Below are 113,861 nucleotides of genomic sequence, written 5' to 3'. Positions count from 1 at the left end.
GCGTGTTCCTGCAGCCCCCATTTCGCGAGCAGCTTCCGGTACGAGCCGTCCGCGATCAGCTGGTCGAGCGCCGCCGTCAGCGCGCTGCTCAGCGCCGTGTTGCTCTTCGCGACGCCAATGCCCGTGTATTGCGACAGGAACGGCTTGCCGACCGGCGCATACGCGTTCCGCTCGAGGCTGTTCTGGTACGGCAGCGTCTCGCCGCCCTGCACCGCCGCGTCGATGCGGTTCTGGCGCAGCTGCATCCGCGCATCCGACGAGCCGTCGGTGCCCACCACCACGATCGGCGGCTTGCCGGCCTTCACGCAGTTCTCCGCGCTCCATGCGGTCGTATTGTCCGGGAACGACGTGCGCCGGCTCGACCCCACGCGCTTGCCGCACAGCGCGCTCATCTGCGCGAACTCGCCGGCGCGTGCCTTCAGCACGTAGAACTGCGGGCCCGTCTCGATGTAGTCGACGAACGTCACCGCATCGCGGCGCGTCGGCAGGTCGGTCATCCCGGACAGGATCATGTCGACGCGTTGCGTCGCGACCGCGCTCATCATCTGGTCGAAGCTCGTCTCGACCCAGTTGAGTTTCGCGCCCATCTTCGCGGCCAGCGCCTCGCCGAGATCGACGTCGAAGCCCGCGAGCTTGTCGGTCGCCGTATCCTTGTATTCGAACGGCGGATAGTTCGGCACGATCGCGACGTTCAGCGTGCGTTTCGCGGCCGCGGGGGCGGATTGCGCGACCGAGAACGTCGCATGAAGCGCGAGCGCGCCGAATGCGGCGGCGGCCAGCGTGCGGGTCAGGACGGATGCTTTCATGGGGGTGTCGCCTTGTCGTTGTGGGCTTGTATCGTTGACGGAGGAATCGTTCGGGCGCTTCTGCACGGGGCGCCCGACCCGCTCAAGCAATCACCGCCGAAATGAAGTCGCGCGTGCGCGCATGGGTCGGCGCGGACAGCACCTGGTCCGGCGGCCCGCTTTCGACGATCCGGCCGCCGTCCATGAACACGACGCGGTCGGCCACCTCGCGCGCGAAGCCGAGCTCGTGCGTGACGACGATCATCGTCATCCCGCTCTTCGCGAGATCGCGCATCACGGCCAGCACTTCGCCGACGAGTTCGGGATCGAGCGCCGACGTCGGTTCGTCGAACAGGATCAGTTGCGGATGCATCGCAAGCGCCCGCGCGATTGCGACGCGCTGCTGCTGGCCGCCCGACAGCTCGACCGGAAACGCGTCGCATTTGTGGGCGAGCCCGACGCGGGCGAGCAGCGCGCGCGCCTCCTCCTCCGCTTGCGCACGGCGGCGCTTGAGCACCTGCACGGGGCCCTCGATCACGTTCTCGAGCGCCGTCTTGTGCGGAAACAGGTTGAAGCGCTGGAACACCATGCTCGTCGCCAGCCGCTGGCGCGCGACCTGGCGCTCGGACAGCGCGTGGAGCCGGTTGCCCGTGCGCCGGTAACCGGCCAGTTCGCCGTTGACCCACAGCGCGCCCGCGCTGATCGTCTCGAGTTGATTGATGCAGCGCAGGAACGTGCTCTTGCCCGAGCCCGACGGGCCGATGATGCACAGCACTTCGCCCTGTTCGACGTCGAGCGTGATGCCGTGCAGCGCCTGGAAATCGCCGTACGACTTGCGCACGTCGACCGCGCGAACGACTGCATTCGTCATGACGTTCTCCCGATAGTTGTGGATCGTGTCGTTCATTTTCGGCCCGCCGCGCGCCCCGCACCGCGTGCGAAGCGCCGTTCGACGCGGGCCTGCGCGAGCGACAGCACGGTGACGACCGCGAGATACCAGATGCCGGCGACGATCAGCAGTTCGATCACGCGGGCATTCGCGTAGTAGATGTTCTGCGCGTTGTGCAGCATCTCCGCGTACTGCACGACGCTCGCGAGCGACGTCAGCTTGACCATGCCGATCAGCTCGTTGCCGATCGGCGGCACGATCACGCGCATCGCCTGCGGCAGGATGATCCGGCGCAGCGCCTGCAGGCGCGGCATGCCGATCGATTTCGCGGCCTCGTACTGGCCTGTATCGACCGATAGCAGCCCGGCCCGCACGACTTCCGACGTATACGCGCCCTGGTTGATGCCGAGTCCGAGCACGGCCGCGAGGAACGGCGTCATCACGTCGACGGTCCGGTATTCGGCGATGCCCGGGATGCCGAGCGTCGGAAACACCAGCGCCAGGTTGAACCACAGCAGCAACTGCAGAATCACCGGCGTGCCGCGGAACAGCCAGATATAGCCCTGCGCGATCGCCCCGAGCACCGGGTTCGACGACAGCCGCATCACCGCGGTGACGACCCCGAGCACGACACCGACCGTCATCGCGAGGACGGTCATCACGATCGTGTTGGCGAGCCCCGTCAGGATCGAGCGCGCGGTCAGGAACTGGCCGACGACACGCCATTCGATCTGTCCGCGCGCGAACGCGGCGGCGATATAGGCAAGCGCGGCAACGATCGCGACAGATGCGACGTAGCGGCCCCAGTAGCGCCGGCGCACGCGCACGAGGGCGGCCGTGTCGTCCGCGACCGCATCGGCCGCCGCCGGTGCGCCGTCGAGACGGCGGGAATCGGATGCGCTCAGCATGACGGCCCCCGGTAATCGGCCGCCCACGCGGCCTGGCGCTCGATTGCCTCGCTCAGGCGGTCGATCTGTTCGCGCACGCGTGCGGGCGACGTGCCGCCCGCCCCGCCGCGTGCGGCGACGGCCGCGTCGAGCGTCAGATGCGCGCGCACCGCCGGTGCGAGGCGCGTGTCGACGGCCTGCAACTGTTCGGCGCTCGCGTCGGCCAGCTCGATGCCGTCCCGCTCGCACGCGCGCACGAGCGTGCCGGTGATCTCGTGCGCCTCGCTGAACGGCACGCCCGTCAGCGCGAGCCAGTCGGCGACCTCGGTGGCGAGCGTGAAGCCGAGCGGCGCCTGGCGACGCATCTCGTCGACGTTCACGCGCATCGTGCGGATCATCCCCGCCATCGCCGGCAGCACGAGTTCGAGCGTGTCGATCGAATCGAACGCGGCGATCTTGTCTTCCGCGAGATCGCGGTTGTACGCGAGCGGCAGCGACTTCAGCGTCGCGAGCAGCCCCGTCAGGTTGCCGATCAGGCGCCCCGCCTTCCCGCGCGTGAGCTCCGCGATGTCCGGGTTCTTCTTCTGCGGCATGATCGAGCTGCCGGTCGCGTAGCCGTCGTCGAGTTCCACCCAGCGGAATTGTCGCGACGTCCACAGGATCACTTCTTCCGACAGGCGAGACAGGTTCACGGCGAGCATGCTGGTGACGAACACGAATTCGGCGACGTGGTCGCGCGCGGCCACCGCGTCGATCGAGTTCTCGCACGGCGCGTCGTAACCCAGCTCCCGCGCCGACAGCTCGGGCCGCACGCAGATCGCCGAGCCCGCGAGCGCGGCCGCGCCGAGCGGCGAACGCGCGGTGCGACGGTCCCAGTCGACCAGGCGATCGGCGTCGCGATACAGCGACTGCGCGTGGGCGAGCAATTGATGGCCGAACACGATCGGCTGCGCGGGCTGCAGGTGGGTGAATCCGGCCGTCACCGTGTCGACATGCCGGCTCGCCTGGCCGATCAGCGCATCCTGCAGGTCGAGCACGCCGCGCACGAGCCGGCGCGCCTTGTCGCGCAGATACAGGCGCAGGTCGTTCGCCGCCTGGTCGTTGCGCGAGCGCCCGGCGCGCAGCTTGCCGCCGAGCGCCGGCAGCCGCTGCGTGAGCACGCGCTCGAGGAACGTGTGCACGTCCTCGTCGGCGAGCGATGGCGCGATCGCGCCGGCGGCATAGTCGCGCGCGATGCCGTCCATCGCGTCCAGCAGTTGCGCGAGGTCGTCGTCGTTCAGGATACCCGCGCGGTTCAGTTCGCGCGCATGGGCCCGGGAGCCCGCCAGATCGTACGGCACGAGACGGAAGAAACTCGGATCGGAGCGGGACAGGTTCTGCAGCGCGTCGGACGGCGCCGACTGGAAGCGGCCGCCCCACAGGCGTTCGATCGGTTCGGTAAGGCTCATTGCGGTCGACCTCGACTCGGTTGGATTGCTCCCACTGTAGGCATTCAATTTTTTTTGTTGTAGCGAGAAATTGAATCCGTTTTAATGAAATTTTTCTCAGTATCGTCGCCCGCGACGTGCCCCGCCGATGCGCAACCGCCTGCCTCCGCTGAACCCGCTTCGCGCATTCGAAGCCGCCGCCCGGTGCGGCAGCGTGTCGGCCGCCGCCGATGAACTGCACGTGACCGCCAGCGCGGTCAGCCACCAGATCCGCATTCTCGAGAACACGCTCGGCATCGCGCTATTCGTCCGATCAAAGGCCCGCGTGAAGCTCACGCCCGAAGGTGAGGCGCTGCTCGAACCGGTCGGTACCGCGTTCGACATGATCGCGAACGCCACCGTCAGGCTCGATTCGCCGGCCGCCGCCGGCGATCTCGTCGTGTCGACGCCGCTGTCGCTGACGTCGCGCTGGCTCGCCCGGCACATCGGCGATTTTCTGGAGCGTTATCCGGGTATCCATCTGAAAGTGATTCCGTCGAACGACGATCGCGAAACCTATTCGGCGGACGTCGACGTCTGCATTCGCTACGGGGAAGGCAACTGGCGCAACCGGCGCGTCGAGCTGCTCGCGCATCCGGCGCTGTTCCCGGTCGTGAGCCCGGCGTTGATGAACGGGCCCGATGCGATCCGCAAGGTGCAGGATCTCGCGGGGCGGACGCTGTTCTGCGAGCATGCGGGCTCGTGGACGCGGTGGCTCGCGCAAGCGAACGCCGACAAGCTGCCGGGCATCCGCATTCTCGAAATCGGCAACGCGCACATCGGCGTCGAAGCCGCGGTGCACGGCCAGGGCGTCGCACTCGGCGACAGCCTGTCGGTGCGCGACGACCTGATCGACGGCACGCTCGTGCGGCCGTTCAGCGCCACGGTGCCGTCACGCCACGCGTACTATCTCGTCACGCGTCATGAACTGGCCGAGTCGCCGCTCGTGGCCGCGTTCACGTCGTGGCTGCGGGCACGCCTCGCGTGATACGCGTCGCCGCGCGCGGTGTGCTCACGCACCAAGGCTCGCGAGGTCGTCCCACACCATCACGATGTTGCGCGATCGCCAGACCGGCCCCGGATCGATGTATTCGCCGGCAGGCCGGCCATGCAGCGCCGCATAAAACGCGATCGCCGCGTCGTTGCCGTCGACGACGCTCAACGCCGCGCCCGGATACCGCAACCGGCCCAAATGCGTCGCGAGCCGCGCGAGCAGCTGGCGGCCGATGCCGCGACGCTGGAATCGGGGATCGACATACAGAAACTTGATCTCGCCACGGCCGTTGAATACCGGATCGGACGGCGCGCCGGCGGCCCCGATGCCGACGATGCTGCCGTCGATCTCCGCCACCAGCACGAGCGGGTTCCCGTCGTTCGACGACAGCTTTTCATTCCATTGTCTGCGGCGATAGTGTTCGTCGAGAACGGCGTGCGCGTCGGCCGGCGCGAGATCCCGATAGGTGTGCCGCCAGACCTTGACATGAAAATCGGCGATCGCCTGCGCATCGCCGATCGTGGCGGACCGGATGGATAGGCCAGTCATTGAGGACGCTCCCGGAGGCATCGCGCCGACGGGCGCGATGTGCACGACGGATTGTGGACGATCCGTGCAACGCTGTCGAACGACCTTCGTCGCCGCGCGATCGAGCGGGCCGACCCATCGCGCCGCCCTCACCCCCGCCCGCGGCGCATCCTGAGCGTCGCCGACGGCGATTCGCCGAACGCCCGCTTGTACTCGATCGCGAACCGCCCGAGGTGCGCGAAGCCCCATTTCAGCGCGACGTCGGTGACGGACGCGAGCCCCGGCGTGTCGTCGGCCAGCAGTTCGTCGCGCACATGTTGCAGCCGCAACTGCCGCACGAAGCCCATCGGCGTGATCCCGTGGCGATTGCGGAAGCCGGCGAACAGCGTGCTCGGGCTGACGCCGGCGAGTTCGGCGAGCCGTTCGATCGTCAGCGGCTCGTCGAGATGCGCGCGGATGTATTCCTCGACGCGCCGCACGTAGAACGGCGCGAGCGGCGCCGGCGCGGAACGGGTGCCGTTGCGCGCGGTGTTCGGGTGGCCGTACAGCAGCAGGTTCAGCAGCGTCGATTCGAGCTGCTCGAACGCGAGCGGATGACGCAGCGGATGCGCGTCCGTCGCGATCGCGCCGGCGAGCACCGGCAGCACCTGCGCGAGACAGACGCCCTGCGGCGACGACAGGTCGAACGCCGGTTCGAATTCGACGCTCGCGCGCCGGTCGTCGCCGAAATGCCGCTGCGCGTGGCGCTCCATCACGTCGCGCTCGATACGCAGGATGACTTGCGGACACGCTTCGCCCCATCGCATCCGGAGCGGCAGCGTGGGCGACAGCAGCGACGCCGTGTCGGGCGACGACACGAAGCGCGTCGCGCCGCATTCGATCTGGGCGTCGCCGCGCAGCGGAATCTGCAACAGATAGAAATGCTCGAGCGGCCCCGGTTCGATCGACACCTCGCCGCCGTAATCGAGCAGGTTCAGCGACAGGTTGCCCCAGCGCGCATGGTGCATGCAGCTGTGCAGCACGCGCGATTCGCCGGTCGGCGTGAGTCGATGCGGCTTGAAGACGTCCGCCACGCGCGCACGCACCTCGTCGACGTCGTTCGACTCCAGCAGCAGCGTGCCGTGATTGAAACAGGCGGCTTCACCCAGCCAGCCGGTTTCGGAAAATTGCGCCATCGAAGTTCTCCCGTCGTGCTCGATCGCACTCGCGCCGTGCATGCATTCCCGATCTCGGGGAATGCGTCGCACGATCCGGACAGCGCCCGGAGCATCCGGACAATCCGTCCCACGAAACACGCAAGTCCCGCGCAAGCCACGCAAGAAGCGGACCGTTCGCGCATCGTAGAAAACTGTGCGGGCTGTCCGCATCCGCACATACCCGCAGTCGCCCGCGGCCCGCCGGCTCGCGGCGGCCGCTGCCGCAGGTTTCCGGAATTCGCGGATACCGGCCGAAGAAAGCGGATAGAAACGCCCATTTCGGCCGCCAATACTGGGCCCATCACCGAAACCAACAGCACGGAGGGACAGATGAACGGACGTCACATCGAGATTCCATCGCCGGACGGCGGCGCGTTTCGCGCGTACCTGAGCACGCCGGCCGGCGGCACGGGGCCGGGCATCGTGCTCTGTCACGAGATCTTCGGCGCGAACGCGACGATGCGGGACGTGGCCGACTACTACGCCGAGGAAGGCTACACGGTGCTCGTGCCGGACCTGTTCTGGCGCCAGTCGCCCGGCATCGAGCTCGGGTATGCGGCGGCCGATGTCGAGCGCGCAATGGCCCTTTATCGCGAATTCGACGAAAACAACGGTGTCGACGACGTCGGCGCCGCGCTGGACGCGCTCCGCCAGCGGCCGGAATGCACGGGCGAGGCCGGCGTGCTCGGCTACTGCCTCGGCGGCAAGCTCGCGTATCTCGCCGCATGCCGGCTGCCGGGCGTGGCGGCGGCGGTCAGCTACTACGGCGTGGGCATCGAGCATGCGCTGGACGAAGCGGCGCACCTGCACGGGCGGCTCGTGCTGCAGATCGCCGCGCAGGACCGTTTCTGCCCGCCCGACGCGCAGCAGCGCATCGCGGCTGCGCTGGCCGGCCGCGACGGCGTCGAAGTCTACGTCTACCCCGGCGTCGACCACGCGTTCGCCCGCGCCGGCGGCGATCATTACGACCAGGCCGCCGCGGTCATGGCCCACCAGCGCGCGATCGCCGCGTTCCGCGCCGCGCTCGGCCCGCGCTACGACCTGTCCGCGCTGTGGGAAACGCATCTGCAGCACGAGTTCGACACGCGCAACGTCGACGCGACGATGGCCACGATGGTCGCCGAGCCGTACGTCAACCATGTTCCGACGCTGACCGGCGGCGTCGGCCATGACGAGCTCAAGCGCTTCTACACGCATCACTTCGTGCATGCGAACCCGCCCGACACGACGATCACGCCGATCTCGCGCACGATCGGCGCGAGCCAGATCGTCGACGAGCTGCTGTTCTGCTTCACGCACACCACCGAGATCGACTGGATGCTGCCGGGCGTCGCGCCGACCGGCAAGCGCGTCGAGATTCCGCTCGTCGCAATCGTCAAGTTTCGCGGCGACAAGCTCTATCACGAGCACATCTACTGGGATCAGGCGAGCGTGCTCGTGCAGATCGGCCTGCTCGACCCGTCAGGCCTGCCGGTCGCGGGCGTCGACACGGCCCGCAAGCTGCTCGACGTCACCGTGCCGTCGAACGGCCTGATGCGCCGCTGGCGCGACAGTGCGCCGTCCACCGGTGCGCACTGACGCGGCCCCACCCTCACCCCCGTGATTCCCGGAGACACCCCATGAATGCCCTTGCTGGCAAAGTCGCGCTCGTCACCGGCGGCGCCACGCTGATCGGCGCCGCGGTTGCACAGGACCTGAGCCGCGCCGGTGCGTGCGTCGCAATCCTCGATCTCGATGCGGACAACGGCGCACGCGTGGCCGCATCGCTCGGCGAACGGGCGCTGTTCATCGCGCTCGACATCACGGACGACCGTGCGATCGAGCGCGCGATCGCGACGATCGTCGAACGATTCGGCGCGATCGACGTGCTCGTCAACCTCGCGTGCAGCTATGTCGACAACGGCATCCACGCGACCCGCAACGACTGGCTCGCGGCGATGGACGTCAACGTCGTGTCGGCGGCGATGCTCGCGAAGGCCGTGCATCCGCACATGGCGCGGCGCGGCGGCGGCGCGATCGTGAATTTCAGCTCGATCTCCGCGCAGTGCGCGCAAACCGGCCGCTGGCTGTATCCGACCTCCAAGGCCGCCATCCGCCAGCTCACGCGCAGCATGGCGATGGATCTCGCGCCCGACCGGATTCGCGTCAACTCGGTGTCGCCCGGGTGGACCTGGTCGCGCGTGATGGACGAGCTCACGCACGGCGACCGTGCGAAGACCGATCGCGTCGCCGCGCCGTTCCACCTGCTCGGCCGCGTCGGCGATCCGTCGGAAGTCGCGCAGGTCGTCACGTTCCTGTGCAGCGACGCGGCGAGCTTCGTGACGGGCGCCGACTACGCGGTGGACGGCGGCTATGCCGCGATGGGCCCCGAACAGGCGGTGCCGGCGATTCCGCGGCTCGCGGAGTGACCGCGCGTCGCCGCTGCTTCCCTCGATCACTACGGCCGCTACACGACCAACCAAGGAATTTCCCATGAGACGCATCGCTATCGTCGGCGCCGGCCAGTCCGGCCTGCAACTCGCCTTCGCCCTGCTCGACCAGGGCTACCACGTCACGCTCGCGACCAACCGCGACGCGGAGCAGATCCGCTCCGGCAAGGTCATGTCGAGCCAGTGCATGTTTCACACGTCGTTGCAGATCGAGCGCGATCTCGGCCTGAATACGTGGGAGGAAGCATGCCCGTCCGTCGAAGGCATCGGCATCGCGGTGCCGCACCCGGACGGCCACGGCCGCAAGGCGATCGACTGGTCGTCGCGGCTGACCCGCTACGCGCAGTCGGTCGACCAGCGCGTGAAGATGGCCGACTGGCTCGACGGCGTCCGCCGCCGCGGCGCGGACGTGCGCATCGCCGACATCGGCGTGCCCGAACTCGAGGAACTGGCCCGCAGCCACGATCTCGTGCTGCTCGCGGCCGGCAAGGGCGACATCGTCGGCCTGCTCGGACGCGACGATGCGCGCAGCCCGTTCGATCGTCCGCAGCGCGCGCTGGCGCTGACCTACGTGAAAGGGATGACGCCGAGCGAGCCGTATTCGCGCGTGCGCTTCAACCTGCTGCCGGGCATCGGCGAGTACTTCGTGTTTCCCGCGCTGACCACCACCGGCCCGTGCGAAATCATGGTGTTCGAAGGCATCCCGGGCGGCCCGCTCGACTGCTGGGCCGACGTGAGGACGCCCGAGCAGCATCTGGACCGCAGCCTGTCGTTCCTGCAGCAGTACGTACCGTGGGAATACGAGCGCTGCCGCGACGTCGCGCTCACCGATCCGAACGGCACGCTGGCCGGGCGCTTCGCGCCGACCGTGCGCAAGCCGTTCTTCCGGCTGCCGTCGGGCCGCACCGTGTTCGGGATGGCCGATGCGGTGGTGGTCAACGATCCGATCACCGGCCAGGGCTCGAACAACGCCGCGAAATGCGCGAACGCGTATTTCGACGCGATCGTCGCGCGCGGTGCCGCACCGTTCGGCGAAGACTGGATGCACCAGACGTTCGAAGGCTACTGGGCGTATGCGCGGCACGTCGTGCGCTGGACCAACTCGCTGCTCACCCCGCCGCCGCCGCACATCCTCGAACTGCTCGGCGCGGCCGGCCAGTTGCCGTCGCTCGCGAAAACGATTGTCGACGGTTTCGACGATCCGCGCCGGTTCGCGCCGTGGTGGTTCGAACCGTCGGCGTGCGCGGCGCTGATCCGCGAACACAGCGTGCGTGCGGAGTGAGCGCCATGGACACGACCGTTACCGACCGTCCGGCCCTCGACCCGATGCAGTTGCGCGCCGCGTTCGGGCAGTTCCCGACCGGCGTCACCGTGATCACCACGTGCGCTGCCGACGGGCGCAAGGTCGGCCTCACCGCGAATTCGTTCTCGTCGCTGTCGCTCGATCCGCCGCTCGTGTTGTGGAGCCTGCGCAAGCTCGCGCCGAGCCGCCCGGATTTCGTCGCGGCGACCCACTTCGCGATCAACATCCTCGCGCACGACCAGATCGACCTGTCGCGCCGCTTCGCGACGCCCAGCGCCGACAAGTTCGACGGCGTGCCGCACGCGGATTCGGAGAACGGCGGCGTGCCGTGCCTCGACGGCGCGAGCGCGCGCTTCGTGTGCCGCAACGTCGGCCACTACGAAGGCGGCGACCACCTGCTGTTCATCGGCGAGATCGAGCAGTTCGACGCCTTCGGCAAGGCGCCGCTCGTGTTCCATGCGGGCCAGTATCGCGCGATCGCCGATCATCCCGATCTTTCACGCTCCATTTAATTAGTACATACAATCAAATAGCCAAGAGGTGGTGAACATGAAAATCGGCTCTCGCCTGCTCGTCGCCGCAGGCTTCGCACTCGCCGGCCTCGGCGGCCTCGCCGGTCATACGCCGGCCCATGCGGCCGACCTGCCGGCGGTCAACCTCGGCATGACCAGTTTCCTCGACGGCATGCCGCCGGCCGGCGCCGGCTGGTACGGCACGCAGTACCTGCAGTACTACACGGCCGGCCGCGTCAACGACAATGCAGGCAACAAGGTCGGGCTGCCGAAGCAGGACATCGACCTGTTCGCGGGCTTGAGTCAGCTCGTCTATCAGTCCCCGCTGACGTTTGCCGGCATGCATCCGGGCCTCGACGTGATCCTGCCGTGGATCGCGTCCGCGCGGACCGACGACGGCATCGGCAACGTCGCGCTGAATGCGCGCGCCGGCTTCGGCGATCTGCTGATCGGCCCGTTCGTCCAGTTCGACCCGGTGATGGGCGCGCAGGGCCCACGCTTCGCGCAGCGCGTCGAATTCCAGTTCGTCGTGCCGACCGGCGCGTACGATCCGGCGCGCGCGATCAATCCGGGCAGCCATTTCTGGTCGTTCGATCCGTACTGGGCCGCGACGCTGTGGCTCACGCCGAAATGGACCGTATCGTGGCGGCTGCACTATCTGTGGAACGCGACCAACCATCAACCGGCGACGGCACTCGGCCCGGACGTGACGTCGACGCAAGCGGGCCAGGCGATCCACGTGAACTTCGCGACCGAGTACGAAGTGCGGCCCGGCCTGCGGCTGGGGCTCAACGGCTACTGGCTACGTCAGACCACCGACATGAAGGCCAACGGGCAGGACGTGCCGGGCACGCGGGAAGCCGTGTTCGCGATCGGGCCGGGCGCCATGTATAGCTTCTCGCCGCACGATCACCTGCTGTTCAACGCGTACTTCGAGACCTATGCGCGCAACCGGCCGCAGGGGACGCGGATGGTGCTGCGCTACGTGCATCACTTTCAGTGATACACCGGGCGTCGGCCGTCCCGATACGCAGCACGCCGGCTCGGCGGTTAGCCGCAGGGGGCAGCCGTGAAGGCGGTGGACTACGGCTCGTTCCATGATCGACCATGGGTCCAGGATGCATCGACGCCGCTATGGTCGACCTGTCTCGCGGCGCCGCCTGGGGAGGGAGCCTCCATGAAGCCTGTTGCCGCGCCGGCCGCCGAATCGCCCCGGGGCCGGCACGTCGAGCCTGGATCGATGCGCGTGAAGCCGCATCCGCGCGCCGCTTACGGCGCGACGCCGACGAACGTGGGCAGCAGCACGCGATAGACGTGGATCATCGCCGGCCCGAGCAGCACCATCATCAGCGCGGGGAAGATGCAGAAGATCAGCGGAAACAGCAGCTTCAGCGCGATCTTCGCCGCGCGTTCCTCCGCGCGCATCCGGCGCCGCGTACGCAGCATGTCCGACAGCACGCGCAGCGATTCGCCGATGCTCGTGCCGAACCGGTCCGCCTGGATCAGCATCGCGCAGAACGATTCGATGTCCTCGACGCCGGTGCGCAGCGCGAGATTGCGCAGCGCCGTCTCCTTCGTGAAGCCGGAGCGCATCTCGAGCAGCAGCAGATCGAGTTCGCTCGCGACCACCTCGCTGCGAAACCGCAGCTCCTCGCTCACCTTCATCAGCGCCGCGTCGAGCCCGAGCCCCGCCTCGACGCACACCGTCAGCAGGTCGAGCGCGTCCGGGAAATCCTCGAAGATCTTCTGCTGGCGCACCTTGACCCGCTGCGACAGTACGATGTTCGGGATGTAGTAGCCGATGCCGGCGAGCGCCACGAGAATCAGCGACAGCACCGCGCGCTCGTCGCCGAGCGACGTCGTGATCAGCGCCAGCAGCGCCGCGCACGGCAGGCCGAGCGCGAGTATCGTCTTCGCGGTGAAATACAGCGCGGCCGCGCTCTGGTTGCGCCAGCCGGCATTCATCAGCCGGATGCGCAGCGGCGAATTCTCCCAGCCCTCCTTCGGCACCGACAGCTTCGAGATCGGCGTGGACAGCTCGACCAGCTTCGCGACCCAGCGCGACGCCATGTCGTCGCCGTCGCCCGGGCCGGCGACGCCGCCCGCCCCGGTTCCGCCGGCCTGCTGGAGCCGGCGCTGGATGCCGCGCGGCGCGAACAGCAGCATCGCGACGAGCACGCCGCCGGCCACGAAGATGAACAAGCCGCCCAGCATCACGGCCTGGACCACGCTCAGGTTTTGCATGACAACCTCGCAACGGTTCGTTATTCGGCTCGCGCGTCAGACGCGAATGCGCACGATTCGGCGGATCCAGAACAGGCCGAACAGCATCGACACCAGCATCGTGCCGACCATCCGGATCCCGGCCGGATCCTCCCAGAGCACCGACAGGAATTCGCGGTTCAGCAGCGCCATCACCGCCGCGGTGCCGAACGGCAAGAGCCCGAGAATCCACGCCGACAGCCGCCCTTCCGCCGACAGCACGCGCACCTTGTCGAACAGCTTGAAGCGCTCGCGGATCAGCGCGGCGATGCTGTCGAGCAACTCGGCCAGGTTGCCGCCCGTCTCGCGCTGGATCAGCACCGCGATCACGAAGTAGCGCAGGTCCTGCACCGGCACGCGCGTCGCGAGGTTCATCAGCGCGTCGTGCAGCGACACGCCGTAGTTGACCTCGTCGAACGTGACGCGGAATTCGCCGCCCATCGGCTCGGAAAACTCGTCACCGACCATCCCGAGCGTGCTCGTGAACGAATGACCGGAGCGCAGCGCGCGCGCGATCATGTCGCAGATCTCCGGCAACTGCCGTTCGAGCTTGCGCATCCGCCGGGCGCGGCGGCGCAACACGTACATCATCGGCCACCACCCGGCGAACAGCGCGAGCGGCACCGCGGCGAGCTGCGGCGCTCGCGCGAAACTCGCCGCGAACCACGTGAGCGCCGCGAACGTCGCGCTGAGCGTGATCAGCTTCGGCAGCGTCCAGTCGAGGCCCGACTGCTGGATCACGAGATCGAGCGCGTGCACGCGCGGCAGGCGCAGCAGCAGCCGGTCGAACGGCTTCGACTCGTCGAGCATGCGCTTTTTCAGGATCGACAGCCGCTCCTGCTGCACGTTGCCGCCGGCCGACATCGCGCGAATGCGCGATTCGATCCGGCGCGCGGCGGCGCCGTGTCGCGCGTTCCACCATTGATAGATGCCTTCGATCGACAGCACGACCGCGACGAAGGTAAGAATCACAAAACCGTAAAAGATCGCATTCATGAGCCTCTCCCCGGCAGCACAGGACGCCCTGGCGTCAGTCCGCCTCGTACCGCATGGACGGGTCGTACAGCGAATCCGGCAGGTTGATGCCGAACGCCTGCAGCCGCTCGACGAACTTCGGCCGCACGCCGGTCGCGCAGAAGTGGCCGCGCACCGCGCCGTCGCGGTCCACGCCCGTGCGCTTGAACGTGAAGATCTCCTGCATGTTGATGATGTCGCCTTCCATCCCGGTCAGTTCCTGGATGCTGATGATCTTGCGCTTGCCGTCCGTGAGCCGCGCCGCCTGCACGACCACCGAGATCGCCGACGCGATCTGCTGGCGCATCGTCTTCGGCGGCAGCGTCAGGCCGGACACGCTGACCATGTTCTCGAGCCGCGTCAGCGCGTCGCGCGGCGTGTTCGCGTGGATCGTCGCGAGCGAGCCTTCGTGGCCGGTGTTCATCGCGTTGAGCATGTCGAGCGCTTCGGCGCCGCGCACTTCGCCGAGGATGATCCGGTCCGGGCGCATCCGCAGCGCATTGCGCACCAGCGTGCGCTGCGTGATCTCGCCCTTGCCCTCGATGTTCGGCGGGCGCGTTTCGAGCCGCAGCACGTGCGGCTGCTGCAGTTGCAGTTCGGCCGCGTCCTCGATCGTCACGATCCGCTCGTTGCGCGGAATGAAGCCGGACAGAATGTTGAGCAGCGTCGTCTTGCCGCTGCCGGTGCCGCCCGACACCAGCACGTTCACCTTCGCGCGCGACAGCGCGTCGAGCAGCTCGGCCATCGGCGGCGTCAGGCTGTGGTAGCGCACGAGGTCGTCCATCTTCAGCGGGTTGACCGCGAAACGCCGGATCGACATCAGCGGCCCGTCGATCGCGGACGGCGGGATGATCGCGTTCACGCGCGAACCGTCCGGCAGCCGCGCGTCGACCATCGGGCTCGATTCGTCGATGCGGCGCCCGACGCGCGACACGATCTTCTCGATCACCTTCATCAGGTGCGCATCGTCGTAGAACGTCACGTCGGTCAGTTCGAGCTGCCCGCAGCGCTCGACGTAGACCTGCCGGTACGTGTTCACGAGGATGTCGGAAATGCCGGGGTCGCGCAGCAGCGCTTCGAGCGGGCCGAAGCCGAACATCTCGTCGTACACGTCGATCGCGAGCTGGCGCCGCTCGATGTCGTTCGCCGGCATCCTTTCCTCGTCGAGGATGCGTGCGATCAGCGAGCCGATCTCCATGCGGACTTGGTCCTGATGCAGTCGCGACAGGCGCTCGAGCTCGACGCGCTCGAGCACGGCCAGGTGAATTTCGCGGCGCAGCTTCTGGTATGCGTCGCGCACCGACGAATGCGCCGGGCCGACCGGTTCGCCGCCCGCCGCCGCCGGCTGGGCCCGATGCAAGGACATCTGTTCGCGCAATGACATGATGGTTCCCCGTAAGAATTACATCGACTTGAGCTTCGGCGTGGCCTTGCGGCCGAACAGCCGGGACATCAACGGCTCGCTGTGCGTCGCGCTGCGTCCCGCGCGCACCTCGCCGTCGACGAGTTGTTTCGCATGGCCCTGCAACGCCCGTGCGACCGCCGAGCCGCGCGCGAGCCGCGACACCGGATGGCCCTGGTTGATCGCTTCGAGCACGGTGTCGGCGTCGTCGGGAATCGTGCAGGCCGCCTGCAGCCCGAGCACTTCCTCGAGCGCGGTGCGGGTCCGCTCGCTCGCGCGCGTCGCGCGGTTCACGATCAGCCGCAACTGGTCGGTCGAGTAGCCGAGCGACACGAGGATCTCCAGCAGCCGGCGGCCGGCGCGCACGTGCGGCATCGCGGGCTGCAGCACGAGCTGGATCTGGTCGCTGCGATCGAGCGCGACCATCGACAGCGGGTTGATGCCGACGCCGACGTCGAAGATCACGAAGTCGTAGCGCGGCGCGGCGACGCCGAGAATCCATTCGAGCGCGTCCTCGCGCATCTCGGCGGCCTTGACCGGGTCGCCGGCGCCGGCCAGCACGTGGAAGTTTTCCGTCACGTGCGCGACGCTCGCGTCGAGAAACGCGCTGTCGAGCCGTTCGATCTGCGCGCATAGCTGCGGCAGCGTCGACGGCGGGGTTTCGTCGCTGACGAGGAACGCCGCGTCGGCGAACTGCTGGTTCAGGTCGATCAGCAGCACGCGACGCTTGAAGCCCTCGGCGATCTCGAACGCGACGTTGCTGGCCGCGAAGCTCGTGCCGGCGCCGCCCTTGCACGACATGAACGACACGATGCGCGTGTCGTCGGTATCGCGCCGCGTGCTCTGCGCGGCGGCCCGCCCGAGCGCGTGGCCGAGCGCCTGCGGATCGAGCGGCCACTGCAGCACGTCGCGGGCGCCCGCACGCATCGCATCGAGCAGCACGTGCGGCGATGCGTCGGCCGTCACGAGGATGCAGGTCAGGCCCGCATGCGCGCGGCAGATGCGCTCGATCGCCGACAGCTCGAACGGCTCGAGCGACGCGCCGTCGACCAGCAGGATGTCGAACGCGTCGAGCCCGTCGGTGCGATGTTCGATCTGCGACGGGCGGCCGGTGGCGCGCGTCGTGCGATAGCGTCCGCAGTCGGCCACGAGACGCGCGATCTGCGAAAGCCGCGCGGTATCGTCGGAAGCTACGAGGATATTGATCATGTCGTGTGCCTCGTCTTGTCGATTAGTTGCAGGCGGAGCCGCCCGTCGCGGAATTCAGGCTTTCGCGCGGCAGCGTCGTCGTGAACGGCGGCATTTTCAGCGTGACGTTCATGAACGGGATCATGGTCTTGACGGTGACGTTCGTGACGCTCACCGTCACGAACGAGCACGTGTTGACGTCGCAACTCGACGGCGTGTAGTTGACCGACACGTTCGCGCTCGACAGCAGCGGCATCAGCGATCGCACGCGCTTCACGACGCCCGCGGCGTTCACGTCGCAGACCACCGCCGTGCGTGCGCCGAGGCGCACGGCCTCGCTCGCCGTGTTCCAGTAGAACAGCACGCGGCCGAACTCGAAGATGCCGATCAGCAGCATGATCAGCACCGTCGCGATCAGCGCGAATTCGACGATCGCCGCGCCGCGCTGCGCGCGCCGGCGGGACAGCGGAAAATGGCGCGCGTTCATGACACTTGCCTCATCACGGTGACGATGTTGCCGAAGGTGATCGACGGCAGCCCCGGGTACGCGGGAATCGGCTGGTACTTGTAGCCGCTGATCTTCACTTCGACGACGTTGATCGCGCCCGTGGCCGTGCCGCTTGCCGCGTTGTTGTTCGAATCGTAGGTCGGCAGGTTCGCGAACTGCGACGGATCGGACGCATCGCTGCAGCCGGTCGTGTGCTGCGCGTCGCAGATCGTGACCATCGACGTCGTGAGCCCGGGCACCAGCTCGGTGCCCGACGTGCCGCACGTCGTGCTGCCGTAGACGACCAGGCACTGCGCCTGCGCCACCGGATACGCGCTGTCGGTCGGCAACCAGACCGACAGGTAGCGCGCCGCGTCGCGGGTCGCCTTGGTCAGCGTCTCGTACTGGTAGATCGCCCGGCCGAACTCGGCCACGCCGGTCGCCAGCATGATCATCGGCATCAGCACGAGCGCGAACTCGACGGCGACGGCGCCGCGGGTGCGCGAACGACGAATCGACGGCTTCTTCATGATCGTCTCTCCGCTATTGAACGAGCATCGGAACCTGGGTTCCGGACGCGCTGCCGCTGCCGGGCAAGCCGTGCGTCGCGCACGGGTTGTTGCCGGACACCGACGAGCCGAGGTATTCCAGATGCGCGACGATGGCGCCGCTGCCGGCGCTGAACGGGAGCGGATCGAGCATCAGCACGCAATCCCACTGCGTGACGTGCACCTTGCCGCTGGTGCCCTTCAGCGTCGAACAGTCGCCCTCCGGCGCGAGCGCGAGGCGCCGGTCGCTGCCGTAGGTCGCGTAGTTGCTCGCCGTCGCCGTGCCTTTGGTGGCGATGCCGCTGCCCGACGGCGGTGCGCCGTCGCCCTGGTAAGGCTTGAAGCTCGCGCGGTCGGCCACGAACTGCGTGTACGCGTCGCCCTTGATGCCCGGCGTTCCCGGCGGCCCGTAGTTCGGGCCGACATACGCGTAGCCGGTGAAGTCGGGCTGGCCGCTCGAACCATTCGCGCCGTTCGTATAGATGCCGAAGCGCGTGTTCCAGGCCCGCAGCGACGCCGACTTCAGGCCCGTGGTGGCCAGGTCCGGCGGGCTCGTGATGTTGCAGGTATTGCCCGACAGCTCGCTCGCGAGCGTCGTCTCGTTCGTCGAGCCGTCGAGCGCCGCCCAGCCGAAGTTGCCGGGCCCGTAGGTCGACGACGATCCGGACGGCGACGTGATCCAGTCGCCGACCTTGTAGGCCGGATCGGACGGACCACGGCACACGAACACCGGAATCGCGCAGGTCGTCTGCCCGCCGCCGACGGTCGCGATCGCGCTCGCCGACACTTCCGCCGCATTCGCGAGCTTCGTGCCCGGCAGCACGTTCAGCACCTCGATGAACCAGTGCGCGATGTTGCTCAGCGTCGCGGTGCACTGCACGTACTTGACGCTCGCCGGGTTCGTGACCGCGTTCTTCGCCAGGAATGGGTTGGTCAGCGAATCGCTGAACGTGACGTTCGCGTTCGTCGACATCTGCACCGACGTCTTCTGGAAAAACACGAAATTCAGGTGACCGGCGGCGATGCCGTCGGCCTCGGCCACCGACAGGCTGATGGCCGAGGTCAGGTCGCGCGCGGCCGACAGCGCGCAGGCATCGGCGCTGTTCTGCAGTTCGCTGCGCGTGACGTACAGCTTGCCAAGATCCAGCGCGAGCCCGACGAACCCGATCATCACCGCCAGCGAGAGGCCGACGATGATCGCGACGGCACCGCGCTGGCGATGCAGGCTGCGACGCGTGACTTTCGGATAGCGGGCTGCGCGGTTCATGGCGTTCTCCCTGAGCATGCCGTCGTTATTGGGTAGCCTTGCCGATGCCGATCACGAACGCATTGGCAGGCGGCACGGTCTGCTTGAACGACTTGTCGTAATTGTCGAGCGCGGCCGCGGCGGCGCTGCCGTCGACCCCCGGCGCCGACGCCGGATGTTCGCCGGCATGCGGGTCGATGATCTGGGCGTGCATCACGGTGCGGACCGAGTCGCCGAAGCGGCTGTCCCACACCGGGGTCGACGACATGCAGCCGGCAAGCGCGAACGCGAGCGGGACGGCGAGCGCCGCGCGGCGCACGAATACGAGGTAGGCGGATTTCATGAGCTTCCCCTTGGATGGCTTCAACGATCGGTGGACTGAGGTTCCGCACCCGTACGCGCGATCTGCGCGTTGGGCGCCGCCGCGGTCCGGTGCTTGGTGCGCGCCGACGGCTGGTCCGACGGTTCGGCGCCGGCGGCCGCAAGACGCGCGGCGGCGGCTTCGATGCGTGCGACGCGCGCCGCGGTGGCCGCATCGGGCTGCGGCGCGGCGGCCGCGACCGGCGCGGGCGCCTTCGGCGGCTCGGCCGGCACCGGTTGCTGCACGTCGGCTTGCGGCGCGCGCGGCGCGGGCAGCGCGGCCGGCACGACCGGTGCTTCCGATTTCGGCGCCGGAGCGGGTGCCGGCGCCTGGGCCGGTGTCTGCGGCGCGGCGGCCGCACCGTTCGCGGGCTGCATCGGCTGGGCGCCTGCCTTGCGCACGCCGCGGCGGCCTTCCATGTTGCCGGTCGCATACACGTCGATTTCGCTCGGCTTCGAGAAGCTGTCGGTCGGCAGCGCGACGTCCGCCGTCTGCAGCGGCTTCACCAGGTGCGGCGTGATCAGGAAGATCAGCTCGGTGCGGTCCTGCTGGAACGACGTGCTGCGGAACAGCGCGCCGAGCACCGGCACTTCGCCGACACCGGGGATCGCCTTCAGCGCACCGCTTGCGTTGTCCTTGATCAGCCCGCCGATCGCGAACGATTCGCCGTCGCTCATCTGCACCGTCGTCGATGCGCGCCGCGTGGTGATCAGCGGCAGGATCGACGTGCCGCCGATGTTTGACGCGCTCAGCGTGACGCCCGTCTGCGACAGTTCCGACACTTCCGGCGCGACCTTCAGGCTGATCCGGCCGTTGGCCAGCACCGTCGGCGTGAACTTCAGCGCGACGCCGAACTCCTCTTCCTGCAGCGTGATCGACGAGACGCCGTTGCTGCCGCTCTGCGGGATCGGGATGAAGATCTTGCCGCCCGCGAGGAACGTCGCTTCCTGGCCGCTGATCGTCACGAGGTTCGGCTCCGCGAGGATCTTCACGAGGTTGTCGGTGTTCTGCGCGTCGGCCGCGATGCTGAACGGCTTGTTGTTCGCCTTGTTGAAGATGGCGCCGCTCGCGACACCGGCAAGCAGGTTGCTGACCAGCGCGCCGCTCCACGAACCGAAGCCGCCCTGGATGTTGAACGCGCTGCCCATCTGGTTGATCAGCGTCTTCGACACCTCGGCCACCTTCACCTCGAGCATCACCTGCTGCGGCGACGTGACGTTCAGCATGTTGAGCACGCCGCCGCCCTGCTTGCCGCCGCCCGCGCCTTCGCCCGCGCTGTCGCCGTACGCATGGGCGATCTGCACGGCCTGCTGCGCGGCCTGCGAGCTCGACACGGTGCCGGCCAGCACGATCGTGCCGGCCGCGGTCGACACATGGATGTCGCGCTCGTTCGGCATCAGTTGCAGCAGCGACGCCTGCAGCCCGCCGGCGTCCGCGCCGACCGCGACGTCGATCACGCGGCATGCGCCGCTCCTGCCCTGCACGATCATGTTGGTCGTGCCGACCGCGAGCCCGAGGATGTATAGCGTCTGCGGCGACACCATCGTCGCCTGCGCGACGGCCGGATTGCCGATCGTCCGGTTGCGGACCGGCTCCGGCATCGGCACCAGCAGCGACTTGCCGAGCGGCACCGCGACGCTGGTCGATTCGCGCACGGCGCCGACGCAGTTCGGCCCGCGCAGCGGCCCCGCCGACGCGGCGGGCGCGGCGGCCGGCGCCGGCGTCATGCTGATCGTCATCTGCATCGGCCCCTTGCCGGCCGCGGCGGGCGCGCTGGCGCCGCCCTTGGTCAGCACCGCCGATTCGATGCCTTCCTGGGCGAGTGCGCCATATACGGTCAGCCATCCCGAACAGAGGATCGCGGCCATCATCGTGCCCCGTGCGACGCGTGTGCGCAGTGGGCCGGTACCTGTGCGTTGCGGTTTGATCTTCATTTCGTCTGATCCCCCGAGAGACCGGCGCCGTGCCGGTTATCGACTTCCAAGGCCGCCGCGCGTTGCCGGCGGCCGGTTTGTTTATCTGGCTGGTTGGTTTGGCTTCAGAAACACTCGACGCTGCCCTTCACGCCCGTCAGCACGCCGACGCAGTCGCGCCGCACTTCCGGCGCCGCATGCGACGCGACGTGCACACGGACCGGCCGCACCTGGACGGGCGCCGGCGCCGCTGCCGGTGCGGGCTCCTTGCCGAGCAGCGTCAGCTTGGTCGCGCCGCCGGTGGTCAGCGTCTTCTGGTCGACCTGGTTGCGCAGCACGAGCGACAGCGTGCCGACGCTGCGCGCGAGGTCGAGCCGTTCGGCCTGGTCGGGCGTGACTTCGAGCGTCACCGCGTTGACCACCTTCGGCGCCGTGTCGTCGCGGCTGACCTGCTGCGCGACGGCGAGCACGAGGATGTGCTCGAGCACGATCTTCGAGATGCTCTGCCCGTCGGTCTTGCCCTGCTGTTCCTGCGTGTTGACGATCACGTCGACGTAGTTGCCCGGCAGCGCGAAGCCCGCGACGCCGACCACGTCGTTCACGCGCACCGTGATCGCGCGGCTGCCGTCGGCGATCACCGCGGACAGCCCGCCCTTCGTGCCGACCGGCGCGAGCTTCGACTCGATCACCGGCTCGCCGCGCGCGAGGCTGGTGCGCACGACGCGCCCTTCGAGCGCTTTCGTATCGGTGAAGGCGCCGGTCGGCACGCTGCCGGCCGGCCAGCTGACCATGTGGATCTGGTTCGGCCCGAGCGGTTCGCCCAGGTTCAGGTCGGTGGTGGCCACCGCGACGGACGTGACCGAGCTCGTGGACGTCTGTACCAGCCAGCGGGACGCGAACACGACCGCGGCGAGACCCGCGATCATCGCGACGACCAGCATCATGAGCGCTCGACTGTTTTTCATGGCAATGCTCCTCGACGAATCGTGAAAGAAACGGCTCAACCGGTGATGAACGTGCGGCCTCCGCGCTCGACGGGCGGCGGACGACCGTCGTCACGTTCGGGCGCCGAGCCGAAATAGCTCGCCCACGCGTCGTAAAGCGCGTCGTGCGTCACTTCGGGCGGATCGCCGCGATACCGCGCACCGGCGGCCACCAGGCGCAGCAGATCCACGGGGAAACAGGCAAGAAACGCCTTGCCGGTCGGAAAATGCAGCCGGTGCAGCAGGAAGTCGAAAGCATCGCTCGCCGATACGAGCCCGAGCGACGTGCAGGCCGCGTCGTACACGGCGCGGTAGTGATCGATCGACATCGCGCCGACGTGCAGCTTCGAGCCGAGGCGGCGCATGAACGCGTCGTCGCAGAACTGCTCCGGCGCCAGGTTGCTCGAGAACACCGGCCATACGTCGAACGGCATCACGAAGCGGTTGCCGGATTCGAGCGTCATGAAATCGACGCCGCGATCGAGCGGACGTAGCCAGCGGTTGAGCAGGTCGCGCGGCTCGACGCGCTGGCGGCCGAGATCGTCGACGACGTACATGCCCATGTTCGCCTTCATGTGCGGCGGCGCCTGATAGAAGCCGGCCGCTTCGTCGCGGCGAAGATCGAGCTCGCCGAGCGTCAGTTCGCCGCCGGACATCACGACCGGCCGTTCGCACAGGCGCCAGCGACGGTCGACCGACTGGCCGCGGGCCTGCGACGCTGCGTCGACATGCAGGAGCGGGTCGTAGACCTGGATCACTTCGCCGGCCGCGCAGATCGCGTACGGGATCGGTACGCGACCATGCATCAGCGTGCCGAGCCGTTCGGCGAGGAAGGTCTTGCCGCTGCCGGCCGGGCCGTAGATCAGCAGCGGCCGGCCGGCGTTCAGCGCGGCAGCGGCGGAGTCGAGGATCGACGTGTCGATCACGACGCCTTCGAACGCCGCCCACACGTCGCTCTGGCCGATGTGCAGCTTGCGCACCGAATGCGCGGCCACGTTCGCGAGATACGCGTCGAGCGTGACCGGCGCGGGACCGCTGTAGCCGCTGCGTTCCCGTTCCTCGAGCGCGAGCACGCGGCCCGCGTCGGTCAGGCGAAACGTGACGTCGAGATCGGTCGCGCCGCGATGGGTCAGCTCGACGAGATGCTCGCGCACCAGGAACGCAAAGACGTCGTCGAGCACCGCGAGCGGCAGGCAGTGCCGCTCGACCAGGTCGCCGTACGACGGGCGGCCGAGCATCAGCGTCGACTTCAGCACGAGGCCGGCGACGAACGTCGTGCTCAGGCCGGTTTCCGCGAGCGTGCGCGGCGCCGCGGGCAGCTGCGCGCCCAGCTTCGTATGGATCTCCCGCGACGGCGGCGGATCGGGCAGGCGTGCCACCTGCGCGTCGCGTCTCGGTTCGGTGTGGTTCGTGTTCATGGTCGCTCCGTCCTCGTTGCGTCCTCGTTGCGGATCCGCCGCGCTATGCGCACGACGCGAACAGCATGCCCAGCGTGCCGACCGCGATCGCCACGCCGTACGGCAGCGTGCCGACCGACGCGATCTCGACGGGGCCGTCGTCGGCCTCGGCGCGCGCCGCTCGCGAGCGCCGCACGATCAGCGTGCGCACGTTCGCCCACATCTGGCGCATCCGCCCGCGCAGCAGCGCGTAGGCGATGGCGCCGACCCCGCCGGCCACGAACGTGGCCAGCACGATGTAAAACGTCATTTCCGCGCCGACCCATGCGCCGATCGCGAGCATCAGCTTCACGTCGCCCGCCGCCATCCCGCGCAACAGGTAGAACGGCAGCAGCAGGCCGAAGCCGGTCGCGGCTCCGGCGAGCCATCCGAGCGCGCCGGCCAGCACGCCGTGCAGCAGGCACTGCGCAACCAGCGCGCCGGCCAGGCCGAGCAACACGAGGCGGTTCGGAATGCGACGGCTGGCGATGTCCGTACTGGCCGCGGCGATCGCGAGCAGCGTCACGCACAACGGAACCGGGTAAGGCGGCGCAACGGGAAACATGGCGAACCTCGCGTATCGAATCGGTGGATCAGGAAACCATGGACAATGCGGTGGTCAAGGCGGCGCTCACGGCCGCGGCGATCATCTCGTACGTATCGACGAGCGAGCCCTTCAGCGTGACGACGCTGCCCAGTACCGCGACGGCGAACATCGACGCGAGCAATGCATATTCGATCGACGTCACACCCCGTTCGTCGGCGATCCAGCGACGGGCGACACGCGCGAAGGCTTGCATGATGGTCTCCGGTTTCCGGTTGATCGGGATGGCCGGGGACGGCTCGAATGCTGCACCAGCCGAGCCGCCCGCGGCGCGGTGCATCAGATGCCTGCAACCGCCGAATCGAGGTCGGCCGCGATCGTGCTGAACACGGTCTTGAGGTCCTTCCCGATGGTCGACAGCGCGGCGATGATGCCGATGGCGATCAGCGCGGCGATCAGGCCGTATTCGATGGCGGTCACGCCGTCTTCGTCGCGAATGAAACGGCCGGCTTGTTGAATGAACTTGGACATGGTGTTCTCCTTGCGTGGTGACTTTCAAAACCCTCGCGCACCGGCTGGTCGGACGACCGTGCATCGATACGTCGAGGAATATCGTTGATGCCGTGTGGCGCCGACGAACGATTCGAACGATCGGACAAACCGTTCGTCGTACCGTCCATCAGAGGCCTGCTACCGCCGAGTCCAGATCCGCGGCGATCGTGCTGAACACGGTCTTCAGATCCGTACCGACCGTCGCCAGCGCGGCGACGATGCCGATTGCGATCAGCGCGGCGATCAGGCCGTATTCAATGGCCGTCACGCCGTCCTGATCCTGGACGAACCACGCGATCTTTTCGATGATTCTTGACATGAGCACTCTCCTTTCGGACTGCTATGAAATACCCTTCGTCGGTCAAGACGTCGGGGGTGGGCACCACCGGCACTACGCTAGAAATCGGAAGCCGACAATCAGTCGCGGAAACGGGGCGGACTACCGCGGTTCGTACGAACGGGTATCGGCGAGACGGAGCATGAGAGACGCGTGTACGGTCCGACCGGCCGGATGAATCGGGCAGGTCGAGCGACCGGAACGGCACGACGGCCATTCGACGCATGGAATCCGGTTGAACGGGAGAGGAACTCCCGGCAAAGCTGCAATGTGTCTTTAACGCGGCTTGCGATCCGCGATGTGCTGTGGTCGTTCATTTTTATTCCCCATGTACTGCCATGCCGATTTCTTATTGCCCGGAAGCTGCCAGGTCTGGTGGGTCGTTCGACGACGGTTCCCGCGGTTGATGGATCTGGAGCCGCTGTTCCCCGACGCGCTCCGGACCATCCTTGCCGCAGGCGATTCGCGAGCCGGTTCCGCTGCCTGTTGCCTGAACCGCCCGCTCGCCACGTCGTCGACTGCCGTGCCAACGCTTACGCAAAGAGCGGACCATCCTGGGCGGAATCGAGGCGTACCAAGGGTTTCGGCGATCCGCACGCCAGCCCGTCAAACGCTCGGCTGCCGAAATGTTTCAACTTTGATATATGCGGGTCGGGCGCATGCAGCCCGCATGAAACCCCGTCATCGCGCTGCACAAAGGGCCTAAAAAATTTTCTCGGGATTTTCCCGAACGCCGCGCGTTGCCCGAGCGTCGCGGGTTCGGCGGCATGCCCGGTCGGTAAAAATCACGGAATGTTTCAGGCCAGAAACACAAATTCCGGAGGCGGCGTTTTCTCATACCAGAAATGGCGGTTTTCGCCCGAATCGCTGAACACATTCAATGCCGTCCGGCCGTGCCTGGTTTGCATCACGCGTTTTTTTCTTCAACAATGAATTCACGGACAACGCCATTTCAGAGCGATCGATCCGCAGGCACGACAACATCGAACGGCCGCGACAGACCACGCGGCCACACCACAGACGGGGCATCATGTACACAGCCAATCGTGGAACGCGCGATCGCGCAATACGCTGTGCTCAATGGCTGACGGCCGACCGGATCATTCCGTACAGCTGCATCATGCTGGCGCTCTTCGTTGCGCTGCTGATCGTCTGGGGTGTCGTGACCGACGGCTTCACGTCGAACGCCACCGCCCGCCCCGGCACCGACTTCTCGGTCTTCTGGACCGCATCGCATCTCGTGTTGCAAGGCCACGCCGCGGCGGCCTACGACACGTCGTCATTCCTGCAGGCCGAGTTCGCGCACTTCGGTGCGTATCTGCAAAACCGGCCGCTTCCCTGGCTCTATCCGCCGACGATGCTGCTGTTCATCGCTCCGGTTGCCCTCGTGCCTTTCCTGCCCGCTTACTTCCTCTTTTTCGCGGGCAGTCTTTTATGCTACGCGTTCGCCGTCTCGCGGTTGTCGGGGCTGCGCGCGCATCTTCCCGTGCCGCGCGCCGCGGCGCTCGTCGTCGTCGCGTATTCGGCCGTGTGCATGTCCGCGCTGTTCGGCCAGAACAGCATCCTGACCGCCGGCCTCGCCGCGCTCGCGCTGCATCTGCTCGGCAAGCGTCCGGTCGTGGCGGGCGTGCTGATCGGGCTGCTCGCGATCAAGCCGCAACTCGCGGTCGTGTTCCCGTTCGTGCTGATCGCGACGCGCGCATGGCGCACCTTCGCGGCGGCCGGGCTCAGCGCGACGCTGTTCGCGGCCGCCGGCGTCGCACTGGCCGGCCCCGCCGCGCTGCACGGGTTGAGTCATGCGATGTCGACGGTGCGCGAGCAGCACTTCATGCTCGCGTCGTACTGGCTCGCGTCGCCGACGCCGTTCGCCGCGCTGCGGCTGGCGGGCGCGCCGGTGGCGGCCGCGCTGGCCGCGCAGGCGGCGGTCGCGCTCGTCGCACTCGCCGCGGCCGTCGACGTATGGCGCCGCACGCGCGACATGCGACTGCGCGGCGCGGTGCTGGCGGTCGCCACGCTGCTGACGACGCCGTACCTGTGGAACTACGAACTGACGTGGCTCGGCATCGCGGTCTTCTGCCTGATCGCGCACGGTCTCGACGAAGGCTGGCTGCCCGGCGACCAGGGCATCCTCGTGCTGGCGTGGCTGCTGCCCATCTTCGAAATGCTGAACCGGCTGATGAAGCTGCCGCAGATCGGGCCGGTCGTGCTGCTCGCGGTGCTGTTCGTGGTGGTGCGCCGCACGGCGCTTGCCTCGCGGAGCGCACGATGAAAACGCCATCGTTCGCCCGCCACGCGCACTCGGCCGCCGACCTGCATCCGGAACTCCCGATCGCCGGCCCGCGCCGCCATCCGCACTGGCTCAACCGCGATCGCGTACGGCTCTATGCCGCCGGCGTGCTGTTGACGGAGCTGCTGTTCATCGGCATTTACCTGATCCGCATGCACCTGTCGCACGACGGCGCGCTGGAGCCGCTGTCGCAGGATTTCTCGCCGGTCTGGAGCGCCGCATGGCTCGCCGCGCACGGACGTGGCGCCGACGCGTGGCATTACTCCACGCTGTTCGCGGTGCAACAACTCGCCATCCCGACGATGACCCTCGCGGACGGCACGCTGCCGTGGCTCTATCCGCCGACGATGCTGCTGCTCGTGCTGCCGCTTGGCTGGCTGCCGTACACGCTGGCGCTCGTGCTGTGGCTCGCGATCACGTATGCGCTGTTCGCCGCGGCGATGCGCGCGACCGTGCAGCGCGACGCCGCGTGGCTGTGCGCGCTTGCGTTCCCCGGCGCGTTCCTCACGGTGATCGTCGGGCAGACGAGCCTCTTCACCGCGACGCTCGCCGCGTTCGGCCTGCTCGCGCTGAACCGCCGCCCCGTCTGCGCCGGCATCTGTTTCGGGTTGCTGACGATGAAGCCGCAGCTCGCGGTGCTGTTCCCGCTCGCGCTGCTGTGTGCCGGCCAATGGCGCGCGCTGGGCGCATGGGCCGCGACGATCGCCGTCGGCGCGCTGCTCGCGACGCTCGCGTTCGGCGTCGGCCCATGGATCGCGTTCATCCAGTTGATCGCCCACGTCTATACGATCGTCGGCACCGGCCACGCGAAGCTCGCGCGCATGCCGACCATGTTCGCGCTGGCGACGATGGCCGGCTGGCCCGCGCTCGTCGCGCGCGGCCTTCAACTGCTGTCGGCGGCGGGCGCGGCGATTGCGGTCGTCTATGCGTGGCGCGGCGCGTGTTCGTACGCGCTGCGCGCCGCGACCCTCGCATGCGCATGCCTGCTCGTCAGCCCCTATCTGTACGACTACGACCTGACGTGGTACGGCATCGTGATCGCGTGGTACGCACGCTATGCGTGGACGCACGGCTGGCGGCGCTTCGATCGCGAATGGCTGATGCTGCTGTGGCCGATGCCGCTCGCGAGCCTCGCGATCGTCCCGCATCTGTCGTTCCAGTTCATGCCGCTCGTGACGCTCGCGTCGCTCGCGCTGCTCGTCAGCCGGATCGCCCAGGAAAGACGCGACGTGCCGTCGATGCCCGACGCGCGCGACATCTCGACCGAGACCGAATTCGCGCACCCGGTCCGACCGCACCACCGCCCGGCGCACGGCATGCGCCGCACCGGCCGCCTGACGCTCGGCGCCCACCGGTAAAACGACATCACAAGGGGAATCATCATGCGGGAATCCATCTACACGCCGCTCGTCTCGCTGGTCGTGCCGTTCTACAACGAAGGCGAAGCCGTCGAGCGCTTCTTCGATGTCGTGATTCCGCTGATGAGCGCGATCGATGCGATCCGCTTCGAGATCGTCTGCGTGAACGACGGCAGCTGCGACGACACGCTGGAACGTCTGGTCCGGATCGGCGCCGCCGAGCGGCGCGTGCGCGTCATCGATCTCACCCGCAATTTCGGCAAGGAGGCCGCGCTGACGGCCGGCCTCGACGAAGCCGCCGGCGATGCGGTGATCCCGCTCGACGCCGACCTGCAGGACCCGCCGAGCCTGATTCCGGTGCTGATCGAGCACTGGCGCGACGGCGCGGAGGTCGTCGCGGCCAAGCGCAGCAACCGCGCATGCGATTCGTTCGCCAAGCGCACCGCCGCCGCGATCTACTATCGCGTGCACAACCTGCTGTCGGACGTGAAGCTGCCGGAGAACGTCGGCGATTTCCGGTTGATGGATCGCAAGGTCGTGAACGCGCTGCGCAACCTGCCCGAGCGGCACCGCTTCATGAAGGGCCTGTTCGCGTGGGTCGGCTACAAGACCGTGATCGTCGAATACCAGCGCGATCCGCGCAGCGCCGGGCACTCGAAATTCTCCGGGTGGAAGCTGTGGAATTTCGCACTGGAAGGCATCACCAGCTTCAGCACCGTGCCGCTGCGCAGCTGGACCTACATCGGCATCGGCATCGCGGCGCTCGCATTCGTGTACGGCACGTTCATCATCCTGCGCACGCTGCTGTTCGGCAATCCGGTGCTCGGCTACGCGTCGCTGATCTCGGTCACGCTGTTCATCGGCGGCATCGAGCTGATCGGGATCGGCGTCGTCGGCGAATACGTCGGGCGGATCTACGACGAATCGAAGCAACGGCCCGTGTACCTGATCCGCCGCCGCTACCAGACGCACGGCAAGGTGATCGAACTGCCGGTCGCGCGCGACGCACGCCGCCAGCCCGCACGCCGGCGCGCGCAGCCGGTCCGGGCGCGCATCGGCGCGCGCTGACGCGCAGGCGCCATGATCGCGCTGCTGCAGGCCGAGCGCACGCGGCTCGTGCGCTTCGGCGTGTCCGGGCTCGGCTCGACCGCGATCCATTCGCTGGTCGCGGCCGCCCTGTTCGCGCTGTTCGATGCGACGCCGGTGACCGCGAATGCGGTCGCGTTCCTCTGCGCGACCGGGTTCTCGTATCTGGCGAATACGCTGTGGAGCTTCTCGTCGACGGTGCGCACCCGCAACGCGACGCGCTTTCTCGCGGTCACGCTCGTCGGGTTCGTCGAAACGATGCTGCTTGCACGCGCCGCCGAGGCGCTGGATGCGTCGCGCGCGATGAGCGTCGTCGCGATCGCGCTGCTGATTCCGCCGACGACGTTCGTGCTGCACCGGCTCTGGACGTACCGGTAAGCGGCCCGCTTCCCGCTCCCGCCAATAATCGGTCAATCAATTAACAGATTCAATGTCGTGATATTTATGTCACGCATCGATTCGATTGATTACGATTTCAAAATTAACCCGATAAATCATTTTCCGACCTGTTTACTTTTACAGCTTCCACGATTAACCAAACGGGATAATCTGCATTCGCCGTCGCTTCTGCATGCGTCGAATCCGGCGAAAACCCTTGCAGCACAACGCGATGGCGGCCGCATGAAGCAATTCTCGAAACGATAAGTTCCATTACTTGAAACGGGAGCTTCTATGTCACGCGTTACCGATGTGCTCGTCTCGTTCGACACCGAAACCATTCTCAAAAAATATCCGAATCCCAGCAAGAATCCGGCCGCGCCGACGCTGATCGACTGGCATTACGTGTATATGGTGACGAATCAGGACAACGTCATCTCCGGGCAGGCGGGCGGCGAGCTCGATCTGAAGGCGCAGGTCGGCGACCTGATCCGCTGGCGCGAAACGAGCCTGTCGCTGGGCTTCGAAAACCAGGTGGTGTTCTACAAGTTCATCGGCAACGTCGGCAACGACCTGATCTCGACGCCGACGCCGCGCGTCGCGGAAGCGTCGATCCCGGTGCCGAACACGAGCAAACCGGAAGTGCCGACGTGCCAGAAGGTCGCGAACTACTACTGGTCGTCGGAATGCCTGAAGGTCGGCCGCGTGACCTACCACTTCCAGTTCCAGATCATCGATCGCAATTGCCAGAGCCAGGGCTGCTTCTCGTGGGATCCGTTCATCTCGATCCATAACTGATCGCGGCACGCGGGCGGCCGCACGACGGCCGTCCGTGCCGCTCCCTTGTTGCGGAGGGCGTGCTCATGTCTGGTGTTCGTTGCGATGTGCTGGCGATCGTCGACGCCGTCACGCTGCTGTCGGCCTATCCCGATGCGAGCCGGGACGCCGACGCGCCGACCGCGATCGACGGCCGGCACATCTACGTGTTGAGCCCCGGCGACGCCGGGCAGGTCGGCCGCAACGACAACCGGCTCTTCGCCGACCTGTTGCCGGGCGACCAGCTTCATCTGCGCGAAACCGCGCTCGCGCTGCGTGCGGAGGCGACCGTGCTGTTCGTCCGGTTCGCGTTGAAGGACGCCGGCATCGTCGCGCCGATCGAAGCGGAAATCCGCGACGCCGCCGTGCCGGTGCCGGACGGCGACGATCTGCTGCATCCGTCGTGCCGGCCGATGAAAGACCATTTCTGGCGCAGCGAGGTGCTGGCCGCGGGCGCCACCTCGTGCACGGCCGATTTCGCGGTGCTCGATCGCGACGGCGCCGTGTCGGGCTATTTCCGCTGGGAAACGACGATCGAGATCGCCGCCAGCCAGCCGGACGCGAAACCGCCCGGCGCCAAGCCGTAACCGGATCGCGACGGCTATTTCAAGCAGCCGCCGACTGGCGGTTTCAACGCGGCCGGGGCGGAGGACGACTACGACGACGCTCACGTGCGCCCCGCCGCGTGCGGTACTCAGGTGCGCGGCAGCCCCGGCGGATTGGTCTGCGACCGGTCGATCGCTTCGGCGTCCAGCCGCCAGTGATCGAGCGCCTTCCGGTAGCTGCCGTTCGCGATCAGCGCATTGATCGCGAGCGTCAGCGGATCGGCGAGGCCGCTGCCCTTGCGGGTCGTGATCGCGATATCGGCGGTGCGCGGCCAGCCGCCGCTGACGGTACCGATCAGTTTCGCATCGCCGCGCAGCGACGCCTGGTACGCGAGCATCGAATTCACGCTGAAGATCGTGTCGACGCGGCCCGACTGCAGCGCGACCCAACGCTCGGCCGCATCCGCGTAATACTGGATCTCGATCGGCGCGAGGCCGCGCGCGACGTTCTGCCGGTTCCATTCGAGCAGGATCTTTTCCTGGTTCGTGCCCGAATCGGTCACGACGCGCAGCCCGGCGACGTCCTTCGGCTCGCGGATCGCGGCAAGCTTGCTGTTGGTCTTCACGTAGAAGCCGAGCTGGTCCTTCCGGTAGGTCGAGAAGTCGAACTTCTCCTTGCGCTGCTCGGTCACCGTCACGTTCGAGATCACCGCGTCGACCTTGCCGGACTGCAGCGCGAGCGGCCAGTCGGCCCATGCGAGCGGCACGATTTTCAGCTTGCGGCCGACGCTGTCCGCGATCAGCTGCGCGAGATCGGGATCGAAGCCGACCACCGTGCGCGCGTCGGTCGCATAGGTGCTGAGCGGCGGCAGGTTCGGCGCGATGCCGATCGTCAGCGTGTTCGCTTCGGCAAACCGGAAGCCGGCCGGCAGCGCCTGCTCGACCGCCGGGTTCACGGCGCCGCGCTGCCGGGCCGGCTGCTCGGGGCTCAGGTCGAACGATGCAGCGCGCGCGGTGACGGCGCTTCCGGCGCTCGCGGCGATCAGCGCGACGGCCAGCACGCGGGCGATGCGCCCAACGGGAAAGGCGGTTCTTCTCATTTCTTGTGGATTCCTGTTTTTATTCGAGGATGCTGGGAGCGAGCGCGGGCAGCGGGCTGGCAACGTTCGGCGCCAGTCGCTGCCCCGCCGGGTCGATCACGCAGGCGTCGCTTCGAGTTCGACCGAGGCCGCACGCTGCGTCGGCGGTTGCACGACGGGCGACGGACGCCTCGCGTGCGCCGACTCGCCCGCATACACCGCCTTCGGATCGAACACACGCGCTTGCAGCGACGTGAACGCGCGGAAGTTCCACAGGCTGCGCGCGACGAACACGCGCTGCACCCAGCGGAACGCGCGGTCGTTCTCGTCGTACTGCGGATCGAAGCGGTCGCGCGAATGCAGCGTGAAGTGGTTGTTGATCAGCACCAGCTTGCCCGGCGACACCTGCACGCCGAACGACACCTCGCGCACCGCGCGATACAGGTTGGCGAGCGCTTCCTGCGCGCGCGCGTTGACCGCCAGCACCATGTCCGGATAGAACGCGACCGTCACGCGCGGCGCCTCGAGCGGCCCCGACAGCACGGCGCTCAGGTCGGTGTTGTCGCGCGGCGTAGGCGCGGCGCCGCGCCACCGGTACGGCACGCGAATGATGTAGTGCTCGCCGTAGAGTTGCGCGATATCGTCCGGCGACAGCAGTTGCAGCGCGCGGCGCGCATCGGCGAGCCGCGTGTACGGGCCGCCGCCGGCCTCGCTGCGCACGCCGAGCAGCAGCAGCGCGAACGGCGACGTGTCGCCTTCCGGCATGTGCGCCTGCGCGGCGTTCTCGATATGGAAGTCCAGCTCGACCTCCGAGCCGAGGCCCGTGTAGTCGCGCGCGGTCGCCTTGTGCGGCGTCAGGTTGTTCACCAGCTCGCGGCCTTCGTGCGCGATCGAGTACGGCTCGCCGGCCAGCGTGCTCAACGCGACCAGCACGTTCTCGCTCAGCACGCCGGCCTTGAACGAGCGGCCGGTTTCCTCGAACCGCGGGCTGCCCGTCACGCCGTCGTCGATCGGCAGGTTGTCGATCTCGATCGAGCCGTGCGCGTCCGCGGTCGGCGCCTTCGCCCGATCGAATGCGTCGACGATCCGGTCGGGAAACGCGTTGTAGGCCAGCTTGCGGACTGCGCTGATATAGCCCGCGCCGCCGGCCGGGTCGTAATCCAGCGCGCCGAGCGTCTTGCGGATGTGAGCGGATTCCGCCGCGGTCAAAGCAATACGTTCATCTGCGAGATAGGTCATAAGTCTCTCGTATAAAGATCTGGTTCGAAGAGCGGCGTGGCATCGCCGCCGCGCCCCGCCGTCCTCGGTGCGAAGCGCTCGACAAGACTAGGAGACCGTCATTGCATTGCGAAATGATATTAATGCGATTGCAAACAAAAATTATCGATATAAGTTCAGCAATGCGGACGGAACCGGTTCACGTCGTATGCGCCGTCCTTTAACATGAATACTTGTTAAAAAATCGTTGCTTATTATTTGTATTCGCTAACGGGTTGATGCTAGTTTTCTGTCGGATTCGACGATGCGGCCGGCTCCCGACGAGAAGCCGGCTCCGTTCATCTCCCTACGGGAACCCGCCAGATGACTCGATACCGCCTGTTGTGCCCTATGTCCCGCACGCCCCATCTGCCGTGGGAGCCGCGATGAGCGACCATGCCCCGGCACTCGAGCACGTCGACCGCGTCGAGCGCGCGCCGACCGCCGCCGCGACTCCGCCCGGCACGTCGCTACGCGCGATCTTCCCGACCGTCGCGGCCGCGAGCCTCGGCTTCGCGATCGTCCAGCTCGACGTGACCGTCGTCAACGTCGCGATTCCGAGCCTCGGCCACGCATTCGGATCGAGCGTCCACGGGCTGCAGTGGATCGTCGATGCGTACACGCTGTCGTTCGCCGCGCTGCTGCTGACGTCCGGCACGCTGGCCGACCGCTTCGGCAGCCGCCGGCTGTTCGCACACGGTCTCGCGCTGTTCCTGCTCGCGTCGCTCGGCTGCGCGCTCGCGCCGTCGCTGGCCGCGCTGGTCGCCGCACGCGTCGCGCAAGGCGTCGGCGCCGCGATGATCCTGCCCACGTCGCTCGCGCTGATCACGCATGCGTGCGCCGACGATGCCGCCGCGCGCGTCAAAGCCGTCGCGTGGTGGAGCGCGACGGGCGGCGCGATCAGCGCGGCCGGGCCGACACTCGGCGGCCTGCTGATCGATTCGCCCGGCTGGCGCGCGATCTTCTTCATCAACCTGCCGATCTGCGCGCTCGGGCTATGGCTCACGCTGCGTCACGTGCAGGATTCGGCCGCTGCGCGCACGCAGCTGTTCGATCCGGCCGGCCAGATCGTCGCGGTGCTCGTGCTCGGGCTGCTGACCGGCGGGATCATCCGGGCCGGTGCGCACGGCATCGGCGATCCGTATGCGGCCGCCGCGCTGATCGCGTCGGCCGTGCTCGGCGCATTGTTCGTCGCGATCGAGCGACGCGTGGCCGCGCCGATGCTCCAGCTCGCGTTCTTCCGGATCGCCCGCGTGCCGGGCGTGCTCGCGATCGGCGCGGTCACGAATGCGGCGTTCTACGGACTGATCTTCTCGCTGAGCCTCTATTTCCAGAACGCGCGCGGCTTCACGGCGACCGAATCGGGGCTCGCGCTCGCGCCGCTCACGATCATCATGCTCGCCAACATCACGAGCGCACGGCTCGCGGTCCGCTACGGGTTTCGCGCGACCGTCATCGTCGGCCTCGCCGTATCGCTCGCCGGCTACGTGTGGCTGTGGCAAACGCTCGCCGCGCACACGCCGTACGCGCTGCTGGCGCCGGGGCTCGCGGCGATGGCGATCGGCGGCGGCATCGCGATTCCCGCGCTGACGTCGACGATGCTCGGCAGCGTCGAGGCCGGCCGCTCGGCCACCGCGTCCGCGATTCTCAACACCGCGCGCCAGGTCGGCGCCGCGATCGGCGTCGCCGCGCTCGGCGCGCTGGTTGCCGGCCAGGGCGCGGCAATCGTCGCCGGCGCGGCGCGCGCGTTCGCCATCGCGGCCGCGCTCGTCGCGGTCTGTGTCGTGCTCGCCGTGCGCTGGCCCGGCGACGCCCGCGACGCCGGCACGCGGGCCTGAGCACCTTGCCGCACGACATCCTTCAACCGATCCCCCATCCGAGCGAGGAATCCATGCAGCATCGCTTCATCGATACCGTCCTGATCGTCGACGGCGCGTCGACCGCCGCGTACCTGGCCCCCGCGTTTCGCGCCTACGGCATCCGTTGCGTACACGTGATCAGCGACCCCGATCTGCCGGCAATCTATCGAAACCAGTTCGTGCCGTCCGACTACATCAGGCAGGTTCAGCATCGCGGCGACATCGACGCGACGCTCGCGCAACTGGGCGACCTGCGGATCGGCGCGGTGCTGCACGGTCTCGACGCGGCGCTCGAGTTGGCCGACACGCTGGCCGAGCGGCTCGACGTGCCGTCACGCAACCCGCTCGCGACCTCCGCCGCGCGACGCGACAAGTTCGCGATGAACGAGCGCATTCGCCAGGCCGGGCTGCGCGCGCCGACGCATTTCCACAGCACGTCGGTCGACGAAGCGCTCGATTGGGCGCGCGCGCACGGTACCTTGCCGCTCGTCGTGAAGCCGGCGCGCAGCGCGGGCGTGGCCGGCGTGAAGATCTGCCGGACGCTCGCGCAGGTCGAGGCCGCCGCGCGCGACGTGCTCGCCACCCGTTCGCTGTACAACCAGCCGAACGACGACATCGTGATCCAGAGCTACTCCGAAGGGCAGGAATACATCGTCGATTCGGTGTCGTTCGAGGGCCGCCATCGCGTGGTCAGCCTGTGGGAAGTGCATCGCGACCGCACGCACGCGCCGCGGCTCGACAAGATGCTGGTGCTGAACCACGCCGACCCGCGCTACGCGCCGCTGCTCGACTACGCGGCCGACGTGCTCGACGCGCTCGACGTGCGCTTCGGGCCGACTCATCTGGAGCTGTTCGATACGGCCGACGGCCCGACGATCGTCGAGCTGAACGCACGGCTGCACGGCAGCCTCGACCCGCGGCTGACGAGCGCGGTCAGCGGCGAGAATCACGTGTCGGCCACCGTCGAAGCCGTGCTGCATCCGGAGCGGCTGTTCGGCGACGTCGCCACGCCGACGGATTTTCACGGGTACTGCGGGCACGTGCTGCTGCTTTCGTCGCGCAACGGCGTGCTGCGGCAGGATTTCACGTGGCAGGCGATCCAGGCGCTACCGTCGTTCGTCGGGCTCAAGCAGTGGATCAAGGTCGGCGACACGCTGCGCGTGACCACCGACCTGCAGACGGCGCTCGGCACGGTCGGCCTCTACAGCCCGACGTTCGAGCGACTGCTCGAGGACTGCGCGCGCATTCGCGAAATCGAGGCCGATTTCTTCGCGGATGAGTGCGCGGTCGTGCCGGCCTAGGGCTGCGGCGTGCGTGTGTCAGCGCGCGAGCAGCGCACCCGCCCGGCGGCCGAGCACCGCGCGCAACGCGTCGAGTTCGGGCAACGCAGGCGCTTCGTCGGGCGTGACGAGGTAGGTCGTCACGCTGTCGAGATCGTCGAATGCGTGCGTGCGCAGCTCCTTGCGCGCCACATGTTCGGTCGTGATCCGTTTCGGCAGGATCGCGACGCCCATCCCGGCCGCGACGCAGCCGAGGATCGCGCCGAACGTGCCGAACGACGACACCGATTCGATCGCGACGCCGCGCGCCTTCAACCAGTGCTCCGCGACCGCGCGATACGGACAGCCGTCGTGAAACGCGAGCAAGCGCACCGTGTTGTCGGCCAGCAGCTGACGGCGCGTGACGGTCGCCGCGCTCACCAGCACCATGTCTTCCGCGAACGCGGGCTCGTAATGCAGCCCGGGCCGGACCACCGCGCGTGCGGTCAGCGCCGCGTCGAGCCGGCCGCGCAGCAGCGCGTCGGCCAGATCCGGCTCGCTGCCGATCTGCACCGCGAGGCCGAGCGCCGGATCGCGCTCCTTCAGTGCGGCGGCCAGCGCCGGCAGCCGCGTGGCGGCCGTGCTTTCCATCGAGCCGAGCCGGAAACTGCGGGCAACCGGCGTTTCGCGCACCACCTGCGTCGCTTCGTCGACGAGGCGCAGGATGCGGTCGCAATACGGCATCAGCCGGCGTCCGGCATCGTTCAGTACCAGCCGCTTGCCGTGCCGGTCGAACAGCAGCGCGTCGAGCGACTCTTCGAGCTGGCGCAGCCGCGCGGTGACGTTCGACTGCGTACAGCCGAGCCGTTCGGCCGCACGCAACGCGCTGCCTTCCTGCACGACGGCCCGGAAAGTTTCGAGCAGAGGGATGTTCATATCAGTTTCTCTTGTTACTGATTGATCTTATATCATTTTACTTCGCTCATCATCGGGATTAGCCTAGCGGGTATTCCCTGCCGGCCGCCTCTCCAAGGAATCCGCATGCCATCCGCTGCCTGCTTCGGCTTCACTCCCGTCCGCCGCCGGCCCGAGGTTCGTCCGTGCGCGCAGTGATCGCCGCGCTGGTGCGGCGCGGCCCGACCGTGCTCGCGTGCGGCGTCGGCCTCGGGTTGCTGGCGCCGCCGCTCGCGGATCTCGCACGGCCGCTGATGCCCGTTACCGTGTTCCTGTTCGTGCTCGGCACGTTGCTGCGCGTCGAGCCGAGCGCCGTGCGCGCGGTCGCACGGCGGCCCGCCGTGTCGCTGCTGCTGCCCGCCGTGACGATGATCGCGTGCCCGGTCGCGCTCGGCATCGCCGCGCGGCTCGCGGGTTTGCCGTACGACTGGGTCGTCGCGCTGGTGATCGCATACTGCGCGCCGCCGTCGAGCGGCACGTCGACGATCGCGCGAATGCTGTCGCTCGACGCCAGTGTCGCGCTCGTCGCGACCCTCGCGTCGATGGTGTTCGTGCCGCTGACCGCGCCGCTGCTGACCGCGTGGTTCAGCCACGACGCGGTGGTGTCGATTTCGCCGTCGAGCCTCGCGCTGCGGCTCGCGCTGCTGATCGGCAGCGCCGAGGGCGTCGCGCTGCTCGTGCGGCGCTTTGCCGGCGCGCGACTCGCGCGCCATGCGACGCCGATCGATGCAACCATCGTCGTCGCGCTGCTGATATTCGCGCTCGGCACGATGGCCGGCATGCAGCAGTCGATCATCGACGCACCGCACCGCGCGTTGACGGCGATCGCACTCGCATTCGCCGTCAACGCGGGCTTCCAGATCGTCGCGTACGGGCTCACGCCCGGCGACGTCCGCACGCGCCTGAACGTCGCGCTGATCGTCGCGAATCGCAACGTCGGGCTGATGTGGGCCGCGCTCGGGCTCGCCGCGACGCCGACCATGGCGCTCGTGTTCGCGTGCGCGCAGCTGCCGATCTATACGCTGCCGCGCGTCGTTCAGCATCTGCTGCCGCGCCTCGAAGCGCAGCGACTGCGCCGGCGCGCACGCTAGCCGGCATCCCTCTTCCGCCCTCGATCCAGGATTCATCATGAAGCGACTCATCTTGATCGGCGCACGCGCCACCGGCAGCAGCGTCGCACTGGTGCGCGCCGCCATCGCACGCCAGGTGGCCGTGACCGTCATCACCGCACCCGGCCATCGTCTCGATGGCGTGTTTCCCGACGGCGTCGAGACGGTCAACCTCGCGCCCGACGCCGGCCAGCTCGTCGACTGGCTGCGCGCCCGCTTTCCGGACGAACTCGACACGCTGCGCGTGACGACCGCGCACGACAGCTATGCGCGCACCGCCGCGTGGGTCGCCGATGCGCTCGGCCTGCCCGGCCCCGATGCGCGGCACGTCGCGCATGCGGTGTCGAAGTCGAACCAGAAGGCGCTGCTCGCCGCGCACGGAATCCCGGCCGCCCAGTTCGTCGCGGGCACGCTCGCCGCGCCGGCGGCGCTCGCGGCCGCCGCGGCGCCGTTGCGCTTTCCGGTCGTCGTCAAGCCGTCGGAAGGCTCCGCGAGCGACGGCGTGCGCCGCTGCGAGGACATCGCGGCCGTGCGCGCGCAGCTCGACGCGCTCGCTGCCGCACAGGCCGATGCACCGTCGCTTGCGACCGAACGCATCGTCATCGAGGAATTCCTGGACGGCAGCGAATACTGCGTCGAGTATTTCGACGGCCGCTACGTCGGCGCGCTGCGCAAGCTGAAGCGGCATGGCGCGGGTTTTCTCGAACGCGGGTATACGTCCGAGCTCGATCTCGACGCCGACACGCTGCGTGCGCTGATCGACGTCGGCACGCGCGCGACGGCCGCCGCCGGGCTCACGTGGGGGCCCGTGCATCTCGACTGCATCGTGCACGACCGCGTGCCGCACGTGATCGAGCTGAATCCGCGCATCGCGGGCAGCTTCATCTGCGACATCGTGCGCGACGGCTACGGCTTCAACGTGGTCGACGCGTTGCTCGACAAGCTCGATGGGCGCGCGGTAACGATCCCCGAGCTGTTCGAGCCGCACGCGTATGCGCGCGCCGAATTCCTGCTCGACAGCGATCCCCGTGCGTGGCGTTTCGCGCAAGGCGGCGAGATCGACGATGGCGCGGTCAGGATCAGCTATGGACCGCAGGTGCTGCCCGATCGTGAACGGCGTGCGTTTCTTTATGTGCGGGTAGCGTTGCCGGCGATGCACGGTTCAGCGCACGACGTGGGTTTGGCGGCTGAGTGCGGTGAATTGAAATCAACTACCGAGTCAGCCTGACGTCGGGGGAGCGCGGTTTGCCTGCGCCGGCCAGGCATTCAATGCAACGGCGACCACGCCTCCGGCAGGCCGATCGTCGACGTCGCCCGTTCGATCTGTTCCGGCCCGCCTGCCGGCGGCCACAGGCCCTCCGCGTAGTGCCGCTTTCTCAACGCCATGCGTTCTTCCAGACTCGAGAACCCCCAAATGTGCGTGATGCGCGGCGGTCCGTCGAGCGCGTACATGTTGCAGACGAGATGCGACGTATAGGCTTGGGCCGGGCCCACCGCACGTTCCCACGCGGAAATGGTCGGCGCCACACCGCCGGCCTTCAGCCAGTAGCAACGAATCTCATAGAATTCGCCCAATACCGCCGGTTCGATATCGGGTAGAAAAGGAAAAAGTGCGTAACTTTCCATGCTCACTCGAACGGACGCGCTTTCGATCCCGAAAGGTTGCTCGGCGCTCAATGCCCGATTGCGTTCATGCTGCAATTCATCCATCGTCTCGAAGCCACGCAGCACGACGACCCGCGATAGCTCGCCAATTTCCGTGCGCCACGCGCCAAGCAGCCGCCCTTGCGCGTCGGCATCCGATACCCAGCGATGCGCACGGCCGGACACCCTATCCTGGTCCAGAAGCGGACACGACAACGTCGTGAGTTCATACAGCATGTCTGCCCTCCTTTCGCTCGCCTGTCGCAATGTATTTCCATTGCACTGTATTTCCAAACCGGCGGCTGATAAACGCGCCGCACCTTGAAACAGAATCCAGTAGCATTGCGCAATGGATCTCTTCAAGGCGATGGCCGTATTCGTCCGCATCGTGGAAACGGGCAGCCTGACGGCCGCCGCGCAAGCGTCCGATCTGTCGCCGACCATGGTCGGCAACTACCTTCAGGCGCTGGAAAGTCGGCTGGGCGCGGTCCTCGTTCACCGCACGACGCGTAAGCAGAAAGTCAGCGCGTTCGGCCAGGCTTACTACGAGCGCTGCGTCGAAGTCCTCGGTCTGGTCGACGACACGGAACAGCTTGCGCTCGATCACCTCGAGCATCCACGCGGGCGTCTGCGCGTGACGGCGCCTGTCGTGTTCACGAACGAGTGCCTGATTCCCGCGCTCGCGGACTATTACCGGCGCTACCCCGAGATCAGGCTCGATATCGTCGCAACCGACTCGCTCGCCGATCTGTTCGACGAGGGTTTCGAGGCCGCCATTCGCATCGGCGCGCTCGCCAATCCGGATGTGGTGGCGCGTCCGCTAGCGCCCTATCGGCTGGTGATGTGTGCGTCGCCCGCTTACGTTCACGAACATGGCGCGCCGACTACGCCGCATGCGCTGCGCGAGCATCACTGCCTGACGTATGCGTATCCGCCCCGATCGGAATGGCACGCGGCACAATCCCGCTGGATGCTGGAAGGCCCGGACGGGCCGATGAGCATCTGCGTGGACGGCCGACTGAAAATCGACAGCGCGGAAGCGTTGCGCCGCGCGACGTTGAGCGGGCTGGGTATCGCGATGCTGCCTTCGATGCTGATCCACGAGGACATTCGCAAGGCGCGCCTCGTCGAGATCATGCCGGACTTCGCCGCCCCCGAGCGGTCGATGAATCTGCTTTATCCGCAACAGAAGCAGAAATCATCGAAGCTTCGCAGCTTTACGGAATTCGTGGTCGACCGGTTCGGCGCCGAAACGGCCTCCCGGACCTGATGCGGCTACCGCCGCCGGTCGCGAAAAAGCCCTATGCCACCGCGCCCCTCCTTCACGCCTTCGCGAAAGCGAGCAAGCGTTCGCCCAGTCTGGCCGGTTGCTCCTGCTGGATCCAGTGGCCTGCGCCGTCGATCAGTTCGATGCCACGCATGCTCGTCGTCGCCTTCGTTCTCATCAGATCGAGCGCGCCCGGCGCCGAATAGGTGCCCCAATCGCTCGTGCCGCCAATGAAGAGCGACGGGACGTCGATCGTCTTGCCCGAAAACAGGCGCAACTCGGCATTCAGATCAGGATCGGACAACACACGATAAGCCTGAAGCGCGCCTTGAAACCCGGTGCGGCCGTACTCCGTCGTGTACACGCCAAGTTCCGCGTCGGTCAGCCACTTGCAGGCAAGGGTTTCGGCGGGGGACGGCTGGAATGGCGCGACGGTTTCGGACATCGTCTTGCCGAGATCCATCACGTAGTACGTGGGCATTTGCGCCAGCTCCGCGGCCGTGAGCGCCTTGAGCGGATGCGGCTTGTTTCCGGGCCAGTCGGCACTCTTGACATGGAAGAATGCGCGAAGAAACGCGGATAAACCTTGGGGCGGGCGCCACATGTCCCGGTTGGCGTTCCGGGTGCACAGGTATTGCTGGTAATACTGTCTCGGCGGATCGAGCGCGGCAAGCGCCGCCGCCAGTTTCCGACCGTCACTGCTCGGTTGAGCCGACGATGTCTCGCTTCGCGCCGTGTCGAACGGAAGCGCCGGCGGGCCGGGGAACGGTGCGCTCATCAACACCACCGACGGAAAGACGTCAGGTCGCGCCAGCGCACAATACGCCGCCACGGGCGAGCCGAGGTCGTGTCCTACCAGCATTGACGTCTGCCGATACCCCAACGCAGAAACCAATCCGAGCGCGTCGCGCGTCATATTCAACAAGCTGAACGGCGCGAGCGGGGCGTCATAGTCGTTCACCCAGCCGGTGGTGCGCCCAAACCCCCGCTGGTCGGGCGCCACGACGTGGTATCCCGCGTCAGCCAGGATGGGCATCAGATGTCGCCAGCCGTAGGCCAGATCCGGAAAGCCGTGCAAAAGCAACGCGAGCGGCCGGCCGGCGCTTTCATGACCGGCCTCGAGAACATGGACGTCGAGGCCGTTCACCCCGTGGATCATGCGCGAGCGCACCCCTTCGGGAAGCGTTCCTGCGGCGTAGGTCGGCATGGTCGGATCCCCTTCTGCTGTCGGGTTTGCGCGGGCAGGTCGAAACAAAGCCGCAATCAGGCCGGCCGCGCCCATCGCCAGGACGGTTCGTCTCGACGCAGATGGCTTGCTCTTGTCGACGGGCATCGCGGCGCTCCGGAATATGGTGATCACCATAGTATGGCGATCGACATAGCCGGGTCAAGCCGAACGTGGTACTTTTCCGGCATGACACGCAAGACTGACGCTCGCGCTCGCGCGATTGCCACGGCCGAACGGCTGTTTCGCATCCAGGGCTACACCGCGACCGGACTGACCCAGATCCTCGAAGAAAGCGGCGCGCCCAAGGGATCGTTCTACTTTCACTTTCCACGCGGCAAGGCCCAACTTGCGGAAGAAGCAATCGATCAGTACGTCACGAATCGCATTGCCGTCTTGCAGAACATCTCGGCCGAAACGACCGGTCATGCGCTGGAGTTCGTGCGTCGGCTCTTCAGCACGTTTGCGGCCGAAATGGTCGCCGCCGATTTCCAGTACGGGTGTCTCATGCAAAACCTGGCCAACGAACTGCCCGCGCTCGACGCCGAGCTGACCGAGCGGGTCGCGCGCGGGTTTGCCGATTCGACCGAGGTGATTGCGGCGCATTTCAGGGGATGCGGTTTTGCTGCCGCGCGCGCATCGTCAGCCGCGGCCGCGTTGGTCGCCGCGCTGGAGGGCGCCCGCACGATCGCGCGTCTGGAACGCTCGCCGGCTGTATTCGACGCGCTGGCAGACGTCAGCGGCCAAGGGTGGGGTGCTGCCGAAGTGTGATCCGCACCGATGTTGTCGTGACGAGCCATGCCTTCCGCCCATCACGGGGACATTGCCCGTTGTCGTGTACCGCACCGCCCGAAAGCCGCGTGCGTTCCAGCCTCCATCGCGAACGCCGAAACCGCAGATCAATGCGAATGACCGAATAATCGAATCACGACGCCGCGCAGCCACCGGTTGCCGGCCTCGTGGTGATAGCGCGCGTGCCAATGCTGCCGCACCGCGAAGCCGTCGACCGGAATCGGGCAGGCATGAACCGCGAGATCGTTGGCCTGCGCCAGCGTCTCGCCGATATGACGAGGTAGCGTCGTGATCAGGTCGGTCGTCTGGACGATCGCCCCCAACCCGAGAAACCCCGGCAATTCCAGCACCACGTCCCGCTCGATGCGCGCCTGCCGCAGCGCCTGTTCGAGCAGTTGCGCCCCGGTTCCCGCCGTGATGGCGACATGTCCTTCCGCCCGATACTGCCTGACCCCGAGCCGGCCGCGAATCCGCGGGTGATGCCGATTCACCAGACAAATCCAGTCCTGGTCATACAGCTTCTGCTGGTAAATGCCACCGCCCAGCCACGGCACGTAGCCGATCGCGAGATCGGCTTCGCCGGATTCGAGCGCCCGCTCCGTATTGCCGTCGATCCGCGCGGCTTCGAGCCGGACGCCCGGCGCCTGCGCGCGGACATGGGCCAGCAGCCGCGGCAACAGCGTGACGTGGCTCGCGTCGGTCATGCAGATGCGAAAGCGTCGCTGGGCGGTCGCCGGGTCGAACGCGATCTCCCACGCCGTGAAGCGCCGCAGCGATTCGAGGATTTCCCGGCATGGCCCGATCAGTGCGTCGGCCTGAGGAGTCGGCGCCATGCCGCCGGGCGTGCGGATGAAGAGTGGATCGTGCAAATGTTCCCGCAAGTGCCCGAGCCAGATGCTGACCGTCGGCTGGCTCTGGCCGAGTTGCTCGGCGACGCGCGTGACGCTGCGCACGTCGTACAGGAGATCGAATAGCTGAAGCAGCTTCAGGTCCGGCAGATCGGTGGGCATCGTTTCATTATTGTCCAGGGCAATGACGCCATTGTATCCATTGCATTGTCGACATGAGCGACGGCTCCTATCGTGAGGCCATACGTCAAGGAGACAGCATTGAAAATTGCGATTCTGGGAGCCGGCGCACTGGGCTGTGCGATCGGCGCCACCCTCACCGAAGGCGGTCACGAGACCTGGTTGATCGACCGCTCGCCCGCGCACGTCGATGCGATGCGCCGTGACGGCCTGCGGGTCGACGACGCGCGCGGCACCCGGCAGGTACGCGTGCACGCGACGACACAGGCTGCCGAAGTCGGCACGGCCGACATGGTCGTGGTGCTGGTCAAGTCGTTCCACACCGACGCGGCGATCCGCGGCGCCCTGTCGCTGGTCGGGCCCGATAGCGTCGTGCTGTCACTGCAGAACGGCCTCGGCCACGAGGACATTCTGAGCGACGCCGTCGGCCGCGAGCGCGTGCTCGCGGGCAAGACCTACGTCGGCGGCGTGCTGCGCGGGCCCGGTCATATCGAATCCGGCGTGATCGGCAAATACACGTACATCGGCGAACTCGACGGACGCATCACGCCGCGCGTGCAGGCGATCGCCGCCGCGTTCGATGCCGCCGGCCTCGCGACGACGATCAGCGACAACATCGTCGGCACGATGTGGGACAAGCTGCTGGTGAATGTCGCGACGGGCGCGCTGACGGGCCTGACCGGCCTCACCTACGGGCAGCTCTACGACGAGCCGCTGCTGAAGGCGACGTCGCTCGCGGCGGTCGCCGAGGCAATCGCGGCGGCGCAGGCGGCCGGCGTGAAACTGTCGATGACCGATCCCGAACAGGCATGGACGCTCGCCGCCGAGGGCCTGCCGGCCGCTTTCAAGACGTCGATGCTGCAAAGCCTGGAGAAAGGCTCGATCACCGAGATCGACTTCATCAACGGTTCGGTCGTGCGTGCCGGGCAGCGCCACGGCGTGCCGACGCCGGTCAATGCCACGCTCGTCGCCTGCATCAAGGGATTGGAGCGCGCGATGGCCGATCGCCAACGCGAGGAGGCAGCCGCATGAGCGCCACGAAAGCCTATCTCGAACACGTTGCGATCTGGGTGAAGGACATCCACTGGCACATCCGTTTCTTCGAGGACGTGCTCGGCATGACGCTGCGCGAAGTGGACGGCACGCTCGACGCACCGCGGCAGTACTGGACGCTCGGCGGCCTGCAGTTCATCCACGCGCCGGAACATGACGGCCCGGAAGGCCGGCTCGCCCATCTCGGCGTGATGTGCGAGGACCTGGAGGCCGCGCTGGCCGCGGCGCAGCGATTCGACGTGACCGAGATGCCGCAGGGGCGCAACTGGATTCGCCTGCCCGACGGGCTCGCCGTCGAACTGATTCAGGCGCGGCCGGCTTCCTGCGTTGCGCAGGCGCTGGCGATCAACCCGCGCGCGGAGGCATGACCATGACCATCGTCGAGAAATACTGGGACGACGCCCGCGAAGGCGACACCTGCATGAGCCCGACCTACGTCGTGACCAAGGAGCGCATTCTCGCGTATGCCGACCTCACCGGCGACCACACGCCCGTTCACGTGGACGAGGCATACGCGAACGCCAGCCATTTCGGCTGCCTCGTCGCGCACGGGCTGTTCGGCCTGTCCGTGGCCGACGGCCTGAAGACGCAGAGCGACTATCGCTTCCTGCCGGGCATGTCGCTCGGCTGGACCTGGGATTTCCTGCTGCCGATCAAGGTCGGCGACGTGCTGCACGTGACGTTCCGCGTCGGGTCGATGCGGGCCAGCAAGAGCCGTCCGGACTGGGGCATCGTCGTGCTGCCGTCGGAACTGATCAATCAGGACGGGCAGGTCGTTCAACGCGGCGAACATCGACTGATGGTGCCGCGCCGTCCGGAGGCACTGTGATGCAGGCTCGTCCCCTCGAAGGCATTCGCGTCGTCGACTACAGCCATTTCCTCGCCGGCCCGTATGTCGGGCGCTGTCTCGCGGCGCTCGGCGCCGAAGTCATCAAGGTCGAGCGTCCCGGCGCCGGCGACGCCGGACGCCAGCACGCGACCGTGCTCGACGACCAGCAAAGCGGCTATTTCCTGCAGCTCAACATGGGCAAGCGCGGCGTGAGCGTCAACATGAAGGACCCGCGCGGCAAGGCGTTCATGCAGCGGCTGTGCGACTCCGCCGACGTCTTCATCGAGAACTATCGGCCGGGCGCACTGGACAAGCTCGGGCTCGGCTATGAAGCACTGTCGGCGCGCAATCCGGGCCTCGTCTATTGCTCGATTTCGGCGTACGGTCACACCGGCCCCGATGCGCATCGCGCAGGTTTCGGGCTGATCGCCGAAGCGAAGAGCGGGATCATGCAGATGGTCGGCACGCCGGGCGAGCGCCCGCCGCTGCTGCGCATTTCGCTCGGCGACATGTACACGGGCATTCATGCGGTCGCGGCGATCAACGCCGCGCTGCTGGGACGCGTGAAGAGCGGTCGCGGGCAGCACGTCGACATGGCGCTGTACGACACGCTGGTATCGATGCACGAATACGCGGTGCAGTGCTACACGCTGAAGGGCGTGCTGCCCGAGCAGACCGGGCACGACATGCCGACGTCGACGCTCTATGGCGTGTTCCGCGCCGCGGACGGCGATCTCGTGATCGCCGCGCAGGTGGACGACGCGTGGAAGCGCTTCGCCGCGCTGATCGCGGCACACGGTGGCCCGGCGGGTTTCGGCGCCGACACGCGGTTTCACGACAGCACCGGACGCAACGCGCACCGTACGGAGATTCTGTCGGTGGTCGAGCCGTGGGTGGCCGCGCGTTCCGTCGCGTCGGTACTGGACCTGCTGGACGGCATCGACGTTCCGTGCGCGAAGGTGCAGCGCATCGACGAAGTGTTGAACGATCCGCAGATCCAGGCCAGAGGCATGGTCGTCGAGCAGCAGCATCCGCGCTACGGCACGCTGCGCCTGCCCAACCTGCCGTTCCGGTTCTCCGATTGCGATACGACGATTCGCGACGTCGCGCCCGATCTCGGGCAGCACAACGCGGAAGTCGCCCGTTCTCTCGGGTTCGATTCGGCCGAAATCGATGCGATGCAGGCCGACGGTGTCCTCTACTCGAAAGCGAGCCAACGATGACTGATCAATACGCGGTGATCGGCAATCCGATCGGACATACGAAATCCCCGCTGATTCACGGCCTCTTCGCGCAAGAGACGAAGCAGGACCTCCGCTATACGGCGATCGAGGGCCCGCTCGAGCCGGCAGGCGCTTTCGCTGCCGCGGTGCGCGCGTTTTTCGATGGCGGCGGCAAGGGCATCAACGTCACCGCGCCGTTCAAGCTCGACGCGTTCGCGATGTCGGATGAACGCAGCGAGCGTGCGCAACTCGCGGGCGCGGCCAACGCACTCAAGTTCGACGGCGGCCGCATCCTGGCGGACAACTTCGACGGCATCGGGCTGGTTCGCGATATCGAGGCGAACCTCCATCTGCCGATGGCCGGCAAGCGTGTGCTGGTGCTCGGTGCGGGCGGCGCGGCACGCGGCGCGCTGTTGCCGTTCCTCGAAGCCGGCCCGGCGGAACTCGTGATCGCGAATCGCGACGTCGACAAGGCGCGCGCACTGGCCGCGCAGGTCGCCGGGCGCGGCCCGCTCGTGGCCGGCAGCTACGCGGACCTCGCGCGGATGGGACGTTTCGACCTGGTCGTCAACGCGACGTCGGCCAGTTTGACCGGCGACCTGCCGCCTGTCCCGCCGAGCGTGTTCAGTCCGAAGGGAACTGCTTACGAGCTCGCCTATGGCAAGCGACTCACGCCGTTTCTCCGGCTCGCGAAAAATGCCGGCGTGCACGGGATCGCGGATGGCGTCGGCATGCTGGTCGAGCAGGCGGCCGAGGCGTTCGCATGGTGGCGCGGTGTGCGCCCCGCGACCAGTTCGGTGATCGATCGGCTGGCCGTGCCGTTCGACTGAACACGCGATGGGGATCGGCATGCAGGCGATCCCGATGCGCGATGCCATCGATCGCGACAGAGGCGGCAGGCGCGATCGGGTAGACTCGGCGCGTCCATACGAACGCGCTGCACCGAGCAACGCTGCCTTGCCGCGGCCCTCCTCCCACGCCCGAGACCGTGCCGAACACCGTCATGCCGGACACCACGCGCCCCGCTCGCCTGAACTTCGCGCTCATGTTGCCGCTGCTGCTGGCGGCCCAGCCGGTGGCGACCGACAGTTACCTGCCGGCACTGCCCGAAATCGCCGCGACGCTGGGCTCCGCCAGCGTCAGCCTCACGGTTTTCGCACTGATATTCGGTATCGGACAGTTGCCGATGGGCAGTCTTTCCGACCGATTCGGCCGTCGTCCCGTCTTGCTGACCGGCCTTGCGCTCTATGCGCTGAGTGCATTGGCGGCGGCGATCGCGTCGACCGCCGCGATGCTGGTGGCCGCGCGTGCGATGCAGGGCTTTGCCATGGCCGCGATCCTGGTATGCGCCCGTGCGACGGTGCGCGACCGGTATTCGGCGGGCGACGGCCCGTACGTGATGGCGCGCGGTTTCATGGGAATGGGAATGATGGCGTTCCTCGCCCCGCTTGTCGGTGCGTATGTCACGCAGCACGCCGGCTGGCGATGGGTACTCGCGGGGATGAGCCTGTATGCGTTCGGCTTGCTCGTCATGTGCTGGTACGGCTTCGAGGAAAGCGCCGCCAGAATCGCGCCGCGTAGGAACTCGACCGGGGACGTGCGCGAGATATTCGGCAATGCCCCGTTCAGGGTATGGACGCTGCTGGCCGCGTCGACGTACACCGGCATGTTCTGTTTTCTGCTGCTTTCTCCGACGATCTACATCCGGCAGTTCGGCATCTCGCCGCAGCGATACGGCTGGATCCCCGCGAGCGGGACGCTCGTCTATGTGCTGAGTACCTTTGGCTGCCGGCAGTTGCTGCGACGTCAAAGCATGCTGCGAACGGTACGCCAAGGGGCGACGTTGAGCCTCTCCGGTGCGGTGATCCAGGCATTGGGGTGCGCGCTGCTTCCCGGCAGCATCTGGCCGCTGCTCGTCGGGCATGGCGTGTATTGCCTCGGCCACGGGATCCATCAGCCGTGCGGGCAGGCAGGCGCGGTCAGCGGGCTGCCACATCTTGCCGGCCGCGCGGTCTCGTGGTCCGGCTTCATCATGATGTTCTTCGCTTTCAGCGTGGGGCAGACGGCGGCGGCTTTCACCGATCCGCGCTATCCGTCCGGCGCGTGGCCGATGGTGGTGCCGATGCTTGGCGTGGGCGTCACGCTGGTTACGATTGCGTTTGCGTGGTTGCCGAGAATGGGTGGCGCGAATTTGGGGGTGGCAGTCGTTCCCGCGCGGGCGGGGAATGGTCGGTGAGTTGCGGCGGGAAATCGGTGGGAGAAGGCGGTATGGGTTTTCAGCGCGTCGTCAGCTGTCGACCCATTGCGATCGGTCGTAAGATCACGGTCCCTTCGTCGCTTCTTGAAGTACTTCGGTCATCCGACGGCCGGTCTTTTGGTCGGGCATCGGCCAACACGGTCGACACCTCCGCAGAACCTTATCGGGCGTACGCCGACTTCCGAGTCATTGGATTTGAGGAAGCCGCGTCAGAGAGCGATCGCGCCGGAAGCTGCTTGTATTGCCAGCAATCTCGTCTTCGCTGCGCCCCTCATTGATGGCAATGCTTTCCCCAAAGACAAAATGAGGAACCGAACGCACACCGGCATTGGCCGACTTGAACGCTTCCGCTTCGACGCGATGGTGCCGTTCAGGATCAAGAGCGATGGCACGCGCCTGATCGCGGTTAAAACCGTAGTCGGCGGCAATGTCAGCCAGCGTCACGCAGCCTTCGCCAACAAGGCTTTGATAGCCGTTTCGGTGTGGGCGATTGCGGCCTTCGCCGCATCGGGGCCGAAAACCGTGCCTTCGACACGCACCACTTCAACGTCGGTCAGGCCGATGAAACCGAGCAGATGCAGCAAATAGCTGGTCTGGAAGTCGAACGGCGCCCAGGCACCTTCCGAGAACACGCCACCGGCAGCGGCAAGGAGATAGACTTTCTTGCCAGTCAGCAGTCCCTTCGGCCCAGTATCGCCGTAACTGAAGGTGACGCCCGGCCAGGTGACGTGATCGAACCACGCCTTTAGCTGCGAGGACAGACTGAAGTTGATCATGCCCGAACCGAGCACGATCACATCGGCGACCTTCAACTCATCGACCAACTCTTGCGCGACCTTCACCGCCTCGACCTGTTCCGGCGTGCGATCTTCGGGCGACGTGATCCGGCCCTGGATGTAGGCCGGTGCGATATGGGGCGGAGGATTCGCGGCAAGGTCACGCACGGTCAGCGGGCCGCCCGCGCGCGCCTGGATGCCCTCTGCGATTTCGGTGGCAAATCGGGTGGAAAGGCTGTCAGCCCCGCGCGGGCTGGACGTGACAAGTAGGGTGTGGCTCACGGCGGCTCCAAGGTATAAAAAGAGAACTAAGTAAGATATCGATCCTTACTTACCAATTCATACAAAGGATGGTATGGTTCCTGCCGTTTTCCCACAAGAAGGCACACGCATGTCACTTAGTCACTCCGAACTACCTGCCGATATGCCTGCACCTGACGCTGGCGGCTGCCTGGCAACTCGTGAAATCCTGGATCGCATCGGCGACAAGTGGAGCCTCTACATTGTCGCCATGCTGGCCAATGGCTCGCGGCGCTTCAACGAATTGAAGCGCGGCATCGACGGCATTTCGCAGCGGATGCTGACACTGACCTTGCGCGGACTGGAACGCGACGGACTGGTAACGCGAACGATGTATCCAACGATTCCTCCTCGCGTCGATTACCAACTCACTGACATGGGAAGAACGCTGTTGAAGCCTGTCATGGCGTTGGTCAACTGGGCGAACGAGAATCAAGTCGCCATTGCCGAAGCGCATAAACGTTTTGACGAGGAGCCGGAGCCGGATCAGGTCTTGATTCAGGGCGTTGTCTACCAGCGTCGATAAACGGATCGAGGCCGTGGCTTGTGCAAACACAGCGGCGAAATCCAAGTGCCGGCTCGCGTCGGGACCTGTCCCGACGCGGATCTTTCTTGGGGTGCGAAAGCGCTGCATTTTCCGATCTATCCAGCAGGTGAAGTTCCGGCGAAAATGTCATCCGATTGGCCTCCATCGGGCTGAGCCGCAGGAGACACCGGCGGATGCCCGAAATGCTGCGCAGTCCAGACTCCGGACGAGGCCGTTCGCCATAGTCATCAATGACGTCAATAGCGACATTTACCCCCCCCCTTCGGCATGGAAGCCACTATCTGCCTGACCGGAAATCCGATGCATGGGCGGGCGTAGCGCAAGCACGCCACGCCCCGCCACCGCACTCAATCAGACCGCACGCGACACCAACTCGCCCAGCACCGTGTCCAGCGCGACATGGCCTCGCAAGATTTCGTCAGGACCGCTTTCGAAATCGATCCAGCCTTCGTTGAAGCCGTCCAGCATGCGCGTGCGCGGGCGCGGATGCTTCATGCCCTGCGCGCGAAACAACGCGTCCCACGTTCGCCTGTCGACGGCTTCCGCTCGCACGTCCCGGCCCAGAACGCGAGCGAAGGCCAGCGCGAGATCGTTGGGGCTCACCCGGCGCGAGCCTTCGAGCTCGACGACACGCACCCCGCTCCACGTCTGCCGAAGCAATTCCGCCGCGACGCGGCCCACGTCCGCGGTGGCGACCATCGGCACGGGCTTGTCGAGCGGCTGCAGATAACTGGCGACGACGCCCCCGTCGCGCGCGGAGGCAACGTCCCACGCGGCGTTCTCGATGAACCAGCCGGGCCGCAGGAACGTCACCGGCATCGGCATCTCGCGCAGCGCCTGCTCCATCAGCGTGAGTTGCGTGAGCAGATTGGTCTCGTCGGCCTGCGCGCCGATCGTCGACAGGCAAACGACCTTTTCGGGGCGCGCCTTCAGCAGCGCGGCGGATACGGCTTCGATCACCTTCCGCGCTTCGGGAAACCCGGGCGCCGGATCGAACACCGGCGGCAGCAGGATGAACACGCCCCTCGCGCCGGTGAATGCGGCGGCGAGCGACGAAGGGTCTTCCATGAACGCGGTCGCGACCTCGCACCCGCGCGCCGCCCATGCCGCTGCCCGCGTCGTGTCGCGTACGACCGCGCGCACCGCGTCGCCCGAGGCCAGCAGTTCGCGCGCCAGTGCGCCACCGACCTGACCGGTGATTCCAGTGATTGCATACATTGCTCGTTCTCCATGTGCGAATACGTGGGTCGCATTCTGGACAAACGCCGACCAAAACAAAATGACATGGATGGCATCAGATAAGTGACAACAGGTCATCAATTCGGCATGATCGACACCGACGCCCGGCATGGCTACGCTGTGCGGCGTTGGCGTGTCGGCCTTCAGTGGGTCGCGCGCGATCGCCCAACCGTACTCAGTCGAACAACCATGAGATCCAGTAGCGAGAAACTGTCCGGCAGCATCAGCGTGTTCGCTGCCGTGGTCGATGCGGGGACGTTTTCGGCCGCCGCCGACGTCATCGGCATGACGCCGCCGGGCGTCAGTCGAGCGATTGCGCGGCTGGAGAGAAGGCTGAACATCCGGCTTTTCAACCGAACGACGCGGTCGGTGTCGCTGACCGAAGAGGGCCGCCGCTTTTACGAGCAGGTCATGCCCCATCTCGCCGGGCTGGAGGAAGCCGCGGCAGCGGCGGCGGGCAGCGTCTCCGCGGTGCGCGGAAGGCTGCGAATCAATCTGGATCCGGTCGTCTACCGGGCCATTCTCGGGCCACGGCTCGATGCGTTCATGGACGCGCATCCCGAGCTCGAAATCGAGCTCATCGCGCGCGACAGCCTGGGCGACCTCGTCATGGACGGCTTCGACCTCGCCGTGCGATTCGGCGAACCGCGGCCATCCAGCCTGATCGCGAGAAAGCTGCTCGATACCGGCGTCGTGACGGTCGCGGCGCCCTCGTACATCGCACGCCGGGGACGACCGGCCAAACCCCAGGACCTCGAAAACCGCAGCCACCGCTGCCTGGAATTCCGCAATCCGGAGACAGGCAGGCCGTTCGCGTGGGAATTCCATCGCCAGCGCAAACGCATCGTGGTCGACACCCGCGGACGCCTGACGGTCAACGATCCCGGCGCGCTGCTCAACGCATGCCTCGCCGGTTCCGGCATTGCGCAGATGTTGCTGCTCGGCGCCGAGCCGCTGATCGCCGACGGCCGGTTGATCAATCTTTTTCCCGAATGGGCCGACGAGCGGTACCCGTTATACGCGTACTACCCATCCCGGCATCACGTGCCGGCGAAGACTCGCGCGTTCCTGGATTTCATGGTCGAACTGACGGGCGTGCACGGCGGCGTCGGCGCCCGTTAGTGCTGTTCCGGCGAAACCCGTTAGCGAGCTTCGACAGGGTGCCGGCAGGTATCCGGCAATTGAATGCGCCGGGGGCGTCGATATCGTGATTGCTTACCTCGATAAAGACGATCGACGCGACCGCCTGCACCCGGTCGCGTCGATCAGTCCCGCTCAAATCTGCTGCTGACCGCCATCGACGAACAATTCGATGCCGTTCACGAAGCTCGCGTCGTCCGACGCCAGGAACAGCGCGGCGCTCGCGATCTCGCCCGGCTCGCCGAGGCGCCCCATCGGGATCTGGGCCGCCAGATAATCGGCAAGCCCCTGCCGCTGAGCCGCATCGTCACCGGCGAGATCCAGCAGGCCGGGCGTGCGGGTCGCGCCCGGGCTGATCGTGTTCACGCGGATGCGGCGGTCCTTGAGGTCGAGAATCCAGCTGCGCGCGAACGCACGCACGGCCGCCTTCGACGCCGAGTACACGCTGAACGCAGCGGTGCCCGCGCTACCCGCCGTCGAGCCGGTCAGAATCACCGATGCGCCATCGGCGAGCAGCGGCAGCGCCTTCTGCACGGTGAACAGCACGGCCTTCACGTTGCGATCGAAGGTTTCGTCGTAGTGCGCTTCGGTGATGCTGCCCAGCGGCAGCATCGAACCGCCGCCGGCGTTCACGAACAGCACGTCCAGGCGCCCCTGTTCTTCCTTGATTTGCGCATACAGCGCGTCGAGTTCATCGAGCTTCGTGGAATCCGAACGCACGCCGGTCGCGTTGCCGCCGGCTGCGCGAATCCCTTCCACGGCGGCATCGAGTTCGGCCTGCCGGCGGCCCGTGAGATAGACGTGCGCACCGTCAGCCGCGAAGCGTTGGGCGGTGGCCAGGCCGATGCCGCTGGTTGCGCCGGTGACGAGTGCGATCTTGTTGTCGAGTTTGCGTGCCATGGTATTGCTCCTTTCGTTCGATCAATGTGTTTCGGTTGGGTGTGACGTGCTGCGATGTGAAGAGAATATCGACGGCCCAATCTTTTCGAAATAGAATCAATCGCAAACAAACGTTGCATAAATGCAAAGATGAGGAGAAATGGCGCAGCTACCTGATTTCGAAGGGCTCGCGATGTTCGCGAAGGTGGCGGAGCACGGATCGTTCGCCGCCGCGGCGCGCGCGACCGGCGTGTCGGTCGCCACTGTCTCGCGCGGTGTGGCGCGTCTGGAGGACCGGCTCGGTGCGCGGCTGTTCAACCGCACGTCGCGCCAGCTGTCGCTGACCGAGTTCGGCCGGACGATCAGCGAGCAAGCCGGCGAGATCTACCGCCAGGCGGAGGAGGCGGAAAGCTCGGCGCGCGAAATGTCGGTGCAGCCGCGCGGACTGGTGCGTCTGGCCGTGCCGATGTCGTTCGGGCTGCGCTGGGTCGCGCCGCTGCTGCCGGGCTTCTTTCGCGCGTATCCGGCGGTATCGATCGACCTGCATTTATCGGATGCGTCGGTCGATCTGATTGCCGATGGATTCGACGCCGCGTTGCGCATCGCCGCGCTGCCGGATTCGTCGCTGGTCGCGCGTCGGCTGTGCGCGGTCACCCAATTCGTGGTGGCGTCGCCGGAATATTTGCGGCGCGAAGGGCGACCCACGCATCCGAGCGAGCTGGCGGATCGCCCGTGCCTGTCGTACGCGTATCGCGCGCGCAGTGCCGTATGGCGCTTCACGAACGACGCGGGCGACGAGGAATCGGTGATGCCGACGGGCCCGCTACGCGTGACCAACGCCGATGCGCTGTTGCCGACGCTGCTCGATGGTCTTGCTATCGCCGAGTTGCCGGAGTTCATTGCGTACGAATATCTGGCCGATGGCCGTCTCGAAGCGATCCTCACCGACTGGTCGCTGACGAAGGGCGGTCTTTATTTCGTTACGCCGTCGGCGCGAGCGCGACCGGCCAAGGTGACGGCATTGTCCGACTACTTCGCCGAACATCTCGGCAATCCCGTGTGGCGATGGCCAAAGTGACGTGCTGGTGGGTGGTCGAGTCGAGCACCGCTGCCCCATCACTACCCTGTCACCTGATGCCGGGCACGTCCGACGCCCGAACGGCAACGCGCGGGCATGCCCCCTCGCGGCCGGGCGCCGACCTATCCTGCCTGCGAGACGGCCGGATCGATCTCGCGCGCCGTCAGCCCGAACCTCGCCATGCGAGCGCGATGGTCGGGCGAGCCGAGATAGCGACGAAGTTGCCGATCAAACGCGTCGAGAAGACCGCGGTTTTCCCGGCTGAACGAAAACGCGCCGAGCGGCGGTGTCCGCTGTCTGCCGTCGACATCCGGCTCGTGCGCGACGGCCTCGATCAGCGCGCTGCCTATCCGGCCCGCCACGATTCGATTCCCCAACGCGGTGCTCGCATAGGCGTCGATCACGCCGGAGAGCACGGCCGCGATCGCGTCGGCCTGCTGCTCGAAGACGACGATTTGCCGCCGGCTCACGCCCGACGCCATCGCGGAATCGTGCTGGACCTGCCCGGCAATGATGCCGAGGCGCGCATCGGGACGTTGGGCGATCGACGCATAACTCGTGAGCGCCTTCGGGTTGCCGGGCCGAACCAGAAAACCGTCTTCGATGCCCCACACCGGTGCGCTGAACGCAACGGTATCGGCCCGCTGCGGCGTCACGAAAAGCGGCACGTTCATGTCCCAGTGACCTGATGCGACGCCGGGCAGCAATTCGCTGAACGTCGTCGCGCAATACTCGATCCGGGTGACGCCAATCTGCCGGAGGATCATCGCCGCGAGTTCGAGATCGGCGCCGGTAGCGGTGCCCTCCGCTTCGGTCCAGCCGAATGGCGGTTCTTCGATGTACGCAATGCTCACCTTCATCGCTTTCTCTCGCAAGCCGAAGAATCGATCAGGAATTCATCAGCTTACCGTGGGAAGTCGACGTTCACTAAGCGTGGACAAAATTAATCCGGTGTAAGCCAGTCGACGTCATCATTTGGGTGCAAGCGTCAGTGAAGTCGTCAATTTGAGCCCCGATATCCGGCACGAGACATGGATCGACGCGTGACGGCATGAATTGGCTCCGCGCTATTCGACGTTATCCGCAACATCCGTCATCCGGATCATGTGCGGCTTGATGCCGTCGTCTTCCGCCGTCGCGGCTTCCTTCGGATGAATCAGCGCTTCGAGCCGCGCCTTCGTCGCGATGAACGCGGGCGTATTGACCTGCGAATAATCGCGCGGCCGCGGCACCGGCACCTCGATCAGCTCCTGCACCCCGCCCGGATTCGCCTTCAGCACCAGGATCCGGTCAGCCAGAAAAATCGCCTCGTCGAGGTCGTGCGTGATGAACAGGATCGTCACGTCGATGTTGCGCCAGATGTCGAGCAGGTGCGTCTGCATCCTCGCACGCGTCTGTGCGTCCAGCGCGCCGAACGGTTCGTCCATCAGCAGGATGCGCGGACGGTTCGCGAGCGCGCGCGCAATGGCCACGCGCTGCTTCATGCCGCCCGACAGCTGGTGCGGATACACGTCGGCGAAACGCGTCAGCCCGACGAGATCGAGCCACTGCAACGCCTCGCGCTCGGCCACGCCGCTGCTGCTGCCGTTCATTCGCAGACCGAACATCACGTTCTTCTTCACCGTGAGCCACGGAAACAGCGTGTATCCCTGGAACACCATCCCGCGATCGGCGCCCGGCCCGTCGACCGGTTTGCCGTCCAGCAGCACCTCGCCGCTCGTCTGCGCGTCGAGCCCGGCGAGGATACGGATCAACGTCGACTTGCCGCAGCCGGACGGACCAATCACGCACACGAACTCGCGCCGGTGCGTACGGAAACTGATGTCGTCGAGCGCGACGCAGTCGCCCTGCGGCGTCGCGAAACGCTTGCCGACGTGTCGTACGTCGAGTATCACGTCGCGGGCCTTCAGCCGCGCGAAGCGCTCGCGCACCGCGTCGGATTGGACCAGGTAATCGGGAACGGCTTGCGGATTCTGCATGATGCCCTCTGCGGAAATCGGTCGATGGGTACGGGCGGGCGGCGCTCACGCTTTCAGCGTGCGGTCCCACGGAAAGAGCCGGCGGCCGAGCAACCCGAGCACGATGTCGGTGCCGAGGCCGATGATCCCGATCATCAGGATCGCCGCATACACGTTGTCGAAATGCTGGTAGCGCGCCTGCTGGCTGATGTACCACGTGATGCCCGAACTCGTGCCGACCAGCTCGGCGACGATCAGGTAAGTCCATGCCCAGCCGAGCAGGATCCGCTGATCGCGATACAGGTCCGGCAGCACGCCCGGAATCACGACGTGCGTGAGCAGCTTCAGCTTCTTCGTGCCGAGCGTCATCGCGGCCTCGAACAGCCCGTATTCGAGCTTGCGCGTGGTGTTCGCGACGATCAGCACCTGCTGGAATAGCGTGCCGATCACGATGATCGCGATCTTCGGTGCGTCGTAGATGCCGAGAATCGCGACCATCAGCGCGCCGAACGCGGGCGCCGGCAGATAGCGGAAGAACTCCAGGAACGGCTCCTGCAGCCGCGCGAGCGCGCTGAAGGTGCCGCAGACGATGCCGAGCGGCACGCCGATCGCGGACGAAATCACGAAGCCCCAGAAGATGATGCGGATGCTGTGCCACAGGCTTTCGTGCAGCCACACGCCGTCGCGCGACGCGGGCGGCGTCGTGAACGCCGTATAGAACGCGCGCAAGACCTGGTGCGGCGCCGGCAGGTAGACCGGATTCGCGCGCACGCCTTCGGGCACCGCCGCGTGCGTCGCGCGTGCATGCGCGAGCTCGTCGTCGAACACGTCGCGGTCGATCTGCATGCCGGTCTGGAAATAATCGACGCTGCCCGGGTTCGTGATGCGCATCTGCGGATGCCAGACGAACGGGACATAGCTGATCAGGCACCAGACGGCGAACGGCAGCAGGAAGGACGCCAGCCCGAGCGTCCATTTGCCGCGCGTGGTGAGCTCGCGGCGCACCGCGAGCCAGCCGGTCGTGTTGCGGGTCGTTGTCATCGGAATCTCCGTCTCGTTTCGGGTGCCGGTCGCGCGGATGCCGCGGCATCGCGCGACCGTGCGTTCATTGCGGTGCGCCGCGCGCCGCCTGCGCGCGGTAAGCGCGCCAGCCGCCGAAGCGCGTGATGTCCTGCGCATCGTCGAGCGCTGCGCTTTCGCACAGGAAGCCCTGCACGCGCGCACCGTCGGCGAGTGTCAGCGTGCCGATGCCGAGCGGCGCCGCGATGCCGGCGACGAAACTGCCGTACGCGTCGACCGGCATCTCCCAGACCTCGACCGCGATCGGCGCGCCGCCGTCCGGCACGCGCACGAGGCCCGGTTTGGCGACACCGCCGCTTGCATCGGCGGACAGCGCATAGAGGCGATAGGCCGGCGCGGTCGTGGTCGCGGCGACGAAGCGCGCGCCACGCTGCGTGAGCTGCCCGTTCAACGGTTCGCCGCGAAGATGCGCGCCGACGACGGCCACCCGCACGACACCCGCGGCTGCGGCACGCGCCGACATCGCGGCCGCAGGCGGCCGAACGTCGTCGACGGCGGCAGCGCCATCGCCCCACGCGTGCGCGAGATCGAGCAGCCGCGCGTCGTCGTGCGCACGGCCGACGAACGTGATCCCGAACGGCAAGCCCGCATGCGGCCCGGTCGCGCACGTGCCCGCCGGCACCGCGATCGCCGACAGGTCGAGCAGGTTCACGAAGTTCGTGTAGTAGCCGAAGCGCGAATTGATCGCGATCGGATCGGCTTCGAGCGCGTCGACGGTCGCGGTCGTCGCCGAGGTCGGCATCACGATCGCGTCGAGGCCGTCCCACGCGCGGGCCGCATCGACGCGCAGCGCCGCGAGCCGGTCGAAGGCGGCGAACGCATCGGCGGCGCTGAAGCGCGCCGCGCCGCCAACGATTTCGCGGATCACCGGATGCAGCGCGTCGGGCTCGCGCGCGGCGAACGCGCCGATCGCGGCGAGCCGCTCGGCGACCCACGGGCCGTCGTACAGCAGCCGCGCGGCGGCCAGGAACGGTGCGAAGTCGATCTCGACGATCCACGCGCCGCTCGCGCGCAGCCGGTCGAGCGCCGCGCCCCACGCCGCGCGATACGATGCGTCGCCGAAGAATTCGAGCTGATCGGCGCGCGGCGTGCCGAACCGCAATTGTGCGAGCGGCCGCGCCGGGTCCGCGCGCAATCCGTCCGCGCCCAACAGCGGCTGCCAGGCGCGCCCGTACGGGTCGCCTTCCGTCACGCCATGCGCGGCGGCGAACACGGTGCGCGCGTCGTCCGCCGAACGCGCGAACACCGATACGCAATCGAGCGACCGGCAGGCCGGCACCACGCCGAGCGTGCTCAGCACGCCCCGTGTCGGCTTGAGCCCGACGAGCCCGTGGAAGGCGGCCGGCACGCGCCCGGAGCCGGCCGTGTCGGTGCCGAGCGAGAACGTCGCGACGCCGAGCGCGACCGCCACCGCCGACCCGGAACTCGAGCCGCCCGACGCATAGCGCGGATCGAGCGCATTGCGGCACGCGCCGTAAGGCGAGCGCTGCCCGGAGAGCCCGGTCGCGAACTGGTCGAGATTGGTCTTGCCGACGGGAATCGCGCCGGCCGCGATCAATCGCTCGACCACCGGCGCGCTGCGTGCCGGCGTGTACGCATAGGCCGGGCAACCGGCTGTCGTCGGTATGCCGGCGAGGTCGATGTTGTCCTTGATCGCGAACGGCACGCCGTACAACGGCAACGACGCGATGTCGCGCCCGGCCAGCGCGTCGGCATACGGCATCATCTCGTCGCGCGTCAGCGGCCGGATCCACGCATGGTGCGGGTCGCCCGCGTCGAAGTGCGCGGCGATCGCGTCGACGAGCGCATGCGGCGTCAGGCCGCCCGCCGCGTAGCGCGCGCGCAGCGCGGCAATCGAGTGCAGCCCGGGCAGAACCGGGCGTTCCGTCGTGCTCATGCGACCTCCTCGGCGGCGCCCGCCTTCATCACCATCAGCCGCTGGCCGGCCACCACCGCCGCGCCGGGCGCGCAATCGATCGTCTCGATCGTGCCGTCTTCCGTTGCCGTCACCGCCACCTCCATCTTCATCGACTCGACGATCGCGACGACCTGCCCTTCGGTCACGCGCTCGCCGGCTTCCACCAGCACCTTCCACACGCTGCCCGACACGTCCGCGGCAATCGCGCGCTGCGTGTCGTCGAGCGCGCCCGCTACGCGGTCCGCTTGCGCATCGCCCAGTTCCCCGTCGCCGACGTATTCCGCGTGGCCCGCCGCGCGCCACCGCTCGCGCTCCGCGTCGAACGCGGCCTGCTGCGTCGCCTTGAACGCGGCGATCGGCTCCGCCTCGTCGCTCAGGAAGCGGTTGTATTCGCGCAGATCGAACACCGATTCCTCGATCTTCAGCGTCGCGCGGCCCGCGATGAAATCCGCGCGCAGCGCAGCCAGTTCGGCCTCGCTGACTTCGTAGAAGCGGATCTCGTCGAAGAAGCGCAGCAGCCACGGCTTGCCGGCCTCGAATTCACGCGTGGTGCGGTGGCGATTCCACATCTGCACGGTACGGCCGACGAACTGATAGCCGCCCGGCCCTTCCATTCCGTACACGCACAGATACGCGCCGCCGATGCCGACCGCGTTCTCCGGCGTCCAGGTGCGCGCGGGGTTGTACTTCGTCGTCACGAGCCGGTGCCGCGGATCGAGTGGCGTCGCGACGGGCGCACCGAGGTAGACGTCGCCGAGGCCCATCACCAAATAGCGCGCGTCGAACACGATCCGCTTCACGTCGTCGATGCTCGCCAGCCCGTTGATGCGCCGGATGAACTCGATATTGCTCGGGCACCACGGCGCATCGGACCGCACCGACTGCATGTAGCGCTCGATCGCGACGCGCGTTGACGGGTCGTCCCACGACAGCGGCAGATGCACGATGCGGTTCGGCACGCGCAGGTCGGCCACGTCGGCCAGTTCGCGCTCGGCGGCCTGCAGATGCGCGAGCAGCGCGTCCAGCGGCAGCGTCCGTGAATCGAACTGCACCTGGAGCGAGCGGATACCCGGCGTCAGGTCGAGCATGCCGGGCAGCCGGTGCGCGTCGAGCCAGCCCATCAGCGCGTGCACGCGAAAGCGCAGGTTCAGGTCGAGCACGGGCGGCCCGTATTCGACCAGTACGTTGCGGTCGCCCGAGCGCCGGTAGACGACGCCGATACCGCCGCCGGCCGACGGGGCGCGGTGCAGCACGCAATCGTCGGATGAGGCGGATGCAGCAGCAACAGCAGCAACGTCATCCGTCGCATTCACGATCGCCGCAGCCGATATCCCGACCGACACGTTCGCCCGCACGAACTGCACGGTATCGCCCGGCCGCAACTGCCCGAGTTTCCACAGCTCGTCGCGCACGACCGTCACCGGACACACGAAGCCGCCGAGGCTCGGCCCGTCCGGGCCGAGAATCACCGGCATGTCGCCGGTGAAATCGACGGCGCCGATCGCATACGCGTTGTCGTGAATATTCGACGGATGCAGCCCCGCCTCGCCACCGTCCGCGCGCGCCCATTGCGGCTTCGGGCCGATCAGCCGCACGCCGGTGCGGCTGGAGTTGTAATGGACGGTCCACTGCGTGCCGTAGAGCATCGCGATGTCGTCCGGCGTGAAGAAATCCGGCGCGCCATGCGGACCGTCGAGCACGCCGAGCGTCCACGCATGCGTCAGCGCGGGAATATCGGCCGCGGCCAGCGTCGCACCGGCGTCACCGCGCCCGGCGTCCGCGTGCAGATGCAGCACGTCGCCCTTGCGCAGCGCTCGGCCCGCATGGCCGCCGAACTGGCCGAGCGTGAAGGTCGCCTTGCTGCCGAGATAGTCGGGCACGTGCAGCCCGCCCTTGACGGCGAGACACGCGCGCACGCCCGCGCCCGTCACGCCGCCGAGCTTGAGCACCGCACCCGGTCGTGCGCGCACGACCTGCCAGAACGGCACCGCTTCGCCGTCGAGCGTGGCCGCGAGCGGCGCGCCGCCGAGCACGAACAGCGTCGCGGTATTGAAGCGCAGCGTCGCGCCGACCATCGTGAATTCCAGCCCGGCCGCGTCGCGCGCGTTGCCGAGCAGCGCGTTCGCGAGGTCGAACGCGCGATCGTCCATCGGCCCCGACGGCGGCACGCCGACGCTCCAGTAGCCGACCCGCCCGGGCGCCTGCTGCACGGTGGTCTGCACGCCGCCGTCCAGCACGTCGATCGTGTGCGGCGCGAACGCGAAGCGCGACAGGAACGCGGTCGTCGGCGCGCCGCGCGCGAACGTGTCGGAGCCGACGACGGCGCGCAGGTAGTCGAGGTTGGTCTCGATCCCGTACAACTCGGTCCGGTCGAGCGCGGCGCGCAGCGCGGCCAGCGCGTCGCGCCGCGTGTCGCCGTGCACGATCAGCTTCGCGAGCAGCGGATCGTAATGCGCGCTGATCTCCGTGCCTGCGTCGATCCAGCCGTCGACCCGCACGTCGTCGGGAAACGCGACGTACGTGAGCAGCCCGGCGCTCGGCTGAAACTGCTTGTTCGGATCCTCCGCATAGAGCCGCACCTGGATGCTCGCGCCGCACGGCGCGACGGCGAGCGTGTCGAGCGGCGGCAGGTCGCCTTCGGCCTGCAGGATCATCCATTCCACGAGATCGACACCCGTCACGGCCTCGGTCACGCAATGTTCGACCTGCAGCCGCGTGTTCACCTCGAGGAAATAGAACTGCCGCGTGCTCGCGTCGAACACGAATTCGACCGTGCCGGCCGATGCGTAGCCCACCGCGCGCGCGAGCCGCACCGCGCTCCCGTGCAGCGCGTCGCGCTCGGCGTCGGTCAGGTCGGGCGCGGGCGTTTCCTCGATCACCTTCTGGTTGCGCCGCTGCACCGAGCAATCGCGTTCGCCGAGCGCGATCGCACCGCCGCGGCCGTCGCCGAAGATCTGCACTTCGATGTGCCGCGCGTGTTCGACGAACTTCTCGAGATAGACGCCCGCATGCGCGAAGTTCGCGGCGCCGAGCCGCACGACCGATTCGAACGCCGCGCCGAGCTGCCCGGCATCGCGGCACAGCGACATGCCGATGCCGCCGCCGCCCGCGGTGCTTTTCAGCATCACCGGATAGCCGATCGCGTCGGCTTCGGCGAGCGCCGTCGTCACATCGTCGAGCAGCCCGGTGCCGGGCAGCAGCGCGACGCCGTGCGCCGCCGCGAGTTCGCGCGCGGTGTGCTTGAGGCCGAACGCGCGCATGTGATCGCCGCGCGGCCCGATGAAGCGCAGGCCCGCCGCTTCGCAGGCATCGGCAAAGCCCGCGTGCTCGGACAGGAAGCCGTAGCCGGGGTGCACGGCCTGCGCGCCGGTCTCGCGTGCGGCGTCGAGGATCGCCGCGACATTCAGATAGCTGTCGGCCGCCGGTGCAGGCCCGACACGCACGGCTTCGTCGGCAAGCGCCACGTGGCGCGCGTCGCGATCGGCATCCGAATAGATCGCGACCGATGCGATGCCGAGGCGCTTCAGCGTGCGGATCACGCGGCACGCAATTTCGCCGCGGTTCGCGACGAGGACTTTGGCGAATCTCATGTTGCCTCCTGCCGGGCCGCCCCAAATGAGGCAACCGCCCCCTTGGGGGGCAGCGAACGTGTCGGCCCGGAGTAGCGCTTCAGCGCGTACTCCGGCCCCATGCAAAGCAAGTGAGCGTGGGGGCAGTTCATTGCGCCTCCCAGATCATGAGGCGCACGGGCGTCGGGTTGTAACCGTTGCACGGGTTATTGAGTTGCGGACAGTTCGAGATCAGCACCGTGACGTCCATCTCCGCGCGCATCTCGACGTACTTGCCAGGCGCGGAGATGCCGTCCTCGAACGTGAGGCCGCCGAGCGGCGTGACCGGCACGTTCATGAAGAAGTTGACGTTGCCGACCAGGTCGCGCTTGGTCAGCCGCGCGCCGGCGCCGCACGTGCAGTGCGCGATCGCGTTGAGGAAGCTGTCGCGGCAGTTGTGCATGTAACGCTTGTCGAGCGCATAGCGCACCGTGTTGCTCTCGGCCGCGCACGCGCCGCCGAGCGTATCGTGACGGCCGCACGTGTCCGCGACGATCGTCGCCATCGGGTTGCCACGGCTCGACACGAGCACGCTGCCCGCGCTCAGGTACAGGTTGCGCTGCGCGCGGATCGTGTCCTGCGCGCTGTAGCGTTCCTCGGGATCGTCCGTGCTATAGAACAGCGTGTCGACGGCCTGGTTGCCTTCGAGATCGAGAATGCGGAAGGTCTGCCCGCGCTTCAGGTCGTGCAGCCACGGGTCCCCCGCGTTCAGCGTGGTGTCGTGGATCGCGTCGCGCGGGTCGAGTCGGCTTTCGATGATCGGCATGGTCTCGCTCCTCATGCGAACAGACGGTCGGTGTTGGCGAAGCCGCGCGTGTTCTCCGCGCATGCGCGCCGGCAAGGGTCATCCTCGGGCGCCGCGCCATCAACCGGATACGCGCGGTACGCGATCAGCTTCACGGCCTTCGGCGCGTAGTCCGGGCGCGGATCGAGCGGATGCGGCGCGGTCGAGAACGCCGCGAGCGTATTCATCTCGAAGCGCAGGTCGAACGCGCTGCCGGCCGGCGAATGGCCGGCGACGAAATCGAGCGCGCCGTCGTCGCGCGTGTCCAGCTTGCTGAAGAAGTTGACGTTCGCGGCGAGGTCGCGCGCCGACAGGCCGTATTTCGCGAGCTCGAGCACGAGGCTGTCGCGGCCGTTGCGGATCATCGCGTTGCGATCGATCTGATACGACGACGTGCCGTACTTGTGCGCGAACAGCCGCGCATCGCCGACGCCGCCGAGCGGGTCGTGCCAGCCGAGCGTGTCGGCCGTGATCGATGCGATCACGCGCCCCATGTCCGTATACAGCGCATGGCCGCGCGTGAGATGCGCGGTGTGCTGCGCCTTCAGCGTATCGGCCATGTTGTAGCGTTCGAGCGGGTCTTCCTGACGATGAAACACGGCGGACAGGTTCGCGCCGCCGTCGATATCGACGATGCGCAGCGCGAGACCGCGGCGCAGGATGCCGGACCAGTGGGTTCCGGCGGGAATCAGCGTTTCCCACGCGACGTGTGGCGGCGGGGCAAGGACGGCTTGGGGGCTCGGCGACATGGCGGCTCCGGGGTCGGTTGGACAAAAGGCGTGAGAGGGCGACCGAACGACATCGCGACCTCCCGGGCTTTTATCCCTCCGTGGAGCCTCGCCGTTTCCTCGTATCGAGGCGAAGGCAAGACCGGATTGCTCTCGGACCAGGCATCGCGCGGCGCACGCCGCACGACCGGAACCCTAGCGATCCTGAAGATGATGCAAATTGCTTCGCACCTCTCGGGTATCGAATAAGCGAGTTGCATGCCAGCCGCAGCCCGTCGGCCGTACGACGCGGCCCGGCGGCGCGATGGCGCGCGGCAAGCGAATGGCGCACGCATGAGCTTGCCCTCGCGGCGGGCGTGCGGCGCACCATGCGCACGCAACCGCGCACCGGTGCAGTGCGCGTCGCGTGCTCTCGCACCGAACGATCCGCGATGGCATGGGCATTGCTGAACTCACGCACCGCCACCTCATCCCCGCTCCTTCATGAACAAGCTCGACCTGCTCCGACGCGCGCTGCACGTGCTGTTCGCCGCCCGCTTCATCGAACTTCAGCGCACCCTGCGCCGCCGTTGAATCGCATTGCCGCGCGCCGTTGGCACGCTTCTCGCTCGGCATGACGCCGAGAGGTGCGGCGGCGTCGCATCTTAGGGGTGCTAGGGTTCCGGTTCATCGAACGTCTGGTCCGAGAGCAGCCCGGCGCGGGTTCATCCGATCGCGAGACCGGATGCACGCGTGCTACACGGCGGGACAAAAGCCCGGGAGATCGGCGATGGCAACGGCCGTCGCGCCTCTCCGTGGCCGCTTCGTTCGTTCCGCATCCGCAGGAACCGGTCACGTAGCCGGAACGTGTGTACGCGCACGGTCCGTATCGACGATCCCGATCCCGGTCTCCTGGAGAACAACGATGACCCGTCCCGCCCCGGCGTTCCGCCGCCTGCCGTCCTTCCGTTTCCTCCGTCATGCATTGGGCGCCGCCGCCGCGGCCGCCGCGCTATGGGTGGCGCCTACCGCTCACGCTGCCGCACCGCTGAAGATCGGCTACAGCGACTGGCCCGGCTGGGTCGCGTTCCAGGTCGCGCTCGACAAGGGCTGGTTCAAGGAGGCCGGCATCGACGTCGATTTCGAGTGGTTCGATTATTCGGCGTCGCTCGACGCGTTTTCCGCAGGCAAGCTGGACGCGGTCGCGGCGACCAACGGCGATGCGCTCGTGACGGGCGCATCCGGCGCGAAGAACGTGATGATCCTGCTGACCGACTATTCGGCCGGCAACGACATGATCGTCGCGAAGCCGCCGCTGCGCACCGTCGAGGCGCTGAAAGGCAAGAAGGTCGGCGTCGAGCTCGGCCTCGTCGACCACCTGCTGCTCGAAACCGCACTGCAGAAGCATGGGCTCAAGGACAGCGACGTCACGCTCGTGAATGCGAAAACCAACGAGCTGCCGCAGGTGCTCGGTTCGTCGGCCGACATCGCGGCGGTAGCGGCGTGGCAACCGAATGCCGGCGAGGCGTTGAAGCGCGCGCCGGGCGCACGCGCGATCTTCACGTCGGCGGATGCGCCGGGGCTGATCTACGATGCGATCACGGTCGCGCCGGCGAGCCTCGCCGCGCGCCGCGCCGATTGGGCGAAGGTGGTCAAGGTCTGGTATCGCTGCGTCGCGTACATCAACGATCCGAAGACGCAAGCCGATGCGGTCAAGATCATGTCGGCGCGCGTCGGGCTCGCACCGGCGCAATACCTTCCGTTGCTGAAGGGCACGCACCTGCTCGACGAAGCGGCCGCGAAGCGTGCGTTCCGCAAGGGAGACGGGCTCGATTCGATCTACGGCTCGACGCGAAATGCGAATGCATTCAACGTGCGTAACGCCGTGTACAAGCAGTCGCAGGACGTCGATGCGTATATCGATTCGCGGTTTATTGACGTGCATTGACGGCAGCATGCCCGCCGGCGCGGCGATGTACCGCGTCACGTCGGTGGGCAACGCGCGTCGGCCGCATGCTTCGTACAGGAGTGACGTTCCGCCATGTGCCCGGTTGAATCCGCAACCCGAAGCGGACTTTCGCATTGCCGCTAGTGCAACGACTGCTTTCACGATGAAACTGCCGTCCGCACCATCAAGCGGGTAGGCGAGTCATCGATGCTTTTCGACCATTCGCTTTTAGCGAAACAGTCACTTAAAAACTCCCGATTCATCGGTTGACAATCCTGTTTGTCTACCTAATATGAATCGAGCGCGGCACGCTCGTGATCGCTGATTCGATAAAGACTCAGATTGTCGATTGGCCAACTGAGTCGTGTGAACCGAAGACTTCGATCAATTATCCGAAGTAGATTGCGAATTGCTCGGGATGCGCATTCAATGTGCGTATCGAGTGAAGCGACACGATGTGCATTGAAAGGACGGGGGCGTTTGAGTCGTTCGCAAACGCATAGTCAACGAAGCGTGGCCTACTGATGTCGGCGAAGAAAAATGAATACGCCTGGTCAGCCGTGGACGTTGGTGAAACACATTCTCGTTGGTGATCGAGAGCTCGGCGCCGCGCGTGCATATTGCCAGTCTCTGCTCGACGCGCCCGTGCATCGCCTGCCGCTGATCGCGTATCGGGAGGATAGTGCCCAAGGCCGGCGTCTCGTACGTATCGAGCGCTTTGTGGAAGATTTCGCCGAGCGGACCGGGATCGATCTGCATGCGCGCTGCAATGCGCTCGCGCGAGCGCTGTTCGAGCGTCCCTGCCTGCTATTCAAGGACAAGATCAATTTCCGCTACCCGGCCTCGCCAGGCTTTAGGGCGCATCAGGACGCCGCCGCGGGCTGGAATCGCTATGCGTCGCACTACGCGACCGTTGCTGTGCTGATTGAGGCGTCGCAGCCTGACAGCGGTGGCTTTGAATTCGCGACCGGGGCGTCGCCCGGCTTTCTTTATCCGAATCTGAACGGTCAACTCGACGACGCATTCTTCGCGTCGCTTTGCCCGCAATCACTCGATGTAGACGCAGGCGACGGACTGCTATTTGACGGCTATGCGGCGCATCGGACATATGCAAACCGAACGGGACATGTTGTCCCACATCTTTTTCTCACGTTCAATTGCGCCGACGAGGGCGATTTTCGCGACCGCTATTACGCGGAAAAGATCGCGGGCATGGCATCGCACGGCGACGGCTACGCGTTCCGACTGTTCGATTTCGGTCCCGAAGGAGCCATGCGATGACACGCTTCGTCGGCAACATCAGGGTCGAGTTTCTTGACCCCGCGCAACGGTCGGACGTTGTCTACCGGGGCCTCGAAACCGCGCTGTCGGCGAAGGATTCCCGACGTTTTCAGCGTGTGATGCTGGTGTCCCCCGGGGCGATCCTGTACCGTGGCGACCTGCCTCGCTGCACCTATCCATTGGGACTGGGCTATCTCGGCGCGATGCTCGAGCGCAATGGCTATGACGTACGGCTGCTAGACTGCCTGGTTGAGGGCTACGATCAGATTGAACCCGTCGACAACGCGGGCGAGTTCGTTCGCTACGGTCTCGGTGCCCGGTCGATCCGCGACGCGTTGCGCCGGTGGGAGCCGGACGTGATCGGCGTGTCCAGCATTTTCTCGAACCAGTCCGACATCATCGAGGAAATCTTCCGTATCGCGCGCGATACGGTTCCCGACGCGCTTCTGATCACGGGGGGTGCCCACGCACGGTATTTTCCGGAGCAGTATCTCGAGTCGCTTGACGCCGACGCGGTTTTTCTCGGCGAATCGGAAAACACGATCGTGGAATTCCTCGACTGGGCGAACGGCGCACGACCACTCGAGAGCCTGCAAGGCATCGTCGTGCGGCAGCGCAGCGTCAACCGGATCTTCTCGAACAAGTCGATGCCGCTCATCAAGGTTGCGCGAGCATGTTCGACCGACCCGATCGCCGACCTCGACGTCATTCCCTATCCGGCCTGGCACCTATACAACATGGAGCGTTACTTCGAAATCGGCGCCTATCAGTCGCCCTATACGGTCGGATCGCGTGTGGCTCAGCTCTACACTAGCCGAGGATGTACCGCGAAATGCTCGTTCTGCACGACGACCAACTTCTGGGGCGGCAAGCTGCGCCGTCGCAGTCCGGAGAACGTGACGAATGAAATCCGTTCGCTCGTCGAGCACTACGGAATTGACGAATATCACATACAGGACGACAACATCACGAACGACAAAGAGCATGCGCGCATGTTGTTTCGTGCGCTGGCCGACATCAAGCTTCCGTGGTGCACGCCGCAAGGAACCGCGCTTTGGCGCATGGATGAAGGCCTGCTCGATCTGATGCGCGACGCGGGATGTTACCAAATCACGTTCGCGATCGAAAGCGGCGTGCAGCGCGTGCTGACCGAGCTGATCCGTAAGCCGCTCGATCTCGCGCGCACGCGTCATCTCGTGAGATACGCACGAGATATCGGGCTCGACGTACATGGCTTCTTCATCATCGGCATGCCGCCGATGTTCGGTTGCGATGGCGAAACGATCGACGAAATGCGCGAAACCTATCGCTTCGCATGCAACGCGGGCTTCACCAGCGCATCGTTTTTCACGGCAACGCCGATAGTCGGTTCGGAACTGCTGACGGAATGCTTGCGCCAAGGATTCGTTGCCCCGGACACACCGCTTTATAGAATGTCGTACAAGCAGGGGTTGATCGAAGTTCCCGGACTTTGGACCGGCACCGAGATCGCCGCACTCGCACACGAATTCAACACGTTGTTCAACAGAGGGAGTGTCAAGCATGGACGCCGATTCTGGAGCGAGCAGCAATACTGAATGTAATGGCGAAGGTACGCGGCCGCGGCCGGTCGTCTATGTCGCGATGTGCGCGGACGTGTTCCATGATGGTCACGTGAACGTGCTGCATCATGCGTCGACTTACGGCGACGTGATCGTGGGATTGATGACCGACGAGGCAATTGCGAGCTACAAGCGGATGCCGCTCTTCTCGTTCGAGCAGCGGCGTGCGGTCGTCGCGAGCAGTGTCTGGGTCAAGGATGTCGTGCCGCAGACGACACTCGACTTCCGCCCCAATCTACGCGAGCTTCGGCCCGAATTCGTTGTACATGGCGATGACTGGCGAGAAGGCGCACAGCGCGATACGCGTGCACAAGTTGTCGAGGTGTTGCGTGAGTGGAGCGGCACACTGATCGAAATACCCTATACGCACGGCGTATCGTCGACCTATGCCCAGCAACGCATCCGCCGAAACGGTATTGCACCGAGCGCGCGGCAAGCGCGTTTGCGCCACGCACTGCGCGTACGCCCGTTGATTCGCGTGCTCGAGGCCCATAGTCCGCTCGCTGCGCTGATCGTCGAGCGCGCGCAGGTTCGAGACGGTGGAGGCGTTCGCGAATTCGACGCGATCTGGTCGAGTAGCCTGACGGACTCGACAGTGCGCGGCAAGCCGGACATCGAAGTCGTGGATCTGTCGATGCGGTTGCAAACGATCAACGAAATGTTTGACGTGACGACGAAGCCACTCGTTTATGATGCGGACAGCGGAGGTCTGCCCGAGCATTTCGTGTTCACGGTGCGTGCGCTCGAGCGTGTCGGCGTGTCGGCCGTCGTGATCGAAGACAAGGTTGGCCTCAAGCGCAATTCCTTGTCGTCCGGCGTATCCGCCCAGAGCCAGAGCGACATCGCGGAATTTTGCGAGAAGATTGCCGCCGGCAAGGATGCGCAGGTTGACGACGCGTTCATGATCGTGGCACGGATCGAAAGCTTCATCCTGGGCGCGGGGATTGATGATGCACTTCAACGCGCGCATGCGTATGCGCAGGCGGGCGCCGACGCGGTATTGATCCACAGCCGCAACCACCAACCCGTCGAGGTACTGGACTTCTGTCGTGCGTTCCGGCTCGCCGATGCGCGGACGCCGATCTTTGCGATCCCGTCAACTTATGACATCGTCAGCGAGCACGACCTCGAGGTTGCCGGCGTAAACGGCGTGATTTACGCCAATCACCTGCTGCGCGCTGCGTATCCAGCAATGACGGCCGCCGCCGAGTCCATATTGCGCCATGGACGCGCGCACGAATGCGCGCGTGCGGGCGCGAGCCTGCACGACATTTTGTCCGTGGTGGCCGGCAATGTGGCCGATGCCGGCGCGCGGGCCGATGCGACGCCAAGAACCGGCGAAACCGTGTAAAGAGGTGGAACGACATGTCCGTACACCTGTCGCTCGTATTCCCGGGCGCCGCCGCGCACGTTCCGCAGCTTGTTCGCGAACTTGTCGCACGGCGGATCGCGGTGCTTCGCGGCCCTCGCTCGTTCGATCTGAGCGATGCGCAGGCATTGCTGCATCTCGGGGCCATGACGTGCGATCGCGTCGACTACGTCGTCGCCGACGCTTCCCCCACGCTGGAATCGATCGAGATGGCCGGCGCGTTCTTTGCGGCGAGCGGCGCGGACGCGATTCTTGCGATAGGCGGCGGGGCTGTCATCGATACGGCGAAAGGTGTCAGACGGATCGCCGCATGTCCGCACTTGTGCGCCGCCGATGCGCTACGTATGCGCGGCGGGTCTACCCGACGGCTTCCTGCTTGCATCGCGGTGCCAACCACGGCCGGGACGGGAAGCGAAGTCACGCCATTCGCGACGTTCTATGTCGGAGGCATCAAGCATTCGGTCGACCATCAGGACGCCATGCCGGACCGCGCCGTGGTCGATGCGCGATTGACGGGAAGCCTCGACGCACGCCAGACGGCCTGCTCCGGTGTCGACGCAATCTGCCACGGCATCGAGTCGATGTGGTCGAACGCGGCGACGGCGGAAAGCATCACGTATGCGAGCGATGCGCTGACGCTCTGTGGCAGGCATCTAGGCGACGCGATTCGCAAGGGAGACGCCAACGCACGTGCCGCCGTCATGTACGCTGCGCATCTGTCCGGCCGCGCGATCGCGATCACCCGCACAACCGCGGCACATGCGTTGTCGTACGCTCTGACGGCGCGGTTCGGTATCCCCCACGGTCATGCGGTCGGCCTGTTCATGGGGCCGGTGCTCGCCGAACACGCGCGTGCGGTTCATCGCGGCAAGGGCATTGCCGAATATCAGGAGACGATCCTGGCACGCCTCGCGTTGCCGAATGCACGCACGCCACGGCAGCGATGGGAGGCGCAGTTGCGTGAATGGGCGCTGCCCGCGACGCTCGCAGAGGCCGGCGTCCCGCGCTCGGCATACGCGGAACTCGTTGCGGAGGTGAATCTCGAACGGCTCGCCAATCATCCGGTACGCCTCGATCTGCAACATTTGCTCGATGCGTTGTAAGTACGGACCGCTGATCGATTTCAATCCAGATAATCGGCCCGCAACGCGGCATTTGCCCCCGACGCGTTGATCAGCGGACCACTTTACGGGGGCATGGAGAGCAAGTGATGAGCAAGCAACCCGAAGTGGTACATGCGAATTTCGATTTGTTCCAGAAGGAGGCGTCGACCCTGATCGGATCGTTCTCGGAGGCGATCGCGCGCGTCGGCAGGGGGCCCGCGCCCAATCAGGCAGTACTCAAGCAGGTGCTCGAGGCCTCGCTCGCGAACACACTGGCGTCACTCGCGGCGTCATTGGCGACGTCGATCTCCCACGTGTCGCGTGCCGATTCGTTCGCGAACAACGTAGGCCGTTTGCGTGAGCGTGTGCAGTCGCAAAGCAATTTGTTGATCAAGGCAAGCGAGATCAAGTGAAAGATGCGGCCTGGTTGAAACTAGGCCGCACTTGTGAGAGCACGCTCATCATGACCTCCGATTCGGGCACTTTTCAGGCGTTCTTGCGTCAGCAGATCGAACGGGAGCAGGCGCCCGTCTACAAGCCGATTCGCAGGCTGTCGACGCGCCTGTCGTGGCGCCTCGCGAAAGCGAACGTCCACCCCAACCTGCTGACGTTTCTCGGGGCGCTCGCGGCGCTCGCCGCCGCGACCCTGATGTCGTACGGGCAGCGTGGCGCGATGATGGCGGCAGCGGCGCTTATCGCGGTCGCGTATCTGTTCGACTGCATGGATGGTGAGGTTGCGCGAGCCGGCGGCCGGGCGTCCGCGTTCGGCGGACAGCTCGATCAGCTTTCGAATTGGGTGACGCTCGTCGCACTGCAGATCGGGCTGGCACTCGGCGCCTCCGTGCAGTCCGGCAACCCGTCGATGGCGACGTGGGGAATGTTTGCCTTGGCCGGCTGGTGCACGTTCTACTACCTGTACCTGCAACTCGCGAGCTGGGTGCCAGGCGACGGCCCGTTTGCGCTGCTGCGCAAGTTGTCGCGCATTCTCTTCGCGGCGATGCCGCTCGACGAGAATCTCGTGCTGCTTGCGGCGATCACGGGCCATGCGAAGATCGGTATCGTGGTATCGGCGATGCTGTCGCTGGCGCTGTCGGCGGTAGTTTGCGCGACTTACATCGCAGGCATGATCGCATCGATGCGCGAGACGCGCCAGGCGGATGCGGCATCAACGGCCCCCCCCTCCTGACGCGGCAATCCGGGCGACAGAAGGGATTTCCGGGATCGGCATCGACGTGGCAGGTTCACCGCACATGATTACCCGCATCTTGTGCCTACTACCCGTTCGCAACGGCGCGGAGCACCTGCAGGCATACTTCGATAACGTGCGGCGCTTCGCGTCCGGCATCGTCGCGCTGGACGATGGAAGTACGGACCAGACGCTCGACCTGCTGCGCCGGGAGGCACTTGTTCTTCAGGTGCTGCGCAATCCGCGACGATGGTCTTGTGCAGGATGGAACGACGCAGAGAACCGTCAAAGGTTGCTAGACGCTAGCGCCGTCCACGCACCCGACTGGATCGTCTGGCTCGACGCCGATGAACTCATCGCGGAACCCGACCTGCCTCTTCTGCGAACGCTGATCTCCGAAATCGCAAATCCGGGGCACGCTTATGCGTTCGAGGTTCTCAGAATGATCGGGGACTTGGCTCATTTCGACCAGCACCGACTTTGGGTGTATCGAATGTTCGGCTTCCGGGCCGGACAGCGTTTGCCTGCGGCGCGCCTGCACTTCCAGCCGATTCCAGACGACATCTCCCGGGAGCACATGCACCGGACCATCATTCGCATTCTGCACAAGGGCGGCATGACCCCGCAGGCAAGGCGCGCCAGATTTCTGAAATATCGAGAGGCCGATCCCGGGAAACTCTGGCAGGCGACGTATGCCAATCTCCTAGCAGGTCCGGGACATCTGTGGAGCCTGCGCGCGCATCCGAAAGACGCAGACATCGTCATCGAATGATCCCGCCTCTGGATTGCATCGATTTCCGTGACAGACCTAGCGAACGCTGCGGGACGCGACGATCGTTTCCGCGACCACATCCAGCGTATCCATCAACGGCTCCAGTTCTGCCGTCAACGCCGGGGTAATCATCAGTTGCTGTCCATCGGGTGAAAGCACAGCGAAGATACCTCGCTCGAGCAGTGACTGGATGATTTTTTTTGGTCGGGACGCGTGCGCAAATTCGGGATCGCCTCCCCCGATGTTGACCGCCATCGATAGCCCTACGCCATGGATGTCGAAGTGGCCCCCCAATTTTCGGCCGTTGGATTCGAATATCGCGGTCACGGCACTCGCCAGTTCGAGCGCACGGCTACCCAGGTCGGCGGCCTGGTGGAATGCAAGGGTCGACAACGCCGCTGCACAGCCCGCCGGCGACCCACCGTAAGTGGAAGCGAAAGAAGCTTCGTCCAAAAAGGATCGCAAATCGTTTGCCACGAGCGCGAGAGATAACGGGTAGAGCCCGTTTGTGAGTGCCTTTCCGCAAGTAATGACGTGCGGGCGAATGGGGCGGCCTTGGAATGACCATGGATGCCCCGTTCTGTTCATACCCGTCCCGATTTCATCACAGACCAACAGAAAGCCAAATTCGTCCGAAAGGCGCTGAAGCAGATTCAGGAATGCGTCCGGTACGACACGGCACCCGGCGTTGGTGAGGACGGTTTCGAACACGACCGCTCCTATGCTGTCTTCTCGCGTGAGTAACGCTTCGATCGTTGCAAGGTCCGCGTCCGAAACAGGAGCGGGCAGCGCGAAACGTCGATTATCGAGCCCCAGCGCATCAATGTGGTCGACAGGATATCCCGCGGCGAGCGCCGCGCCGAGCGTGCTTCCGTGATAGGCGTCGCCGACGCACGCGACTCCCCCTCTGCCGGTTGTGACGCGGGCGACCTTGAGCGCGTTGTCGATCGCCTCACTGCCGCTGCATGACAGGATCGGAATGTATCCGGGAAAGATGCTGCCGAGCTGTTCCTTGAACCGCTCCTGGTTCGGATCCGTGCACCATGAGGGTCTGAAAGGGAGGGCTCTGGCGGCCTCGATCCAGTCCGTGAAGATCGCTTCGTTGTTCCAGCCGGCATTGGTGACGTTCCAACCGGAAGTCAGGTCGTAGTAGACACGCCCGTCGATGCCGATCAGTCGATCGTTCTTCGCGCCATGGAGCGCCAGCAGTTGTTCTCGGCCCATCTTTCGTCCTCGCTCACCATCGCCATTAGTCGTCTATCGCGCCCTCGGTCTTGTAGCAGTTGCGGCAGTGCGGCACGACCCGGCGCCCTGACGAGACGAGACTGGACCGGAACGCCTGACCTCGGCGCAGGATGTCGTCGACCTCTTCGCTGAAAATGTTTCCAATGACGCCACTCCGATCGAACGAGAGCATGCAGACATGCACATCGCCGGTTACCGTGATGCACATCGCGTTGCCTGCCCAGAAACAGGCTCCTTGAGGAAGGACGTCGGCCGCAAAGGGTATTTCCCGTCCTTCTCTGTCAATAGGGCAGACTCTGGTCCATGCGTCGCACCTGCGGGACAGGACGACAAGCTCACGATCGTAGATCGCGCCGCGCAGATAGGTGATCTCGTAGATTCCGACGCTCAAATGCGGCTCGCCTGCGGCATCTCGCGCATCCAGCAGCCTTTCCAAGCCGCGCAGCGTTGGTAACCACGTGCCGGGCCCCCGGTTGGCTTCGTGCAGGACTCGTCCACCCCCGTCTATGGACACGTATGCGAGATCTCCTTCGCGTGTTTGCCGAACAATCTCGGCACACGTGTCGTGCGAAAGCAGGAGCCCGTTAGTGTGGAACTCGAGTGGAACGCCAGGAGCGGTCGTATTGCGGATGCGAAGAAATTCGCCAAATCGCTTGTTTGTCAGCGGTTCACCGCGCCAGTTCAGATGGAGTTTCTCGATCGTGACGCCGGCGGCATTCAATTTTTCGAGCACGAGCGCGAAGTGATCCGTCGAGAGCAGGCGCGATGTATGGACATGCTTGGTATAGCAGTCGCGGCACGCCAGATTGCATGCCGCGGACAGATCCATCCAGATCCATAGGGGAACGGATCCTCGTTCCATTATCGGATTGCCCCCAAGGCACGCCAGTCGACCATGCGCAGGGTGCTTCGCCGCCCGTCCAGCGCCCCCTCAATTTCACGCCATTGACGGTCCCAAATCGAAGTCGATCGAGGATCGACCCGGATGACCTTGCCTGCCGACGTAGACGCCCAGATCCACGATCCGTCCGGCAGGCACGCCGCGGCATGTTCGTGGATTCCGTCTTCGTCCCAGTCGAAAAAAGCCAACAGGCAGCGCTGCGCCGATACCATCTCCGTGGCTTGTACAGTAACGCCTTGACGGCCTCTCGCCATTTGATCCGCAGTCATCCATGGAAGCTGCGCAACCGTGAGCCGCAGGCTCTTGCGAATGGCACGCATCAACAGACTCGAACAATCGATGCCGGTCGGCCCGCGGCCGCCGAACTTGTACGGGGCGCCAACCGAAGCCGCCAACCAGTGAGCGAGTCGAATCTCGTACCTGGCAATCGAGGCGATCATTCGAACGGCTGAACGCCCGAAACAAGAATGATTTTGTGGGCGAGCCGTGGGCTTCTGAGCGACGACGACGCCCCCACGACCATCGTTCCTGTAATGAGATCGTGCTGGTATTTGACGCTCGGCCACCATGGCGGGATATAAAGGATGGCTTCCACGCCGTCCTGGACAAGCAACCCGTCAGCGCCGGCTTCGGTAATGCTGACGACAGCCGGACTGCCGGGCTTGATCTTGCCAGCAACCGCCAGGCTTTCGCCCCCGATGTGCAGCTCGCCGCCAATGCCGGTCCGATTAGCCGTTTGCACCACTAATTGTGCGTCGCCGACCCGTAGCGGCGTTGATTTGATGTCGTCGGTGTGAACCGACAATGACAGATACCACGTTCCCCGGATTCGGACTGCCGCCATCGTTGCCCCCTTATGCGATAAGTGTGGTGGCTACTCGATAGAAACACGCAAAGAGCGTATCCATGTAGCGTTGCGTTGTCTACTATTAGATGCACCATCAACTCCGACCTGAGCAGGTGATGCATGGCACCGCGACCCTGCGACTTGCGTCGACAGGAGTGCGTTCGATGAAATCCGTCTCACCTGGCCAGACCCCAAACGAGTTACATCGATTCACCGGGACGCCCTCCCACCCCCTCCTCTGGGCCGTTCGTTGCTCTGGCGAAGTCTTCCATGTCACGGCGACGGGAAAAATCACCGAGTCGTCCCTTCCGAAGGGATGGCATGCCGAGGAGGTCACGGTTGCCGCGCAGGGTAGGACCTGGGTCATGGCACGAAACGAATGTCACGCGAGATGGGGAGTCTGGCTGCGCGTTGCTGGCGGGGCTTCCTGGAAGCTGGTGATCGAGTTGGAACAGCATGCTGCGATTGCTGCAGCAAGGTCAGGCGTATGGGTGCTGGCAGGACACCGGCTGGACTTGATTGGCGACGACGGTCGTATTCTGCAATCCAATGGTCTCGAATTCGACGCGGTTGGCGTCTGTGAAGGTCCCGATGAGTCGCTGTGGTTGTTGGGGGGCCTTGCACGCTTGGGGGGAAAGCCGATTCGGAGACGAGGCGCAGGGGCGACGTGTTGGCACGAGATGCCAGAACCCATCGCGGCGACACAAATTGCTTGCGCACCGGACGGATGCGCGTGGACGGTCAACTCGCGAGGAGACCTTTGGCGGCTTCACCCGGACGGCCCCGGTCACTTCGCCGAGTGCCGTCAATCGGCAAACTGCCGCAACTGCCTGAAATCGCCTCGCGCCGGCATGGTCATCCGCGTCTGTGTCGGAACCGACGGTCAGGTCTGGTGTTTGACCCCAAAAACGGTACCAGGAGGATATTGCATCGCCAGACTGGCGCCCGGAAGCCGCCGCATGACTGAACTTCCCGGCCAGGTTGGCGCGATCAGCATCGCCGCTGCCACCGGTTGGCCTGACGGCGAGTAAGTGTCCAAAGCAGCATATCGGCGTCGGGCCGATGTTCCGCACCAATGTCAGCCCGGAAGCAATTCAGCCGATGGCGCTCTAGTGAAGCGGACATGCGACCTGGTCGATTTTTGGCGGAGACGAGTTAATCCGCTTTGGGCGACCGCACGACGCGCATCATTGGTACGCGAGCGGCCGGTAAGTCCTTGAAAAGCCGACACCCGAATGTCAGATCCCCTTACGCGAAGAATGGCGCTTCCTCGCCGATAGCGGCCTCTCGCCACACCGCCAACCGCAAGCCCGGCGAATCATTCCCCTGCCCGCGCTCCCCGCCTCATATGCCCCTCGGCAACCGCACCGTAAAAACGGTTTCCGTCTGATCCGACCGCGCATCAATCCGGCCGCGATGCGCCTTGGCGATTTCGTTGGCGATAAACAACCCGAGCCCTAGACCGGCATCATCCCCCGTCCGTCGCGAACGATCAGCCTCCCCGCGCTCGAGCGGATCGAAAATACGGTCGAGCGTGCGCGGATCGATCGCCGGCCCGCTGTTGCCGACCTCGACGACCACGTCGGCGCCGGTCGTCGCGGCCACCACCCGCACCGGTGTATCGCGCGCACCGTACTTGACGGCATTGCTCACCAGATTGCTCAGCAACTGCTGCATGCGCTGGTCGTCCCACTCGCCCCGGAGATCCCCACGCATATCGACGGTGATTTCGCGATCCGGATGACCTGCCCGCAGCTCGTCCACCACATTGACGAGCACATGCGCGAGGTCGATAGGACGGGGAACGACGTTGATGCCCAGCCCGAGCTGGGTTCGATTGAAATCGCAGAGATCATCGAGAAGGCCCTGCATGCGACCACCGCTTCTGATCAGCCGAGCGGCGGCCTCCGATATCTCCTCACCCGCATTGAGCGCGGCAAGATACGACGCCGTGAGCTGGATCGTCTGCAGCGGCGTGCGCATGTCATGGCTCAGCATGCCGAGAAACAAGTTACGAGCCTGTTCGACCTGTTCGGTAAAAAACGAGACGGATTCCGCGAGCGCCTGATCGATCGCTTCGTTGAAGCGAATCATGTCGTCCATGTCGACCGGGCCCGGCCGACACGCGTCGATCCACAGGCGCAGCACGCTGGCACGCAGCGCCCGATACTCGGCCGCCAACTGGTTGATGTTGAAACCCCGCTGGGCGCGCAAAACGGCATGCGTCTGCGCGGCCGTCTCGCTGGCGTTCGCCGGCTCGGGTGCGCGCCCCAGCGATTTTTCGTGTTGCGCTTCCCTCGTCTGCGGGGTCGCGATGTCCTTGGCGACGGCGATCAGGATCTCGCGCGCGTGGTCGCGTAGTCCGTGCGAGGTCATGTACCTCGCGGCCGGTAACAGCGTGGCAGCAAACGCTTCCCACTGCACCAGGATCGGTTCCATGTTCCGTACGATGAAATCGGAAAGACGCATGTCGCCCCTCACAACGGAATGAACGGTGGACGCTTCTGTCGAACCGCAAGATATCACGTGAATGACGGCGAGGCCCGCAGCGGGCTTCGATTCGCACGCCCGTCACGTCGGGCGGCCACTATCGTCGATAATCGATCCGCGTCATTCCGGTTCCGCAGGGCGCCACCTTTCAATTGCCGCGACACCGGCAGCACGAACCTTGCTTCGCGCCCGTTCGACCTCCATCCGACGGTGGGATCGGCCGCCGCTTCCTGTCACGGCCGGCCGCCGGCACGAGATTGCACATGCCCAGGAAAAAATCCAGCCTCTGGTTGCGACATCTTGAACTGTTTTCCGCGGCGGCCGGTGCACGTCCGAAGAAGCGCGCCGGCAAGGCGCGGCCGGCCGCCCAAAAAACCGCCACCAGGCTCGCTCAACGGCCCGCCAAGCCGGCCGCCCCCGCCCGCGCCGCCAAACGGACGGGTACCGCACGCGCGCCGTCGGCCCGGCCGCCCGGCACCTGGCTCCGGTCGTTTCATTCGGCCGGCCCGAGCGCCGGCCGGCTCGTGAACCATCTCGCGTACGCGCTGTATCTTCCCGCTACACCTGCCCAGACAGCGGGCATGCCCGTCGTCGTCATGCTGCACGGCTGCAAGCAAACCGCCGAATCGTTCGCCGCGGGCACGCGCATCTGCCGTCTCGCGGAGCGCTCGGGGTTCGCCGTGCTGTTCCCCGAGCAGGCCAAGACGGCCCATGCGCACCGTTGCTGGCACTGGCATGGCGACGCGACCCAGTCGGAAGCCGCGTCCGTCGCGTCGCTGGTCGACGCCATCGTTCAGCGCCACGGCTTCGATCGCGACCGGATCTACGTGGCCGGCCTATCCGCCGGCGCGGGGCTCGCCGCGGCGCTGGCGCTCCGGTATCCCGACCGCTTCGCGGCCATCGGCCTGCACTCCGGGCCGGCCATCGCGCCGCCGTCGTCGACGATGGCTGCGATGAGCCTGATGCGTCGCGGCCTCCGCGACGATCCGATCCACGCGCTCGACGCGTGCGCCGACGTCGCGGCCTATCCCGGCATGCCGGCCTTCGTGATCCATGGCCGGCTCGATACGGTCGTGACCGACCGGAACGCGACGCAGCTCGGCATCGCGTTCGCGCGGCTCAACCGGCTCGTCGACGAACACGGTGCGATCCGCGTCGGCGAACAACGCAGCTACGCGCACGACGATGCGGACTACGTCGACTATCTGAAGGGTGGACGGCTGGTCGTCAGAGTGTGCATCGTCCGCGGGCTGCCGCATGCATGGAGCGGCGGCGATCCGGGCGAGCCGTTCCATTCCGCCACCGGCCCGGACGCGACCGCGATGTTCTGGCATTTCTTTCGTCGTCAGCGCCGCAAGCGATTGGCGTGACGCGCGGCGCTCGCGCCCGTCGCCATCGCGTCGTCATGCCCGTTGCTCCAACGCCGCCGCGTTCGCACGATCGCCGGCACGCCGAACCGGCAACCGTATCCGGAAGGTCGTGCCGCGTCCCGGCTCGCTGGTCACGTCGATGGTGCCGCGATGACGCTCGACGATGCCATGCGATACCGACAGCCCGAGCCCCGTGCCCTGCCCGACCGGTTTCGTGGTGAAGAACGGATCGAAGATCCGCCGGACGACGTCGGGCGTCATGCCGGCGCCGGTGTCGCTGATCGCGATCGATACCTGGTCGCCGTCGCTCGACGTGCGGATCGTGATCACGCCGCGCTCCGGAATCGCCTGCGCCGCGTTGACCAGCAGGTTCATGAACACCTGGTTCAACTGCGACGGCAAGCATTCGACGTGCGGGACGTCGCCGTAATCGCGCACGATGTCGGCCTTGTACTTGAGCTCGTTGTGGACGACGTTGAGCGTGCTCTCGAGGCCCGCATGCAGATCGACCACGCTCCATTCGTCGCTGGCCGGGCGCGAGAAATCGCGCAAATCCTGCACGATGCGCCGCACGCGCAGCGCGCCGTCGATCGATTCGTCGATCAGCATCGCGATCTCGTCGCGGACGTAGTCGAGATCCGCGACACGGTGCACGGCCGTCAGCGCGTCACGGGTGGCCGGATCGAGCTGCGGCAGCGTGGCCTCATGCGCCGCGACCACGTCGAGCAGGCTGCGCACCCACGTCTTCAGCGTATTGAGGTTCGCGCTGACGAAGCCGATCGGATTGTTGATCTCGTGCGCGACACCGGCCGCGAGCTGCCCGATCGACGCGAGCTTTTCCGACTGCAGCAATTGCTCGTGCGTTTCCTCGAGCGCATGCAGCAGGCGCCGCTGTTCGTCCTTCTCCTGTTCGAGCAGCGCGTGCGCGGCCTTGCGTTCGTCGATCTCGGTCGCCATGTTCTCGCGCGTACGTTGCAGCATCTGCGTCGTCTGCTCGTAGCGATGCAGTGCGCGTTCAAGTTCGCCGGTTCGCAACCGCACGAGTCGCTCCAGCGTGTCGGTCATCCCGCGCAGGAACGTTGTGCGCGCATCGAAACGGCACACCAGCAGCGTGACGACCAGCGTCGCCATCGTGAACAACGCGACCGTCGTCGCGAGCCACGGTGCGTCGACGTCGTTCGCGGCGCCGCACCGCGCATCCGGCGCGAAATGCGCGGCCGCCATCGCCGTGTAGTGCATGCCGGTAATCGCGATGCCCATGATGACGGCCGCGCCGATGCGCTGCGCGGTCGCGTAGCGTGCCTGCTGCATGCGCAACGCCTGCGCGATCCACAGCGCGGCCGTCGACGCGATCACCGCGATGCCGATCGACGCGGCGAACAGCAACGCATCGTAGCGAATGCCGGGCTCCATATGCATCGCGGCCATCCCCGTGTAGTGCATGCCGGCGATCCCGCCGCCCATCAGCACGCCGCCCGCGCACAGCCGCCGCCAGCCCAGCCGTGCGCGCGTGACGACGTTCAGCGCGAAATACGACACGAGCACCGCGATCGCCAGCGAGGCGCCGGTTTCCTGCCATGCATAGCCGAGCGGCACCGGCAACGAAAACGCGAGCATGCCGACGAAATGCATCGACCAGATGCCGGTGCCCATCGCCGCCGCGCCACCGCCCAGCCACGCGCGCTTGAGCTTCGGATTGTCGAGCAGCGAAATGAACGCGGCGAGGTCGAGCGTCGTATAGGAGGCCAGCGTCGCGATCGCGAGCGACAGCAGGACGAGCGGAACGTTGTAGATGCCATGCATGATCGGACGCCCGGAACGGGTTGATTGCATCGCCGCGGTGCGGGCGCTCGCGCGCACCGCGGCCATCAGGCCGCCGTTCGACGTCAGGCCGGCGGCGCGCCTGCGTGGGGGGCGTGCGCGTGCCCCGCCGGACGGGCCAGCACGAGAATGTCGAACGGCGTGCCCTCCCGCGTTTCGAAGCGGCGCACGAGTTCGATCTGGTGCGCGGACATCACGCTGCCCTTCGTCATCAACAACACGCCGCGATGCGTGCGCAGATCGTCGGCGAGTTCCATTCCTTCGCGCAGTTGAGCCGACCGGATTTCCGCGACGGACGCCGCGATGCCGAGGCTCGCCGGATCCCGCATCAACTCGACGAAGCGTGCGACCAGTTGCGGGTCGTAACGCACGCCTGCTTGCGAGTGCAACACGTCGATCGCCTGCTCGATCGAATGCGGCGCCCCGATTTCGCCGTGGCGCAGCCCTTCGAAATCGCGCGCGATCGCGACGATCCGCGACCCGACCGGGATCGCGTCGCCGACCAGCCCATCCGGCGTGCCGCGGCCGTTGAAGCGCTCGTACTGGTGCAGCACGATCGACGCGACCTTGTGCAACTGGGCGACCGGCGTCAGCACCATCTGCGCGCGCAACGGATGCTCCTGGAACACCCGGTGCTCGTCCGTCGTCATCCGCGTGAGCGGCTTGTGCAGCAATTCGTCCGGCAGCGACAGCTTGCCGATGCCGTGCAACAGCCCCGCGAAATAGACGTCCTGCGCATGCAGTTCGCTCATCCCGTCGGCGATCGCGAGCCGGCGCGCGATCTCGCCGACGCGCATCGCATGCCCGCTCGCGGCCCCGCAGCGCAGCTCGATCATGCTTGCGCACACCTGAACCATCGCCGTGAAGCTGCTTTTCAGGTCGCGCTGCGCCGCTTCGAGGAACATCACCGTCTGGCCGAGCTCCTCGGTGCGCGCGCGAACCTGCGTTTCGAGATCCGTGTTGAAACGGCGCAGCGCTTCGTTCTGCGCTTCCGTCAGCGCCGCCAGCCGGGCCGCTTCGCCGCGCAGACGGCGCTGCTCCAGCGCGTGCTCGATCGTCAGCAGCAGGTCGTGATCGTCCCACGGCTTGTTCAGGTAGCGATACACGCCGCCTTCGTTGACGGCCTGCATGACCGACGCGATCTCCGCATAGCCGGTGAGCAGAATGCGCATCGTGTCCGGGTACAGCCCCCGCGCGCGCGCCAGGAATTCCGCGCCGCTCATGTGCGGCATCCGCATGTCGGACACGATCAGATCGATTTCCGTCGACGCCAAGATCTCGAGCGCGGCCTCGCCGCTGTCGGCGGTCACGATGTCGTAGCCGGTGGGCCGGAACACGCGCCTGAGCGCGGACAGCACGTTCGGTTCGTCGTCGACCAGCAGGATCGACGGTACGCGCGCCGCGTCGCCGGATGCCGCGGCGGTGTCGGACGTTTCGGGCGGCACGGCATTCACGCCGTTTGTTGCAGATGTCGTCATAATCGGCCTCGGCTCCATTATTTACGCCCTCTCTGCAACATCGGCCGGTGCCGCGTTTTCCACATTGGTGAAAACGCTAATGCGTGCGTGTCGATTTCAACCGGAATGCATCACGCGAGTGCTACGTCGTTGCCGCGCCCGGTTCGCGGCGGTAGGTGATGTCCCATTCCGCTTCGTCGGTTCGCACGAAGCCGTGCCGTTCGTAGAAGCGGTTCGAATCGCTGCCGCGCAAAGCGCCGACGCGAACGGGCATTCGATGTTCGTCGGCGTCGGCCAGGATCGCGCGCAGCACGGCGGCGCCGATGCCTTTGCGCTGATGCGCGGGCACGGGCCACCGGGCATCGAGGACGCGTGATCGCTTCAGCGCGCCTCGATGCCTTGCGCTTGCATGAACTGACTCCGGACATCTTCGCTCAACACGGACTTCGGCGGCACACCTCTCGTCGATCGGCGAGCGCGAAGCAAGCGAGCGAGCCGATGCGATCGGCTCAAGGAATAAAAAACGCTGGCCAGTAAGCTGGCCAGCAAAAGGTTCTGGCGATCCGAGGTTGAGTGTGCCAGAACCGCATACATTGACCGGCGTACGTGTACAAACGGACGGAGACGGCAAACGACCTGCCCCAAAGATCGGGACGCCCGGCTCGACCCCGCGCAACAATCTGTGATCGCAGTTTAGGCCAAGCTCACGGATGCTGCCACGCGAGCGTTCACGCCCGCAAGCTCCAACGCATCGTCGGAATTCGGCCCTTCCCATGTCGCGATCATCGCATCGGTCGGCAGATAGTCGGGATCGGCCGACGCGACGCCGGCCCACAGTCCTTGAGACACCTGTCTGCCATGGAGATAAAAGTGCAGCTCCCGGCCAGCGCGCTCGCAAGTACACCGGATTCTCTCCACCGATTGGCCCAGCCCTCTGATCTGTGCGACCTGGTTGCGATCCAGCTCGAACATGGCGCTCACCACCCCGTCGCAATCGACAATGCCGATCATGTTGCTGTCATCGGTGAATGTCCACGACGGATGCGGCGTGCCCAAACGCAGCATGAAAAAATCTGCGGATTCTGAACCAATCATCATGTTTCTCCTGCAACGATACGCCGCTCTACTAACTGTAACTTGATAAAGACACGCGCTCATCCAATGCCCTCTCCTCGTCGTGCCTGGATGCGCGAATGGCGGTACGCCAGCGCGTTGCAACAGGCGGGCGCAACATGGAAACGCGCACCGCCCGTCGCTTCCGGAGCCCCTACACGCTTGCCCGGCCCGGCACGGTTTCCGCGGCCGTACTCTCCGAACCGGAAAGCTTCACCGCCACGGCCGCGGCCGCCGTGCTCCCGTAGACGTTGAGCGCGGTTCTTCCCATGTCGAAAAACGCGTCGACGCCCAACAGCAGCAGCACCGCATCGGCCGGCAATCCGATCGACGTGAGAACGATGGTGATCGCGACGATCGCGCCGGACGGCACGTTGGCTGCTCCGTCGATGGTGACGATCGTCAAGATCAAAATCGTGATCACCAGCGGCCAGGACCAGACGAGGTGATAGGCGTCGGCCAGATACCCGACCGCGAGGGCCGTGTAGAGCACCGCGCCGTCGCGATTGAAAATATAGGCGAGCGGCAAGATCGTGGACGCCACGCCATAGGGCACGCCCAGTTCAACCAGCTTCTTCAGGTGCAACGGATAGGTAATTTCGGACGAACGCGTCGTGAACCCCAGGATCAGCGGCTCCTTCACCTTCCTGAGCACGGCGAGCGGCGACTGACCGGCGACGCGAATGACGATGGTCAGCACGACCGCCAGAATCGCCATGCCGAGATAGGCCACGCCCAGCAGCTCGATGAGCGAGTGCGCGCCCGTAAAGCCCTTGGCTGCCAACAACTGCGCGATCGCGGCGAAGATCGCGAGCGGCGACCATGCGATCACCCACTGGATCATCTTGAACAGCCCCGACAGCAGCGCCTCGAAAACGGCAATCGCAGGCTCGGCCCGCTCCGGGGCGGCCGACAATGCGGCGCCGAAAATGACGCCGAAAACGAGCACCGGGAGCGAATTCCCCGCAGCAAGCGCAGCGACGATGTTCGCGGGGATCAAATCGACGAGGAATTTCGTCCAGTCGATGCTGGAAGCAAGCGCGGCGGGCATCGATCCAGAGTGAGTCAGGCTCGCGCCGAGACCCGGTCGAAATGCAAAGTTGAGCAGCAGGCCGCACGAGGCAGCCAGCCCCGTCATCAAAATGAAGAAGGCGATACTGGACAGGGCGACCTTGCCAAGCCGCTCGCGAAGCCGGCCCGCACGGAAGACCCCGACCGTGACCGACAGGAAGATCAACGGCATGACGACCATCTTGATCGCGTGGCCGAACATCGTGCTGAGAAAGCCCAGCTTCGCGGCGAAGCCCGGCGCAAACACGCCGCAAGCGACGCCCAGCACAAGTCCGCCAAACATTTGCATCGGGAGGGAAAGCCCTTTATTTTTCGTGTTCATGCCGTGCCTTTAGCAGTTTTATCCGTGCCGGTGTGCCGTCAACGATGTGATTCCACATATGCTGACGCGCGAGCTCGCCGTCGTTCGCTTCGATTGCGTGAAAGATGTGCAGGTGCTCGATCGTGCCGCGCCGAACGGTTTCCGCGTCGCCACGCGGAAGTTCGTTCAGGGCCAGGGTCTGGGCCCGCAATAAACCATACGCCGACGAGATCCGGACGTTCCGTGCGGCAGCAAACAACTCTTGATGAAACACCCAACCGATACGTTGCTCGAGCATGATGTCCGCGACGTCCCGGTCGATCAGTTCCCGCATTTTTGCCGCGGCCTCGCGAAGGCCTGCCGTTACGCCGGACTTCGCTGCGAGAAACGCTGCGGTACTCTCGAGGGCCAGCCGCATTTCAAAAATTTCGCGAAGATCGCTGGTCGTCGGCGACGCGACATAGGTGCCGCTCTTTTCGATCACGACGACCAGCCCTTCGGATTCGAGCAAATGCAATGCGCTGCGCACCGGCATCTGGCCGAAACCCAGTTCGTCCGACAGGCCTCGGTGAGATACTTTCTGCCCAGGCGCAAGACGGCCGTCAAAGATCCGCGATCGGATCTCGTCGTAGGCCAGTTCTGCATCTGTCGATACTTTCAACGTCATCTGTGATCGCAGTTAGCGTATGATTCAAAAAACAAAACAGGTAGGAAATTACCCTTACTCGCCATGCCCGGCAACTGCTAATTTTGCGAGTGGGTATGTCGAAAGAGAATTGGAAGTAAATCCGCGTTACGAAGAGAGCCGATAATTATATGATTTCACAAGATGTGCGCTTTACCATCTGTGCCGTCCGTGCGGAAGAAACCTATCCCCTCAGGGCCGCCATCCTGATGGCGGGAGATGAAGAGGGAAGCGCGCTACACGGAGATCACGCCCCAACGACGATGCACTTTGCCGTTCGTGACAACGACAGGATCGTTGCGGTGGCATCGGTGTGTAAAGAAGCACAATCCGGCGCTTTGAACACTGAAATGTGGCGCCTTCGCGGCATGGCCGTCGATCCGTCGGTACGCGGCCTGGGATTCGGACGCCTGCTGGTCAATCTGTCCATTCGCCATGTGCGCGAACAGCGTGGCGTGCTGCTCTGGTGCACGGCGCGCGAATCGGCATACCCGTTCTACGAAATGCTCGGCTTTGAGCGGGACCCGATACCGATTTCAATGCATGGCCGCGACGACATGAAATTCTATTTAATGCAACGCCGGATCGAATGCTGAGTTTCGTCCGCGATTGACGTTCGATTGGAATCGGACGCCAAGGTCAGGCGCTGGCTGCCGACCCGGAAAACCGGTTCGTCCGGCGTCCGCATGAGCCGGTTCGCCCGCGTAAAACTATCCGCCGCTCAGCGACACGCGGAAAACCCGCTTGCGGCCAATCGCACCGACATTCAACAATCGCCTTCTCTGTTTCGATTATTGCAACCCGGGAATAAATAGAACGATTACAACCGGGACTGCATGATCGTTGCCCGTCGTGCCAGCCCTTCAAGCCGATTATTCCCTCCCCCCCACCTGAATTCGCTTGCCGTGGTCGAGATCGTCAGCGTGATGGCGCGGATCGCGATAACCCGTCGCCTTCGCGCCGGTTCTTATAAGGGAAATCCCGTAAGGCGCCCGGCGATCAGACGAGATTAACTTATATCAAACAAATTTTGACCGGCATTTATGTTCCTGATATGGTCCTTCCACTTGCAAAGTGCGGCCAGGCCGTATCGGCGCCCGTCGCCGGCGGCTGAACCGGACGCCTAGCCAGTCCGCAAGGACGACCGATGCGACAACCGAGCAAGGGAAATTGTAAGGATCACGAAGTGAGCCGATCCGGCATGCCGATGTGGCGAACATGACGCAGGCCGTCGCGACCGAAACGACGCGCAGGCCATGCGCCGCCCGCTGCATCCGGATACGACGAAAGTCGTTTCACCCCATCCCGAAACTACTCCTGACAGTGAAATGCAGATGAAAAACAAAAAAATCAACATCAGCGTTATCGCTGTTGCCGCCTTCGCAGCATCGTCGGCAGCAATGGCACAGTCGTCGATCACCCTGTACGGCATGCTCGATGCAGGTATCGGTTACACGTCGAACATCAATGGCCACAGTCGGTACGGTCTCGATGGCGGCGCCTCGGGTTCGAACAAGTGGGGCCTCAGGGGCCAGGAGGATCTCGGCGGCGGCCTGCAGGCGGTATTCAAGATCGAGAATGGTTTCAACATCGGGACGGGCGGCATCGGCGGCCAGGGGCCGATCGGTAACACGCGTTCGCTGTTCAACCGCCAGGCGTACGTGGGCCTCGCGTCCAATCAGTACGGCGCGTTGCGCATGGGGCGCCAGCTCGACGCCGTGACGGAAATGGTTCAGGTCCTGACGGGCGACGCCATTTCGGCGTCGACCTTCTCGACGCCGGGCGACGTCGACAACAACGACAACACGACGAACCAGAACAACGCGGTGAAGTACATTTCGCCGATCATCCACGGCTTCCAGGCCGAAGCCGCGTACTCGTTCGGCGGCGTGGCCGGTGCAACGGGTTCGGGGCAATCGTGGTCGGCGGCCGCGACCTACGCTCAAGGTGGCCTGACGGTCGCCGGCGGCTACTTCCGTGCGGCCAACCAGGGCGAGAACGGATGGGTGAACGCAACCGCCCAACCGAGTTTCGGCGGCGCGCTCGGCTATCCGAGTTCGGGCTACAACGGCGGCAATGCGTTCAAGAGCGCGGGCATCGCGCAAGTCGCCGCGCAATACGAGGTCGGTCCGTACACGGCCGGGCTGCGCTACTCGAACGCCCAGTACAAGGGCAACGATGGCCAGCCGTCAATCCACTTCAACGTGCTCGGTGCGCTGCTGCAGTACCGCGTCACGCCGGCGCTGTCGCTGGCGACCGGCTACACGTATGTCTACGGTTCCGCAGCCACGCCCACGCAAGCGGCCGAGGGTCGCACGATGGCCTCGATCAACCAGGTGTCGCTGGGTGCGACGTACTCGCTGTCGAAGAGTACCGCGCTGTATGCGATGGGCGCCTACGTGCATGCGAAGGGTGCGCAGGCTTCCGCTGCCGACTTCGGCAACACGTCGTCGGGCGGCAACCAGGTTCAGGTCAACATCGGCATGTTCCACGGCTTCTGATCGCCGACTCGCGACACCGGAGCAGTGGCGGCATGGCTCCGGTGTCGTACCTCGCCCGGCCTGATCGGCGAACCTAGCCGCCCTCCTGACTCGCCATGCCTTCCATCCACGCCTCGAACGCGGACACGGCCGCATCGTCGGCGCGATCGGCGTTCGTCACCAGCATGTAGTCGTCGGCACGCCAGACGGGCGATGCGATGGGACACACGAGGCGCCCTTCGGCAAGATCGCGCCCGATCAGCGGCAGCGATGCCAACGCCACGCCGAGTCCCTCGATCGCCGCGCCCAGCTGAAGATTCACGTGATCGAATTCGACGTGGCGCGCGGCGCGCAGATCGGGCGCACCCGCTTCCTTCAACCAGTGCGACCACGCGGAACGCGTCGTGGCCGAATGCAGCAGCGTGTGATGACGCAGGTCGGTCACGCTCTGTATCGGATGCTGGCGCAGCAAGGCGGGATTGCAAGCCGGCACACGCGGGTCGGGCATCAACGAACGCGAGACGACGCCCGCGCCTTGCTCGGGACCGGAGCGAACGCCGATATCGAACGCATCGGCGACATAGCGCAGCTTGCGCGACGTCGTCGACACCCTGACGTCGATGTCGGGGTACCGCGCATGGAAATCGGCGAGCCGCGGCAGCAGCCAGCACAGCGCAAAGCTCATCGGCACGTTCACCCGCACGACGCCTGATATCCGGTGCGCGAACGGATTGTGGCGCAGCCGCACCACCGCGGTGCCGAGGCGCTCGAACGCGTGGCTGACGTCGCTCAGCAACGCGGCCCCTTCGTCGGTGAGCACGACGCCACGCGGACGACGATCGAACAACGGCAGGCCGAACCAGTCCTCCAGCAACCGGATCTGTTTTCCGACGGCCCAATGGGTGACGTGCAGTTCCGCCGCGGCGCCGGCGAAGCTGCCGTGCCGCGCAACCGCATCGAAAGCGCGCAGCGCATTGAGCGGGGGGAGTTCGTCCCGGTGCGTCGAAGCACCTCGGCTTTCGTCCATGACGTGACTTTTTCTCTCTGTTGACGGGATTTTAGCTCAATTGAAATGCCTGACATCCCGGTCATAAAATTGCCACGTCGAGCCTGAAAACCACACCGCGAGCGCCTTCCATGCATCGCTCGTACGGAGAGAATGACAATGCGCTTGCCCGTTTTTTCCCCGCCCGTCGCGCGAGAGACTGCACCGTCGAGGCCGCGCGTGCTGTGGCTCTCCTGCGTTGCGCACGCCATACACGACGGCTATACGGACATGATCTACGCGCTGCTACCCGTGTGGCAGTCGGAATTCGGGCTCGACTTCGCGGCCCTGGCTATCCTGCGCGGCGTCTATGCGGGCACGATGGCAACGCTGCAGTTGTCCGCGGGGCGTGTCGCGCAACGTCTGGGCAGCGGCGCGACGCTCGCAATCGGTACGCTGCTCGCCGCGCTCGGCTATGCGATCGCGGGCATGTCCGGCGGCCTGCTCGGGCTGGGCGTCGCGCTCGCGATCTCGGGCGTCGGCTCCAGCACGCAGCATCCGATCGCGTCGGGCGCCGTCTCCCGCGTCTATGGGCGCGACGCGAGAGGTCCGCTGAGCATCTACAACTTTTCCGGCGATCTGGGGAAATCCGCGCTGCCGGCCGCCATTTCGCTGCTCGTGACCATGATGCCGTGGCGTCATGCGCTATGGATCGTCGCCGGGCTGGGCTGCGTCGTGGCCGCCGGCATCGCGCTGTGGTTTCCCGCCGTGCCGCGCGCCGCCGCGCAAACGACGGCAAAAGAGCAAGCGCACGCTCGACGCAGTGGCACAGGGAGAGGCGGATTCTCCGCGCTGTTTTCCATCGGCGTGCTCGATACGGCCGTACGCATGGGACTGCTTACCTTCCTGCCTTTCCTGCTGAAGGCAAAGGGCGTTTCGCCGCAACTGCTGGGAACGGCGCTTGCACTCGTTTTCATTGGCGGTGCGGCCGGCAAATTCATGTGCGGCTGGCTCGGTGCGCGGATGGGGACGGTGAGGACGGTGCTGCTCACCGAGGGCGGTACGGCCGCGTGCATCGTCGCGGTGATCTATCTTCCGTTGACGCTTACCATGGTGCTGCTGCCGATTCTGGGCATGATGCTCAACGGCACGTCGTCGGTGCTGTACGGAACCGTCCCGGAGATGTCCGCGCCCGAGCGCACCGAGCGCGCATTCGCGATTTTCTATACCGGGACGATCGCATCGGGCGCGATCTCGCCCGTCCTCTACGGTTTCCTCGGCGACCGGATCGGTGTGCACGGCGCCACGTATGCGACCGCGTTGACCGCGCTGGCGATTTTTCCGCTCGCTCTCGCACTGCGCCCGCATCTGACAGACCACTCACAGGATGAACGCCATGACGAAGCCTGACTATCCGAGCGTCGCTCTCGTCGGTCCCGGTGCAATCGGAACGACCGTCGCCGCGGCCCTTCATGAAGCCGGCCGCACGCCGGTGATCTGCGGCCGCTCGGCGCACGCGCAGTTGACGTTGCGCTTCGACGGCGGCGAGATCGTCGTGCCCGGGCCCGTGCTGACCGATCCGCAAGCGGTCGACCAACGGTTCGATCTCGTGTTCGTCGCGGTCAAGTCGACGCAGATACCGAGTGCGGCACCGTGGGTCTCCGCGCTATGCGATACGAATACCGTCGTCTGCGTGCTGCAAAACGGCGTCGAGCAGAAAGCCGCCTTCGCGCCGTATGCGGCCGGCGCCACGATCGTGCCGTCGATCGTCTGGTTTCCCGCGCAACGCGAATCGGGCACGTCGGTGTGGCTGCGCGGCAAGCCTCGGCTCACGCTGCCCGATACGCCCGCGAGCGACGTGGTGGTTTCGGCTTTGCGCGGCACGCGATGCTCGCCCGAGGTGGCGGACGATTTCATCTCGCTCGCGTGGCGCAAGCTGTTGCAGAACGCGGTGGCGGGGCTGATGGTACTGACCGGTCGCCGCGCCGGCATGTTCGCGCGAAGCGACATCACCGACCTGTCGCTCGCGTACTTGCGGGAATGTCTCGAGGTCGCGCGTGCGGAGGGGGCGAAGCTCGGCGATGAAGTGCCGCAGGAGATCGTCGATGGATTCCACGGCTTTCCGCCCGATTTGGGAACGTCGATTCTTGCCGACCGGCAAGGCAACCGTCCGCTCGAATGGGACTGCCGGAATGGCGTCGTGCAGCGATACGGACGCACGCACGGCATTCCGACGCCGATCAGCGATCTGGTCGTGCCGCTTCTCGCGGCCGCGAGCGATGGTCCGGGTTAATGCCTCGCCCATAGCGGGGAACGGGCGATCCAGCCGAGCCGCCCGACTCCGCGCTGGACGCGACGTCGATGGCACATGCCACTGCGGCTGCCGTCATGGTCAGCTTCATGGAATCCCGCGCCCAACTCGGCGCTGCTAACGTCTGACAAAAGAGCCGGCTCCCGCCTCCGCAGGAAGCAATCGCCCCTCGCCACCCCCGGCGCGCGCCGCTGCGACATCAATCCCGGAAAAAACTGACCGACCTAACAAATAGTTACCGTTCGTTTCAAAGTTACCCAGATAGTGAGCTACGGCCCGGCTATTCTTCCGTCACCCACAATAACGATCCCACTGGGGGTGACATATGAACAACATGATCAAGAGCGCCCTGTGCGCTGCCTTCGTACCATTCATTCTCGCCGGTTGCGGCGGCGGCGACGACGGTGGCGGCACGCAAACCGGTACGCTGCACGTCGCGATGACGGATGCGCCATCGTGCGGCTTCGACCACGTGTACGTCACCGTCTCGCAAGTCCGCGTCAACGCCAACGCGAACGCCAATGACAACGACGCCGGCTGGTCGACCGTTTCCCTCGCGACGCCGCAGAAGATCGACCTGCTGTCGCTGACCAACGGCGTGCTCGCCGATCTCGGCCAGACCGCACTGCCTGCAGGCCAGTATCAGCAAGTCAGGCTCGTGCTCGCGCAGAACCAAGGCAACACCCTCGCCAACTCCGTCGTCCCGACGGGCGGCACCGAACAGGCGCTCGCCACGCCGAGCGCGACGCAAAGCGGTTACAAGATCATCCAGCCGTTCACGGTCCAGCCCAACACCCTCGTCGATCTCGTGCTCGACTTCAACGCATGCAAGTCGATCGTCCAGCGCGGCAACGGCTCGTACGCGCTGAAACCCGTCGTCACCGCGATCCCGACCGTCGTGAGCGGCGCGATCTCCGGTTACGTCGCCTCCGCCGAAGCCGGCGCGACCGTCTATGCCGAACAAGGCGGCAAGGTCGTCCGCGGCACGGTGGCCGACAGCTCCGGGAAGTTCGTGCTGTCGCCGCTGATCCAGAGCTCGACGCAGGGCAACTACGATGTCGTGATCGTGCAGAACAACTTCGCGTCGGGCATCGTCCGCTCGGTTCCGGTGGTCGTGAACGCGACCACGGCGGTGTCGGCGTCCGCCGCACCGATCACGCTGCCGGCCTCGACGATGAGCACCGTCAGCGGTACGGTCACCGCAAGCGCGAACGCCTTCGTGCGCGCGCCGCAGACGATCGACGCGAACGCGTACGAGATCACGTCGATCAACGCGAACATGGACACCGGCGCCTATGCGCTGTCCGTGCCCGTGGCTGCACCGATCGTCGGCACCTACTCGGGCTCGCTGCCGGTCACGCTGGCCGCGGCGCCGGCCGCCGCAGGCCAATACACGATCGAGGCCGACGCGGCATCGGGCGCGACCCAGTCGGCCAACGTGAACGCAACGACCAGTCAGTCCAACGTCAACTTCAGTTTCTGACGCGCTGACCGCATCATCGAAAGGGCCGAACGGCCCTTTCCTACCAACGGGAGAACGAAGTGAAAAAAGGGGTGATCGCAGTGCTCGCAGCGGCGAGCATGGTGGGCGCGCTCAGCGGGTGCGTCGCCTATGTTCCGGGCCCACCGGTCGTGGTCGCGCCGCAAGGCGGGCCGGGGAATGGATTCTGTCCGCCGGGACAGGCCAAGAAAGGCAACTGTTGACGAAATGCCCGCGCATCGCGGGCATTTTTTCATCCGTCGAATCCGCCATTCCCCGCGTCGTCACTCCGCCATCTTCGGCGGCCATGCATGGGCTTCGGCCTGACAATGCCTGCACCACGCATACAGCGCGTCGTACATGACGAGACCGTGCTCCAACATGGCGTGATCGTCGGCAAACATGTCCGACAGTCCGAGCGAAATCGCATAAAGGCCGCTCGACTGCGGCGTCAGGTCGAGCCGCGACGTATCCGCGCCGCGAATGATGCGGGCCATGTGCTGCAACGCCCGATCGTCAGCCAGACCATACTTGTCGAGAAACGCGTCGAAGCTGCATTGCTCGCCGACGTGCGTCAACTCCACGCCCGGAATGTCGTACGGAATCGCCCCGGTCTCGTCGGCGATCCGCAGCACGTCGCCCGGCGGGACGTACAGAAATTCGGGCGTCTCGTCGATAAAACGGGCAATGAGCCAGGGGCACGCCACCCGGTCGATTTTCGGACGTTGTCGCGTAATCCATTGCATGGCGGCCTCCACGATCAGTGATGCAACAGCGGGTACACGATCAGGCCGATCGCGGCGGCCCCGCCTACGACCATGGGCTCCGACAGCTTCCTGAACCTGACCAGCAGCACGATCGTCGCGAGCGCCATCAACGCGGTGGGCACGTCGACGATCGAACGCCGGGCCAGCACGATCACCGATCCCGTGATCGCGCCGACCGCCGCGGCCGTCACGCCGTCGACGAATGCCAGGATCGCCGGCAGCCTGCCGTACTTCTTGAAGTACGGCGCCGGCAACACCGTGAACAGATAGCACGGCAGGAACGTGCCGGCCGCCGCCACGCACGCGCCCGGCAGCCCCGCCACCAGATAGCCGATGAAGCCGACCGTGATGACGACCGGGCCCGGCGTGATCATCGCGACCGCCACGGCGTCGACGAACTGCTTCTCGTTGAGCCAATGGTGCTCGGTGACCACGCCGCCATAGAGGAACGGCACGATCGCGAGCCCCGAGCCGAACACGAACGCGCCCGCCTTCGCGAAGAAGACGGCGAGTTGCGCGAGCTGCGGCCAGTCGACGATACCGAGCCATGCGCCGGTGGCGGACACGGGCAACGCCACGGCCGCATTGACGCGCCGCTGGCGCAACCACCTCGGCGGCGCGCGCGTGAACCAGACGAGCACGCCGGCCGCGAGAAACAGCCACGCCACTTCGGATTCCGTGATTACCGTCACGGCGACCAGCGCGAGATAGATCGCCCAAAGGAGCTTGTCGCGACCGATGCTTTTCGCGGTCAGCTTGCGCGCGCTGATCGCGATGATGCCGATCACCGCCGCGCCGACGCCGTAGAACACCGACTGCATCCACGTCAGGCCGCCGAAGCGCGTGTACGCGTAGCCGAGCAGCACCACCATCAGAAACGACGGCAGCACGAACGCGATCCCGACCATCGTGGCGCCGACGATCCGGTAGTGCACGTAGCCGAGATAGATCGCCAGTTGCGCGGCAAGCGGGCCGGGAGCCAACTGCGCGAGCGCCAGGCCTTCCTTGAAGTCCGCGTCCGCGATCCAGCGGCGCGTGTCCACGAGGTCCCGATGCATGTAGCCGGCCAGCGCGACCGGCCCGCCGAAACCCGTCGCGCCGAGCCACGCGAAGTACAGGATCAGTTGCCCCAGCGTATAGGCCGGACGGTCGCGATGTGTATTCATGTCGAGGCGGGCAGCGAGGTCAGGGTTTGCGGTTGCCGCGCAAATGCACGTACAACGAATCGAGTACCGCGCCGATCTCCATCAGCAACGCATCGTCGTCGGCCAGACGCTTGCGGGCGCCCGCGAGAATGGCCTCGAATCCGGCGGCTTCCGGCACGGTGGCGCCGCCCACGTCCAGCGCATGCACCATGGCCCCCAGCCGGACGAGTCCGTCGTTGTCGCCAAGCCCGAAGCTCGCGACCAGGACCTCGAACGACACGCGATCGCCCACATGCGTGAACGGCGCGCCGTCGAAATCGAAGCCGAGCGCGTCAGCCGGACAATCGGCAAGGTTGTCCAGCCACACGAAGCGCGCATGCGGATCGATGAAACGCCGAATCAGCCACGCGCTGGCGACGCGATCGACCCACAGGTGACGGCGCGTCGCCCACACCCTGCCCTGATACTGCGCGGGGTCGCGACGGGGAATGCCGCGTTGGGCGGCATGCGGCTCGCCGGGCGAGCGCCGCGCTTCGATCGCGGCGGTGAAATCCCGCCATTGCGCCTGCGCGCGCAGCGACGTTTCGCCGGGAAAGAAATCGATGCTTCGAATGGCATCGTACGTGCGCGCGTGGCGGCGTTGCAGGCGATTGAGATCGGCTGCCGCCAGATCGGACAACGCCTTGCGCGCCTCCGAAAGCTCGGCAAGCCAGTCTGCGTAATCGCCCGCGCGATCGAACAGCGACTTGTATGCTTGTTCGTCCGCGGGATCGTCCGCATGGACGTCCAGCAGCCACGCGTGGCCGTCGCCGTTACGCGCGTCGTCGGCCAGCTCGCGCAACTGCGCCGCCTGCTCGGCATGCGCGGGCAACAGGTAGGCACCGTCGCGCAACGCGCCGCAGCCGAGCGCCTTGACGGTACGCCAGATGCGCATGCGCGCAGTCGCGCCGGAAGTCGGCAGACTGACGATCAGCAGGAGCCACGACGTCGGGGCAGGATTCATGACGGCAGCATAATGGGCCGTCACGAGCACTGCAATTCAGTAGATATCGCTACAACGCTTCGGTGGCAGGCAGTTCCGCTCGACGCGCGGAGCGAGCGCTCGGCCTGACGGCCGGATCGCGTCGTCGCCGGACCGACGCCGCGGGAAATCGTGACGATATCCTGCGAATCGAGCGGTTCAACGCATAAACTGAAAGCACGCCACGGCGAACGCCCCTCGCTCCATCGCACGCTTTCGCCGACACCGCTCCGAATGCAGCCGGACGGCAAACGCAGGCCCACACATGAAACGGCCCCAATGACAATCGATCCCGGCTCCATTCCTTACTATCTCGTCCTTCGGGCCGGCTGGCCACCGTATGTGTTGAATGCGGATCGTCAAGTGCTGCGCCGCCAGGCGAGTCCGCTATTGCTGGCATTCGCGCGCACGCGCGGCGCGATCGCCCATGTCGACGACAGCGCGTGGAACGTCTTCTCCGACAGCGAGGGGCTCACGGTCGTCGAACGTCGCGAGACCGGGTTCTTTTCGCTGGTCGCGGGAAACGAGACCGAACGTCAGTTGCAGTTGCTGACGACGCTCTGACGTCGCCGCCGGGCGTGCCCGTGCGTGCGCCAACCCCGGAATAAATCGACCGCTCGGCAAACGATGCGCGTATGATGAGTTCATCCGCGCGATCAGCCGTCCTTTGACCGTTCGCCCCTCCACCCGCCCGCTTGCTGCATCGCCCCTCCTTCGCGCTGCAACGTTGTCCCCTTCACCCATCGGCCCGCCCCATGACGGGAATACCGGCCGGATGTGTTCGCCCATGCGACTCGTCGTGGCCGAACGCCAGGAGTTCGTCATGAGCATGCACGTCTATCGTGGATTCGAGATTTATCCACTCATTTATCCTCACGTTGCCGCGCTGAACGGCAGCCCGCATAACTACGATGCCGGGTTCGACGCGGCCGTCAAGATTTGCCTGCGCGGCACCACCGATACGCTGACGCAGAGCCAGACCTTCAGATTGCGCGACACGTCCCCGTTCGATAACGCCGGTGACGCGCGTCGAGCGTCGGTGCGCTATGCCGAGAACATCATCGACGACAATCGTGGCAAACAGGGATTCTTCGCCAGCGCGTGCTGACGCGGCTCGTCAACGCCACATAGTGTGTTGGTATTTTGGAGGTCGAAATGATCATCGACGAACTGCTCGGCTTGATCAGCCGGCGTGAAGTCACCCGGATCGACACCGCCGTGCCTGCCGGCCTCGCCGATTCGGCGATGTGCCATCAACCCGAGCTGCACATGTTCATGGCGGTACGTGCGCTATCGATCGGCGCAGGCTATTCGGAATTCGAATCCGACGAGATAGCCAGCGCCGTCATGACGCGGCTCGGCTAGCTTTCCGTTCCCACCTCTTTCCAGACAGAATCTACATGACGACAATCACGCCGAAGCTGAACGAACCGATCGATGTCACGCTGCGGCGATTCCGGCGCGACATCGAGAAAACCGGACTGATTCGCGAGCTGCGCAGTCGCACGAGCTACGAGAAGCCGACGACGGAGCGCAAGCGGAAAAAAGCCAGCGCCGTTGCCCGACAGCGCTTGCAGGCGAAGCGCCTGTTGCCGCCCCGAAAAATGTACTAGCACGCTGTTGAAAAGTGCCTCGTCGTCGTTGCCGATCATGCTGCGGCGCGGGTTGATCGCGTGTTGCTCGTCGTCCGGCGTCTAGCTGCGGCCGCGCAGACGTGTGCAGCCCCGTGACAGGATGCAGCGACCGACCATGAAGGCCGCGGGCCGACTCGACCTCATCGTCTCCACGCAGGCACGCCCGCGACACACGATGCGCGACGTCCGGTGATAAGCTCGACGTCGACGCGCCGTCGCGCATCCCGCCACCCGACCGACCCTACGCCTCCCGCGAGTCCGCCCATGCCCATCGCTCCAGCTGTCGTCTCTGCCTTCACCCCCACCGGCAAGCTCCGCGCCTCGATCAACCTCGGCAACCCGATCCTCGCGAACCGCGACCCGGCAACGGGCGAACCGTTCGGCGTATCGATCGACCTCGCCCGTGCATTCGCCGAGCGCCTGTCGGTCGACCTCGAACTCGTGGTGTTCGACGCCGCCGGCAAATCGGTGCAGGCGCTGACTGACGAGCGCGCCGATTTCGGCTTCTTCGCGGTCGATCCGTTGCGCGGCGAAACGATCGCGTTCACCGCGCCGTACGTGCTGATCGAAGGCTTCTATCTCGTGCCGGACGCATCGCCGATCCGCACCAACGCGGACGTCGACCAGCCGCACAACCGCGTGGCCGTCGGCAAGGGCAGCGCGTACGACCTGTTCCTCACCCGCGAACTGAAGGCCGCGACGATCGTGCGCGCACCGACGTCGCAGGCCGTCGTGGCGACGTTCGTCGAGCAGCAACTGGAAGTGGCGGCCGGCGTGAAGCAGCAGCTCGAAACCGACGCCGCGAAAACGCCCGGCCTGCGCCTGCTCGACGAACGCTTCATGGTGATCCGGCAGGCGATGGGCGTGCCGAAGAGCCGTGGCGACGCCGCCGCCGCGGCGCTGAGCGCCTTCGTCGAGGAAATGAAGGCGTCGGGCTTCGTCGCCGATTCGCTGCGCCGGCACCGCATCACGGGCGCATCGGTCGCGCCGGCGGCCTGATCGAAAACCGCGTGCCGTCGCGCTGGCCGCCGGGATCGTCCGGCTCGCGGCGCAGGCGTGCGATTTCAGCACGCGCCTGCCCGATCCTCGCGCGCATGACGAGTGCAACGTCGCGGCAACGCAGCATCGCCCGCCTATAGGCACAGGACAGGCGCAAATGGCGCAGCGGCGCCGGCCATCCCGATCCGGCGACCGCCGAACAGGCGACGTGCTGCTCCGCACAAACCGGCAGCGGGTTGCGCCGGCTTCGGGCACGCAGCGCCACCGGCGCAGTCGCCGGCGCGCCCGGCCCGCGACCTGGCGCTAGCGCAAACCCGAACCCGGTTGCACTGTTCATCGCCATTCTGGTCCTGTATCGTCCTCCCATCCCCGATTGCGAAACCGCTGCATGGGAGGCTTACGATGCGAAAAAAGAATGCTGCAGCCGTCTGGATCCTGATCGCGATGGTGGCAGGCATCGCGATCGGCTACATGGTCTTCACGAGCTTTCCGGACAAGAAGGCCGCCGCTGAAATCGCCGGGTACATCTCGCTCGTCTCCGACGTGTTCCTGCGGCTGATCAAGATGGTGATCGGCCCGCTCGTCTTCTCCACGCTGGTGGTCGGCATCGCGCACATGGGCGACGCGGCCTCGGTCGGACGCGTGTTCGCGAAAGCGTTCGGCTGGTTCGTCACCGCGTCGCTGGTCTCGCTGCTGCTCGGGCTGCTGATGGCGAACCTGCTGCGGCCCGGCGACAATCTCGGCTTGCCGCTGCCGGACATCGGCGCATCGGCGAACCTCGCGACGTCCAAGTTCACGTTGAAGGATTTCGTCGGCCACATGGTGCCGAAGTCGTTCGCCGAGGCGATGGCGAACAACGAAATCCTGCAGATCGTCGTGTTCTCGATGTTCTTCGGCGTCGCGCTCGCCGCGCTCGGCGAGCGCGGGAAGATCCTCATCGCCGCGATCGACCAGTTGTCGCACGTGATGCTCAAGATCACCGGCTACGTGATGAAGCTCGCGCCGCTCGCGGTGATGGCCGCGATGGCCGCGACCGTCGCGGTCAACGGGCTGTCGGTGCTGCTGAAGTTCGCGGTGTTCATGGGCGACTTCTACGTCAGCCTGTTCCTGCTCTGGGCATTGCTCGTGTGTGCCGGGCTGTTGTTCCTCGGCCGTCGCGTGTTCAAGCTGCTGCTGCTGATCAAGGAAGCATTCATGCTGTCGTTCGCGACGGCCAGCTCCGAAGCCGCGTATCCGAAGATCCTCGACGCGCTCGACCGCTTCGGCGTGAAGCGCAAGATTTCGAGCTTCGTGATGCCGATGGGGTACTCGTTCAATCTCGACGGCTCGATGATGTACTGCACGTTCGCGTCGCTGTTCATCGCACAGGCGTACAACATCCACCTGTCGCTCGGCACGCAGATCACGATGCTGCTGGTGCTGATGCTCACGTCGAAGGGGATGGCCGGCGTGCCGCGCGCGTCGCTCGTCGTGATCGCGGCCACGCTGCACCAGTTCGGGCTGCCGGAGGCCGGCCTGCTGCTGATTCTCGGCGTCGACACGTTCCTCGACATGGGCCGCTCGGCCACGAACGCGGTCGGCAACTCGATCGCGAGCGCGGTGGTCGCGAAATGGGAAGGCCAGCTGCTGTCGGAAGCGGAAGCCGAAGCCAACGCGGCGCGCATCGAAGCGGAACAGGAAGCGACGATCGCACATCCGACCGAAGTCTGACGGAGGCCCGGCGATGAAGATGCAGCGATTCTGGCGTGCGCTCGCGCTCGCGGGCCTGCTTGCCGCGGGCGTGACCACGCACGCGGAAGATGCACCGTCGACGCTGCCGCGCGTCGAACCGTTCGCGCCGGCCCAACTGACCGGCACGCTCGCGAAGGTGCGCGGCAGCGGCACGATCGCGCTCGGCTATCGCGACGCGTCGATCCCGTTCTCGTACCTGAACGCGCGCAACCAGCCGATCGGCTATTCGATCGAGCTGTGCAAGGCGCTCGTGTCGTCGATCGAGGATGCGATCAACAAGAGCCTGACGATCCGCTGGGTGCCGGTCACGTCCGACAACCGCATCGACGCGGTGGTCAGCGGCAAGGTCGATCTGGAATGCGGCTCCACGACCAGCAACCTCGAGCGCCAGAAGCGCGTGGCGTTCTCGCCGATCTTCTTCGTGGCCGGCACGAAGGTGATGGTGAAACGCGGCGCGCCGATCCGCTCGTTCCGCGATCTCGCAGGCAAGAAGGTCGCGGTGACGGCCGGTACGACCAACGAGAAGGCGCTGCGCGACCTGAACGAGCGGTTCAGGCTCGGGATCCAGCTCCAGGTGGTGCCCGATCATGCGCAGGGCTTCGCGCTCGTCGCGAACGGCGGCGCCGACGCGTTCGCGACGGACGACGTGCTGCTGTACGGCCTGATCGCCGAGAACGCGAGCAAGGGCGGCCAGTACGACGTGGTGGGCGATTTTCTGTCCTACGACCCGTACGGCATCATGTTCCGCAAGGACGATCCGCAGCTCGCGCAGGTCGTGAAAACCACGTTCCAGGAACTGGCCGCCGACGGCGAGATCGCGCGGCAGTACAAGCGCTGGTTCCTGCGTCCGCTTCCGTCGGGCTTGAGTCTCAACCTGCCGATGAGCCCGCAACTGGAGACGATCATCGAGGCGATCGGCGTCAACGGGAATTGAGCGCCGCGCCATCGTCGACATGAATGACGAAACGAGAGCGGCCCGGATGCCTCACCCGGCACCGGGGCCGCTTGCCGGGTGCAGCGTGTTCAGCCGACCCGCGCCGCGCCCTGCTGCGCCGCTTCCGCACCTTCGCTGGCCGTTCGCGCCAGCACCGGCTTCAGCGCCTGCCCGGTATGGCTCGCGCTCACCTTCGCGAGCGCTTCCGGCGGCGCCGCCGCGACGATCGTGCCGCCGCCCACGCCGCCCTCCGGGCCGAGATCGATGATCCAGTCGGCTTCCGCGATCACGTCGAGGTCGTGCTCGATCACGACGACGCTATGCCCCGCATCGACCAGCCGGTGCAGCACGCGAATCAGCTTCGCGACGTCGGCCATGTGCAGGCCGACCGTCGGCTCGTCGAGCACGTACAGCGTGTGCGGCGCCTTCTGGCCGCGGCGCGTGATGTCGTCGCGCACCTTCGTCAGTTCGGTGACGAGCTTGATGCGCTGCGCCTCGCCGCCGGACAGCGTCGGCGACGGCTGGCCGAGCGTCAGGTAGCCGAGCCCGACATCCTTCATCAGTTGCAGCGGATGCGCGATGTTCGAGATCGGCGCGAAAAATTCCACCGCCTCGTCGATCTCCATCGTCAGCACGTCGCCGATGTTCCGGCCGCGCCACGTGACGGCGAGCGTTTCCGGATTGAAACGCTGCCCGTGGCACACGTCGCACGGCACCTTCACGTCGGGCAGGAAGCTCATGCCGATCGTGCGCACGCCTTGCCCTTCGCACGCGGGACAACGCCCGTCGCCGGTATTGAACGAGAAACGCGACGCCGTATAGCCGCGGGCGCGCGCTTCGAGCGTATCCGCGAACAGCTTGCGGATCGTGTCCCACACGCCGATGTAGGTGGCCGGGCACGAACGCGGCGTCTTACCGATCGGCGTCTGGTCGACTTCGAGCACGCGATCGATCTGCTCCCAGCCGCTCAGCGACTCGCAGCCCTGCCACGCATGCGTGACGTTCAGCGACGGCCGCGGTGCGCTGCGCGCGAGCACGCTCGAACGGCGGTTGGTGGCCGGCGCATCCTGCTGCGCGGCCTTGCGCGCACGCCGCGTGGCCGGCGACGACAGTACCGACCGGCCGACCGCGTCGAGCAGGTTCGTCATCAGCACGTCGCGCGCGAGCGTCGACTTGCCCGAACCGCTGACGCCCGTCACCGCGACGAGCCGCGCGAGCGGAATGCCGACCGTGACGTCGCGCAGGTTGTGCAGTCTCGCGCCATGCACGGTCAGCCACGCTTCCGGCACGGCTTCACCGCCCTTCTTGCCCGGCAGGCTCACGCTGCGGCGTGGCTGCAGCGGGTGCAGCATCGGCTGCGCGAGCAGGCGCCCCGTGACCGAATCCGGCTGCGCGGCCAGATCGCCCACCGCGCCTTCGGCGACCAGCTTGCCGCCGCGCTTGCCTGCGCCCGGGCCGATGTCGATGATGTGATCGGCACGACGGATCGTGTCCTCGTCATGCTCGACGACGACCAGCGTATTGCCCTTGTCGCCGAGCTTGCGCAATGCGTCGAGCAGGATCTGGTTGTCGCGCGGATGCAGGCCGATCGTCGGCTCGTCGAGCACGTAGCACACGCCCTGCAGGTTGCTGCCGAGCTGCGCGGCCAGCCGGATCCGCTGCGCTTCGCCGCCCGACAGGCTCGGCGCCGCGCGGTCGAGGCTCAGGTAGCCGAGCCCGACTTCCTCGAGAAACGCGAGGCGGCTGCCGATCTCGCTGACGATGTCGCGCGCGATCTGCGCGTCGCGCCCGGTGAGTTCGAGCGCGTCGATCCAGCGGCGCGTGTCCGACACCGTCCACTGCGCGACCTCGACGATCGGATGCGCGTCGAACGTGACCGCGCGCGCGGACGGGTTCAGCCGCGTGCCCTGGCAATCGGGACACGGCTCGTTGCCGACGCCTTCCGGCTCCTGCTCGTCCGACGGCAAGGTTTGCTCGCGGCCGCGATCGTCGCCGGCGAGCACCGTGTCGTCGTATGCGGCGCGCTGTTCGCGCGTGAGCGTGACGCCGGTGCCGACGCAGGTCGTGCACCAGCCGTGCTTGCTGTTGTACGAGAACATCCGCGGGTCGAGCTCCGGATAGCTCGTGCCGCACACCGGGCACGCGCGCTTGACCGACAGCACCTTGACCGCGCCGACCTGCGCGGTCGAATGATCGTTCTGCATCGCATGGTGCAACCCGTCGAGCGGCGCGAGCAGATGCATCACGCCCTTGCCGAGCTCGAGCGTCTCGTCGAGCCTGCGCCGCAACTCGGCCTCGTTGTCCGGCGACACGACGAGATCGGCCACCGGCAATTCGATCGTGTGCTCGCGGAAGCGGTCGAGCTTCGGCCACGGGTCGACCGTGACGAATTCGCCGTCGACGCGCAGATGCGTGCTGCCGCGCGCCTTCGCCCACTTCGCGAGATCCGTATATACGCCCTTGCGGTTGACGACGAGCGGCGCGAGCAGCCCGACGTGCTCGCCGCGATGATCGCGCAGCAGTTGCGCGGCGATCGATTCGACGGACTGCGACGTGACCGGCGTGCCGTCGTGGATGCAGTGCTGCAGGCCGAGCTTCACATACAGCAGCCGCAGGAAGTGCCATACCTCGGACGTGGTCGCGACCGTGCTCTTGCGGCCGCCGCGCGACAGCCGCTGCTCGATCGCGACGGTCGGCGGAATGCCGTACACCGCGTCGACCTCGGGGCGGCCGGCCGGCTGCACGATCGAGCGCGCATACGCGTTCAGCGATTCGAGGTAGCGGCGCTGGCCTTCGTGGAACAGGATGTCGAACGCGAGCGTCGACTTGCCGGACCCCGACACGCCGGTGATCACGTTGAACTTGCCGTGCGGGATGTCGACGTCGAGCGCCTTCAGATTGTGCTCGCGCGCGTTGACGATGCGCACGACGTCCTCGCCTTCGATCGCCCGGCGCGCGCGCGCCGCGTTCAGCACGGCCTGCAGCGGTACACCTTCGTCGGCGCGCACTGCGTCGCCATCCATCTCGCGGTCGTACTGCAACAGCGCCACGCCGGTATGCGATTCGGCGCACGCCTTCACGTCGTCGGGCGTGCCCGCGCACAGCACGAGGCCGCCGCCGTCGCCGCCTTCCGGGCCGAGATCGATCAGCCAGTCGGCCGCGCGGATCACGTCGAGGTTGTGCTCGATCACGATCAGCGAATGGCCGGCCGCGAGCAGCTTGCCGAACGCCTGCATCAGCTTCGCGATGTCGTCGAAGTGCAGGCCGGTGGTCGGCTCGTCGAACATGAACAGCTTCGCGCGTGCGATGCGCGCCTCTTCCGTCGCGACCCGGCGCCCGTTGGCCGCCGCCGCCGATTCGGCGAGGAAGCCGGCGAGCTTCAGGCGCTGCGCTTCGCCGCCCGACAGCGTCGGCACCGGCTGGCCGAGCTTCACGTATTCGAGGCCGACGTCGACGATCGGCTGCAACACGCGCAGCACCTCGGCATCGGTCGCGAAGAACGCGGCCGCTTCGCTGACGGTGAGATCGAGCACGTCGGCGATGTTCAGCGCACGGCTGTCGCGCTCGATGCGCACTTCGAGGATTTCGGCACGATAGCGGCTGCCGTCGCAATCCGGGCAGCGCAGGTAGACGTCGCTCAGGAACTGCATTTCGATATGTTCGAAGCCCGAGCCGCCGCAGGTCGGGCAACGGCCGTCGCCCGAGTTGAAGCTGAACGTGCCCGCACCGTAGCCGCGTTGCAACGCGAGCGGCGCCTTCGCAAACAGCTTGCGGATTTCGTCGAACGCGCCGACGTAGCTCGCCGGGTTCGAGCGCGTGGTCTTGCCGATCGGCGACTGGTCGACGAACACGACGTCGCCGACCTGGTCGGCGCCCGTGAGGCTGCGGTACGCGCCCGGCGATTCGGTCGCCTTGCCGTGGTGCCGCGCCATCGCCGGATACAGCACGTCCTGCAGCAGCGTGGATTTGCCGGAGCCGGACACGCCCGTCACGCAGACGAGCCGCTGCAGCGGAATCTCGACCGTCACGTCGCGCAGGTTGTGCTCGGTCGCGCCTTCGAGCACGATGCGCGGCGTGTTCGCGTCGACCGGGCGACGCGCCCAGTTCGACGCATGTGCGACCTGCTTGCGGCCGCCGAGATACTCGCCCGTCAGCGTGTGCGCGGAACGAATGTCGCCCGGCGTGCCGTCGTACACGATCGTGCCACCGCGCTCGCCCGGGCCGGGCCCCATGTCGATCAATCGATCGGCCGCGAGCATCACCGACGGATCGTGCTCGACGACGACCAGCGTATTGCCCGCGTCGCGCAGCCGCTGCATCGCCTCGACGATCCGCGTGAGATCGCGCGGATGCAGCCCGATGCTCGGCTCGTCGAGCACGAACAGCGTTTTCGTGAGCGACGTGCCGAGCGCGGTCGTCAGGTTGATCCGCTGCACCTCGCCGCCCGACAGCGTGCGGCTCTGGCGATCGAGCGTCAGGTAGCCGAGCCCGACGTCGCACAGGTATTTCAGGCGCGTGCGCACTTCGGCGAGCAGCAGCTTCAGCGCATCGTCGAGCAGCGCGCTCGGCAGAACGATATCGTCGAAGAAGCGGCGGATGCGCTCGATCGGCAGCAGCATCAGGTCGTGCACGGTCAAGCCCGGCAGCGCTTCGAGCTGCGCGCGGCTCCAGTCGACGCCGCGCGGCATGAAGCGATCGGCCGGCGCGAGCACGCCGTCGGCATTCTCTTTCGAGCCGAGCCGCCATTGCAGCGATTCCGTCTTCAGGCGCGCGCCGCCGCACACGGCGCACGGCGTGTAGCTGCGGTATTTCGACAGCAGCACGCGGATGTGCATCTTGTACGCTTTCGATTCGAGGTAACCGAAGAAGCGCTTCACGCCGTACCACTGGCTCTGCCACTTGCCGTTCCAGTCCGGCGAGCCGTTGACGACCCAGTCGCGCTCGGCGTCCGTCAGCTCGGACCACGCGACGTCGCGCCGGATGCCGGCCTTCGCCGCGTAGCGCATCAGGTCGTCCTGGCACTCTTTCCACGCAGGCGTCTGCATCGGCTTGACTGCGCCGCCGCGCAGCGTCTTGCGCGCGTCGGGAATCACGAGGCCGAGATCGACGCCGATCACGCGGCCGAAGCCGCGGCACGTTTCGCACGCGCCGTATGCGGAGTTGAACGAGAACAGCGCTGCTTGCGGCTCCGCGTAGCGCAAGTCGCTGTCGGGATCGTGCAGCCCGGTGGAGAAACGCCAGATCACCGGCTCCGCCACTGCGTTTTCCGCTTCGGGCGCGAGCACATACACGTTCACGCGGCCACCGCCGCGCTTCAGCGACGCCTCGATCGCCTCGACCACGCGCACCTTGTCGGCCTGCTGCACGCGGAAGCGGTCGGCCACCACGTCGAGCAGCTTGCGCGGCCCGGTGGGCGACGCGACTTCGCGCTGCGCCTGCACGCGCGTGTAGCCGCTCGCCGACAGCCACTGCGCGATTTCCTCGTCGGACACCGCTTCCGGCAATTCGACCGGGAACGTGACGACGACGCGCGGATCGTCCGCCTGCGTACGCGCGACGAGTTCCGCGTAGATCGTTTCAGGCGTGTCGTGCCGCACCTGCCGCGCGGTCTTGCGGTCGAACAGCTCGGCCGCGCGCGCGTACAGCAGCTTCAGGTGATCGTTCAGCTCGGTCATCGTGCCGACGGTCGAGCGCGAACTGCGAACCGGGTTGGTCTGGTCGATCGCGATCGCGGGCGGCACGCCGTCGACGCGCTCGACCTGCGGGCGATCCATCCGGTCGAGGAACTGCCGCGCATACGCGCTGAAGGTTTCGACGTAGCGCCGCTGGCCTTCCGCGTACAGCGTGTCGAACACGAGACTCGACTTGCCGGAGCCGGACGGGCCGGTGACGACCGTCATTTCGCCGGTGCGCAGGTCGAGATCGAGATTCTTGAGGTTGTGCTGACGTGCTCCGCGAATGCGGATCAGAGTGCTGGATGACAATTTGCCTGCCCGTCTGAATGAGTTAGCCGGAATTCACTGTGCCGCCGCGCCGCGGCGGATGCAGCACGGGTGATGCCCGCGCCGATCGAGTTCGACGAATACTATACTGTACATTCATACAGTTTTCCATTGACGGCTGCTGCCATCGGCACGACGGCCGTCTGGCCCCGACATGTTGCGTACCGGTGGCCCGAAATCGCGATTCGATCTATCGGCCCGTTGCATGGGCAAGTAAAAAATTCCTTCAAAAAAGATGGGTCCGTCTCTTTTTACCGGGCGCGCAATTCATACGATGAATTCACAAAATGTCACAATCTTGTTCATTACCGATGACTTATATTCCTTAACCGTTTGTTTCAATCGCATCAAAAAGCAAACGTTTGCCTGCTCGCACAGCCATGTTTGTCGTTTCAGTCGGGCAGGCCGATCACGATACCCGGGGGCACGCATGCGCATATTGGTTGTGGAGGACGATCCCGTTCAGGCGGAGGAAGTGCAAAGCGCACTTTCCCCTTATTGCCACACGATCAAGGTCGTCGTCGATGGAGAGCAGGCGCTGCGCTACCTGCGATCCGAATCCGTCGACGCCGTCGTGCTCGATTGGCACTTGCCCAGCCTGACCGGCATCGAAGTCCTGAACTGGATCCGTACGCGTGCGGATGTCGAATACGGCGTGCTGTTCCTCACCAGCCGCGTCGAGGAACTCGATGTCGTCAGGGCGCTGGAGGCCGGCGCCGACGACTATCTGAGCAAACCATTCCGCGCCGAAGAGCTCGCCGCGCGGGTCAATGCGCTGTTGCGCCGCGTCGCGCGCAACGTGAGGCGCGACGAGCCGATCCGGGCGGGCGCGTACGTGCTGGACCCGGTGGAGCGCGCGGTCCGGCTTCGCGATGCCAAGATCGAATTGACGACGAAGGAATTTCAACTCGTCGCGTGCCTGTTTCACAATCTCGGCAAGATCATGTCGCGCGAGTTGCTGGCGACCACGGCGTGGGGGCGGGAACTGGGAACGGAGTCGCGTTCGCTTGATACGCATATCTACCGGATTCGGCAGAAACTGAAACTCGGGATCGAGAACGGCTTGCGCCTTTCCGCCATCTATACGCTCGGTTATCGACTGGATCAGATCAAGCCTGCCGCCGAAGCTTCCACCGACGTTCGTCGCGACGTAGGCATGCTGATGGAAAGCCGCGCGTGAGTTTCGTTGCAGGTGGGTGGCGCCTCCGGCAGGAGGCGCGGCTCCCGGCATGCGCCGGCGCTTCGTCACGCAACGAGGCGGGCTTCCGCGGCAATCGCAATCTCGAATCTCGCGCGGGCGCCGCAACGGCATTGCCGATGCCGATCGTCGCATTCCGCACCACGACGAACCGCATCCGCACGGCGCCTGATATACGCCGGCTGACGCGCCGAATTCCCTTGCGCCGCACGCCGACGTAAGCACCGCCCCGCGTTCGATTTGAATTCCCATTCATTTCAGAACGTCGCCTGACCAGCGAACCTCCGATGCCTCCCGGCGTTTGACACCGACGCGTGTCTGCTGCTGCAAGACAGCTTGAACCGTCTACGTACGACCCCATCCAATCCATCGCGATGATGGCAGCGTCGTCACACGTTAACAATCATTCAATGCGTGACAAATGTTTGCTTTTTGATTCGAAGGTCCTCTCCTAATATCTAGCATCACAAGGATCATGCAATTAAAGACTTTTATATCAGTTGGCAAATGATCGATTCTCCACGCGGAAATCGGCATTCACCAATCCATAAAAATCACCGCAAATACCCGGCCAGAACTATTCGCATAGACGAATTTATTCATCCAATAATCAAGATCGCATATTGAATTGGCAAGTGTTCCGACTGCCCCAGTTACAGTAACGGCGGCCTGCCGCCGAGCAAGATTTTTTCATGCCGAGATACAGAAATGGAAAACCTCATGAAGCGGTCGGTGATCGCCGCGAACGCGTGGCGTTGTCACGCGATCGACTTACCCGGCCCGCCCCAATCCCATTCGAGGCCCGACACACTGTCGTGGTCGCATCCGATCATTCCATTCCGATATTTCGACGGCCATGCGCCGTCGAAGTCGCCGAGCGGCGTTCCCGCTCAAGACCCGCTTGCAGCGCCATGGACGACACCTCGCATCGTCGGCCATGGACAGCGCAAGATCTCGATCAACCGCCCATGACGCAAATTTTATTGTCACAAGACATTTAGCACGACTACCCAATCGAATCTGATAAAGATTTATTCCTTCATAGGGGTGATCAAGATGAATAGAGTGTACAAGGTCATATGGAGCAAGGCGCGCGGCACGTTCGTCGCAGCATCGGAGCTCGGCAAGGCGCGCGGCAAGGGCGACTCCGGCCCGGACGCCTTGTGTGACGACCGGCTGGCCGGATCACACTCGGCGATCGGACAGCAACGGACCATTCGAATCCTTCTCGGCTTTGCGATCCCGGTTTGCCTCGGTGCGTCTTACCAGATCGCACACGCACAGTATTCCGCCGGTAACGGCAGCGCCACGGGCACCGGCGATGTTGCGATCTCCGGTGCCGGCGGCGCTGCCGCATCCGCCAGCGGCGGCCTGGGTGTCGCCATCGGTGGTGGAGCGTCGACGGCTGGACTGAATGCAATCGCGCTTGGCACGAACGCCCATTCGTCCGCAGCGGGCGCAATCTCGATGGGCGCAAACACGGTCGCAAACGGCGGGAATGCATTGGCGATCGGCGTGAACACCACGGCGTCCGGGCAGACGAGCACCGCGATCGGTCCCGCTTCCGTTGCGTCGGCCATCATGTCGACAGCAATCGGCCCCAACGCAAATGCGACCGGAGCAAACTCGGTTGCCCTGGGTCATTTGGCCGCCGCTACCGATACCGCCACGACAGCGATCGGAAACAGCGCAGTCGCAGGCAGCTCCGGAGCCAGCGCTTTCGGGCAAGCGGCCACGGCATCCAACAGCAGCTCGACGGCCATCGGCGGCAACACCACGGCCAGCGGAATTGGTGCGAGCGCGATCGGGCATCAGGCACTGGCGACCGGCACCAACGCTTCGTCGCTCGGTGCCTCCGCCGCCGCGACCGCCGAGAACGCCAGTGCGCTCGGCGATTTCTCGACGGCATCCGGAATCGGCAGCACGGCATTGGGTGCGGGCGCCCGCGCGAGCGCCGACAACGCGCTGTCCGGCGGATTGAATGCAGTCGCGTCCGGCACGTCTTCGATTTCCCTCGGCAATTCGTCGATCG

107 protein-coding genes, 1 pseudogene and 2 riboswitches (2 of these 110 running past the window's edge) are annotated in these 113,861 nt (G+C 66.0%); of the genes and pseudogenes, 53 read left to right on the top strand and 55 right to left on the bottom strand.

Features of this window, described 5'->3' with window-relative positions:
- The 4 genes from GJG85_RS32245 to argH form a co-directional block, all read right to left on the bottom strand.
- Positions 1-806, bottom strand: partial view of an ABC transporter substrate-binding protein gene (locus GJG85_RS32245; RefSeq protein ID WP_204384796.1) — the 5' portion only. 34 nt of this gene lie to the left of the window's left edge; 806 of the gene's 840 nt are visible here — the first part of the coding sequence; its start codon is at positions 804-806; its stop codon lies off the left edge, out of view.
- Between the two features lie 82 nt (positions 807-888).
- Positions 889-1,692 carry an amino acid ABC transporter ATP-binding protein gene (locus GJG85_RS32240; protein WP_050015301.1) on the bottom strand — a complete coding sequence of 268 codons (804 nt, stop codon included), beginning with the start codon at positions 1,690-1,692 and terminating at the stop codon, positions 889-891.
- On the bottom strand, positions 1,689-2,582 hold the full coding sequence (locus GJG85_RS32235; protein WP_050015303.1) for an amino acid ABC transporter permease: 894 nt from the start codon (positions 2,580-2,582) through the stop codon (positions 1,689-1,691). Before GJG85_RS32235 ends, GJG85_RS32240 begins: the two co-directional genes overlap by 4 nt.
- Positions 2,576-4,009: an argininosuccinate lyase gene (gene argH / locus GJG85_RS32230; RefSeq protein ID WP_050015305.1), complete on the bottom strand. Its 1,434-nt coding sequence runs from the start codon at positions 4,007-4,009 to the stop codon at positions 2,576-2,578. The genes GJG85_RS32235 and argH overlap by 7 nt, the downstream gene beginning before the upstream one ends.
- Positions 4,010-4,136: 127 nt before the next feature.
- Between argH and gcvA (GJG85_RS32225) the strand changes: the two genes are divergently transcribed.
- Positions 4,137-5,015: a transcriptional regulator GcvA gene (gene gcvA / locus GJG85_RS32225; RefSeq protein ID WP_089490044.1), complete on the top strand. Its 879-nt coding sequence runs from the start codon at positions 4,137-4,139 to the stop codon at positions 5,013-5,015.
- Positions 5,016-5,039: 24 nt separating this feature from the next.
- Here gcvA (GJG85_RS32225) and GJG85_RS32220 read toward each other — a convergent pair whose 3' ends face one another.
- On the bottom strand, positions 5,040-5,570 hold the full coding sequence (locus GJG85_RS32220) for a GNAT family N-acetyltransferase (RefSeq protein WP_124555502.1): 531 nt from the start codon (positions 5,568-5,570) through the stop codon (positions 5,040-5,042).
- Positions 5,571-5,698: 128 nt separating this feature from the next.
- Positions 5,699-6,724, bottom strand: coding sequence for an AraC family transcriptional regulator (locus tag GJG85_RS32215; RefSeq protein WP_204384794.1), 1,026 nt, complete (start codon positions 6,722-6,724; stop codon positions 5,699-5,701).
- Between the two features lie 351 nt (positions 6,725-7,075).
- Between GJG85_RS32215 and GJG85_RS32210 the strand changes: the two genes are divergently transcribed.
- From GJG85_RS32210 to GJG85_RS32190, 5 genes are all read left to right on the top strand, one after another.
- Complete coding sequence (locus GJG85_RS32210) at positions 7,076-8,323, top strand: dienelactone hydrolase family protein (protein WP_204384792.1); 1,248 nt, start codon at positions 7,076-7,078, stop codon at positions 8,321-8,323.
- 41 nt (positions 8,324-8,364) lie between these two features.
- On the top strand, positions 8,365-9,153 hold the full coding sequence (locus GJG85_RS32205) for an SDR family oxidoreductase (protein ID WP_050015314.1): 789 nt from the start codon (positions 8,365-8,367) through the stop codon (positions 9,151-9,153).
- Positions 9,154-9,217: 64 nt separating this feature from the next.
- Positions 9,218-10,456, top strand: coding sequence for a styrene monooxygenase/indole monooxygenase family protein (locus tag GJG85_RS32200; RefSeq protein WP_050015316.1), 1,239 nt, complete (start codon positions 9,218-9,220; stop codon positions 10,454-10,456).
- A gap of 5 nt (positions 10,457-10,461) precedes the next feature.
- Complete coding sequence (locus GJG85_RS32195) at positions 10,462-10,989, top strand: flavin reductase family protein (RefSeq protein WP_050015318.1); 528 nt, start codon at positions 10,462-10,464, stop codon at positions 10,987-10,989.
- 37 nt (positions 10,990-11,026) lie between these two features.
- Positions 11,027-11,992, top strand: a complete 966-nt coding sequence (locus tag GJG85_RS32190) for a transporter (protein WP_050015413.1) — start codon at positions 11,027-11,029, stop codon at positions 11,990-11,992.
- Between the two features lie 266 nt (positions 11,993-12,258).
- Here the strand turns inward: GJG85_RS32190 and GJG85_RS32185 are convergent, their stop codons facing one another.
- From GJG85_RS32185 to GJG85_RS32115, 15 genes are all read right to left on the bottom strand, one after another.
- Positions 12,259-13,233: a type II secretion system F family protein gene (locus GJG85_RS32185; protein WP_050015320.1), complete on the bottom strand. Its 975-nt coding sequence runs from the start codon at positions 13,231-13,233 to the stop codon at positions 12,259-12,261.
- 36 nt (positions 13,234-13,269) lie between these two features.
- On the bottom strand, positions 13,270-14,247 hold the full coding sequence (locus GJG85_RS32180) for a type II secretion system F family protein (protein ID WP_050015321.1): 978 nt from the start codon (positions 14,245-14,247) through the stop codon (positions 13,270-13,272).
- A gap of 34 nt (positions 14,248-14,281) precedes the next feature.
- Positions 14,282-15,649 carry a CpaF family protein gene (locus tag GJG85_RS32175; RefSeq protein ID WP_050015323.1) on the bottom strand — a complete coding sequence of 456 codons (1,368 nt, stop codon included), beginning with the start codon at positions 15,647-15,649 and terminating at the stop codon, positions 14,282-14,284.
- 18 nt (positions 15,650-15,667) lie between these two features.
- Positions 15,668-16,876: an AAA family ATPase gene (locus GJG85_RS32170; protein WP_050015325.1), complete on the bottom strand. Its 1,209-nt coding sequence runs from the start codon at positions 16,874-16,876 to the stop codon at positions 15,668-15,670.
- A gap of 22 nt (positions 16,877-16,898) precedes the next feature.
- Positions 16,899-17,342, bottom strand: coding sequence for a TadE family protein (locus GJG85_RS32165; protein WP_050015327.1), 444 nt, complete (start codon positions 17,340-17,342; stop codon positions 16,899-16,901).
- Positions 17,339-17,872: a TadE/TadG family type IV pilus assembly protein gene (locus GJG85_RS32160; RefSeq protein ID WP_050015329.1), complete on the bottom strand. Its 534-nt coding sequence runs from the start codon at positions 17,870-17,872 to the stop codon at positions 17,339-17,341. Before GJG85_RS32160 ends, GJG85_RS32165 begins: the two co-directional genes overlap by 4 nt.
- Positions 17,873-17,885: 13 nt before the next feature.
- Positions 17,886-19,157 carry a TadE/TadG family type IV pilus assembly protein gene (locus GJG85_RS32155; protein ID WP_050015331.1) on the bottom strand — a complete coding sequence of 424 codons (1,272 nt, stop codon included), beginning with the start codon at positions 19,155-19,157 and terminating at the stop codon, positions 17,886-17,888.
- A 25-nt stretch (positions 19,158-19,182) separates the two neighbouring features.
- Positions 19,183-19,479, bottom strand: a complete 297-nt coding sequence (locus GJG85_RS32150) for a hypothetical protein (RefSeq protein ID WP_050015333.1) — start codon at positions 19,477-19,479, stop codon at positions 19,183-19,185.
- A gap of 20 nt (positions 19,480-19,499) precedes the next feature.
- Positions 19,500-21,431: a type II and III secretion system protein family protein gene (locus tag GJG85_RS32145; protein ID WP_050015334.1), complete on the bottom strand. Its 1,932-nt coding sequence runs from the start codon at positions 21,429-21,431 to the stop codon at positions 19,500-19,502.
- A gap of 104 nt (positions 21,432-21,535) precedes the next feature.
- Positions 21,536-22,375, bottom strand: a complete 840-nt coding sequence (gene cpaB, locus GJG85_RS32140) for a Flp pilus assembly protein CpaB (RefSeq protein ID WP_050015336.1) — start codon at positions 22,373-22,375, stop codon at positions 21,536-21,538.
- A gap of 35 nt (positions 22,376-22,410) precedes the next feature.
- Positions 22,411-23,811: an ATP-binding protein gene (locus tag GJG85_RS32135; RefSeq protein ID WP_050015337.1), complete on the bottom strand. Its 1,401-nt coding sequence runs from the start codon at positions 23,809-23,811 to the stop codon at positions 22,411-22,413.
- A 43-nt stretch (positions 23,812-23,854) separates the two neighbouring features.
- A complete protein-coding gene (locus GJG85_RS32130; RefSeq protein WP_050015339.1) occupies positions 23,855-24,394 on the bottom strand; it encodes a prepilin peptidase in 540 nt (179 codons plus the stop codon).
- A 28-nt stretch (positions 24,395-24,422) separates the two neighbouring features.
- Entirely contained in the window at positions 24,423-24,629 is a 207-nt protein-coding gene (locus GJG85_RS32125; RefSeq protein WP_124555503.1) for a Flp family type IVb pilin, read from the bottom strand.
- Between the two features lie 83 nt (positions 24,630-24,712).
- Positions 24,713-24,904 (bottom strand): Flp family type IVb pilin, encoded by a 192-nt coding sequence (locus GJG85_RS32120; RefSeq protein WP_050015343.1) that lies wholly within the window; start codon positions 24,902-24,904, stop codon positions 24,713-24,715.
- Positions 24,905-25,052: 148 nt separating this feature from the next.
- The gene (locus tag GJG85_RS32115) at positions 25,053-25,244 is read right to left on the bottom strand and encodes a Flp family type IVb pilin (protein ID WP_050015345.1); all 192 of its coding nucleotides are present in this window, start codon (positions 25,242-25,244) and stop codon (positions 25,053-25,055) included.
- A 1,048-nt stretch (positions 25,245-26,292) separates the two neighbouring features.
- Between GJG85_RS32115 and GJG85_RS32110 the strand changes: the two genes are divergently transcribed.
- The 6 genes from GJG85_RS32110 (at position 26,293) to GJG85_RS32085 (ending at position 31,774) form a co-directional block, all read left to right on the top strand.
- Positions 26,293-27,531, top strand: coding sequence for a glycosyltransferase family 87 protein (locus GJG85_RS32110; RefSeq protein WP_050015347.1), 1,239 nt, complete (start codon positions 26,293-26,295; stop codon positions 27,529-27,531).
- A complete protein-coding gene (locus GJG85_RS32105; RefSeq protein ID WP_204384791.1) occupies positions 27,528-28,907 on the top strand; it encodes a glycosyltransferase family 87 protein in 1,380 nt (459 codons plus the stop codon). Before GJG85_RS32110 ends, GJG85_RS32105 begins: the two co-directional genes overlap by 4 nt.
- A 24-nt stretch (positions 28,908-28,931) precedes the next feature.
- The gene (locus GJG85_RS32100) at positions 28,932-29,975 is read left to right on the top strand and encodes a glycosyltransferase family 2 protein (protein WP_050015351.1); all 1,044 of its coding nucleotides are present in this window, start codon (positions 28,932-28,934) and stop codon (positions 29,973-29,975) included.
- 12 nt (positions 29,976-29,987) lie between these two features.
- Entirely contained in the window at positions 29,988-30,371 is a 384-nt protein-coding gene (locus GJG85_RS32095; protein ID WP_050015352.1) for a GtrA family protein, read from the top strand.
- 294 nt (positions 30,372-30,665) lie between these two features.
- A complete protein-coding gene (locus GJG85_RS32090; protein ID WP_023475068.1) occupies positions 30,666-31,169 on the top strand; it encodes an inclusion body family protein in 504 nt (167 codons plus the stop codon).
- 65 nt (positions 31,170-31,234) lie between these two features.
- Complete coding sequence (locus tag GJG85_RS32085; protein ID WP_204384790.1) at positions 31,235-31,774, top strand: AidA/PixA family protein; 540 nt, start codon at positions 31,235-31,237, stop codon at positions 31,772-31,774.
- A gap of 107 nt (positions 31,775-31,881) precedes the next feature.
- Here the strand turns inward: GJG85_RS32085 and GJG85_RS32080 are convergent, their stop codons facing one another.
- Both GJG85_RS32080 and GJG85_RS32075 read right to left on the bottom strand, forming a co-directional pair.
- Complete coding sequence (locus GJG85_RS32080; protein ID WP_050015356.1) at positions 31,882-32,832, bottom strand: ABC transporter substrate-binding protein; 951 nt, start codon at positions 32,830-32,832, stop codon at positions 31,882-31,884.
- Positions 32,833-32,928: 96 nt separating this feature from the next.
- Positions 32,929-34,050 carry a TauD/TfdA family dioxygenase gene (locus GJG85_RS32075; RefSeq protein ID WP_204384789.1) on the bottom strand — a complete coding sequence of 374 codons (1,122 nt, stop codon included), beginning with the start codon at positions 34,048-34,050 and terminating at the stop codon, positions 32,929-32,931.
- Between the two features lie 404 nt (positions 34,051-34,454).
- On the opposite strand from GJG85_RS32075, the gene GJG85_RS32070 reads away from it, so the two are divergent.
- Positions 34,455-35,906, top strand: a complete 1,452-nt coding sequence (locus GJG85_RS32070) for an MFS transporter (protein ID WP_204384787.1) — start codon at positions 34,455-34,457, stop codon at positions 35,904-35,906.
- A 53-nt stretch (positions 35,907-35,959) separates the two neighbouring features.
- The gene (locus GJG85_RS32065) at positions 35,960-37,228 is read left to right on the top strand and encodes an ATP-grasp domain-containing protein (protein WP_124630115.1); all 1,269 of its coding nucleotides are present in this window, start codon (positions 35,960-35,962) and stop codon (positions 37,226-37,228) included.
- Between the two features lie 18 nt (positions 37,229-37,246).
- On the opposite strand, the gene GJG85_RS32060 is transcribed toward GJG85_RS32065, so the two are convergent.
- Complete coding sequence (locus GJG85_RS32060) at positions 37,247-38,122, bottom strand: LysR substrate-binding domain-containing protein (protein WP_050015364.1); 876 nt, start codon at positions 38,120-38,122, stop codon at positions 37,247-37,249.
- 164 nt (positions 38,123-38,286) lie between these two features.
- Here GJG85_RS32060 and GJG85_RS32055 point away from each other — a divergent pair, with 164 nt between their 5' ends.
- Positions 38,287-39,231, top strand: coding sequence for a hypothetical protein (locus GJG85_RS32055; protein WP_050015366.1), 945 nt, complete (start codon positions 38,287-38,289; stop codon positions 39,229-39,231).
- A gap of 37 nt (positions 39,232-39,268) precedes the next feature.
- Positions 39,269-40,477, top strand: coding sequence for an ATP-grasp domain-containing protein (locus tag GJG85_RS32050; RefSeq protein WP_050015368.1), 1,209 nt, complete (start codon positions 39,269-39,271; stop codon positions 40,475-40,477).
- Positions 40,478-40,515: 38 nt separating this feature from the next.
- Here GJG85_RS32050 and GJG85_RS32045 read toward each other — a convergent pair whose 3' ends face one another.
- Positions 40,516-41,130, bottom strand: coding sequence for an NIPSNAP family protein (locus GJG85_RS32045; RefSeq protein WP_089490052.1), 615 nt, complete (start codon positions 41,128-41,130; stop codon positions 40,516-40,518).
- A gap of 112 nt (positions 41,131-41,242) precedes the next feature.
- Here GJG85_RS32045 and GJG85_RS32040 point away from each other — a divergent pair, with 112 nt between their 5' ends.
- Positions 41,243-42,163 carry a LysR family transcriptional regulator gene (locus GJG85_RS32040; RefSeq protein WP_124630113.1) on the top strand — a complete coding sequence of 307 codons (921 nt, stop codon included), beginning with the start codon at positions 41,243-41,245 and terminating at the stop codon, positions 42,161-42,163.
- A gap of 52 nt (positions 42,164-42,215) precedes the next feature.
- On the opposite strand, the gene GJG85_RS32035 is transcribed toward GJG85_RS32040, so the two are convergent.
- The gene (locus GJG85_RS32035; RefSeq protein WP_089490181.1) at positions 42,216-43,319 is read right to left on the bottom strand and encodes an alpha/beta hydrolase; all 1,104 of its coding nucleotides are present in this window, start codon (positions 43,317-43,319) and stop codon (positions 42,216-42,218) included.
- Between the two features lie 255 nt (positions 43,320-43,574).
- Here GJG85_RS32035 and GJG85_RS32030 point away from each other — a divergent pair, with 255 nt between their 5' ends.
- Entirely contained in the window at positions 43,575-44,156 is a 582-nt protein-coding gene (locus GJG85_RS32030) for a TetR/AcrR family transcriptional regulator (protein ID WP_179233191.1), read from the top strand.
- A 128-nt stretch (positions 44,157-44,284) separates the two neighbouring features.
- On the opposite strand, the gene GJG85_RS32025 is transcribed toward GJG85_RS32030, so the two are convergent.
- Entirely contained in the window at positions 44,285-45,205 is a 921-nt protein-coding gene (locus GJG85_RS32025) for a LysR family transcriptional regulator (RefSeq protein ID WP_204384818.1), read from the bottom strand.
- A gap of 81 nt (positions 45,206-45,286) precedes the next feature.
- Between GJG85_RS32025 and GJG85_RS32020 the strand changes: the two genes are divergently transcribed.
- The 6 genes from GJG85_RS32020 (at position 45,287) to GJG85_RS31995 (ending at position 50,546) form a co-directional block, all read left to right on the top strand.
- Positions 45,287-46,237 (top strand): 2-dehydropantoate 2-reductase, encoded by a 951-nt coding sequence (locus GJG85_RS32020; RefSeq protein WP_050015377.1) that lies wholly within the window; start codon positions 45,287-45,289, stop codon positions 46,235-46,237.
- The gene (locus GJG85_RS32015) at positions 46,234-46,626 is read left to right on the top strand and encodes a VOC family protein (protein WP_050015379.1); all 393 of its coding nucleotides are present in this window, start codon (positions 46,234-46,236) and stop codon (positions 46,624-46,626) included. Before GJG85_RS32020 ends, GJG85_RS32015 begins: the two co-directional genes overlap by 4 nt.
- Positions 46,627-46,628: 2 nt before the next feature.
- Positions 46,629-47,087: a MaoC family dehydratase gene (locus GJG85_RS32010; protein ID WP_124592795.1), complete on the top strand. Its 459-nt coding sequence runs from the start codon at positions 46,629-46,631 to the stop codon at positions 47,085-47,087.
- Positions 47,087-48,310 carry a CoA transferase gene (locus tag GJG85_RS32005; RefSeq protein WP_050015382.1) on the top strand — a complete coding sequence of 408 codons (1,224 nt, stop codon included), beginning with the start codon at positions 47,087-47,089 and terminating at the stop codon, positions 48,308-48,310. The genes GJG85_RS32010 and GJG85_RS32005 overlap by 1 nt, the downstream gene beginning before the upstream one ends.
- Positions 48,307-49,140 carry a shikimate dehydrogenase gene (gene aroE / locus GJG85_RS32000; protein ID WP_050015384.1) on the top strand — a complete coding sequence of 278 codons (834 nt, stop codon included), beginning with the start codon at positions 48,307-48,309 and terminating at the stop codon, positions 49,138-49,140. Before GJG85_RS32005 ends, aroE begins: the two co-directional genes overlap by 4 nt.
- 173 nt (positions 49,141-49,313) lie before the next feature.
- Positions 49,314-50,546, top strand: a complete 1,233-nt coding sequence (locus GJG85_RS31995) for an MFS transporter (RefSeq protein ID WP_050015386.1) — start codon at positions 49,314-49,316, stop codon at positions 50,544-50,546.
- A gap of 207 nt (positions 50,547-50,753) precedes the next feature.
- On the opposite strand, the gene GJG85_RS31990 is transcribed toward GJG85_RS31995, so the two are convergent.
- Together GJG85_RS31990 and GJG85_RS31985 are read right to left on the bottom strand one after the other, a co-directional pair.
- Positions 50,754-51,011, bottom strand: coding sequence for a hypothetical protein (locus tag GJG85_RS31990; protein ID WP_204384786.1), 258 nt, complete (start codon positions 51,009-51,011; stop codon positions 50,754-50,756).
- A complete protein-coding gene (locus GJG85_RS31985) occupies positions 51,008-51,625 on the bottom strand; it encodes an NAD(P)H-dependent oxidoreductase (RefSeq protein ID WP_176015903.1) in 618 nt (205 codons plus the stop codon). Before GJG85_RS31985 ends, GJG85_RS31990 begins: the two co-directional genes overlap by 4 nt.
- A gap of 109 nt (positions 51,626-51,734) precedes the next feature.
- Between GJG85_RS31985 and GJG85_RS31980 the strand changes: the two genes are divergently transcribed.
- Positions 51,735-52,169 (top strand): helix-turn-helix domain-containing protein, encoded by a 435-nt coding sequence (locus GJG85_RS31980; protein ID WP_050015389.1) that lies wholly within the window; start codon positions 51,735-51,737, stop codon positions 52,167-52,169.
- A gap of 372 nt (positions 52,170-52,541) precedes the next feature.
- Here the strand turns inward: GJG85_RS31980 and GJG85_RS31975 are convergent, their stop codons facing one another.
- Positions 52,542-53,408, bottom strand: a complete 867-nt coding sequence (locus tag GJG85_RS31975) for an NmrA family NAD(P)-binding protein (RefSeq protein ID WP_050015391.1) — start codon at positions 53,406-53,408, stop codon at positions 52,542-52,544.
- Positions 53,409-53,618: 210 nt separating this feature from the next.
- On the opposite strand from GJG85_RS31975, the gene GJG85_RS31970 reads away from it, so the two are divergent.
- Positions 53,619-54,551, top strand: coding sequence for a LysR family transcriptional regulator (locus GJG85_RS31970; protein ID WP_204384816.1), 933 nt, complete (start codon positions 53,619-53,621; stop codon positions 54,549-54,551).
- A 153-nt stretch (positions 54,552-54,704) separates the two neighbouring features.
- On the opposite strand, the gene GJG85_RS31965 is transcribed toward GJG85_RS31970, so the two are convergent.
- Positions 54,705-55,469, bottom strand: a complete 765-nt coding sequence (locus GJG85_RS31965; protein WP_089490057.1) for an SDR family oxidoreductase — start codon at positions 55,467-55,469, stop codon at positions 54,705-54,707.
- A gap of 139 nt (positions 55,470-55,608) precedes the next feature.
- On the opposite strand from GJG85_RS31965, the gene GJG85_RS31960 reads away from it, so the two are divergent.
- Positions 55,609-56,526 carry a LysR family transcriptional regulator gene (locus GJG85_RS31960; RefSeq protein ID WP_089490058.1) on the top strand — a complete coding sequence of 306 codons (918 nt, stop codon included), beginning with the start codon at positions 55,609-55,611 and terminating at the stop codon, positions 56,524-56,526.
- 122 nt (positions 56,527-56,648) lie between these two features.
- On the opposite strand, the gene GJG85_RS31955 is transcribed toward GJG85_RS31960, so the two are convergent.
- The 7 genes from GJG85_RS31955 to GJG85_RS31925 form a co-directional block, all read right to left on the bottom strand.
- Positions 56,649-57,386, bottom strand: a complete 738-nt coding sequence (locus tag GJG85_RS31955) for a transporter substrate-binding domain-containing protein (RefSeq protein ID WP_089490059.1) — start codon at positions 57,384-57,386, stop codon at positions 56,649-56,651.
- Positions 57,387-57,593: 207 nt separating this feature from the next.
- Positions 57,594-58,505 carry an ABC transporter ATP-binding protein gene (locus tag GJG85_RS31950; RefSeq protein ID WP_050015400.1) on the bottom strand — a complete coding sequence of 304 codons (912 nt, stop codon included), beginning with the start codon at positions 58,503-58,505 and terminating at the stop codon, positions 57,594-57,596.
- Between the two features lie 45 nt (positions 58,506-58,550).
- The gene (locus GJG85_RS31945; protein ID WP_050015417.1) at positions 58,551-59,525 is read right to left on the bottom strand and encodes an ABC transporter permease; all 975 of its coding nucleotides are present in this window, start codon (positions 59,523-59,525) and stop codon (positions 58,551-58,553) included.
- A gap of 64 nt (positions 59,526-59,589) precedes the next feature.
- Complete coding sequence (atzF, locus tag GJG85_RS31940; protein WP_089490060.1) at positions 59,590-61,461, bottom strand: allophanate hydrolase; 1,872 nt, start codon at positions 61,459-61,461, stop codon at positions 59,590-59,592.
- A complete protein-coding gene (gene uca, locus GJG85_RS31935) occupies positions 61,458-65,072 on the bottom strand; it encodes an urea carboxylase (RefSeq protein WP_204384785.1) in 3,615 nt (1,204 codons plus the stop codon). Before uca ends, atzF begins: the two co-directional genes overlap by 4 nt.
- 127 nt (positions 65,073-65,199) lie before the next feature.
- A complete protein-coding gene (locus GJG85_RS31930; protein ID WP_050015406.1) occupies positions 65,200-65,856 on the bottom strand; it encodes an urea amidolyase associated protein UAAP2 in 657 nt (218 codons plus the stop codon).
- 11 nt (positions 65,857-65,867) lie between these two features.
- Entirely contained in the window at positions 65,868-66,623 is a 756-nt protein-coding gene (locus GJG85_RS31925) for an urea amidolyase associated protein UAAP1 (protein ID WP_124679169.1), read from the bottom strand.
- A gap of 57 nt (positions 66,624-66,680) precedes the next feature.
- A riboswitch (guanidine-I (ykkC/yxkD leader) is annotated at positions 66,681-66,812 on the bottom strand.
- A 432-nt stretch (positions 66,813-67,244) separates the two neighbouring features.
- A riboswitch (guanidine-I (ykkC/yxkD leader) is annotated at positions 67,245-67,366 on the top strand.
- 140 nt (positions 67,367-67,506) lie between these two features.
- On the opposite strand from GJG85_RS31925, the gene GJG85_RS31920 reads away from it, so the two are divergent.
- The 8 genes from GJG85_RS31920 (at position 67,507) to GJG85_RS31885 (ending at position 75,841) form a co-directional block, all read left to right on the top strand.
- Entirely contained in the window at positions 67,507-68,529 is a 1,023-nt protein-coding gene (locus tag GJG85_RS31920; protein ID WP_204384784.1) for an ABC transporter substrate-binding protein, read from the top strand.
- Positions 68,530-69,069: 540 nt separating this feature from the next.
- Positions 69,070-69,810 (top strand): phytanoyl-CoA dioxygenase family protein, encoded by a 741-nt coding sequence (locus tag GJG85_RS31915; protein WP_124637501.1) that lies wholly within the window; start codon positions 69,070-69,072, stop codon positions 69,808-69,810.
- Positions 69,807-71,387 (top strand): cobalamin-dependent protein, encoded by a 1,581-nt coding sequence (locus GJG85_RS31910; protein ID WP_124630107.1) that lies wholly within the window; start codon positions 69,807-69,809, stop codon positions 71,385-71,387. The genes GJG85_RS31915 and GJG85_RS31910 overlap by 4 nt, the downstream gene beginning before the upstream one ends.
- Positions 71,353-72,762: a phosphoenolpyruvate mutase gene (gene aepX, locus GJG85_RS31905; RefSeq protein WP_124630106.1), complete on the top strand. Its 1,410-nt coding sequence runs from the start codon at positions 71,353-71,355 to the stop codon at positions 72,760-72,762. The genes GJG85_RS31910 and aepX overlap by 35 nt, the downstream gene beginning before the upstream one ends.
- A 14-nt stretch (positions 72,763-72,776) precedes the next feature.
- Complete coding sequence (locus GJG85_RS31900; RefSeq protein WP_185722562.1) at positions 72,777-73,883, top strand: phosphonoacetaldehyde reductase; 1,107 nt, start codon at positions 72,777-72,779, stop codon at positions 73,881-73,883.
- A gap of 107 nt (positions 73,884-73,990) precedes the next feature.
- The gene (locus GJG85_RS31895; RefSeq protein ID WP_124630104.1) at positions 73,991-74,296 is read left to right on the top strand and encodes a hypothetical protein; all 306 of its coding nucleotides are present in this window, start codon (positions 73,991-73,993) and stop codon (positions 74,294-74,296) included.
- 50 nt (positions 74,297-74,346) lie between these two features.
- Positions 74,347-75,069 (top strand): CDP-alcohol phosphatidyltransferase family protein, encoded by a 723-nt coding sequence (locus tag GJG85_RS31890; RefSeq protein ID WP_124630103.1) that lies wholly within the window; start codon positions 74,347-74,349, stop codon positions 75,067-75,069.
- 64 nt (positions 75,070-75,133) lie between these two features.
- Positions 75,134-75,841 (top strand): glycosyltransferase family 2 protein, encoded by a 708-nt coding sequence (locus GJG85_RS31885; RefSeq protein ID WP_185722560.1) that lies wholly within the window; start codon positions 75,134-75,136, stop codon positions 75,839-75,841.
- Positions 75,842-75,877: 36 nt separating this feature from the next.
- Here the strand turns inward: GJG85_RS31885 and GJG85_RS31880 are convergent, their stop codons facing one another.
- From GJG85_RS31880 to GJG85_RS31865, 4 genes are read right to left on the bottom strand one after another with little or no spacing between them, the layout of a single operon-like run.
- Positions 75,878-77,065, bottom strand: coding sequence for an aminotransferase class III-fold pyridoxal phosphate-dependent enzyme (locus GJG85_RS31880; RefSeq protein WP_204384783.1), 1,188 nt, complete (start codon positions 77,063-77,065; stop codon positions 75,878-75,880).
- Between the two features lie 25 nt (positions 77,066-77,090).
- The gene (locus GJG85_RS31875) at positions 77,091-77,915 is read right to left on the bottom strand and encodes a radical SAM protein (protein ID WP_185722558.1); all 825 of its coding nucleotides are present in this window, start codon (positions 77,913-77,915) and stop codon (positions 77,091-77,093) included.
- Between the two features lie 32 nt (positions 77,916-77,947).
- Complete coding sequence (locus tag GJG85_RS31870) at positions 77,948-78,427, bottom strand: NlpC/P60 family protein (RefSeq protein ID WP_185722556.1); 480 nt, start codon at positions 78,425-78,427, stop codon at positions 77,948-77,950.
- Positions 78,424-78,792, bottom strand: a complete 369-nt coding sequence (locus GJG85_RS31865) for a hypothetical protein (RefSeq protein WP_204384782.1) — start codon at positions 78,790-78,792, stop codon at positions 78,424-78,426. Before GJG85_RS31865 ends, GJG85_RS31870 begins: the two co-directional genes overlap by 4 nt.
- A gap of 407 nt (positions 78,793-79,199) precedes the next feature.
- Between GJG85_RS31865 and GJG85_RS31860 the strand changes: the two genes are divergently transcribed.
- Positions 79,200-79,865, top strand: a complete 666-nt coding sequence (locus GJG85_RS31860; protein WP_124637496.1) for a hypothetical protein — start codon at positions 79,200-79,202, stop codon at positions 79,863-79,865.
- Positions 79,866-80,178: 313 nt separating this feature from the next.
- Here GJG85_RS31860 and GJG85_RS31855 read toward each other — a convergent pair whose 3' ends face one another.
- Complete coding sequence (locus tag GJG85_RS31855) at positions 80,179-81,303, bottom strand: sensor histidine kinase (RefSeq protein ID WP_204384781.1); 1,125 nt, start codon at positions 81,301-81,303, stop codon at positions 80,179-80,181.
- Positions 81,304-81,587: 284 nt separating this feature from the next.
- Between GJG85_RS31855 and GJG85_RS31850 the strand changes: the two genes are divergently transcribed.
- Positions 81,588-82,694 (top strand): PHB depolymerase family esterase, encoded by a 1,107-nt coding sequence (locus GJG85_RS31850; RefSeq protein ID WP_050013500.1) that lies wholly within the window; start codon positions 81,588-81,590, stop codon positions 82,692-82,694.
- Positions 82,695-82,727: 33 nt separating this feature from the next.
- Here GJG85_RS31850 and GJG85_RS31845 read toward each other — a convergent pair whose 3' ends face one another.
- From GJG85_RS31845 to GJG85_RS31820, 6 genes and pseudogenes are all read right to left on the bottom strand, one after another.
- Complete coding sequence (locus tag GJG85_RS31845) at positions 82,728-84,497, bottom strand: histidine kinase (RefSeq protein WP_204384779.1); 1,770 nt, start codon at positions 84,495-84,497, stop codon at positions 82,728-82,730.
- Positions 84,498-84,580: 83 nt separating this feature from the next.
- Entirely contained in the window at positions 84,581-85,993 is a 1,413-nt protein-coding gene (locus GJG85_RS31840) for an HD domain-containing phosphohydrolase (protein ID WP_204384778.1), read from the bottom strand.
- Positions 85,994-86,114: 121 nt separating this feature from the next.
- Positions 86,115-86,342, bottom strand: a pseudogene (locus GJG85_RS35140) (GNAT family N-acetyltransferase); the annotation flags it as partial.
- 323 nt (positions 86,343-86,665) lie between these two features.
- A complete protein-coding gene (locus tag GJG85_RS31830; RefSeq protein WP_050013502.1) occupies positions 86,666-87,070 on the bottom strand; it encodes a hypothetical protein in 405 nt (134 codons plus the stop codon).
- Between the two features lie 169 nt (positions 87,071-87,239).
- The gene (locus tag GJG85_RS31825; RefSeq protein WP_050013503.1) at positions 87,240-88,478 is read right to left on the bottom strand and encodes a dicarboxylate/amino acid:cation symporter; all 1,239 of its coding nucleotides are present in this window, start codon (positions 88,476-88,478) and stop codon (positions 87,240-87,242) included.
- A complete protein-coding gene (locus tag GJG85_RS31820) occupies positions 88,462-89,124 on the bottom strand; it encodes a GntR family transcriptional regulator (protein WP_050013504.1) in 663 nt (220 codons plus the stop codon). The genes GJG85_RS31825 and GJG85_RS31820 overlap by 17 nt, the downstream gene beginning before the upstream one ends.
- A 149-nt stretch (positions 89,125-89,273) precedes the next feature.
- On the opposite strand from GJG85_RS31820, the gene GJG85_RS31815 reads away from it, so the two are divergent.
- On the top strand, positions 89,274-89,738 hold the full coding sequence (locus tag GJG85_RS31815) for a GNAT family N-acetyltransferase (protein WP_050013505.1): 465 nt from the start codon (positions 89,274-89,276) through the stop codon (positions 89,736-89,738).
- 738 nt (positions 89,739-90,476) lie between these two features.
- A complete protein-coding gene (locus GJG85_RS31810) occupies positions 90,477-91,643 on the top strand; it encodes a porin (protein ID WP_050013642.1) in 1,167 nt (388 codons plus the stop codon).
- Between the two features lie 73 nt (positions 91,644-91,716).
- On the opposite strand, the gene gcvA (GJG85_RS31805) is transcribed toward GJG85_RS31810, so the two are convergent.
- The gene (gene gcvA, locus GJG85_RS31805; protein WP_050013506.1) at positions 91,717-92,649 is read right to left on the bottom strand and encodes a transcriptional regulator GcvA; all 933 of its coding nucleotides are present in this window, start codon (positions 92,647-92,649) and stop codon (positions 91,717-91,719) included.
- A gap of 138 nt (positions 92,650-92,787) precedes the next feature.
- On the opposite strand from gcvA (GJG85_RS31805), the gene GJG85_RS31800 reads away from it, so the two are divergent.
- The 3 genes from GJG85_RS31800 to GJG85_RS31790 all read left to right on the top strand — a co-directional run bounded on the left by GJG85_RS31800 (position 92,788) and on the right by GJG85_RS31790 (position 96,401).
- Positions 92,788-94,017: an MFS transporter gene (locus GJG85_RS31800; protein ID WP_204384777.1), complete on the top strand. Its 1,230-nt coding sequence runs from the start codon at positions 92,788-92,790 to the stop codon at positions 94,015-94,017.
- Complete coding sequence (locus GJG85_RS31795) at positions 94,004-94,900, top strand: oxidoreductase (RefSeq protein WP_204384775.1); 897 nt, start codon at positions 94,004-94,006, stop codon at positions 94,898-94,900. The genes GJG85_RS31800 and GJG85_RS31795 overlap by 14 nt, the downstream gene beginning before the upstream one ends.
- A gap of 343 nt (positions 94,901-95,243) precedes the next feature.
- Positions 95,244-96,401, top strand: coding sequence for a DUF4382 domain-containing protein (locus GJG85_RS31790; RefSeq protein WP_204384774.1), 1,158 nt, complete (start codon positions 95,244-95,246; stop codon positions 96,399-96,401).
- A gap of 281 nt (positions 96,402-96,682) precedes the next feature.
- Here GJG85_RS31790 and GJG85_RS31785 read toward each other — a convergent pair whose 3' ends face one another.
- The 3 genes from GJG85_RS31785 to GJG85_RS31775 are packed head-to-tail and all read right to left on the bottom strand — an operon-like array spanning position 96,683 to position 99,313.
- Positions 96,683-97,144, bottom strand: a complete 462-nt coding sequence (locus GJG85_RS31785) for a chromate resistance protein ChrB domain-containing protein (protein WP_089490068.1) — start codon at positions 97,142-97,144, stop codon at positions 96,683-96,685.
- Positions 97,145-97,158: 14 nt separating this feature from the next.
- Positions 97,159-98,331, bottom strand: coding sequence for a chromate transporter (locus tag GJG85_RS31780; RefSeq protein ID WP_050013511.1), 1,173 nt, complete (start codon positions 98,329-98,331; stop codon positions 97,159-97,161).
- A gap of 19 nt (positions 98,332-98,350) precedes the next feature.
- Positions 98,351-99,313 carry a chromate resistance protein ChrB domain-containing protein gene (locus GJG85_RS31775; RefSeq protein WP_089490070.1) on the bottom strand — a complete coding sequence of 321 codons (963 nt, stop codon included), beginning with the start codon at positions 99,311-99,313 and terminating at the stop codon, positions 98,351-98,353.
- A gap of 297 nt (positions 99,314-99,610) precedes the next feature.
- On the opposite strand from GJG85_RS31775, the gene GJG85_RS31770 reads away from it, so the two are divergent.
- From GJG85_RS31770 to GJG85_RS31750, 5 genes are all read left to right on the top strand, one after another.
- Entirely contained in the window at positions 99,611-99,895 is a 285-nt protein-coding gene (locus tag GJG85_RS31770; protein WP_050013512.1) for a hypothetical protein, read from the top strand.
- Positions 99,896-100,154: 259 nt separating this feature from the next.
- Positions 100,155-100,439 carry a hypothetical protein gene (locus GJG85_RS31765; RefSeq protein ID WP_050013644.1) on the top strand — a complete coding sequence of 95 codons (285 nt, stop codon included), beginning with the start codon at positions 100,155-100,157 and terminating at the stop codon, positions 100,437-100,439.
- A gap of 47 nt (positions 100,440-100,486) precedes the next feature.
- Entirely contained in the window at positions 100,487-100,696 is a 210-nt protein-coding gene (locus tag GJG85_RS31760; RefSeq protein ID WP_050013513.1) for a hypothetical protein, read from the top strand.
- Positions 100,697-100,731: 35 nt separating this feature from the next.
- A complete protein-coding gene (gene rpsU, locus GJG85_RS31755; RefSeq protein ID WP_050013514.1) occupies positions 100,732-100,944 on the top strand; it encodes a 30S ribosomal protein S21 in 213 nt (70 codons plus the stop codon).
- A gap of 285 nt (positions 100,945-101,229) precedes the next feature.
- Positions 101,230-101,964 (top strand): ABC transporter substrate-binding protein, encoded by a 735-nt coding sequence (locus GJG85_RS31750; protein ID WP_089490071.1) that lies wholly within the window; start codon positions 101,230-101,232, stop codon positions 101,962-101,964.
- Here the strand turns inward: GJG85_RS31750 and GJG85_RS35135 are convergent.
- On the bottom strand, positions 101,933-102,301 hold the full coding sequence (locus GJG85_RS35135; protein ID WP_239469035.1) for a hypothetical protein: 369 nt from the start codon (positions 102,299-102,301) through the stop codon (positions 101,933-101,935). The genes GJG85_RS31750 and GJG85_RS35135 overlap by 32 nt on opposite strands.
- Positions 102,302-102,366: 65 nt before the next feature.
- Between GJG85_RS35135 and GJG85_RS31740 the strand changes: the two genes are divergently transcribed.
- Both GJG85_RS31740 and GJG85_RS31735 read left to right on the top strand, forming a co-directional pair.
- Entirely contained in the window at positions 102,367-103,674 is a 1,308-nt protein-coding gene (locus GJG85_RS31740; protein WP_050013516.1) for a dicarboxylate/amino acid:cation symporter, read from the top strand.
- Between the two features lie 13 nt (positions 103,675-103,687).
- Positions 103,688-104,629, top strand: coding sequence for an amino acid ABC transporter substrate-binding protein (locus GJG85_RS31735; RefSeq protein ID WP_050013517.1), 942 nt, complete (start codon positions 103,688-103,690; stop codon positions 104,627-104,629).
- 89 nt (positions 104,630-104,718) lie between these two features.
- Here the strand turns inward: GJG85_RS31735 and uvrA are convergent, their stop codons facing one another.
- Positions 104,719-110,613, bottom strand: coding sequence for an excinuclease ABC subunit UvrA (gene uvrA, locus GJG85_RS31730; protein WP_204384772.1), 5,895 nt, complete (start codon positions 110,611-110,613; stop codon positions 104,719-104,721).
- A 448-nt stretch (positions 110,614-111,061) separates the two neighbouring features.
- On the opposite strand from uvrA, the gene GJG85_RS31725 reads away from it, so the two are divergent.
- The 4 genes from GJG85_RS31725 to GJG85_RS31710 all read left to right on the top strand — a co-directional run.
- On the top strand, positions 111,062-111,811 hold the full coding sequence (locus GJG85_RS31725; protein ID WP_204384771.1) for a response regulator transcription factor: 750 nt from the start codon (positions 111,062-111,064) through the stop codon (positions 111,809-111,811).
- Positions 111,808-112,050, top strand: a complete 243-nt coding sequence (locus GJG85_RS31720) for a hypothetical protein (protein ID WP_124630083.1) — start codon at positions 111,808-111,810, stop codon at positions 112,048-112,050. The genes GJG85_RS31725 and GJG85_RS31720 overlap by 4 nt, the downstream gene beginning before the upstream one ends.
- A 487-nt stretch (positions 112,051-112,537) precedes the next feature.
- Positions 112,538-112,801 carry a hypothetical protein gene (locus GJG85_RS31715; RefSeq protein ID WP_124630082.1) on the top strand — a complete coding sequence of 88 codons (264 nt, stop codon included), beginning with the start codon at positions 112,538-112,540 and terminating at the stop codon, positions 112,799-112,801.
- A gap of 84 nt (positions 112,802-112,885) precedes the next feature.
- On the top strand, positions 112,886-113,861 hold the 5' end (the start) of the coding sequence (locus tag GJG85_RS31710) for a YadA-like family protein (protein WP_204384770.1). The gene runs 2,897 nt beyond the window's last position; 976 of the gene's 3,873 nt are visible here — the first part of the coding sequence; its start codon is at positions 112,886-112,888; its stop codon lies beyond the right edge, outside the window.

It is taken from the genome of Burkholderia sp. MS389 (genome assembly GCF_016899425.1).
GTDB classification, from domain to species: Bacteria; Pseudomonadota; Gammaproteobacteria; order Burkholderiales; family Burkholderiaceae; genus Burkholderia; species Burkholderia sola.
This window is presented reverse-complemented; position numbering and strand designations above follow the sequence as displayed.

Coding starts and splice junctions, on each gene's coding strand:
- GJG85_RS31860 (WP_124637496.1), top strand. CDS start 79,200: ATGGCACGAAACGAATGTCACGCGAGATGGGGAGTCTGGCTGCGCGTT.
- GJG85_RS32150 (WP_050015333.1), bottom strand. CDS start 19,479: ATGAAATCCGCCTACCTCGTATTCGTGCGCCGCGCGGCGCTCGCCGTC.
- GJG85_RS32070 (WP_204384787.1), top strand. CDS start 34,455: ATGAGCGACCATGCCCCGGCACTCGAGCACGTCGACCGCGTCGAGCGC.
- GJG85_RS32165 (WP_050015327.1), bottom strand. CDS start 17,342: ATGAACGCGCGCCATTTTCCGCTGTCCCGCCGGCGCGCGCAGCGCGGC.
- GJG85_RS32115 (WP_050015345.1), bottom strand. CDS start 25,244: ATGTCAAGAATCATCGAAAAGATCGCGTGGTTCGTCCAGGATCAGGAC.
- GJG85_RS32045 (WP_089490052.1), bottom strand. CDS start 41,130: ATGCTGTATGAACTCACGACGTTGTCGTGTCCGCTTCTGGACCAGGAT.
- GJG85_RS31955 (WP_089490059.1), bottom strand. CDS start 57,386: ATGAAGGTGAGCATTGCGTACATCGAAGAACCGCCATTCGGCTGGACC.
- GJG85_RS31775 (WP_089490070.1), bottom strand. CDS start 99,313: ATGAATCCTGCCCCGACGTCGTGGCTCCTGCTGATCGTCAGTCTGCCG.
- GJG85_RS31830 (WP_050013502.1), bottom strand. CDS start 87,070: ATGATGATTGGTTCAGAATCCGCAGATTTTTTCATGCTGCGTTTGGGC.
- GJG85_RS32125 (WP_124555503.1), bottom strand. CDS start 24,629: ATGCAAGCCTTCGCGCGTGTCGCCCGTCGCTGGATCGCCGACGAACGG.
- GJG85_RS31760 (WP_050013513.1), top strand. CDS start 100,487: ATGATCATCGACGAACTGCTCGGCTTGATCAGCCGGCGTGAAGTCACC.
- GJG85_RS31800 (WP_204384777.1), top strand. CDS start 92,788: ATGCGCTTGCCCGTTTTTTCCCCGCCCGTCGCGCGAGAGACTGCACCG.
- GJG85_RS31815 (WP_050013505.1), top strand. CDS start 89,274: ATGATTTCACAAGATGTGCGCTTTACCATCTGTGCCGTCCGTGCGGAA.
- GJG85_RS31790 (WP_204384774.1), top strand. CDS start 95,244: ATGAACAACATGATCAAGAGCGCCCTGTGCGCTGCCTTCGTACCATTC.
- GJG85_RS31895 (WP_124630104.1), top strand. CDS start 73,991: ATGAGCAAGCAACCCGAAGTGGTACATGCGAATTTCGATTTGTTCCAG.
- GJG85_RS31925 (WP_124679169.1), bottom strand. CDS start 66,623: ATGTCGCCGAGCCCCCAAGCCGTCCTTGCCCCGCCGCCACACGTCGCG.
- GJG85_RS31995 (WP_050015386.1), top strand. CDS start 49,314: ATGCCGGACACCACGCGCCCCGCTCGCCTGAACTTCGCGCTCATGTTG.
- GJG85_RS32060 (WP_050015364.1), bottom strand. CDS start 38,122: ATGAACATCCCTCTGCTCGAAACTTTCCGGGCCGTCGTGCAGGAAGGC.
- gcvA (WP_089490044.1), top strand. CDS start 4,137: ATGCGCAACCGCCTGCCTCCGCTGAACCCGCTTCGCGCATTCGAAGCC.
- GJG85_RS31900 (WP_185722562.1), top strand. CDS start 72,777: ATGTCCGTACACCTGTCGCTCGTATTCCCGGGCGCCGCCGCGCACGTT.
- aroE (WP_050015384.1), top strand. CDS start 48,307: ATGACTGATCAATACGCGGTGATCGGCAATCCGATCGGACATACGAAA.
- GJG85_RS31785 (WP_089490068.1), bottom strand. CDS start 97,144: ATGCAATGGATTACGCGACAACGTCCGAAAATCGACCGGGTGGCGTGC.
- GJG85_RS32095 (WP_050015352.1), top strand. CDS start 29,988: ATGATCGCGCTGCTGCAGGCCGAGCGCACGCGGCTCGTGCGCTTCGGC.
- GJG85_RS31945 (WP_050015417.1), bottom strand. CDS start 59,525: ATGACAACGACCCGCAACACGACCGGCTGGCTCGCGGTGCGCCGCGAG.
- GJG85_RS31765 (WP_050013644.1), top strand. CDS start 100,155: ATGAGCATGCACGTCTATCGTGGATTCGAGATTTATCCACTCATTTAT.
- GJG85_RS32200 (WP_050015316.1), top strand. CDS start 9,218: ATGAGACGCATCGCTATCGTCGGCGCCGGCCAGTCCGGCCTGCAACTC.
- GJG85_RS31950 (WP_050015400.1), bottom strand. CDS start 58,505: ATGCAGAATCCGCAAGCCGTTCCCGATTACCTGGTCCAATCCGACGCG.
- GJG85_RS31980 (WP_050015389.1), top strand. CDS start 51,735: ATGTCACTTAGTCACTCCGAACTACCTGCCGATATGCCTGCACCTGAC.
- GJG85_RS31875 (WP_185722558.1), bottom strand. CDS start 77,915: ATGGATCTGTCCGCGGCATGCAATCTGGCGTGCCGCGACTGCTATACC.
- GJG85_RS31715 (WP_124630082.1), top strand. CDS start 112,538: ATGGAAAACCTCATGAAGCGGTCGGTGATCGCCGCGAACGCGTGGCGT.
- GJG85_RS31750 (WP_089490071.1), top strand. CDS start 101,230: ATGCCCATCGCTCCAGCTGTCGTCTCTGCCTTCACCCCCACCGGCAAG.
- GJG85_RS32005 (WP_050015382.1), top strand. CDS start 47,087: ATGCAGGCTCGTCCCCTCGAAGGCATTCGCGTCGTCGACTACAGCCAT.
- atzF (WP_089490060.1), bottom strand. CDS start 61,461: ATGAGCACGACGGAACGCCCGGTTCTGCCCGGGCTGCACTCGATTGCC.
- GJG85_RS32145 (WP_050015334.1), bottom strand. CDS start 21,431: ATGAAGATCAAACCGCAACGCACAGGTACCGGCCCACTGCGCACACGC.
- GJG85_RS31845 (WP_204384779.1), bottom strand. CDS start 84,497: ATGCATGGCATCTACAACGTTCCGCTCGTCCTGCTGTCGCTCGCGATC.
- GJG85_RS32205 (WP_050015314.1), top strand. CDS start 8,365: ATGAATGCCCTTGCTGGCAAAGTCGCGCTCGTCACCGGCGGCGCCACG.
- GJG85_RS32130 (WP_050015339.1), bottom strand. CDS start 24,394: ATGTTTCCCGTTGCGCCGCCTTACCCGGTTCCGTTGTGCGTGACGCTG.
- GJG85_RS32030 (WP_179233191.1), top strand. CDS start 43,575: ATGACACGCAAGACTGACGCTCGCGCTCGCGCGATTGCCACGGCCGAA.
- GJG85_RS32195 (WP_050015318.1), top strand. CDS start 10,462: ATGGACACGACCGTTACCGACCGTCCGGCCCTCGACCCGATGCAGTTG.
- GJG85_RS32100 (WP_050015351.1), top strand. CDS start 28,932: ATGCGGGAATCCATCTACACGCCGCTCGTCTCGCTGGTCGTGCCGTTC.
- rpsU (WP_050013514.1), top strand. CDS start 100,732: ATGACGACAATCACGCCGAAGCTGAACGAACCGATCGATGTCACGCTG.
- GJG85_RS31960 (WP_089490058.1), top strand. CDS start 55,609: ATGGCGCAGCTACCTGATTTCGAAGGGCTCGCGATGTTCGCGAAGGTG.
- GJG85_RS31965 (WP_089490057.1), bottom strand. CDS start 55,469: ATGGCACGCAAACTCGACAACAAGATCGCACTCGTCACCGGCGCAACC.
- GJG85_RS31885 (WP_185722560.1), top strand. CDS start 75,134: ATGATTACCCGCATCTTGTGCCTACTACCCGTTCGCAACGGCGCGGAG.
- GJG85_RS32135 (WP_050015337.1), bottom strand. CDS start 23,811: ATGAACACGAACCACACCGAACCGAGACGCGACGCGCAGGTGGCACGC.
- GJG85_RS32210 (WP_204384792.1), top strand. CDS start 7,076: ATGAACGGACGTCACATCGAGATTCCATCGCCGGACGGCGGCGCGTTT.
- GJG85_RS32110 (WP_050015347.1), top strand. CDS start 26,293: ATGTACACAGCCAATCGTGGAACGCGCGATCGCGCAATACGCTGTGCT.
- GJG85_RS31725 (WP_204384771.1), top strand. CDS start 111,062: ATGCGCATATTGGTTGTGGAGGACGATCCCGTTCAGGCGGAGGAAGTG.
- GJG85_RS31970 (WP_204384816.1), top strand. CDS start 53,619: ATGAGATCCAGTAGCGAGAAACTGTCCGGCAGCATCAGCGTGTTCGCT.
- GJG85_RS32040 (WP_124630113.1), top strand. CDS start 41,243: ATGGATCTCTTCAAGGCGATGGCCGTATTCGTCCGCATCGTGGAAACG.
- GJG85_RS32085 (WP_204384790.1), top strand. CDS start 31,235: ATGTCTGGTGTTCGTTGCGATGTGCTGGCGATCGTCGACGCCGTCACG.
- GJG85_RS31975 (WP_050015391.1), bottom strand. CDS start 53,408: ATGTATGCAATCACTGGAATCACCGGTCAGGTCGGTGGCGCACTGGCG.
- GJG85_RS31840 (WP_204384778.1), bottom strand. CDS start 85,993: ATGACGACATCTGCAACAAACGGCGTGAATGCCGTGCCGCCCGAAACG.
- aepX (WP_124630106.1), top strand. CDS start 71,353: ATGGACGCCGATTCTGGAGCGAGCAGCAATACTGAATGTAATGGCGAA.
- GJG85_RS31795 (WP_204384775.1), top strand. CDS start 94,004: ATGACGAAGCCTGACTATCCGAGCGTCGCTCTCGTCGGTCCCGGTGCA.
- GJG85_RS32010 (WP_124592795.1), top strand. CDS start 46,629: ATGACCATCGTCGAGAAATACTGGGACGACGCCCGCGAAGGCGACACC.
- GJG85_RS32215 (WP_204384794.1), bottom strand. CDS start 6,724: ATGGCGCAATTTTCCGAAACCGGCTGGCTGGGTGAAGCCGCCTGTTTC.
- GJG85_RS31825 (WP_050013503.1), bottom strand. CDS start 88,478: ATGAACACGAAAAATAAAGGGCTTTCCCTCCCGATGCAAATGTTTGGC.
- GJG85_RS32120 (WP_050015343.1), bottom strand. CDS start 24,904: ATGTCCAAGTTCATTCAACAAGCCGGCCGTTTCATTCGCGACGAAGAC.
- uca (WP_204384785.1), bottom strand. CDS start 65,072: ATGAGATTCGCCAAAGTCCTCGTCGCGAACCGCGGCGAAATTGCGTGC.
- GJG85_RS32180 (WP_050015321.1), bottom strand. CDS start 14,247: ATGAATGCGATCTTTTACGGTTTTGTGATTCTTACCTTCGTCGCGGTC.
- GJG85_RS31740 (WP_050013516.1), top strand. CDS start 102,367: ATGCGAAAAAAGAATGCTGCAGCCGTCTGGATCCTGATCGCGATGGTG.
- GJG85_RS31920 (WP_204384784.1), top strand. CDS start 67,507: ATGACCCGTCCCGCCCCGGCGTTCCGCCGCCTGCCGTCCTTCCGTTTC.
- GJG85_RS32235 (WP_050015303.1), bottom strand. CDS start 2,582: ATGCTGAGCGCATCCGATTCCCGCCGTCTCGACGGCGCACCGGCGGCG.
- GJG85_RS32090 (WP_023475068.1), top strand. CDS start 30,666: ATGTCACGCGTTACCGATGTGCTCGTCTCGTTCGACACCGAAACCATT.
- GJG85_RS32190 (WP_050015413.1), top strand. CDS start 11,027: ATGAAAATCGGCTCTCGCCTGCTCGTCGCCGCAGGCTTCGCACTCGCC.
- GJG85_RS32220 (WP_124555502.1), bottom strand. CDS start 5,570: ATGACTGGCCTATCCATCCGGTCCGCCACGATCGGCGATGCGCAGGCG.
- GJG85_RS32170 (WP_050015325.1), bottom strand. CDS start 16,876: ATGATCAATATCCTCGTAGCTTCCGACGATACCGCGCGGCTTTCGCAG.
- GJG85_RS31930 (WP_050015406.1), bottom strand. CDS start 65,856: ATGCCGATCATCGAAAGCCGACTCGACCCGCGCGACGCGATCCACGAC.
- cpaB (WP_050015336.1), bottom strand. CDS start 22,375: ATGAAAAACAGTCGAGCGCTCATGATGCTGGTCGTCGCGATGATCGCG.
- GJG85_RS31780 (WP_050013511.1), bottom strand. CDS start 98,331: ATGAATACACATCGCGACCGTCCGGCCTATACGCTGGGGCAACTGATC.
- GJG85_RS32035 (WP_089490181.1), bottom strand. CDS start 43,319: ATGATCCACGGGGTGAACGGCCTCGACGTCCATGTTCTCGAGGCCGGT.
- GJG85_RS32075 (WP_204384789.1), bottom strand. CDS start 34,050: ATGACCTATCTCGCAGATGAACGTATTGCTTTGACCGCGGCGGAATCC.
- GJG85_RS32175 (WP_050015323.1), bottom strand. CDS start 15,649: ATGTCATTGCGCGAACAGATGTCCTTGCATCGGGCCCAGCCGGCGGCG.
- GJG85_RS32240 (WP_050015301.1), bottom strand. CDS start 1,692: ATGAACGACACGATCCACAACTATCGGGAGAACGTCATGACGAATGCA.
- GJG85_RS32015 (WP_050015379.1), top strand. CDS start 46,234: ATGAGCGCCACGAAAGCCTATCTCGAACACGTTGCGATCTGGGTGAAG.
- GJG85_RS32155 (WP_050015331.1), bottom strand. CDS start 19,157: ATGAACCGCGCAGCCCGCTATCCGAAAGTCACGCGTCGCAGCCTGCAT.
- GJG85_RS31735 (WP_050013517.1), top strand. CDS start 103,688: ATGAAGATGCAGCGATTCTGGCGTGCGCTCGCGCTCGCGGGCCTGCTT.
- GJG85_RS31820 (WP_050013504.1), bottom strand. CDS start 89,124: ATGACGTTGAAAGTATCGACAGATGCAGAACTGGCCTACGACGAGATC.
- GJG85_RS32080 (WP_050015356.1), bottom strand. CDS start 32,832: ATGAGAAGAACCGCCTTTCCCGTTGGGCGCATCGCCCGCGTGCTGGCC.
- GJG85_RS32105 (WP_204384791.1), top strand. CDS start 27,528: ATGAAAACGCCATCGTTCGCCCGCCACGCGCACTCGGCCGCCGACCTG.
- GJG85_RS31910 (WP_124630107.1), top strand. CDS start 69,807: ATGACACGCTTCGTCGGCAACATCAGGGTCGAGTTTCTTGACCCCGCG.
- GJG85_RS31880 (WP_204384783.1), bottom strand. CDS start 77,065: ATGGGCCGAGAACAACTGCTGGCGCTCCATGGCGCGAAGAACGATCGA.
- argH (WP_050015305.1), bottom strand. CDS start 4,009: ATGAGCCTTACCGAACCGATCGAACGCCTGTGGGGCGGCCGCTTCCAG.
- GJG85_RS32065 (WP_124630115.1), top strand. CDS start 35,960: ATGCAGCATCGCTTCATCGATACCGTCCTGATCGTCGACGGCGCGTCG.
- GJG85_RS31855 (WP_204384781.1), bottom strand. CDS start 81,303: ATGCGTCTTTCCGATTTCATCGTACGGAACATGGAACCGATCCTGGTG.
- GJG85_RS31870 (WP_185722556.1), bottom strand. CDS start 78,427: ATGATCGCCTCGATTGCCAGGTACGAGATTCGACTCGCTCACTGGTTG.
- gcvA (WP_050013506.1), bottom strand. CDS start 92,649: ATGGACGAAAGCCGAGGTGCTTCGACGCACCGGGACGAACTCCCCCCG.
- GJG85_RS32160 (WP_050015329.1), bottom strand. CDS start 17,872: ATGAAGAAGCCGTCGATTCGTCGTTCGCGCACCCGCGGCGCCGTCGCC.
- GJG85_RS32050 (WP_050015368.1), top strand. CDS start 39,269: ATGAAGCGACTCATCTTGATCGGCGCACGCGCCACCGGCAGCAGCGTC.
- GJG85_RS31915 (WP_124637501.1), top strand. CDS start 69,070: ATGAATACGCCTGGTCAGCCGTGGACGTTGGTGAAACACATTCTCGTT.
- GJG85_RS31810 (WP_050013642.1), top strand. CDS start 90,477: ATGAAAAACAAAAAAATCAACATCAGCGTTATCGCTGTTGCCGCCTTC.
- GJG85_RS31850 (WP_050013500.1), top strand. CDS start 81,588: ATGCCCAGGAAAAAATCCAGCCTCTGGTTGCGACATCTTGAACTGTTT.
- GJG85_RS31890 (WP_124630103.1), top strand. CDS start 74,347: ATGACCTCCGATTCGGGCACTTTTCAGGCGTTCTTGCGTCAGCAGATC.
- GJG85_RS35135 (WP_239469035.1), bottom strand. CDS start 102,301: ATGAACAGTGCAACCGGGTTCGGGTTTGCGCTAGCGCCAGGTCGCGGG.
- GJG85_RS32185 (WP_050015320.1), bottom strand. CDS start 13,233: ATGCAAAACCTGAGCGTGGTCCAGGCCGTGATGCTGGGCGGCTTGTTC.
- GJG85_RS31770 (WP_050013512.1), top strand. CDS start 99,611: ATGACAATCGATCCCGGCTCCATTCCTTACTATCTCGTCCTTCGGGCC.